General features: G+C 36.6%; 100 protein-coding genes, 1 tRNA gene, 1 pseudogene and 2 other annotated features (1 of these 104 cut by a window edge). Of the genes and pseudogenes, 17 read left to right on the top strand and 85 right to left on the bottom strand.

Annotated features, from left to right (window positions below):
• From PI85_RS01500 to PI85_RS01315, 38 genes are all read right to left on the bottom strand, one after another.
• On the bottom strand, positions 1-183 hold a 183-nt coding region (locus tag PI85_RS01500; protein ID WP_039390850.1), incomplete at its 3' end, for a prephenate dehydratase domain-containing protein.
• Positions 184-365: 182 nt separating this feature from the next.
• A complete protein-coding gene (locus PI85_RS01495) occupies positions 366-821 on the bottom strand; it encodes an ACT domain-containing protein (protein ID WP_004226679.1) in 456 nt (151 codons plus the stop codon).
• 24 nt (positions 822-845) lie between these two features.
• Positions 846-2,135, bottom strand: a complete 1,290-nt coding sequence (obgE, locus tag PI85_RS01490; protein WP_036119237.1) for a GTPase ObgE — start codon at positions 2,133-2,135, stop codon at positions 846-848.
• A gap of 5 nt (positions 2,136-2,140) precedes the next feature.
• On the bottom strand, positions 2,141-2,668 hold the full coding sequence (locus tag PI85_RS01485; RefSeq protein ID WP_036119240.1) for a Spo0B domain-containing protein: 528 nt from the start codon (positions 2,666-2,668) through the stop codon (positions 2,141-2,143).
• A 349-nt stretch (positions 2,669-3,017) separates the two neighbouring features.
• On the bottom strand, positions 3,018-3,317 hold the full coding sequence (gene rpmA, locus PI85_RS01480; protein WP_004226673.1) for a 50S ribosomal protein L27: 300 nt from the start codon (positions 3,315-3,317) through the stop codon (positions 3,018-3,020).
• The gene (locus PI85_RS01475) at positions 3,314-3,670 is read right to left on the bottom strand and encodes a ribosomal-processing cysteine protease Prp (protein ID WP_025114621.1); all 357 of its coding nucleotides are present in this window, start codon (positions 3,668-3,670) and stop codon (positions 3,314-3,316) included. Before PI85_RS01475 ends, rpmA begins: the two co-directional genes overlap by 4 nt.
• A 16-nt stretch (positions 3,671-3,686) precedes the next feature.
• The gene (rplU, locus tag PI85_RS01470) at positions 3,687-3,995 is read right to left on the bottom strand and encodes a 50S ribosomal protein L21 (protein WP_012295462.1); all 309 of its coding nucleotides are present in this window, start codon (positions 3,993-3,995) and stop codon (positions 3,687-3,689) included.
• Positions 3,996-4,009: 14 nt separating this feature from the next.
• Positions 4,010-4,090: a sequence feature (ribosomal protein L21 leader region), on the bottom strand.
• A 45-nt stretch (positions 4,091-4,135) separates the two neighbouring features.
• Positions 4,136-4,747: a stage IV sporulation protein FB gene (locus PI85_RS01465; protein WP_036119246.1), complete on the bottom strand. Its 612-nt coding sequence runs from the start codon at positions 4,745-4,747 to the stop codon at positions 4,136-4,138.
• Entirely contained in the window at positions 4,737-5,291 is a 555-nt protein-coding gene (locus PI85_RS01460; RefSeq protein WP_008180705.1) for a M23 family metallopeptidase, read from the bottom strand. The genes PI85_RS01465 and PI85_RS01460 overlap by 11 nt, the downstream gene beginning before the upstream one ends.
• Before the next feature lie 89 nt (positions 5,292-5,380).
• Positions 5,381-6,178, bottom strand: coding sequence for a septum site-determining protein MinD (gene minD / locus PI85_RS01455; RefSeq protein WP_008180704.1), 798 nt, complete (start codon positions 6,176-6,178; stop codon positions 5,381-5,383).
• A 1-nt stretch (position 6,179) separates the two neighbouring features.
• Positions 6,180-6,848, bottom strand: coding sequence for a septum site-determining protein MinC (gene minC, locus PI85_RS01450; protein ID WP_008180702.1), 669 nt, complete (start codon positions 6,846-6,848; stop codon positions 6,180-6,182).
• 27 nt (positions 6,849-6,875) lie between these two features.
• Positions 6,876-7,400 carry a rod shape-determining protein MreD gene (gene mreD / locus PI85_RS01445; RefSeq protein ID WP_080709101.1) on the bottom strand — a complete coding sequence of 175 codons (525 nt, stop codon included), beginning with the start codon at positions 7,398-7,400 and terminating at the stop codon, positions 6,876-6,878.
• The gene (gene mreC, locus PI85_RS01440) at positions 7,400-8,314 is read right to left on the bottom strand and encodes a rod shape-determining protein MreC (RefSeq protein ID WP_036119251.1); all 915 of its coding nucleotides are present in this window, start codon (positions 8,312-8,314) and stop codon (positions 7,400-7,402) included. Before mreC ends, mreD begins: the two co-directional genes overlap by 1 nt.
• Before the next feature lie 13 nt (positions 8,315-8,327).
• Positions 8,328-9,347 carry a rod shape-determining protein gene (locus PI85_RS01435; protein WP_008180696.1) on the bottom strand — a complete coding sequence of 340 codons (1,020 nt, stop codon included), beginning with the start codon at positions 9,345-9,347 and terminating at the stop codon, positions 8,328-8,330.
• A gap of 593 nt (positions 9,348-9,940) precedes the next feature.
• A complete protein-coding gene (gene radC / locus PI85_RS01425) occupies positions 9,941-10,612 on the bottom strand; it encodes a DNA repair protein RadC (protein WP_200886543.1) in 672 nt (223 codons plus the stop codon).
• A 33-nt stretch (positions 10,613-10,645) separates the two neighbouring features.
• Positions 10,646-11,239 carry a nucleoside triphosphate pyrophosphatase gene (locus PI85_RS01420; protein ID WP_036119258.1) on the bottom strand — a complete coding sequence of 198 codons (594 nt, stop codon included), beginning with the start codon at positions 11,237-11,239 and terminating at the stop codon, positions 10,646-10,648.
• 98 nt (positions 11,240-11,337) lie between these two features.
• Positions 11,338-11,982 (bottom strand): hypothetical protein, encoded by a 645-nt coding sequence (locus tag PI85_RS01415; protein ID WP_008180689.1) that lies wholly within the window; start codon positions 11,980-11,982, stop codon positions 11,338-11,340.
• A 180-nt stretch (positions 11,983-12,162) separates the two neighbouring features.
• Complete coding sequence (locus PI85_RS01410) at positions 12,163-13,413, bottom strand: folylpolyglutamate synthase/dihydrofolate synthase family protein (RefSeq protein ID WP_036119261.1); 1,251 nt, start codon at positions 13,411-13,413, stop codon at positions 12,163-12,165.
• Positions 13,397-14,689 (bottom strand): folylpolyglutamate synthase/dihydrofolate synthase family protein, encoded by a 1,293-nt coding sequence (locus PI85_RS01405; protein ID WP_082011531.1) that lies wholly within the window; start codon positions 14,687-14,689, stop codon positions 13,397-13,399. Before PI85_RS01405 ends, PI85_RS01410 begins: the two co-directional genes overlap by 17 nt.
• A 137-nt stretch (positions 14,690-14,826) precedes the next feature.
• Entirely contained in the window at positions 14,827-15,225 is a 399-nt protein-coding gene (locus PI85_RS01400) for a hypothetical protein (RefSeq protein WP_036119267.1), read from the bottom strand.
• Positions 15,226-15,476: 251 nt separating this feature from the next.
• Positions 15,477-18,122 carry a valine--tRNA ligase gene (locus PI85_RS01395; protein ID WP_036119270.1) on the bottom strand — a complete coding sequence of 882 codons (2,646 nt, stop codon included), beginning with the start codon at positions 18,120-18,122 and terminating at the stop codon, positions 15,477-15,479.
• Positions 18,123-18,194: 72 nt separating this feature from the next.
• Positions 18,195-18,452: a binding site (T-box leader), on the bottom strand.
• 273 nt (positions 18,453-18,725) lie between these two features.
• Complete coding sequence (locus PI85_RS01390) at positions 18,726-19,406, bottom strand: hypothetical protein (RefSeq protein WP_036119274.1); 681 nt, start codon at positions 19,404-19,406, stop codon at positions 18,726-18,728.
• Between the two features lie 175 nt (positions 19,407-19,581).
• Positions 19,582-20,028, bottom strand: coding sequence for a CoxG family protein (locus PI85_RS01385; RefSeq protein ID WP_036119276.1), 447 nt, complete (start codon positions 20,026-20,028; stop codon positions 19,582-19,584).
• 244 nt (positions 20,029-20,272) lie between these two features.
• Positions 20,273-21,565, bottom strand: a complete 1,293-nt coding sequence (hemL, locus tag PI85_RS01380) for a glutamate-1-semialdehyde 2,1-aminomutase (protein ID WP_036119279.1) — start codon at positions 21,563-21,565, stop codon at positions 20,273-20,275.
• On the bottom strand, positions 21,566-22,546 hold the full coding sequence (hemB, locus tag PI85_RS01375) for a porphobilinogen synthase (RefSeq protein WP_036119282.1): 981 nt from the start codon (positions 22,544-22,546) through the stop codon (positions 21,566-21,568).
• Positions 22,543-23,304, bottom strand: coding sequence for a uroporphyrinogen-III synthase (locus tag PI85_RS01370; RefSeq protein WP_036119285.1), 762 nt, complete (start codon positions 23,302-23,304; stop codon positions 22,543-22,545). The genes hemB and PI85_RS01370 overlap by 4 nt, the downstream gene beginning before the upstream one ends.
• Complete coding sequence (hemC, locus tag PI85_RS01365) at positions 23,294-24,226, bottom strand: hydroxymethylbilane synthase (RefSeq protein WP_036119288.1); 933 nt, start codon at positions 24,224-24,226, stop codon at positions 23,294-23,296. Before hemC ends, PI85_RS01370 begins: the two co-directional genes overlap by 11 nt.
• Before the next feature lie 18 nt (positions 24,227-24,244).
• The gene (locus tag PI85_RS01360) at positions 24,245-25,072 is read right to left on the bottom strand and encodes an inner membrane protein YpjD (RefSeq protein WP_036119291.1); all 828 of its coding nucleotides are present in this window, start codon (positions 25,070-25,072) and stop codon (positions 24,245-24,247) included.
• A 174-nt stretch (positions 25,073-25,246) separates the two neighbouring features.
• Positions 25,247-26,611, bottom strand: a complete 1,365-nt coding sequence (hemA, locus tag PI85_RS01355; RefSeq protein ID WP_008180664.1) for a glutamyl-tRNA reductase — start codon at positions 26,609-26,611, stop codon at positions 25,247-25,249.
• A 198-nt stretch (positions 26,612-26,809) separates the two neighbouring features.
• Positions 26,810-29,731, bottom strand: coding sequence for a VWA domain-containing protein (locus PI85_RS01350; protein WP_036119298.1), 2,922 nt, complete (start codon positions 29,729-29,731; stop codon positions 26,810-26,812).
• An 18-nt stretch (positions 29,732-29,749) separates the two neighbouring features.
• Positions 29,750-31,198 (bottom strand): S-layer homology domain-containing protein, encoded by a 1,449-nt coding sequence (locus PI85_RS01345; protein WP_036119301.1) that lies wholly within the window; start codon positions 31,196-31,198, stop codon positions 29,750-29,752.
• Between the two features lie 191 nt (positions 31,199-31,389).
• On the bottom strand, positions 31,390-33,048 hold the full coding sequence (locus PI85_RS01340) for a DUF5666 domain-containing protein (RefSeq protein ID WP_036119303.1): 1,659 nt from the start codon (positions 33,046-33,048) through the stop codon (positions 31,390-31,392).
• Between the two features lie 142 nt (positions 33,049-33,190).
• The gene (locus PI85_RS23730; protein ID WP_080709112.1) at positions 33,191-33,364 is read right to left on the bottom strand and encodes a YjfB family protein; all 174 of its coding nucleotides are present in this window, start codon (positions 33,362-33,364) and stop codon (positions 33,191-33,193) included.
• Positions 33,365-33,500: 136 nt separating this feature from the next.
• A complete protein-coding gene (yihA, locus tag PI85_RS01335; RefSeq protein WP_008180654.1) occupies positions 33,501-34,082 on the bottom strand; it encodes a ribosome biogenesis GTP-binding protein YihA/YsxC in 582 nt (193 codons plus the stop codon).
• 4 nt (positions 34,083-34,086) lie between these two features.
• Positions 34,087-36,411, bottom strand: a complete 2,325-nt coding sequence (gene lon, locus PI85_RS01330; protein WP_036119308.1) for an endopeptidase La — start codon at positions 36,409-36,411, stop codon at positions 34,087-34,089.
• Positions 36,412-36,640: 229 nt separating this feature from the next.
• Positions 36,641-37,912, bottom strand: coding sequence for an ATP-dependent protease ATP-binding subunit ClpX (gene clpX, locus PI85_RS01325; protein WP_008180649.1), 1,272 nt, complete (start codon positions 37,910-37,912; stop codon positions 36,641-36,643).
• 516 nt (positions 37,913-38,428) lie between these two features.
• The gene (tig, locus tag PI85_RS01320) at positions 38,429-39,718 is read right to left on the bottom strand and encodes a trigger factor (RefSeq protein WP_036119311.1); all 1,290 of its coding nucleotides are present in this window, start codon (positions 39,716-39,718) and stop codon (positions 38,429-38,431) included.
• 120 nt (positions 39,719-39,838) lie between these two features.
• Positions 39,839-40,831 carry a DUF3196 family protein gene (locus PI85_RS01315; protein WP_225316175.1) on the bottom strand — a complete coding sequence of 331 codons (993 nt, stop codon included), beginning with the start codon at positions 40,829-40,831 and terminating at the stop codon, positions 39,839-39,841.
• 205 nt (positions 40,832-41,036) lie between these two features.
• Here PI85_RS01315 and PI85_RS01310 point away from each other — a divergent pair, with 205 nt between their 5' ends.
• The 7 genes from PI85_RS01310 to PI85_RS01280 all read left to right on the top strand — a co-directional run bounded on the left by PI85_RS01310 (position 41,037) and on the right by PI85_RS01280 (position 48,319).
• Positions 41,037-41,501 (top strand): hypothetical protein, encoded by a 465-nt coding sequence (locus PI85_RS01310; protein ID WP_008180854.1) that lies wholly within the window; start codon positions 41,037-41,039, stop codon positions 41,499-41,501.
• Between the two features lie 259 nt (positions 41,502-41,760).
• Complete coding sequence (locus tag PI85_RS01305; RefSeq protein WP_036119317.1) at positions 41,761-42,603, top strand: DUF2785 domain-containing protein; 843 nt, start codon at positions 41,761-41,763, stop codon at positions 42,601-42,603.
• Between the two features lie 818 nt (positions 42,604-43,421).
• Entirely contained in the window at positions 43,422-44,327 is a 906-nt protein-coding gene (qoxA, locus tag PI85_RS01300; RefSeq protein WP_036119319.1) for a cytochrome aa3 quinol oxidase subunit II, read from the top strand.
• A gap of 60 nt (positions 44,328-44,387) precedes the next feature.
• Positions 44,388-46,331 (top strand): cytochrome aa3 quinol oxidase subunit I, encoded by a 1,944-nt coding sequence (gene qoxB / locus PI85_RS01295; RefSeq protein WP_008180847.1) that lies wholly within the window; start codon positions 44,388-44,390, stop codon positions 46,329-46,331.
• A gap of 1 nt (position 46,332) precedes the next feature.
• Positions 46,333-46,932 carry a cytochrome aa3 quinol oxidase subunit III gene (qoxC, locus tag PI85_RS01290; RefSeq protein WP_025114588.1) on the top strand — a complete coding sequence of 200 codons (600 nt, stop codon included), beginning with the start codon at positions 46,333-46,335 and terminating at the stop codon, positions 46,930-46,932.
• Positions 46,932-47,213 carry a cytochrome aa3 quinol oxidase subunit IV gene (qoxD, locus tag PI85_RS01285; RefSeq protein WP_008180843.1) on the top strand — a complete coding sequence of 94 codons (282 nt, stop codon included), beginning with the start codon at positions 46,932-46,934 and terminating at the stop codon, positions 47,211-47,213. The genes qoxC and qoxD overlap by 1 nt, the downstream gene beginning before the upstream one ends.
• Positions 47,214-47,461: 248 nt before the next feature.
• Positions 47,462-48,319, top strand: coding sequence for a DUF6612 family protein (locus PI85_RS01280; RefSeq protein ID WP_036119322.1), 858 nt, complete (start codon positions 47,462-47,464; stop codon positions 48,317-48,319).
• An 82-nt stretch (positions 48,320-48,401) separates the two neighbouring features.
• On the opposite strand, the gene PI85_RS01275 is transcribed toward PI85_RS01280, so the two are convergent.
• The 7 genes and pseudogenes from PI85_RS01275 to PI85_RS01250 form a co-directional block, all read right to left on the bottom strand.
• Positions 48,402-48,821, bottom strand: a complete 420-nt coding sequence (locus PI85_RS01275; RefSeq protein ID WP_036119324.1) for a universal stress protein — start codon at positions 48,819-48,821, stop codon at positions 48,402-48,404.
• 51 nt (positions 48,822-48,872) lie between these two features.
• Positions 48,873-49,940, bottom strand: a complete 1,068-nt coding sequence (locus tag PI85_RS01270) for a sorbosone dehydrogenase family protein (protein WP_036119327.1) — start codon at positions 49,938-49,940, stop codon at positions 48,873-48,875.
• 42 nt (positions 49,941-49,982) lie between these two features.
• On the bottom strand, positions 49,983-50,147 hold the full coding sequence (locus PI85_RS24570) for a hypothetical protein (RefSeq protein ID WP_191967666.1): 165 nt from the start codon (positions 50,145-50,147) through the stop codon (positions 49,983-49,985).
• A gap of 151 nt (positions 50,148-50,298) precedes the next feature.
• Positions 50,299-50,715, bottom strand: coding sequence for a YugN family protein (locus PI85_RS01265; protein ID WP_025114584.1), 417 nt, complete (start codon positions 50,713-50,715; stop codon positions 50,299-50,301).
• Positions 50,716-50,842: 127 nt separating this feature from the next.
• Positions 50,843-51,796: an alpha/beta hydrolase gene (locus tag PI85_RS01260; RefSeq protein WP_036119332.1), complete on the bottom strand. Its 954-nt coding sequence runs from the start codon at positions 51,794-51,796 to the stop codon at positions 50,843-50,845.
• 29 nt (positions 51,797-51,825) lie between these two features.
• Positions 51,826-52,550, bottom strand: a pseudogene (locus PI85_RS01255) (SDR family NAD(P)-dependent oxidoreductase).
• A gap of 25 nt (positions 52,551-52,575) precedes the next feature.
• Positions 52,576-54,201, bottom strand: a complete 1,626-nt coding sequence (locus tag PI85_RS01250; RefSeq protein WP_200886541.1) for an NAD(P)/FAD-dependent oxidoreductase — start codon at positions 54,199-54,201, stop codon at positions 52,576-52,578.
• A 141-nt stretch (positions 54,202-54,342) separates the two neighbouring features.
• Between PI85_RS01250 and PI85_RS01245 the strand changes: the two genes are divergently transcribed.
• Entirely contained in the window at positions 54,343-55,032 is a 690-nt protein-coding gene (locus PI85_RS01245; RefSeq protein ID WP_036119335.1) for a response regulator transcription factor, read from the top strand.
• 72 nt (positions 55,033-55,104) lie between these two features.
• On the opposite strand, the gene PI85_RS01240 is transcribed toward PI85_RS01245, so the two are convergent.
• The 4 genes from PI85_RS01240 to PI85_RS01225 form a co-directional block, all read right to left on the bottom strand.
• Positions 55,105-55,566, bottom strand: coding sequence for an SAM-dependent methyltransferase (locus tag PI85_RS01240; RefSeq protein WP_036127294.1), 462 nt, complete (start codon positions 55,564-55,566; stop codon positions 55,105-55,107).
• 61 nt (positions 55,567-55,627) lie between these two features.
• Positions 55,628-56,818 carry a Ger(x)C family spore germination protein gene (locus PI85_RS01235; RefSeq protein ID WP_082011530.1) on the bottom strand — a complete coding sequence of 397 codons (1,191 nt, stop codon included), beginning with the start codon at positions 56,816-56,818 and terminating at the stop codon, positions 55,628-55,630.
• Positions 56,815-57,912 carry a spore germination protein gene (locus PI85_RS01230; RefSeq protein WP_036119337.1) on the bottom strand — a complete coding sequence of 366 codons (1,098 nt, stop codon included), beginning with the start codon at positions 57,910-57,912 and terminating at the stop codon, positions 56,815-56,817. Before PI85_RS01230 ends, PI85_RS01235 begins: the two co-directional genes overlap by 4 nt.
• A complete protein-coding gene (locus PI85_RS01225) occupies positions 57,890-59,605 on the bottom strand; it encodes a spore germination protein (protein WP_235318440.1) in 1,716 nt (571 codons plus the stop codon). Before PI85_RS01225 ends, PI85_RS01230 begins: the two co-directional genes overlap by 23 nt.
• A gap of 254 nt (positions 59,606-59,859) precedes the next feature.
• Here PI85_RS01225 and PI85_RS01220 point away from each other — a divergent pair, with 254 nt between their 5' ends.
• The 5 genes from PI85_RS01220 (at position 59,860) to PI85_RS01200 (ending at position 64,817) form a co-directional block, all read left to right on the top strand.
• Entirely contained in the window at positions 59,860-60,867 is a 1,008-nt protein-coding gene (locus PI85_RS01220; RefSeq protein ID WP_008180818.1) for a nucleoid-associated protein, read from the top strand.
• Positions 60,868-61,117: 250 nt separating this feature from the next.
• A complete protein-coding gene (locus tag PI85_RS01215; RefSeq protein ID WP_036119340.1) occupies positions 61,118-62,239 on the top strand; it encodes a hypothetical protein in 1,122 nt (373 codons plus the stop codon).
• Between the two features lie 168 nt (positions 62,240-62,407).
• The gene (locus tag PI85_RS01210) at positions 62,408-63,904 is read left to right on the top strand and encodes a serine hydrolase (protein ID WP_036119343.1); all 1,497 of its coding nucleotides are present in this window, start codon (positions 62,408-62,410) and stop codon (positions 63,902-63,904) included.
• 75 nt (positions 63,905-63,979) lie between these two features.
• A complete protein-coding gene (locus PI85_RS23475) occupies positions 63,980-64,459 on the top strand; it encodes a GyrI-like domain-containing protein (RefSeq protein WP_052059885.1) in 480 nt (159 codons plus the stop codon).
• Positions 64,460-64,634: 175 nt separating this feature from the next.
• Entirely contained in the window at positions 64,635-64,817 is a 183-nt protein-coding gene (locus PI85_RS01200) for a hypothetical protein (protein ID WP_036119345.1), read from the top strand.
• A gap of 48 nt (positions 64,818-64,865) precedes the next feature.
• On the opposite strand, the gene PI85_RS01195 is transcribed toward PI85_RS01200, so the two are convergent.
• On the bottom strand, positions 64,866-65,183 hold the full coding sequence (locus tag PI85_RS01195) for a hypothetical protein (RefSeq protein WP_036119348.1): 318 nt from the start codon (positions 65,181-65,183) through the stop codon (positions 64,866-64,868).
• Between the two features lie 59 nt (positions 65,184-65,242).
• Positions 65,243-65,671, bottom strand: a complete 429-nt coding sequence (locus PI85_RS01190; protein WP_036119351.1) for an NUDIX hydrolase — start codon at positions 65,669-65,671, stop codon at positions 65,243-65,245.
• 192 nt (positions 65,672-65,863) lie between these two features.
• Between PI85_RS01190 and PI85_RS01185 the strand changes: the two genes are divergently transcribed.
• Positions 65,864-66,328, top strand: a complete 465-nt coding sequence (locus PI85_RS01185; protein ID WP_036119353.1) for a DinB family protein — start codon at positions 65,864-65,866, stop codon at positions 66,326-66,328.
• Positions 66,329-66,472: 144 nt separating this feature from the next.
• Here the strand turns inward: PI85_RS01185 and PI85_RS01180 are convergent, their stop codons facing one another.
• The 19 genes from PI85_RS01180 to PI85_RS23710 form a co-directional block, all read right to left on the bottom strand.
• The gene (locus PI85_RS01180) at positions 66,473-66,988 is read right to left on the bottom strand and encodes a DinB family protein (protein ID WP_036119356.1); all 516 of its coding nucleotides are present in this window, start codon (positions 66,986-66,988) and stop codon (positions 66,473-66,475) included.
• 314 nt (positions 66,989-67,302) lie between these two features.
• Entirely contained in the window at positions 67,303-69,255 is a 1,953-nt protein-coding gene (locus PI85_RS01175; protein ID WP_036119359.1) for an LTA synthase family protein, read from the bottom strand.
• A gap of 322 nt (positions 69,256-69,577) precedes the next feature.
• Positions 69,578-70,321 (bottom strand): LytTR family DNA-binding domain-containing protein, encoded by a 744-nt coding sequence (locus PI85_RS01170; RefSeq protein ID WP_036119362.1) that lies wholly within the window; start codon positions 70,319-70,321, stop codon positions 69,578-69,580.
• A gap of 9 nt (positions 70,322-70,330) precedes the next feature.
• A complete protein-coding gene (locus PI85_RS01165; RefSeq protein ID WP_036119365.1) occupies positions 70,331-71,629 on the bottom strand; it encodes a sensor histidine kinase in 1,299 nt (432 codons plus the stop codon).
• Between the two features lie 109 nt (positions 71,630-71,738).
• On the bottom strand, positions 71,739-71,870 hold the full coding sequence (locus tag PI85_RS23725; RefSeq protein WP_008179416.1) for a cyclic lactone autoinducer peptide: 132 nt from the start codon (positions 71,868-71,870) through the stop codon (positions 71,739-71,741).
• 15 nt (positions 71,871-71,885) lie between these two features.
• Positions 71,886-72,476 (bottom strand): accessory gene regulator AgrB, encoded by a 591-nt coding sequence (locus PI85_RS01160; protein WP_036119368.1) that lies wholly within the window; start codon positions 72,474-72,476, stop codon positions 71,886-71,888.
• A gap of 158 nt (positions 72,477-72,634) precedes the next feature.
• Entirely contained in the window at positions 72,635-73,477 is an 843-nt protein-coding gene (locus PI85_RS01155; RefSeq protein ID WP_036119374.1) for a hypothetical protein, read from the bottom strand.
• A 19-nt stretch (positions 73,478-73,496) separates the two neighbouring features.
• A complete protein-coding gene (locus PI85_RS01150; RefSeq protein ID WP_036119377.1) occupies positions 73,497-74,234 on the bottom strand; it encodes a SagB/ThcOx family dehydrogenase in 738 nt (245 codons plus the stop codon).
• 18 nt (positions 74,235-74,252) lie between these two features.
• Positions 74,253-75,086 carry a thiopeptide-type bacteriocin biosynthesis protein gene (locus tag PI85_RS01145; RefSeq protein WP_036119380.1) on the bottom strand — a complete coding sequence of 278 codons (834 nt, stop codon included), beginning with the start codon at positions 75,084-75,086 and terminating at the stop codon, positions 74,253-74,255.
• A gap of 11 nt (positions 75,087-75,097) precedes the next feature.
• A complete protein-coding gene (locus tag PI85_RS01140) occupies positions 75,098-76,264 on the bottom strand; it encodes a hypothetical protein (RefSeq protein WP_036119383.1) in 1,167 nt (388 codons plus the stop codon).
• Between the two features lie 20 nt (positions 76,265-76,284).
• Complete coding sequence (locus PI85_RS01135) at positions 76,285-77,958, bottom strand: YcaO-like family protein (protein ID WP_036119386.1); 1,674 nt, start codon at positions 77,956-77,958, stop codon at positions 76,285-76,287.
• Entirely contained in the window at positions 77,958-79,382 is a 1,425-nt protein-coding gene (locus PI85_RS01130; RefSeq protein ID WP_036119389.1) for a hypothetical protein, read from the bottom strand. Before PI85_RS01130 ends, PI85_RS01135 begins: the two co-directional genes overlap by 1 nt.
• Positions 79,383-79,387: 5 nt before the next feature.
• On the bottom strand, positions 79,388-80,128 hold the full coding sequence (locus tag PI85_RS01125) for an ABC transporter permease (RefSeq protein ID WP_036119391.1): 741 nt from the start codon (positions 80,126-80,128) through the stop codon (positions 79,388-79,390).
• Between the two features lie 12 nt (positions 80,129-80,140).
• Entirely contained in the window at positions 80,141-80,866 is a 726-nt protein-coding gene (locus tag PI85_RS01120; RefSeq protein WP_008179401.1) for an ABC transporter ATP-binding protein, read from the bottom strand.
• 11 nt (positions 80,867-80,877) lie between these two features.
• Positions 80,878-83,355: a lanthionine biosynthesis protein gene (locus tag PI85_RS01115; protein WP_036119394.1), complete on the bottom strand. Its 2,478-nt coding sequence runs from the start codon at positions 83,353-83,355 to the stop codon at positions 80,878-80,880.
• Positions 83,324-84,361, bottom strand: coding sequence for a hypothetical protein (locus tag PI85_RS01110; protein ID WP_036119397.1), 1,038 nt, complete (start codon positions 84,359-84,361; stop codon positions 83,324-83,326). Before PI85_RS01110 ends, PI85_RS01115 begins: the two co-directional genes overlap by 32 nt.
• A gap of 152 nt (positions 84,362-84,513) precedes the next feature.
• Positions 84,514-84,687, bottom strand: a complete 174-nt coding sequence (locus PI85_RS23720) for a thiazolylpeptide-type bacteriocin (RefSeq protein WP_008179397.1) — start codon at positions 84,685-84,687, stop codon at positions 84,514-84,516.
• Positions 84,688-84,764: 77 nt separating this feature from the next.
• Positions 84,765-84,938 carry a thiazolylpeptide-type bacteriocin gene (locus tag PI85_RS23715; RefSeq protein ID WP_008179395.1) on the bottom strand — a complete coding sequence of 58 codons (174 nt, stop codon included), beginning with the start codon at positions 84,936-84,938 and terminating at the stop codon, positions 84,765-84,767.
• Positions 84,939-85,013: 75 nt separating this feature from the next.
• Positions 85,014-85,187, bottom strand: a complete 174-nt coding sequence (locus tag PI85_RS23710) for a thiazolylpeptide-type bacteriocin (RefSeq protein WP_080709115.1) — start codon at positions 85,185-85,187, stop codon at positions 85,014-85,016.
• A 492-nt stretch (positions 85,188-85,679) separates the two neighbouring features.
• On the opposite strand from PI85_RS23710, the gene PI85_RS01105 reads away from it, so the two are divergent.
• Positions 85,680-86,318: a hypothetical protein gene (locus PI85_RS01105; RefSeq protein ID WP_082011529.1), complete on the top strand. Its 639-nt coding sequence runs from the start codon at positions 85,680-85,682 to the stop codon at positions 86,316-86,318.
• 200 nt (positions 86,319-86,518) lie between these two features.
• Here the strand turns inward: PI85_RS01105 and PI85_RS01100 are convergent, their stop codons facing one another.
• From PI85_RS01100 to PI85_RS01085, 4 genes are all read right to left on the bottom strand, one after another.
• On the bottom strand, positions 86,519-86,731 hold the full coding sequence (locus PI85_RS01100) for a hypothetical protein (protein WP_144422569.1): 213 nt from the start codon (positions 86,729-86,731) through the stop codon (positions 86,519-86,521).
• 967 nt (positions 86,732-87,698) lie between these two features.
• Positions 87,699-88,265, bottom strand: coding sequence for a DUF4352 domain-containing protein (locus PI85_RS01095; protein ID WP_052323419.1), 567 nt, complete (start codon positions 88,263-88,265; stop codon positions 87,699-87,701).
• 97 nt (positions 88,266-88,362) lie between these two features.
• Positions 88,363-88,977, bottom strand: coding sequence for a hypothetical protein (locus tag PI85_RS01090; RefSeq protein WP_036127304.1), 615 nt, complete (start codon positions 88,975-88,977; stop codon positions 88,363-88,365).
• Between the two features lie 375 nt (positions 88,978-89,352).
• Positions 89,353-89,426, bottom strand: a tRNA-Arg gene (locus PI85_RS01085).
• A gap of 223 nt (positions 89,427-89,649) precedes the next feature.
• On the opposite strand from PI85_RS01085, the gene PI85_RS01080 reads away from it, so the two are divergent.
• Both PI85_RS01080 and PI85_RS01075 read left to right on the top strand, forming a co-directional pair.
• Complete coding sequence (locus PI85_RS01080; protein ID WP_036119399.1) at positions 89,650-90,396, top strand: SDR family NAD(P)-dependent oxidoreductase; 747 nt, start codon at positions 89,650-89,652, stop codon at positions 90,394-90,396.
• 71 nt (positions 90,397-90,467) lie between these two features.
• Complete coding sequence (locus PI85_RS01075; protein WP_235318439.1) at positions 90,468-91,136, top strand: hypothetical protein; 669 nt, start codon at positions 90,468-90,470, stop codon at positions 91,134-91,136.
• 28 nt (positions 91,137-91,164) lie between these two features.
• Here the strand turns inward: PI85_RS01075 and PI85_RS01070 are convergent, their stop codons facing one another.
• From PI85_RS01070 to sdhB, 11 genes are all read right to left on the bottom strand, one after another.
• Positions 91,165-91,854, bottom strand: a complete 690-nt coding sequence (locus PI85_RS01070; RefSeq protein ID WP_036119404.1) for a YqjF family protein — start codon at positions 91,852-91,854, stop codon at positions 91,165-91,167.
• Positions 91,855-91,912: 58 nt separating this feature from the next.
• Positions 91,913-92,086 carry a DUF2639 domain-containing protein gene (locus tag PI85_RS23705; protein ID WP_191967662.1) on the bottom strand — a complete coding sequence of 58 codons (174 nt, stop codon included), beginning with the start codon at positions 92,084-92,086 and terminating at the stop codon, positions 91,913-91,915.
• A gap of 100 nt (positions 92,087-92,186) precedes the next feature.
• Positions 92,187-93,647 (bottom strand): YdiU family protein, encoded by a 1,461-nt coding sequence (locus PI85_RS01065; RefSeq protein WP_036127306.1) that lies wholly within the window; start codon positions 93,645-93,647, stop codon positions 92,187-92,189.
• A gap of 124 nt (positions 93,648-93,771) precedes the next feature.
• The gene (locus PI85_RS01060; RefSeq protein WP_036119407.1) at positions 93,772-94,275 is read right to left on the bottom strand and encodes a metallophosphoesterase; all 504 of its coding nucleotides are present in this window, start codon (positions 94,273-94,275) and stop codon (positions 93,772-93,774) included.
• A gap of 12 nt (positions 94,276-94,287) precedes the next feature.
• Complete coding sequence (locus tag PI85_RS01055; RefSeq protein WP_036119410.1) at positions 94,288-94,881, bottom strand: XTP/dITP diphosphatase; 594 nt, start codon at positions 94,879-94,881, stop codon at positions 94,288-94,290.
• Between the two features lies 1 nt (position 94,882).
• On the bottom strand, positions 94,883-95,629 hold the full coding sequence (gene rph / locus PI85_RS01050; RefSeq protein ID WP_036119413.1) for a ribonuclease PH: 747 nt from the start codon (positions 95,627-95,629) through the stop codon (positions 94,883-94,885).
• A 131-nt stretch (positions 95,630-95,760) separates the two neighbouring features.
• Positions 95,761-96,558, bottom strand: coding sequence for a glutamate racemase (gene racE, locus PI85_RS01045; RefSeq protein ID WP_008179152.1), 798 nt, complete (start codon positions 96,556-96,558; stop codon positions 95,761-95,763).
• Between the two features lie 10 nt (positions 96,559-96,568).
• Positions 96,569-97,021 (bottom strand): MarR family winged helix-turn-helix transcriptional regulator, encoded by a 453-nt coding sequence (locus PI85_RS01040; RefSeq protein ID WP_008179154.1) that lies wholly within the window; start codon positions 97,019-97,021, stop codon positions 96,569-96,571.
• A gap of 74 nt (positions 97,022-97,095) precedes the next feature.
• Entirely contained in the window at positions 97,096-97,317 is a 222-nt protein-coding gene (locus PI85_RS01035) for a LuxR C-terminal-related transcriptional regulator (protein ID WP_004226437.1), read from the bottom strand.
• A gap of 187 nt (positions 97,318-97,504) precedes the next feature.
• A complete protein-coding gene (locus PI85_RS01030; RefSeq protein WP_036119416.1) occupies positions 97,505-97,969 on the bottom strand; it encodes a thioesterase family protein in 465 nt (154 codons plus the stop codon).
• Positions 97,970-98,219: 250 nt separating this feature from the next.
• A protein-coding gene (gene sdhB, locus PI85_RS01025) for a succinate dehydrogenase iron-sulfur subunit (RefSeq protein WP_008179159.1) crosses the window boundary here: on the bottom strand, positions 98,220-98,671 show its 3' portion. Its footprint extends 328 nt past the window's final position; only the last 452 of its 780 coding nucleotides appear in the window; its start codon lies beyond the right edge, outside the window; it ends in the stop codon at positions 98,220-98,222.

The following is a 98,671-nucleotide window of genomic DNA, read 5'->3' as shown; positions in this document are numbered from 1 at the left end:
GGCATTTTCTAATGGTACAACGGCTAAATCTACCTTTCCCTCTGCTACTGCCTCAATACATTCAGGGATCGTTGCACAGGGTACAAGCCACTCATTTGGAAAAGTAGCCTTTGTTGCTAAGTATGTAAATGATGCTTCCGGTCCTAAATATGCGATTCGATTTTCCCATTGTTGCTTTGTCATTGCAAAAACCTCCTTTATGGAATAAGGAGCAGTCCCTAGTGATTGATGTATCACTGAGGGACAGCTCCTTATTTGAGCTTTGGTATCGTATTATTACTCCAGTGTTGCAAGAGCATATGGATTATTAAACACGATAATTGTCATTTTTGTCAAAAATTAAAGGATCGAACACCTTACTATGATTATAAAGCACCAGAACTAATGACTTCCGCTGACTCAACAAAATCTAACCGTTTTAATTGCTGGATTAAGTCATCAAGATCACATGTCATACTTGTTACATCTAGTGATAATGTAACATTGGCACGTCCCTGGATAGGGATTGTTTGATGAATTGTCAATACGTTACAATGTGTAATTGTCACAGTTTCTAGAAGCTTAGCAAGTGTTCCTTTTCTATCTTGAAGCTGTAAAAAGACTGTTAAAATGCGTTCCTGCACGATTGAATGAAAAGGAAAAACCGCATCACGATATTTGTAAAACGCACTTCGCGATAAATCCACCTGCTTTACCGCATCCCAAATGGAAGATACTGAACCACTTGATAATAAGTGCTTCGCCTCCAAAGTTTTTTGCATTGCATCCGTTAAAACATCCTCACGAACTAAATAATATCGCTGATTCGCAACATTCTTCATACGCTTCCCCCTAAAACTCATGTCTTAATCGACAAATTCAAATTCAAACTCTTGTAGGCGAACTGTATCGCCATCCTGTGCTCCACGTTCACGTAGAGCCTCGTCCACACCCATTGCACGCAATTGACGAGCAAAACGACGTATACCATCTTCACGGCTAAAGTCCGTCATTTTAAATAAGCGCTCAATAGCATAGCCACTAATAATGAATGTACCGTCATCGTCACGAGTGATTTCGAAATCTTCACCTTTAGCCTCATGCTTGTACATAACCGTTGCGTCTGATTGTTCCTCTACTTCATCATACAGTGGGAATTCAGGCGTTACTTCTAATAGATCCGCAATAGCAAACAACAGCTCTTTTAACCCTTGACGTGAAACAGCAGAAATTGGGAAAATTTGAACGTCTTCTCCTACCTTTTGGCGGAATGCTGTTAAGTTTTCCTCTGCATCAGGCATATCCATTTTATTGGCCACAATAATTTGTGGACGCTCTGTTAAACGAAGATTATATTGTTTTAGCTCATCATTAATTGTTAAATAATCTTCATAAGGATCGCGACCTTCCATTCCTGACATATCAATCACATGGACGATAACGCGTGTACGTTCAATATGTCGTAAAAATTGGTGGCCTAATCCTACCCCTTCATGAGCTCCTTCAATTAGCCCTGGTAAATCTGCCATTGCAAAGCTTCGGTGATCATCTGTTTCAATCATGCCTAAATTCGGTACAATTGTCGTGAAATGATAAGCACCAATTTTTGGCTTAGCAGCAGAAACAACCGATAAAAGTGTTGATTTACCAACACTTGGGAAACCAACTAACCCTACATCTGCTAAAACTTTTAACTCTAATATAACATTTAATTCTTGTCCTGGCTCACCTTTTTCAGAAAGTTCTGGCGCTGGGTTGGCAGGTGTAGCAAAGCGAGAATTTCCACGTCCACCACGTCCTGCTTTCGCAATAACGGCTCTTTGCCCATGCTCGACTAAGTCAGCAATAACGGCATTTGTTTCTTCATTCATAACCACTGTACCTGGTGGAACTTTAACAATTAAATCTTCCGCATTTTTACCGTGCATGCCTTTACTCATACCATGCTCGCCACGCGGTGCTTTAAAATGGCGTTTATAACGGAAATCCATTAACGTACGTAAGCCTTCCTCTACTTCAAATACGACATTACCGCCATGTCCACCATCTCCACCAGCTGGACCACCGTTCGGTACATATTTTTCTCGACGAAAGGCCACCATGCCATCTCCGCCGTCGCCACCTTTAACATAAATCTTTACGTGATCGACAAACATTTAGTTCACTCCCTATTTGCACTCAAGACATATTGCCAGCGTGTATTTGTCTGCTCAATTGTTTGAATGTCGAATTGTTTCAAACCTTTTTCGGTGAATGCATCAGCACTCCATAACCCATTTAGCGTGAATGTCACGGCAAATGTCTGATCGTCAACACGTACATCAAGCGTGAGGATCTGCTCTGTAAATGGATCTAATGTATCATAAACATGCATAACTGTTTTGTTTAAGTAATCTACAATTTCCTGATCAATCTTATTGGTCACAGGCTTTTTTATGTCGCTGTTTATTTTCCAAGCTAAGGAAGGGAAACGCCATCCTGCTGTTTGGAACCATTCGATTGTTTGTGATAATTGTAGTCGATTGAGGATAGAAAACACTCTTAATTGTTCTGAAAAATGCTGAATAAGTTCCTTTGATTCATCAACTCTACCTAAATCTAAATTCATGCGAATCAATTGCAATTGATTCACAAAATCATGATTTGCAAAACGTAATACTTCACTAATGGTTAGTGATTGATTGTTCATCCCATTCACTCCAATAAAGTTATCTTTACTAGTATAACAAGTTTTGCTGTATTTTTCCCTTAATTCTTATTTCAATTATGCCCAGGCATAATTACTTCTGAAATCGCTCAGTTTTAGGCCAACGAGAAGTTGGTTAGTCGTTGCTACAAGACATGACGACCATAGTCAGAATTCCTTTATTTCAGTGGCTTTTGACGCTACAAAAAAAAGGAAAACCGCCTATTTTTTATCACCTAACTACTGTTGCTACACTTTCTATTTAACAGCCATCTGTGAAAGTGGTTGAAATTTAGCCAAAAAAAGGACTGCAATAAATGCAGTCCTCCGCTTTATGATATCTTATAAAAGATTAAGCTTCTTGTGGTGCTGGGTATACAGATACTTGTTTGCGATCGCGACCTAAACGTTCGAATTTAACAACGCCGTCAACTTTAGCAAATAGTGTATCGTCACCACCACGACCTACGTTTGTACCTGGGTAAATTTTTGTACCGCGTTGACGGTAAAGAATTGAACCACCAGTTACGAATTGGCCATCAGCACGTTTAGCACCAAGTCGTTTAGACTCAGAGTCACGTCCGTTTTTAGTAGAACCTACCCCTTTTTTCGATGCGAAAAGTTGAAGGTCTAAAGCTAATAATAATTTCATCGAGTTCCACCTCCTACTTGGTTGTAGTTGATTTGGATGTATTGTCCGTAATTTTGCACCATAGAATACACTTGGGCAGTCATTACTTGAACAATTAACTGTAGTTTTGCATCTACTTCAGGCTCTAAATCTGAGGGTAGATCTACCTTAAGATAGCCTCCACCTTCAGCTGCTTGTTCGACTTCTGGCTGGATTTGTAATAATGCATAAATAGCATTTACCGTACCAATGGCAATAGTAGATGCTCCTGCACATACTAAATCTTTCCCAGATTCATCGTACCCAGCATGTCCTGAAAATTCGAATGCTGACACATGTCTATTTTCATCGTGATGAATCGTAACTTGTATCATTCGCTACACCTCACTATTAAGCGTTGATTGCTTCAACAACTAATTTTGTGTAAGGTTGACGGTGACCTTGTTTACGACGGTAGTTCTTTTTAGCTTTCAATTTGAAAACAACGATTTTTTTCGCACGGCCTTCTTTAACAACTTTCGCTGTTACAGTAGCACCATCTACGAACGGAGCACCAACTTTAACGTTTTCGCCACCTACGAATAAAACTTTATCAAAAGTTACAACCTCGTCAGCTTCTACGCCTAATTTTTCAACGTAGATTTCTTGACCAGCTTCTACTTTGATTTGTTTACCACCAGTTTCAATAATTGCGTACATTTTACTGCACCTCCTCTTAGACTCAGACTCGCCTGTTTACAAAGGTGATCTTATAGTAAGATACTTGTACCTTCCCAGAGCGGTTGTAGTAGCACGGGTGCTACAAACAATAACATTAAAATATTACCACATGGCTTTTTTTAAGTCAATCTATTCATAACATATTTTTCAAAAGCTATACGATATTTTCGATAACGCCATTCTTTTAAAACTTGAAGCCAAATAAATAAACAAATGATTGCTAAAAAAATAGATTGTGGTAAGAAATTTAAAGTTATCAGAAATAACGTCGTGGCAACCATGAATGACAGCCAATAATACATTTCCACCACTCGAGCATTTGGATAATATAAAAATAACCATGCTAACAGTATCCTGCCACCATCTAATGGTAGGATAGGCATCATATTCACTAATAATAGCACAAGTTGAACGCTTATTAGCTTACCTGCGATTAGCTCGGGCATAAAAAAAGCGAGGCCAATCCCTAAAATAGTAGCGATTGGTCCTCCTAATGCAATCCATAGGAGTGACGATGCTTGCACAACCGCTGGATTTTCAAATTGAATTTCCCCTCCGTAAGGTGCAATAACACATGATTTTACTCTTACGCCACACAGTAGGGCTGCTAATAAGTGACCTGCTTCATGCCATATTAGCGAGAAAAAAATAATAGCATAATAAGCAAGTTGTCCACTAAAAATCATGACAAATACGAGAGGAATACAGAGAAGATGTAATTTAATCTTCATGGGTCTCCATCGTTTCCAACCATTGTACAATTTGCTCTAAATCGTAATGAGCATCTCCCTTTTCAATGGAAAGATAAAGTTGCCCAGCTTCTTTCATACCAATCAAATCATTCGCCTGTATGGATGTATAAGGTAGCTGCGCTAAGCTATCTAGCATGCCATAAGAGACGGTTGTACCATCATCATAGCTAATGGTCATGGTCTTACCAGTATATTTTGTATGGCCAGTGAACACGACTAAACCGTTCTGTCCAGCATAAACGGGTAAGCCAACATCATACTGCAATAAATATCCCTCTTTAAAAACCTGGGCATTAGCAAAAGTTAAAAGATCTGCTTGCCCCACATCACTAGATACTGTAATGGTCTCATTTTCTTTATCAAACCAACTTTGCCCCAGCTCACTTAAGTACGTTAAATCTGCCGAGGTTGTGACCATCTTTCGAACAGGCGTATCAACTACCCCCTGATCTTCTAAACGAATTACAAGCATAGTAGCTGCCACGAGTAGTATTGTGAAAAACCATTTCCATTTTTTAAACAAGCCCTCATCCTTTTTTCCACACTATATGTGATTGCATGTCCAAACATGCAAAAAAACCTTCTCGCACAAATGCACGAAAAGGTTTTAAATTATCTTGAAAATAATGATTTAAGTTTTGAAAACATACCTCTTTGCTCATCTTGAATAGCCATTAATGGAACCGACTCACCCAATATACGACGAGCAATATTTCGATAACCCAAAGATGCTTTATTAGAAGGGTCCATAACGATTGGTTCTCCTTTATTGGAGGATGAAATAACACCTTCACTATCAACAATAATTCCTAATAGATCAATAGACAAATGAGTTGTAATTTCATTCACATCCAAAGTGTCGCCGCTTTTCATCATATGTTGTCGAATACGATTGATGATGAGCTTCGGAGCAGTGATATCTTCCTGTTCTAATAAACCAATAATTCGATCTGCATCTCGAACAGCGGAAATTTCAGGTGTTGTGACAACAATCGCATGATCTGCACCTGCAACGGCATTTCTATAGCCTTGTTCAATACCTGCTGGACAATCTATTAATACATAATCATAGTCTCTTTTTAATTCCTCTATTAAGCTCTTCATTTGCTCAGGGGTAACAGCATTTTTATCTGTCGTTTGAGCAGCAGGTAATAAAAATAGTTTATCATCCACGCGCTTATCTTTAATCAATGCTTGATGTATTTTACAGCGCCCTTCCACTACATCGACTAGATCATAAATAATACGATTTTCTAGGCCCAAAATAACATCTAAATTACGCAGGCCAATATCTGTATCAACTAAACATACCTTTTTACCTTGTAGAGCCAATGCAGTCCCAAGGTTAGCCGATGTCGTTGTTTTTCCGACACCACCTTTACCCGAAGTTATGACGATCGCTTCTCCCACACTAGCTTCCTCCCTTAGACACATTTAACAATGGTCGAATATTTTTTAAGGCGTGAATTTGATCGTACGTAATGCGTCCATCGTAACCAATAAATGCACAAGTCATTTCTGCTTGATCGATTTCTTTCACATGCTCATCTGACATTGCTTCCACCTGATCAGCAATCATAATATGTGTAGCCTCAAATCGAGACGCGGCAATAATAGCTTCTTTATTGCCCTGCACACCAGCATGTACTATCCCTTTTAGTTTACCTAAGACATACACATTACCGCCAGCCTCAACCCGACCGTTTGGATTGACATTTCCTACAATGATAATGTCCCCTGATGAACGTAGAATCTGCCCTGATCTGACCACACCTAAATATGTATCTTGTTGACTTTCAATCATTTTCTGGTTGCTTTCATGGACAGTCAGTACTTCGCTTTGTACATTCGCTACAATGAGTTGCTCTGTTTCCTGCACAATATGAATAAGTTCATCGATCTGTTCATCAGTACAGTATCGATAGCCTAAGTATAATTGTACATCTACTTTACCATCGATACCGCCTTCTAACACTTTTTTCTTTAATTCTTCTACTAAATCGCTATAAGCACATTGGTCGTCAAGACGCAGTACAAATCCGTCCTTCGTTCCCTTCATATTAACTAATTGTTTTTTCATGAATGCCTCACCTCACGTTGTTCTTTGTTAAGAAACCTCACGTGCTCTCTGTAAGACACGCGCATTAATTAGATACTTGAAGGCCCAACCAAGAATCATTAAAAATAAAGCATTTGCAATGATTGTTGGCAGTAGTCGTGAACGTAAGAAATCCGATAAAGGTATTGCTGTAAAATCGATCAAGAAGAAAAATTGATAGAGTATAAATTCTAAAATGGCTACTAACACAACTGAAATAGTTGTTGTTACGACTAAGTGCTGATGTATAACTTTCACGATAGACCCTGCTAAAAAACATATAAGTGGATATAGAACTGAATATAATCCAATAATATCAATGTAAAACACATCATACAAGACACCAAAAAAAAGTCCATACATTACCGCACGTTGACGGCTGTAATAGATGGAGATAAAAATGAGATATAAGATTAAAAAACGCGGTACTAGAAAATACACTTCTCCCTTAATTTCAATTGGAGAAAGCATCGCAAACTCTGGTTCTAGCAAGAATAGTAAAACCGCCACAGAAGGAATGAGAAAACGAACCATCATTCCGCCTCCTCTTCATTCGTATCTTGCGGGTTTGTTAAATCTTCGTTCGTTGAGCTGCCATCTGAGCCATCAATGACTGTAGATGTACGTTTGGCAATAACAACATGCTCTAAAATCGAAAAATCAGCAGATGGTCTGACATACGCCATTTTTGTTAAGCCATGATCATCTGTACTAACCTCTGTAATTTCTCCGATAGGAACACCTTTAGGGAAAATACCTCCGAGTCCTGAAGAAACTACCTGCTCGCCTTCTTTAACCTTCAAACTAGAATCGATTCGCTTCATAATGAGTTCATTACGTTCTTCATCAAAGCCCTCGATTAAACCGTATGCTTCTTTTTCACCTAACACCATTGCAGAAACACGATAGTTAGGATTATTTGTATTTAAAAGCTCTACCTCAGAAGTGAAAGGCGTAACTAGTGTAATTTTCCCAACTAGCCCCTTCGCCGTCATAACTGCCATGTTTTTTTGAACTCCATGAGAAGATCCTTTGTCTAAAATGATTTTCTCTTCCCATTGGTCAGGATTTCTAGCAATCACTGTTGCTTGAATAGGATTATATGCCTTTAAGCTCTCAGCTTTATCCAAAAGCTCACGAAGCTTTGTATTCTCTGATTTTAAATCCGTAGCCTCAGCTTGTACAACTGCAAAATCTTCTAGGCGTGCTTTTAAACGTTTATTTTCTTCGTACGTGTTTAAGAGGGAGTCAATACTATTAAAAATACCATTAACATAATTCGCCGGCTTCGCAACAAGCGATTGTGCGACGCCGACAGTATCTTTAATAATTTGCTCTGGTAAAGTAGCATTCGTCCGATCACGTAATGAGAAGCTAATCAATGCCACAAGAAAAACCATGCCTACGAGCAGCAAAATTACTTTCTTATTGAAAAAAAAATGTGGCATTGCCTAAACCTCCTTACCCTTTAACCTGTTGTTGACGAATTAAGTCCATATGATCTAAAGCTTTACCCGTACCAATTGCTACACAGTCTAAAGGATCTTCTGCGATAAATACCGGCATATTTGTTTCTTTACTAATCACTTTATCTAAGTTCGTTAATAGTGCGCCACCACCAGTTAAAACGATACCACGCTCCATAACGTCCGCAGATAATTCGGGAGGTGTCTGTTCTAATGTTTTTCGAACGCCATCAATAATGGATGAAACTGCTTCGCGTAATGACTCAGAAATTTCTTGTGAAGAGATTTCAATTGTTTTCGGTAAACCTGTTAGAAGGTCACGACCTCTAATTTCCATCTTTTCTTCTGGCCCTTCAGCTAATGCCGTACCAATTTCCATTTTTACCGCTTCTGCAGTACGTTCACCAATTGTTAAATTATACGTTTTACGGATATATGAAATGATAGATTGATCCATTGCGTCCCCACCAACACGTACGGACTCACTTGTTACAATACCGCCTAGCGAAATAACAGCTACTTCTGTTGTACCACCACCGATGTCAACTACCATTGACCCTGTTGGATCCCACACTGGTAAATTTGATCCGATCGCCGCTGCAAATGGCTCTTCGATTGTGAAAGCCTCTTTTGCGCCCGCTTGTCGAGCTGCATCAATAACCGCACGTTGTTCCACTGAAGTAATACCATAAGGCACACAAATCATAACATTTGGTTTTTTCCAATTGCCGCCAGAATTTTTAGAGGCTTCTCTTAAATAGTACTGAATCATTGCTGTTGTAATATCGAAATCAGCGATAACGCCATCTTTCATTGGGCGAATTGCTACGATTGAGCCAGGTGTACGACCAATCATATTTTTAGCATCATTACCAACGGCAACGATATCTCCTGTTTTCGTATTCTTTGCTACTACTGAAGGTTCACGTAAAACGATTCCCTTTCCTTTAATAAACACTAATGTATTCGCTGTGCCGAGGTCAATCCCGACATCTTTGCTTCCTAGTCCAAACAAATTGTGTACTCCCTTTCTATTTAAGCCATACTTTCGTTGACATCCATTATCTTTGACAGTCATGTATAGGAAATTGAATTGTATAAAAATACAATTGACTCCTCCTCAAAACCCATAGCACTCCGTCAAAGTTTTTATCTTCATCAGTTAGTGTTTCACACCTTGAAAAAACTACACACTTATTTAGCTCACCACCATTTTCGATGGGAGTCTTTCCTGAATCAAGATAAAATTCATACCGTTCATTATAACGGAAAAGCGCAAGAATTTGTAGTGTCACATACTTTATCTCACAGAAAAGATACTATTTTAATTCCCTCTTAAACTAAAAATAGTACGTATAGATTAGCATATAATTTTTATTCTCATAAGACAATGTGTATCAGGCTACCAATTTTTGTGAAGATAATATCAGTTTCTAGAATACATTAACGAATTGAATCGAAAAAGGTTCGCCATTAAACCACAAAAAAATACAAAAATTTTAGGAATATGCCACTAATGTCATAGCGCTAAAATATTTCGAATTTGTTCGTAATGCTTCTATAAGACATCAGCTCAAGATAAAAAAACTCTGCAAATTTCTTGCAGAGTTAAAAATACCCTTTTTCCTTCAAACTGATGAATTGATGATCGCCGATAATTACATGATCAATTAATTCAATCCCCATAATATAACCAGCCTCTTCAATTCTCTTTGTGACATCAATGTCCTCCGCACTAGGAGTCGGTACTCCACTAGGATGATTATGTGCACAAATAATTGAAGCAGCAGATCGCTTCACGGCTTCTCGAAAAATTTCCCTAGGGTGCACGATGGAGGCATTTAAACTACCTATGAAAATCGTTTGTCTGTGAATAATTTGGTTTTTAATATTTAAAAAAAGAACAACAAAATGTTCCTGATTAAGTGAAGTCATATCAGGCATTAAATAAGCAGCAGCATCTTGTGGAGAACGAATAGTAAATTTCTCATCATTCTGCTTTTGAGCCAATCGTCGGCCAAGTTCAATGGCGGCTAATAATTGTATAGCCTTCACCTCACCGATCCCTTTAATAGCGACCATTTCTTCAATGGTTGCGTGTTTTAATTGATGGAGACGTTCAAAAACAGTTAATACTCGATTCGCGAGGACAAGAACCGATTCTTCTTTTGTGCCTGTCCTCAATAAAATAGCAAGTAGTTCTTGATTGGATAGACTTTCTGCCCCTTGTCGTATCAGTCTTTCACGAGGGCGATCTTCCAAATGAACATCACGTAACATCAACGTAGGCAAAGCCTTATCTAGCAAAAATGCTCACTCCTTCGCAAATTGGACAATTTGTAGGTTTACCAATTGCGAAAACAACGCTGCAAGTGGTAAGCCTACAACATTGTTGTAATCTCCTTCAATTCGTTTCACTAAAAGTGTGCCTATCGTCTGGATACCATAACCTCCTGCTTTATCGAAAGGGTCTCCAGAATCGACATAGGCTGCTATCAATTCCTTTGATAGAGGATGAAAAACAACCGTGGTTTCTTCCACAAAGATGTTTTCTTTCCCATTAGGTTCAATAATAGCGACCGCTGTCATCACAACATGTTCGCGATCAGATAAACGTAATAAATGAGCAATAGCTTCCTCACGAGATTTTGGTTTATGTAGCAGCTCATCATTGTCGACAACGATTGTATCAGCACCAATGATTGTTGCATTGGTTACTTTTTTCGCTACATCCCGTGTTTTTAAGAGAGCTACTCCTTTTACATATTCCTGCATTGAACTGGCTTGTACACTTGTTTCTTCAACTTCACTTGTCAGAACCTCAAACGGAAGTCCTAACATATCCAGCAATTCCTTTCTTCTTGGTGAAGCAGAGGCAAGTATAAGTTTATGGTTTGTTTTTAACATGATCCGACCATCCTTCCTTATCCTTATGATACCGAAGAATGTTCGATTTGAAAATTTTCTAAAAATCAAGATAATAATGATTTTACTATCTTTTACTTTTAAAATTTCACTTGGAGACATGTATTTTTAGCCTGATAATGAGCAAATACTTGCAAACGGATGACGCTGACATCGTTGGAAATAGTAGAAGCAGCTGCTCCAATTGTCTGCCAATCCTCAGGTAAAGTTGAATCCTTCCCTTTTTCCTTAAAATTTAATTTTGTAGCATTTTTGTCTGCTAATGCGGTAGTCACCTCCGCAAGGGTTGGCTCCTTACAGCTATCACCACTGACACTAAATGCTTTTTTAAAGGTTGCGGGTTCCTGTAAAAATTTAAGCTGACTTTCTTCAATCTCCATGCTTGTCCAAACATAAAACTTGCCATCAACCTCAACAATTGCGCTCTCTTTTAATGCAGGGTATTCGGCAACAAATGCACTTGCACTCTCATAGTTTGAATACACGCCTGCTTGACTAGCATAAAACATAGGTGCATTTGATGTACTAGTGTTCTCACCGGCAGTAGGAATGGTTTCTGATTGTGATTGATTAGTGGCCACATCACTGCCATTATTCTTTATCGGTAACTGGGTACTGGCTTGTAAAACACCTAAAAAAATGGCAACACCTAACAAACCTACAAATCCACCAATAATCATTGCACGAAATATTTGTTTTTTCATTACATGACTTACAATTTTCATCCATCTATCACCTCATCCTTCCACCTATCCGTACACGTTTCAATAAAAACGAGATTTCAATATATAAAAGTATATGTAGAATTAGAAGTGTAAATGCGAATTTATTGAGATTTGATTCATAACAAAAACGGCATACATTCATAAAAAAACTAGGACTTCCAAATAGGAGTCCTAGTCATTTCATATTTTCAAGCTATTTCTTACTGCTGTTAATAAATATAATGAGCCCGATACGATCGTTCTTTGTTTGTTGTCTGATTGCACCTGTAAAAATTGTGCATAATCCACTAAGATATTTTTAGATGTCGCTTTGGAAAGCTCCAGCAAATTTTGCGCAGCCATCGCTCGTGGATTATCAAAATCAACGAAATAAAATTCATCACTAACTTGCTCTAACAGTCGAAGAATTTGTTGAACGTCTTTGTCTGCTAATATACCCACAACAAATGTGATTCGTTCCCCAGGAAACTCACCCTTAATCGTTTCTACTAATTTCTCAGCACTTGCCGGGTTATGCGCCCCATCGACAATCACAAATGGTATGATTTCTTCAAAACGACCTGAAATGGCGGCTTGTTTCACAGCTTTCTGAATTGCTGTTGGATTCACAGACACATTAAGTAATGCTGCCACTTCTAAGAATGCTGTAATAGCAAGTGCCATGTTATCGCCCTGATGAGCCCCTTTCATTGAACGTGTTAGATGGGAGAATTGGACATGTTGTTCGTCATTTCTGTAACAGTCTCCTTCAGCAAATGAGTGTAGTAAAAAATGATTACCTATTTCAAAAACTGCAGCTTTTTTATGAGCAGCCTCTTCATAAACAACACGCTTCGCTTCTTCTGGCAAATTACCGATAATGACAGGGCGATTTTGTTTAATAATACCTGCTTTATGATGCGCAATACTATTGATTGTATCACCTAGAAATTTTGTATGCTCTAGAGCGATGCTTGGAATAATGGATACGATGGGTGTTACTACATTTGTACTATCCAATGATCCTCCCATACCCGCTTCAATTAAAGAAATATCAACTTCTTTATTCACAAAATGTAAAAATGCTACTACAGTCAAAAGTTCAAAATCAGTTAGTTTCCCGCTTAATCCAGCCGCATGCATTTGACGAAAAACAGCATCCATATCTGCCTCGGTAATAGGTTGACCATCTATTTGAATTTGGTCGTGCACATCGACTATACAGGGTGACATAAATTTGCCTACACATAATTCATGCTCTTTGGCGATAGCCTCAAGGAAGGTTAATGTAGAGCCCTTCCCATTTGTGCCAGCCAAGTGTACGACATGTAAGGCTTGCTGAGGGTTTCCAGCTAATAGTAAAGCTTCCTCCATCGCCACAAGACCTGGTTTTATGACATCGTCACTGTGGACAGCCCACTTCTTTTTATAATGATCAAATCCTGGTATCATCGTCTTCCTCCTGTAGCCACTGGCGAACACCAGCAATGAAGTATAAAGAGCCTGTAATCACCACAACATCCTCTTCAGCTCTTTCACGTAGTACAGTTTGTACCGATTCCAGCCAATCCTCATAGTACGATTTATTGGCATTTGTTGATAACACGACTAAGTTTTCAGCAGGCATTGCATTAGGTAGATTGATTTGTGTAAAAGCAATCGACGTTGCAACATCATCCATTAGTGCAATGCTATTGGCATGATCCTTATCTGCTAATGCTGCATACACAAAACGATAATGGCTTTTTGGAAATACATGTTTGAGTGTTTGGATAAGTGCAGCCGTCCCTTCAGAATTATGGGCGCCATCTAAAACAATTTTTTGAGGCCATTGTTCGAAGCGGCCAGCCCAATGTGCATATCGAAGTCCATACCGAATGGATGAGTCTGATATAGTAATAGCTCCCCCTTCACGTAATGCAAGGATTGCTGTAATGGCCAGACTTGCATTGTTGATTTGATGGGGACCTGCCATTTTTAAAGCTATATCAGTCATCGCAATATTTCCTTTTTCATAGGTGAATTGTTGAACGTCCGTACTTTGTAATATATCTGAAACAGTAAAATCTTGTCCTAAAATGAAGCATGGTGCCTGCTGTGCATCCGCCGTTTCTTTAATAACAGCTAATGCTTCTTCATTGCTAACCCCTACAACAACTGGAACACCACTTTTTATAATGCCTGCCTTTTCAGAGGCAATCTTGGCAAATGTATCACCTAAAAAGGCCGTATGCTCAAGTGAAATGGTTGTAATAATGGCTAGTAGTGGCGTCACTACATTGGTCGCATCTAAACGCCCTCCAAGCCCCGTTTCAATAAGCGCTATATCAATTTCCTGATCGGCAAAAAACTGAAACATTATGAGTGTAACTACTTCAAAAAAGCTTGGAAAATCACCATTATATTGTTCTTCTATAATCTTAGCTAGTTTATTGAAATAGTATAAAAATCGTTCATCCGTAATCGGCTCACCATTAATGGTCATTCGTTCATTGACTCGCTCTAAATGTGGGGAAGTAAATGCCCCTACTTGGTACCCAGCGTGCTGTAGCATTTCTCTAAGGGCATTCACTGTAGAACCTTTCCCATTTGAACCAGCCACATGAATCACGCGTAGTTTATTGTGGGGATTCTCTAAATGTGCTAGTACTTCTTTCATTAGTACAAGCGGTGCACGTTTATGATCAACGGCTTTTAGTGAAAAAATAAATTCCGTACATTCGTTCATTGTGTTAAACAAAAGAAACACTCCCTCTTACTGCAATATCTCTATTTTAGTACAAGTAACGTTTAATAACATAGATTAATTATAAAACAATAGAAAAAACACACAGCTAGCCACTGCGTGTTTGTAAAGTATTTTTGTTAATGTACTTGGTGAGCCCCTAGCAATGCACCCATATTGTCCAAAATGATTTTTGCATCATTGTTTAATAAAGGCATAATATCTGGACGTTGTACTAATTCAAAGGAGTTTTTTAATGTTCTTTTCAACATTGAAATATCAAAATTTGAGCAATACTCATTTATTTTATGAATGGTTAACATATCTGCCCGTGATAGTTTTGTACACTCCTGTTGAGTTTGCCTATTGGCTAACACATGTTTAATAAGCACACGCGCACTTGTGTTTAATAAACGATAATATTTCGCTTCTGATAATTTCAATAGATTTGTTTCAATCAATACCCTTGCACTAACAAAATCTAAGTCATCACATGCTTTATTGACTTTCGTAATATAGGTTGTCATATTACCTGTCATTTTCACATCTCCATTCATACCATAAACCCGAAAAAAGCCATTGCTTTGGTATTGCGATTCCATTACAGACCATTTTTTTTCGTCAACATAATATCGTGTTAGGTTTTGTTTCCTACTATAATAATAACCACCCTCACCTATTAGACTAATTATTCTAAATAGTACTACATATATTTACCCATTTCAATACATAACTTTTGCTCTATATAAAAAAGAAATGGATGACTTTAGCGTCATCCATTGCTCTACTATTACATATTTTTTAATTCCTCTAAACGTTTTAATACAACCGCGTGCTTACTTTCATAATCCGCTAATTTTTCACGTTCTACATTTACTAATGCCTCAGGTGCTTTCGATACGAACTTTTCATTTGAAAGCTTACCTGTCACTAACTTCACTTCTTTTGCCCATTTCTCTAACTCTTTTTCAAGACGAGCGATTTCTTCCTCTAAGTTAATAAGCCCAACAAGCGGTAGGAAGACTTGTGCACCTGTAATAACCGCTGTCATCGATTGCCCTGGTGCCTCTAAGCCTTCACCAATTGTTAACGTATCTGGGTTACAGAATTTCTCTAAATAGGCTTTATTCGCTTCAAGTACTGCCACTGTTGCAGCATCTTTCGCAGAGATAAATAACGGTACTTTTTTGCTCATTGGCGTGTTTACTTCCGCACGAATATTACGTACTGAACGTATAATATCCATTAGGAGCTTCATATTATCTGCTTCATCAGCAAAATGAAGATCCGTGCGTACTGTTGGCCATGCAGCCACTGTAATCGATTCACCATCATGCGGTAAGTGTTGCCAGATTTCCTCTGTAATGAATGGCATAAATGGATGCAATAGACGCATCGTTTGATCGAGTACGTACGCTAAAATAGAACGAGTTGTCTTTTTAGCTGTTTCATCCTCACCGTATAATGGTAATTTTGCCATTTCAATATACCAAGAACAGAAATCATCCCAAATGAAATTATAAAGTTCGCGGCCAACTTCACCAAATTCATAGCGCTCTGCCAAAGATGTTACACGTTCAATCGTCTCATTTAAGCGAGTTAAAATCCATTTGTCAGCAACCGATTTTTCACCTGTTAAGTCGATTTCATCATATGTCATTCCATCCATATTCATAAGGGCAAAACGGGATGCATTCCAAATCTTATTAGAGAAATTCCATACAGCCTCTACCTTCTCAGTAGTATAACGTAAATCTTGACCAGGTGATGAACCTGTTGCTAAGAAGTAGCGTAATGAGTCTGCACCGTATTGCTCAATAACATCCATTGGATCTACACCATTGCCAAGTGACTTACTCATTTTACGCCCTTCACCATCACGAACTAAACCATGAATTAATACATCTTTGAATGGACGTTGTTCTGTAAATTCAAGACCTTGGAAAATCATTCGAGATACCCAGAAGAAAATAATATCATAGCCTGTTACGAGCGTATTAGTTGGGTAGTAACGTTTATATTCTTCATTTGCCTCGTCTGGCCAGCCCATTGTAGAAAATGGCCATAGTGCTGAAGAGAACCATGTATCTAATACATCCTCATCTTGTGTCCAATTGTCTGCATCAGCCGGTGCTTCTTTTCCTACGTAAATTTCACCTGTTTCATTATGGTACCAAGCCGGGATTTGATGGCCCCACCATAATTGGCGAGAAATACACCAATCACGAATATTCTCCATCCAGCGAGAATAAGTATTTTCAAAACGAGCTGGAACAAAGTTCACTTTACCTTCTTGGTCTTTTTGAAGCTCTAATGAAGAATCTGCAAGTGGTTGCATTTTAACGAACCATTGTGCTGAAAGATATGGCTCTACAACAGCACCCGAACGTTCAGAATGCCCTACTGAATGCATATGTTCTTCAATGCGTATTAATACACCTGCTTCTTGTAGATCAGCAACAATTTGCTTACGACATTCAAAACGATCCATACCGTTGTATTTGCCAGCAAGTTCGTTCATTGTACCATCTTCATTCATCACGAGGATACGCTCAAGATTGTGACGATTACCAACTTCAAAGTCATTTGGATCATGGGCAGGTGTCATTTTTACAACCCCTGTTCCAAATTCCATATCAACATAGTCATCTGCTACAATCGGAATTTCGCGACCTACAATCGGTAAAATAACCGTTTTACCAATTAAATGCTGATAACGTTCATCTTCCGGGTGAACAGCTACTCCAGAGTCACCAAGCATCGTTTCAGGACGTGTTGTCGCAACTTCTACATATCCTGAGCCATCAGCTAAAGGATATTTCATATGATAGAAGGCACCCTGCACATCTTGGTAAATAACCTCGATATCAGACAATGCTGTTTTAGCAGCTGGATCCCAGTTAATAATGCGTTCACCACGATAGATTAGGCCTTTTTCATATAATTGAACAAAAACTGTATTAACTGCCTCCGAAAGACCTTTATCAAGTGTGAAACGCTCACGTGTGTAGTCTAATCCAAGGCCAAGCTTTGCCCATTGATCACGGATATGCCCAGCATATTCTTCTTTCCATTCCCATGTTTTCTCGAGGAATTTTTCACGTCCTAAATCATAACGTGTAATATTATCCTCACGTAGCTTTGCTTCTACTTTTGCCTGTGTAGCAATACCTGCATGGTCCATACCTGGTAACCAAAGTGCATCATATCCTTGCATACGTTTCATACGGATAAGGATATCTTGTAAAGTTGTATCCCATGCATGACCAAGGTGTAATTTACCTGTTACGTTCGGTGGTGGAATAACGATTGAATAGGGTTCTTTCCCGCTTTCTGGCTGTGCCTCAAAAAATTTCCCTTGCAACCACCATTCGTAGCGACCGGCTTCAATGGACTGTGGGTCATATTTAGTTGGCATTGAAATGTTTTCTGTCATATTGACTCCTCCTAATGTTTGAAGACTATTGATAAAGCAATCACTTTACCAAATAAAAAAACTCCTCTCGTCTAAAAGGACGAAGGAGTTTTAGTTCGCGGTACCACCTTTAATTCCAGCAGCGGTTAAGGAAATGATCATCGAATACATTTCTTAGCCTTACCTACTGGCTCTTAATTCGGTAACGGTGTTTAACCGGCTTTAACTACTGTTAGTTCACTAAAGCTGCTCAAGGGCTACCTTCAATTAAGTACAAATAGAAACTTCTCAGCTACCGTTTCCTCTCTGAAAATGTAAACATAATTTACTCTTCCCTATCATAGCATCTGTATTTGATTTTCCTTATTGTACCGCAGAAACGTGTAATTTTTCAAGTGATTTAGTCATCTTTTAATAAGAGTAAAGTAAATAGAAAAGGAAGTGAATAATCAAATGCGTCGACGCAAGTATAACCCCTGGCTTTTACCACCTTGGATAAGGCAAGTTCGTTTTTACTGTAGAACGATTATCGTGCCGATTTGTTGTTTTCAATTTATCCGTGTCATTATTGTTCCAACATCCGGTGATTTAGTTTTCTTATTACTCTTGCTACTTCTCAGCTATTTACTTTTGAAAGACATCATTTGATACACGAACTTTAAGCGGTGTATATTCTTCAGTTAGATCCCAAATCATCGAAGGCACTTCATGCCAAGAGCTGGACTCACGTACAACAATATGACTTGAGGATTCTCTCAAAATTGTTTTTTGGTCAACTGTTGGAGTCTTCACTTGGTGTGAAGCTGCTACTACTGCGGTAGTTTGTTTTTTCACTTGCATACTTTCCTCTGGCACAGTAAGTACCTCTTCATGTTCATAGGCACTGGCAGTAAAGGACTGATTTTCTAATACATGGTCATTTTCAACAACTGGCTCGTATTCGTTAAAGATGCTTGTGACTGTCCATTCAAGCTGACATTTCTGATTCGTCAAGCTTGGGCGAATATCTTTGACCATAATATCCTTAAGGTTTGATTCCTTTGGTAGATCGACATGTAATGGCACGGCATACTCAAAATAACCTGTATCTCCTTGGACATCTAGGGCATCAATTGAAATTAAATCTTCCTCGCCTGTAAAAGCTTGCATATTTTGAAAATCGAAGCGTACATGTGCGGTGATATGATAGATGCCTACTAGTCGTAGTGAATCCTCTAACTGCATTGCCTGCCACTGTGGCTTAATTTGCACAGCTGCTATTTCTGTTGGGCAGCCGTACCCAGGAAAACAAAATGTTTCACTCATATTCCAAGTTTTGTGTTCGATAATAATCCCTCCCTTTGCATCATATGACTTATGAGGGGATAGTATGCTAGAAAGCTTCCTATTCAACTGTATGAAAAAAGAGGAAATTCATATAAAAATGGCATGCTAGAACATTACTTCTAGCATGCCATTTTTATGAATGTACTTACATCCATTAAACATGTACTAATTTGATTTTATTTGCTACACGATCTGTTAACATTTGCGTTGCCTTTGGTACAATCGGTTTGAAAATTGGATTTAAAACAGGACCAGCTAATCCACCAGCAATAACCTCTAAGAAGCCTGTCATTTTTGTGTTTTCAGCATCGATGCTTTCTGCCAGGAAATAGCCATTTCCTGTGAAATTATCCGAAAGGCCTTTAAGTTCAAATGTCACTTTGGATGGGGATACCCACTCTAAAATAATAATTTCTACTTCAACTGTTTTTTTCAGAACTCCCACATTTCCTTTAAAAGTCCATGTTGAATGTTTGTCATCAATCATTTCATGTGCGTTATAACCTGGGACAAGCTTTGCCCATTTCTCCATATCACTGACGAAATCCCATACATGTTCAATTCCTACGGGTACTTCGACCGTATGTGTGCCTGTTGCCATATCAATTCACTACTTTCTTTTATGAATAGCTATATTATAAACGATATCGTCCACATTTTGGCTATGCTGAAAGATATAATTTTGACAAAAGCAGGTCCTTCATCCAGTATAGATGATTGTCCTTGGTAGTTAATATATGCTATCTTTTCTCTTTTGTTCTTTTATTGCTCAAGTACTACAATGACTTCTAACTTATGTATACAAAAGGGCATGCTAGATTTTTTTCTAGCATGCCCTATCAATTTTACTTAGCTAATTGTGCAAATACTTTATGGAAGGCATCCACCGTTTTTGCGATATGCTCCTCTGTATGTGCAGTAGAGATAAATAACCCTTCAAACTGAGACGGTGGTAGGAAAATTCCTTCCTCAGCCATCAGACGGAAGTATTCAGCAAATAAGGCTAAATCCGATGATTTAGCAGTTGCAAAATCAATGACCTCTTCATTCGTAAAGAAGAAGCCAATCATAGAACCTGCACGATTAACAGTGTGAGGAATATTGTACTTCGTCGCCGCTTCACGGAAACCAGCCTCTAGCTGATCGCCTAGTTGTTTAAAGTATTCATAAGTACTGTGATCTAAACGTGATAGCGTTTCATAGCCCGCTGTCATAGCTAATGGATTCCCTGAAAGTGTACCAGCTTGATAAATCGGTCCAGCTGGTGCTACTTGCTCCATAATTTTTTTAGTACCAGCAAACGCACCCACTGGAAGGCCTCCGCCAATTACTTTCCCTAGCGTCGTAATATCAGGTGTAACTCCGAAATAACCTTGTGCACAACCAAAATCAACACGGAAGCCCGTCATAACCTCATCAAAGATTAATAACGCACCATGTGTAGTTGTTAATTCGCGTAAGCCTTCTAAGAAACCTGATTGTGGAGGTACAACACCCATGTTCCCTGCAACTGGCTCTACAATAACTGCTGCTAACTCTGCACCAAATTTTTCAAAAACAGCTTTAGCGCCTTCTAAATCATTATAGGCTACAGTTAACGTATTACGAGCGATATCAGCAGGTACGCCAGGGCTATCAGGAAGACCCAATGTAGCAACTCCAGATCCTGCTTTAATTAATAATGAATCACCATGGCCATGATAAGAGCCTTCAAATTTTAAAATCTTATCACGACCTGTAACACCGCGTGCTACACGTAATGCAGACATAGTAGCTTCTGTCCCCGAAGAAACGAAGCGAATCATTTCCATGCCTGGAAGACGATCTAACACTAATTGAGCTAAACGATTTTCTGTATAGCTTGGTGCACCAAAGGAAGAGCCTTTTGCTGCAGTTTCAGCAATCGCTTTGACAACCTCTGGATGTGTATGCCCTAAAATGAGTGGGCCCCAAGATAATACATAATCTATATATTCATTACCATCAATATCTTTAATGATAGCCCCATGGCCTGATTCCATGAAAATTGGGTCCATATTTACTGATTTGAATGCACGAACGGGGCTATTGACACCACCTGGCATTAACTGAACAGCTTCAGCATAGGCTTGCTTTGATTTTTCGTAAGAACGTGTCATTTATTTCTCCTCCAACCAACGTGCAACATCTTTTGCATGATACGTAATAATTAAATCAGAACCTGCACGTTTCATGCCTAATAATGTTTCAAGCACAACTTTTTTCTCTTCAATCCACCCATTAATAGCAGCTGCTTTAATCATCGCATACTCACCTGAGACATTATACGCAACAAGTGGTAATGGATAATTATTTTTCATATCTCGAATAATATCTAAATAACTTAGGGCTGGCTTAACAATTAAGAAATCCGCTCCCTCTTCGATATCAGATTCTGCCTCACGGAATGCCTCTAAACGGTTTGATGGGTCCATTTGATAGGATTTACGATCACCAAATTGTGGAGCACCATCTGCCGCGTCACGGAATGGGCCATAGTAACTTGACGCATATTTCACAGCATATGACATGATTGGAATATGCTCAAAGCCTGCTTCATCAAGACCAGCTCGAATGGCTGCAACAAAACCATCCATCATATTAGATGGAGCAATTATATCTGCGCCTGCCTTTGCTTGTGATACTGCTGTACGAGCTAAAACATCTAATGAAGGGTCATTTAAAATTTGATCGCCTTCAATTAAGCCACAATGACCATGATCCGTAAACTCACATAAGCATGTATCCGCAATGACTAAAAGCTCAGGGTGACGCGTTTTAATTAAGCGAGTCGCCTCTTGGACAATACCATGATCATGGAATGCACCAGTTCCAACAGCATCTTTTTCAGCCGGTAAACCAAATAATATTACAGCTGGGATTCCTAATGCAACAACCTCATCAATTTCTGCTTCTAGCTTATCTAATGAAAATTGAAAAACACCAGGCATAGATGGTACTTCATTTTTAATATTTTCGCCCTCTATTACAAAAATAGGATAAATCAGGTCCTCTTTATGTAAGTATGTTTCTTTTACCATTGATCGCATCGTTGCATTGGCACGCAAACGACGATGTCTTTGAAATTGTAGTTTTGTCATGATTTGTCCCCTACTTTCATTAATTCTTCGATGACTGCTTGCATTGTATATACACTTGGCATAATATCCACAGTTGCACCGTATTGTTCAAGAGCTGCTTCCGTAATATGGCCGATGGCTGCAACCCTAGTTGCTTGCCATCCAACATGTACTGCTACACTTTTTGCATATACATCAACAGCTGAAGGACTAGCAAAAATCACTGTGACGTCCTCATTGCGATGAATGCAATTAATAATAGCTGATGTTTGATCATGTCGTTCTACCGTTTCATAAACTGTCCATTCTTTCAAATTAAAGGGCAGTCCATCCTTCAACGTACTTTTCGCCTTTTCTCCACGAATAAACAGACAACTCGGATGGTCGCCAGCTATACTTGGAAATTCCTTGACGAAAACATCAGCACTAAATATGGAAGGCATAAAGCTCACTTGAAATCCTAGATTTTCTAACGCTGTAGTTGTTTTTGTCCCAATGGAAGCAATTTTCGCTTGAAAATTTTTGGCACTTAATTGATGCCGCTCCATCTTATTAGCAAAGGCATCTACAGCATTTTGACTCGTAAAGATAACCCAGTCAAATTGAAGCGCACTATTCAACAGTTTTGCATCATCGTTGTCCATACGTTCGCATGTTTCAATTAATGGGGCAATTACTGCATGGCCACCTAAAGCTGCAATATCATCTACAATAGCTGTTGTTTTAGATGTACCTGTTAAAAGTACCGTTTTACCTCTTAAAGGTAAATCATTTTGCATCTTGCTCTGCCTTCACACGTTGAATTAAATCGAAAGCTCCTTGTTTCGTTAAAATAGTAGCCAGCTCTTCCCCTATTTTTTTTGCGTCTGAACCAACTACTGTTTCTTTATATACAACTGATGCATCAGGTGCAGCAACAAGGCCTGTTAAAGTAATTTCATCCCCATTTGATGTGGCATAGCCAGCGATTGGTACTTGGCACCCGCCATCCATAGCCGACAAGAATGCTCGTTCTGCATGTGCCTCTTGCCATGTTAATTGGTCTGTTAATTTAGCTAACTCGGCTAATAGCTCGGTATCATCTCCACGGCATTCAATACCAAGAGAACCTTGTGCTACGGCTGGCAAACAATCTTCCACTGATAAAAATTCAGTGACAACATCTTCACTCCAACCAAGTCGTTTTAAACCGGCTGCTGCTAAAATAATCGCGTCATATTCTTCGGTTTCAAGCTTAGCTAAACGTGTATCAACGTTTCCTCTAATCCATTTAATTTCAAGATCCGGACGTACTGTTAGTAGCTGTGCACTACGTCGTAAAGAACTTGTCCCGACGACAGCTCCTGCAGGAAGATCAGCAAATTTAACATGTCCCTTCGAAATAAATGCGTCACGTGCATCTTCACGTGGAGGAATACAGCCAATTACTAAACCTTCCGGCAATACAGCAGGCATATCTTTCATAGAATGGACAGCAAAATCAATCTCTTTATCGTAAAGGGCTTGTTCAATTTCTTTAACGAACAATCCTTTTCCCCCTACCTTTGAAAGCTGTACATCTAAAATTTGATCACCTTTTGTCACGATTTCTTTTACTTCAAATTCAAATGGAGCACCAGCAGCCTTTAATTCATTAATGAACCAATTTGTTTGCGTTAGTGCTAGCTTACTTCTCCTAGAACCTACAATAATTTTTCTCAACAGTCTCCAACCTTTCCTCTAATACCATAAATGGAATCGCGATAAACTACTTCCTAAGAAGAAGTTCACAACAACTAATAAATAGGCATAAATATGTACCCATGCATAAGTTGTACCTATCAGCTTGCTTTTGCGATTCACATATAAGATAAAGCAATACAAAATTAAAATAATGAAGGATCCTATGATCTTCGCATCGAAAATCGAAAGACTCTCTAATGTTAATAATGCCCATTCAAACCCTAATATTAAACTTATAAATAACATCGGGATTCCAATAAAGAATGATACATTCATCCAGTTGCTCGTTTGCTGTAAAGATGGCAGTCTTGTCCAAAGATGCGACCACTTTTTCTTCTTCAGCAATCGATATAAAACAAGATATAAAATGGCAAACACAAATGTTAATGTGAATGCTGCATATGACAATATCGCAAATGATATATGAATAAAAAGCATTTCCGAAATTAATGTATCTCCGACAGTTCCCGTAGGACGTTTAGGCATAAATGTAAATATACTAGCAAACAAAAATCCTAATATATTTATAATAAATACCGGTAAGTCTACTCTTGCAATGCAATGCAGGATAATGGATAACGTCACAAGTAACCAGGAGTAAAAGAGAATTCCCTCTGACAATGATAAGATCGGAAAGCGTTTCGTTTCCACAAACGTTAAAATAATAATGGCACTTTGAATCATCCATACAAATGAAACAAGCCAGAAAGCAATGCGCCTTGCTCGTACTTGCTTATAAAAATAATCAGTAAAGTAAAAAACTAGACTGATCGCATACAAGACGATCATCACCTCATATAGCCTTGTCATGGTCAAATCAGCCAATAGACATCCCTTCTTTGTAGTGAAATTGTAAAGCTATAAATAAGAAAACAAAAAACGTTTTCGTATCCTAAGTTTACCATACAGATACGAAAACGCCTCATGTAATATCAGTAGAGAATCCAATAGCGCAACACCACTTCGTACAACTTCAGTGTACAAAACGCATTAGATTATTTAGAAAGAATACTTTGGTTCAGCAGAAGTTTGAGTTGCCTGTGCGCGTTCTTTACGCTCAAGCTCTTGCTTCGTCATCTCTTGAACTTCAGCTTCCACAGCTTCTTCTATACCAAAAATTTGTTGGAATAAACGTAACTGTTCATTTGCTTTTGGTGAATTAGCCATTTCTTTCGCTTGTAAGATTGGCTCTTTTAACAATTGATTAATAATTGATTTTGTATGTTTACTTAAAATTTTACGTTCACGTTCCGTTAAATCTGGCATTTTATTCTCGATACTAGTCATGGTCTCTTCTTGAATACGATTTGCTTTTTTCCGTAATGCAGAAATCACAGGTACGACACCAAGCGTAGACACCCAATCTTTAAATTGGAGCACTTCATGCCCAATCATATCCGTAATATCAGCAGCAGCACGTTCACGCTCCGCTAAATTGGCTTCGACAATACCTTGTAAATCATCAATATCATATAAGAAAACATTTGGTAAATCACCAACACGTGGATCGATATCACGAGGAACAGCGATATCTACCATAAATAATGGTTTCCCTTTTCGTAAACGTTCCACGAATTGCATGAGCTCATAATCAATGACATAATCAGTTGCACCAGTCGATGTAATTAAAATATCTGCTTCTAATAAGGAGCACTGTAATTCCTTCATTGATTTAGCTTGACCATGGAATTTTGCAGCTAGACTTTCCGCTTTTTCAAACGTACGGTTAATTACTGTTACTTTTCCTACTCCACTGCCGTAGAGGTTTTCAATCGCAAGCTCCCCCATTTTCCCTGCACCTAGAATAGCTACATGCTTGCGTTGTAAAGAGCCAAAAATTTTCTTTGCTAATTCTACTGCTGCATAAGAAACTGATACCGCATTCTCGCCGATAGCTGTTTCATTATGTGCTCGCTTTGCAAATGTTACCGCTTGTTTAAATAGTTGATTGTAAACCGTTCCTGTCGTGCCAATCTCTTGTCCACTTAAAAAGCTTTTTTTTACTTGCCCTAAAATTTGCGTTTCACCTAGAACCATTGAATCGATCCCAGCTGTCACTTTAAATAAATGTTCAACTGCCTCATCTTCTTCACGAATTGTTAAATACGAAGAAAATGTCTCCACAGGCAAGTCAAACCAATCAGCTAAAAATTGTTTCACAAAATGACGTCCAGTATGCAATTGATCCACAACAGCATAAATTTCTGTACGGTTACATGTCGAAACAATAACGTTTTCTAAAATACTTTTCTGCTTTTGCAGCGCTTCCATTGCCTGAGGTAGTTCACTCTCAATGAATGATAACTTCTCTCTTATTTCAACAGGCGCTGTTTTATAATTCAAGCCTACTACGATGGTATGCATGAATAACACCTCACACGTTCTAATTCACAAATTTTATTATAGCACAGTTCGACAATAGTTCATCTATAATTTGTGAACATGTCATGAAGAACTGCATTTCGTCATCTACATTAGAATTATTATAAACTAAGTGTAACAAATTATACGTTTTGTTTCAAATTAAAAAACTGCCCCGCATAAAGGAGGCAGTTTTCATCATTAATTTGTTATAGAAATAGTTTTCATTGAAATAATATTTCCATCTTTATCATATGCGATCAAGTCAATTTCATTATTAACTTTAAAGTCCTGCATAGTTTGTACTGTTTTCGTTAACATAAACACATGGTCACTACGTTTTAGCAACTCGAATTGTACATCACCACTAATCGATTTATAACGTACATTAATCTTCGCAACGTTTGGACAATTACCATCAATACGAGCGCTCATTGTAAGATAGCCTTTTCGCAATGATACATTTGCATCCTCAAATAAATCATCCGGGTTGATACAGCTTGATGCCGGAGTTTTACATAAAATCGCATCAATCAACTTTTGGAACACCTGATGCAATTGTAAATTATCAAGCGCGTGATAATAAGCTCCGCCAGTTTCTGTAGACAATTGCATTAAAGTAGCATCATTTATTTGTGATTTCTTGCCCATACTTACTGTATATATTTTCACACCTTGCTTTTTCGCTTCATTGATCACTTTTGTCATTTTTGATTTACTTGTTTTCCCATCAGATACAACTACAATAGCTTTAGCCGTTTTTGTATCGTTTGAGAATTTCGTCAATGCAATATCAATACCTGCAAAAATATCCGTAGCACCTTTCTCTTTAGATGCTTTATAAAGGTCTTTCTTCAATACAGCATCTGTTGTACCCTCACCAAGAATTGTTGCCTTTGTGTTTGTTTCGATGACGATGTTATTTTTCGCCTTCAATTGATTGATAAATTCAATCATTTTCTTGCCACGATAATTAGTTGGATCAACAGCTTTCATAGAAGAAGAATAATCCACTACATAAGCAATTTCTGTTGCTAATGAGCATGAATTTTTACTGAAGTACGGATTAGTAAAAATATCTTTGGTTACTGTTTTATCTTTTAACCCCTTCAAAATTGTTGCATAACGAGGGTCTATTGGATTGACAAGGGTTGCTTCTACTTTAGATTTGCCATAGATGATAGAGTCAAAGTATGCAACAGCTGTACCTGGACTACCTGTATTGTTTAATGGATCTGAAGTATTCGTAATAAACGAAGCTGTTTTTTCCACTCCATCATACTTGATTTTGACTGTTCCTTGATAATCCGTAACTGGTTCTCCACCAGGACGAACTAACGTCACCATGACTTTTGTATAGCGATCCTTGCCTGATGGTCTAGAGGCAGCATCAGCACTTTCTTTCAATGCCTCTACTCGTTTTTTATAAGCCTCTACTTGTCCAAGTAGCTTCCCGCCTTGATATTTTAATAACACCGTACGATCATAGTTACTTAAGTTGGTAAAAATAGAATAAATTTTCATGACACTATCATAATGTTCAAGTGTTAATTTTTTTTCTTCCGGCATATGGTTCATAAGCTGGATGATAGCTCCAACTGGATTAATGTTTTCTACCTGAGAGGCGATTTCATCATCAATCCCTTGAACACGATAAATCGGACGTCCATCTTCAGAAATCATATACATAATTTCTGTTTTAGCTGGCGATGTGACTGAATTATCTAAACGGCGATTTAACAGTTCCTCAAAAAGGTAAACAGAAATATTGTAGTTTTCAAATTGTAAAATAGCATTTTCATACCCTAGTGCTGGATATCTAGGATCTGAACCTCCGTAACGTAAATAAACATTTTGAACATTACCCAAAGCGTCTGTTACATTAGTTTGCTGCCCAATACTAAATAGCTTTTTATCCCCATCATACTTTAATGGAATTGGTGAATACACATCAATTATATTTTGTGTGAAGAACTCTGGCAATTTCTCATATGGGATATATGGTGGTGTCACATTACCATTATCATCATCTGTATTAGTAGGATCATAGACTTGGTAATCAATACGCAATTCAGGTTGTGGTGAATAACGCACCTCTGCTTTTAATTTTTGCCCCACAAGACACTTCATTGCTGGATCTGTGTTATTAACCAATTCAAAGGAAATCGTATCACGAGCAGATTTTGTTAATTTTGGCGCTACAACAATAGCTGATACAGTCGAACCATCAGATTGGACGGTTCTAACCGCTTCGCCGGAAGTATCGATAATCGTACCGTAAGTTGACGTTACACGGAATGTATAAGATTTATCATCCGCAATTGGGTCTCCATTACAAGCCTTTAAAGATACAGTCACAAGTGTTGAATCCACTTCATTCGCAATTAAATCAGGTTTTTCCACTACAATGCTTTGCAGTGCATTATTTACATAATCAGGTCCAGTAAAATCATTGGAGTTATCCTTTGGCTCTTCAAAATCCGCACTATTGGAGCCCATGAATCCTGGAGGTAATGTAATACTATCATTATCACGACCAGCTGCACTTCGCGTTAATCCTTGTACGGCAAAGTTACCATTTTGGACTGCTCTGTATAAGAATGTCGCGACATCACCACGTGTTAATTTTGTTGATGGATTAAAGCTTGCAAATGTCTTTTTGCCTGAACTACTTGTCGATAAATTGTTTGAATATAAATATTGAACAGCTTGTGGTTCATCTAAATCCAATCCTTTAAAAGCGGCATAAATTTGTGCAAATTGACCACGAGTAATCGCTTTTGATCGATTGGCATTTACATGTGTTCCATTAAACGGTAAATAAAAATCACTATAAAAGTTATAAGCTACACTATCCGTATAAGATAATGGATAGTTACGGTCTAGCTTCGCAAACATGAGGACAAGCTCTCGATCTGTCACTTGCTCATTCGGTAAAAAGTTATTGGCATTGTTCAAAGTCATCAATTCATTGTCAACCGCCCAAGAAATGGCTTTGTAATTATTACTATTCGTCGGAACATCTCTAATTGTTGTAGCTGCTTGCGTAACAACAGGTGTTGCTGTCATCAAAAGAAGCATGAAGCTCAGCATAGTAAGCAATGCTTTTTTTACATATGTCATGGTTGTTCAGTCCTTTCTTTAGTTAAAGAACAATATGTCATCACGATAATTTTGTTTCAAGTCATCTTCTAAATATTTCAAGAAACGTTCTAGGACAACGGAAGCTTCTGCTCGAGAGAGTGGTTTATTTGGATTGAAACGTCCAGCAGAATCGCCAATCATCAATCCAAGCTCATTGGCAATATAGATACCATCTCTTGCATAGTTTGGAATTTGGTTGTCATCCGTAAATTTCGTTAAAAAGCCAGGATTAGGCGCTCTATTTTCCAGGCCTAAAGCACGAACAAAGATAGTTGCCGCCTGTGCTCTTGTGATGGCACCATCAGGCATGAAGTAATCCGCTGAAACCCCTTTAATGATCCCTTTATTTAAAGCTGATTCAATATAGAAATAGTCTTTAGTAGATCGTTTTAAATCCTTAAAGACACTTGTAGTAGGAGCTTTTCTTGATTTCTTTTCTTCAAACACGCGTAGGTCCACCGCTTTACCAATGGCTGTAGTAAAATCAATGCGTTTCATTGGCGTTTTAGGAGAGAAGAAATTACTTGAATCTGAATAAATACCTAGAGAATACAGTTTCTCAATTGCTTCTTTCGCATAATGATTTGTTAAGTCCCGAAATTTAGGAATAATAAGACGTTCAATAGTAGGCATATATTCTGTATCTAAATCCAGTGTACCTTTTTGTCCAGAAGCTAAATTATAAGTGTACTCCGATATAACGTCCTTTTCACTGACAACGGCATAGCCACCTTCGAAGCTGCCTAAAGTACCTAGGTTCTCCTCGTAATTCAGGATACGTGATTTACTAGTAGATACGCGATTTTTTACATGGCTTGTTTTACCATCACTGAATGAATAAACAGACTCTGTGATTTGTGTTTCAGTTGCTCCCCAAAAGTTTTCATAGCCTGCATGTCTGCTATCAGTTTCAATCGTTATGGTGTTTTGAACCGCATTTTTCCCTTTGCCAGTTTCATAGGCATAGGTCTTTCTTGAAATTACATTTCCCGAGTAATAATCAGAAGCTGCCCGATTATCTGTAACAGTTCCTTGGGAAAATTGATAATCGACTAAAGAATAAGTAATCGATCCGATTGTAATTTTTTCAGTATATTTCTTAACCTCTCCATTAGAAGTTTTTTGACCAATACTTGCATAATCCACAACATCTGACTCATAGGCAATGTTTCTTGTTAATGTTGCGCCATTGTTGCCAGTTAACTTCATACTATACGTTTCAGTTAGTTTGCCCTTTGATTCTTTTTGTGTAATTTTAATATCTTTACTAGTTCCTTTGAAAATGACGGGTGCTCCTGAAAGAAATACCGCTTCCTCATATGTATATTCATTTTTCACGGCACCTGTTGTTTCTAATGAAGCAGCTGATGCATGGAATGGTGTAATCGAATTAATTACAAAAATAGCCAGAATGACTAACACTAATTTTGACCAATTTTTTTGCATGCGCTTATCCTCTCTTTCACTGTACATAAAGTGAATCATGATGCTAGCTTTAAAAATTTCTAAAACAAAAATCTGCTTATCTTTCGAAAGTATTGACAATTTAGCCCATAAGCCTAAGCGAAGATTCCTTTCATCGCCTTTTTGCTAATACTATTCGCATTAGACTCGCAGATTTTAGTTTGTTATTGACATTAATCTACTAAAATAAAATGTCCCTTTACAAATCGATCCGATAATACAACTAAACGATCCGATGGCTGTAAATCAGATGCCTGAATCACTTTACCTGCTTTTATCAGTGTCGCTTGATCAATATTCATATTAATCATCTCACCTGCTTCATACCAACGGCCATTTTGCCATTGACTAACACTCTTGACATTTATAACAGCAGGATACGTAGATTTCACAGATTGTAACTTCCCTGTAAGCATTAATGGTGCAACAGGTTTGGCATTATCTAACATATGAAGGGCCTGTACATGACCATCCTTCACATAGAAGTAACCATAATCCCCTTCAGATAAATAAAGTTCAATATCAGGCATGACATTATATGTTCTACTTCCGTCATCTACCTTTGCCTTTGTTGAATTACTAACCGACAGAACTGTACGATCTGTTTTTTTGAAAACATTGGATTCTATTTTCATAGCATCGTCAATTTCAATAAGGTAGCCATCAGCTTGAGATAATCTTCCATAATATAGTTCATGACCAGCTAAGTTTGGAGACATAAAGCTATCACTCGTCACTTGCACTACCTGTGCATAGTGATCACGAGCAGCACCATCCGTAATTACAAATGCTGTACCATAAGCCATAAGCCCCGTCGGTTCAATTAAACGCCCATTACGAATTAAAATAGTTCCATTATGGAAATACATTGAGCCTGCTGTTTTAAGTTTTAACAGTTTGTAATCTGTGTCAACAGATAGCATTGGTTCATAATAAGTTCGTTCATTGTTTTTCAATACTACAATTTTCTCAATAACTTCTTTCCCAAATTGTTTTACAGTCGCGTAATAAGCTTCGCTACCAATATAATTTTTCAATTGACCTTTCTCTACCTTAGTATTTCCCACATATATCGGTACCTTGGAAGTGAAAGGCATTGTTGAAAGGTCTGCAGTTATTTGAGAGCCAAATTGCCAGTTAACAAAAGCATGCTGGTTTTTGACAGTTAATTTATTGGCATTAGGATTAACTGCTTGTATTTCCCCTTTATATAGGTTTTCTACAAGAGTACCCGTTTCACTTATTGCTATTTTTGTAACAATAGAAGTATTTTTATTTTTCAAGCTCAATTTAATTCGATCTCCAACATATAGTGCACTGATATCCGTTGCAGATGAGCTTTTTTGATAAACAGTTTCTTTATTAATATAGTAAGTAGTCTCTGCACCAATATCTGGCTTAACCATAATAAATAATCCATTAGGATCAATACTTGTTACGACACCAGCAATTGTGGTACTGTTGCCACCAGTTGATTGAACATTTGTTTCTGTTGGTAAATTAGATTTACCTCGTAGTTCCACAACACTTCTTAAAGAAATGTCAGCTTCCACTTCCATGCCCATTTTAAAACCTTCTATAGTTGTGGACGTATTATTAATAAATAAGCGAGTGTTCTTATTAATATTGTAGGTTACAGAACGGCCGCGATCATTTTGCAATGTCACTTTACTCAACTGCTTTTCTATCGTGCCATCTGGCTTGGTATATTCTGAATATGTTACATCAACAAAGGTACCAGTTACTAATTGGGCAGCCTTAGCTGTTTGGTTAAAGGAAAAAACTAGAACCATCAGTAACATAATCGATAGTATGTATGATATCTTTTTCAAAAATTCTGCCTCCTTGCTAAATTTTAGTCATGAATAGTATATCGTATTATTGGTAGTTTTTCTCATTCAAAAAGTTACAATTTCTATCTCAAACGATAACTTTAAAAGTAGAGGTAGCTTAAATTAAAGCTACCTTGCCTGCTCAGACCTGAACATCAATTGTATGTCCAGCTGTCGGATGTGGAGCATCTAACATTTCAACTAATTGTTCTGTGTTTTGCTGTTGCATATCCATCGCTTGTTTTGTTACAGCCAAGGATACGTTTTGCATAAGTGTCGCTTGATTCATTGCCATCGATAAAGCCGCTATATCCATACAGTCCACCTCCTATCTACCTTATCGGCAAAATTTTTCATTTCTCAAGCATATTCTCCAAGTTTCTCCATACTTCATAAGTAAAAATAAAAAGCATCTACAGTCCTAATTCATTAGAACCAATAGATGCTTTTTTTTACATTCTATTTTCGATAGTACGCCAAGCCTCTTCAAAACCAAGGCCTGTTTCTGAAGAAAAGACAATAAGTGGATCATTTTTTTCCATCTCCAATGTCTCTTTGACAATTTTTTTATGCTTATCCCATTTACCTTTTGGGATTTTATCTGCCTTCGTTGCAATCACAATGCAAGGAATATTATAATGCTTTAAAAAATCATACATCATGCGATCATCCGCTGTTGGAGGATGACGCAAATCAATAATTTGTACAACTGCTTTTAATTCTTGACGCCCTGTAAAGTAACGCTCAATCATTTTTCCCCACGCTTCACGCTCTGATTTCGAAACCTTTGCATAACCATAGCCAGGAACATCTACAAAAAATAATTGTTCTTCAATTTTATAAAAGTTCAGGGTTTGTGTCTTACCAGGTTTAGACGAAATACGCGCTAAAGCTTTACGTCCGATCATTCGATTAATGAAGGAAGATTTCCCTACATTTGAACGACCAGCTAATGCAAATTCTGGCAGTCCATCTTCTGGATATTGGTCTGGTCTTACCGCACTAATGACCATTTCGACATTATGGACTTTCATTTTTCTAAATACCTCCGTCCAGTGCATAGGCTAATACTTCATCTGCCGATGACACTAGTTTAAATGTAAGTTGCTCACGGACACTGTCTGGGATATCTTCTATATCGCGTTCATTATCCTTTGGACAAATAATCGTTGTTAATCCTGCACGGTGAGCACTTAATGTTTTTTCTTTCAAACCACCAATTGGTAGTACCCGACCACGTAATGTGATCTCACCTGTCATCCCCACTTCTCTGCGAATCGGTCGGTTTAGAATGGCAGAGACAATAGCTGTCGCCATTGTAATACCTGCAGATGGCCCGTCTTTAGGGACAGCACCTTCTGGAACGTGAATATGAATATCATGTGTATCAAAATATTCTGGATCTACTTGAAGTTTCTCCATTTTTGTTCGAACATAGGATAAGGCTGTTTGAGCTGATTCTTTCATGACATCTCCCAGCTTACCTGTTAGTTGCAATTTCCCTTTTCCAGGTGTTAAGGATACTTCAATTTGTAATGTGTCGCCACCAACTGTTGTGTAAGCAAGACCAGTTGCAACACCTACTTGATTTTCCTTTTCAGCCTGTCCATAACGGAAACGATGTTTACCAAGCAATTCTTGGATTGATTTCGAGTTAACCGTTACCCGTTTTTTCTCACCCGAGACAATTATCTTGGCAATTTTACGACAAAGCGTAGCAATTTGACGTTCTAAACCACGTACTCCAGCCTCACGTGTATAATAACGGATAATATCAATTACGGCTTCATCCTTAATAATAACTTGTGACTTTTTCAAACCATGTTCTTTCAATTGCTTCGGAATTAAATGATTATTCGTAATCTGTGCCTTTTCAATTTCTGTATAGCCTGCTATAGAAATTACTTCCATACGATCTAACAATGGTCCTGGGATGCTACTCAAATCATTGGCAGTCGCAATAAATAGGACATTTGATAAATCATATGTTTCCTCAATATAGTGATCACTAAATGTATTGTTTTGCGCAGGATCTAAAACTTCTAGCATCGCTGCAGCAGGGTCTCCTCTAAAATCATTAGACATTTTATCAATTTCATCTAATAAAAATACCGGATTAATGGTACCAGCCTTTTTCATCCCTTGGATAATACGACCTGGCATAGCTCCTACATACGTACGACGGTGCCCACGAATTTCAGATTCATCACGAACCCCGCCTAATGAAATACGAATAAATTTGCGGTCTAAGCTTTCCGCGATAGAGCGAGCTAAAGATGTTTTCCCCACACCTGGAGGTCCCGCTAAGCAAAGTATCGGTCCACGAAGTGAATTTTTCAGCTGACGGACAGCTAAATATTCAAGAACCCGTTCTTTAACTTTTTCTAATCCATCATGATCCCGATTCAAAATGTTCTCAGCATGATCAATATTCATGCGATCCTCAGTTGCTTTTGTCCAAGGTAACGAAATGAGCCAATCGATGTAATTTCGGATAACGCCACTTTCAGCACTAGCACCTGGAATTTTTTCATATCTATCTAATTCCTTCAGTGCCACTTCTTTTGTTGACTCAGGCATCCCTGACGCATCAATTGATTTACGTAACTCTGCTACTTCACCCGTTTTTCCTTCACGGTCCCCAAGCTCGGTTTGGATAGCCTTCATCTGTTCACGTAAATAGTATTCTTTTTGCGTACGCTCCATCGATTGCTTCACTTTTGAATTGATCTTCTTTTCTAGATCGAGTACTTCTTGTTCATCGTGCAAACGAATAATTAAGTGATCTAGTCGTTTTTTCACATTCAGCATTTCCAACACTTCTTGCTTATCTGCAATTTTAAATGGTAAATGTGATGCAATGATGTCTGCTAATCGTCCTGGTTCCTCAATATCTGCTACAGTGTTGATGGTCTCGGCTGTTATTTTATTAGAGGATTTAGCATATTTTTCAAAATACGTTAATAGTGTACGCATTAAAGCTTGCGTTTCTACATCCTTACCTAACAAATCCTCTTTTACGTCAATATCAACAAATGTATAATTTTCTAAGGCACGATAGTTTTTCCAAGATGCACGTGCGACTCCCTCAACTAAAATTCGCAATGTGCCATTTGGTAATTTTAACATTTGTTTGACATAAGCCATTGTACCAATCGCGTATAAATCTTGTTCTTCAGGCTGTTCATCGTGCATTTCCTTTTGTGTTACCAATAAAATCATCTGGTCCTCTAACATTGCCTGTTCTAGCGCTGCTACAGAACGATTTCTACCCACATCAATATGTAACACCATCGATGGGAATACTAAAAGTCCACGTAAAGGTAATAATGGTACATTTGTTGTTTTTTGTATAGTTACCATGCGGGTATTCACCTCCGTCAAAATTTTCATGTTCAATTCCCGCGCTACTAGTATGTGTTTAAAAAACTGATTCACACTAGTTATTGAAACGAGCCAAAAATTTCTACAAGTCAGTTGGCCAATATGTAAGAATGAATAAAAAGCTGACTGTCGATATGTGCGAACATTGCACAATCGAAGTCAGCTAATTACTCTTTATCTCATAACGGTAGACAGCCAAATCTATACGCTATGCTGAAGTTTTTGTGTCGCTACCTTCATCGAGTTCAGTGCCATCTTCAAGAAGCAATTTCGGTTTTTCTTTATCCGTAATTGTTTTTGCAGTAATGATACATTTTTTTACGTCTTCACGTGAAGGCAGTTCGTACATTACATCAAGCATCGTTGACTCAATTATTGAACGAAGACCACGTGCACCTGTTTTACGCTCAATTGCTTCCTTCGCAATTTCCGCAAGTGCACCTTCATCAAACTCAAGCTCAACACCGTCTAGTTCAAGCATTTTCTGATATTGCTTAGCTAACGCATTTTTAGGCTCTGTCAAAATTTGTACTAGTGCAGCTTCATTTAATTGCTCTAGGCTAGCAAGTACTGGTAATCGACCAATGAACTCTGGAATTAGACCAAATTTCAGTAAATCCTCAGGAATCAGCTTAGACATGATAGAACCTTCATCTACGTCCACTATATTCGGATCTGAACCAAATCCAATTATTTTTTCACCTTGGCGACGTTTAATGATGGATTCAATGCCATCAAATGCTCCACCAACGATGAATAAAATATTGGTTGTATCGATTTGTAAAAACTCTTGATGAGGATGTTTTCGGCCACCTTGTGGTGGAACACTCGCAACAGTTCCTTCTAAAATCTTTAGAAGTGCCTGCTGAACACCTTCGCCAGAAACATCGCGTGTAATGGATGGGTTTTCTGACTTACGTGCAACTTTATCGATTTCATCAATATAGATAATACCTTTTTCAGCGCGTTCGATATCATAATCTGCTGATTGGATTAGCTTTAATAAAATATTTTCAACGTCCTCACCCACATATCCTGCTTCAGTTAATGAAGTAGCATCCGCAATCGCGAATGGAACATTTAATATACGTGCTAACGTTTGAGCTAATAATGTTTTACCGCTACCAGTCGGGCCGATTAACACAATGTTCGATTTTGCCAGTTCAACATCATCAATTTTACTGTTTGTATTGATGCGTTTATAGTGATTATAAACCGCAACTGCTAATGCTTTTTTAGCACGCTCTTGTCCAATTACATACTCATCTAAAATCGTTAGAATCTCTTTTGGTTTCGGGATATCTTGGAATTCGATCTCCTCTTCTACACCTAGTTCCTCTACAACGATTTCTGAACAAAGCTCAATACACTCATCACAAATATACACACCAGGACCTGCTACTAATTTACGTACTTGTTCTTGTGGTTTTCCACAGAATGAGCATTTTAAATTGCCTTTTTCATCATTAAATTTGAACAATATGTTTCACCCCTATTCAAGCAACAATCTTACAAGATTATTGAACCTTTATCAAATAAATTGTCTGCATCATTTATGCCTTCGCATTCATGCAAGTAGATTATAACATCATGTTGTTTACTTCATTCGCCGTCTGCAGCATATTTTTCAGGAACCCATTTGCGCGACCTTTCGTTTCTAAGGTCTCGGTTCTTCACTACTGACACATAAGATTCAAGCTGTCATCAACTACTGATATCTTGATCAGCTACATAGCTTTTTATTTATAAATCTACTACATTCATCTACCAAGGCTTTTTTCATTCGAAGAAATGTTGATTGTTAATGTCTTTATTATGATCTTACAGAATGAAGTAAAATGAGCATCGTGTAAAATAAAAACAATACTATGTATAAGTGAAGTGTAAAGTGAGTCGTACTAAACTTTAAGGGGACTGATTTTTAGTTGATGTGATAAAACAAGGCACGGTTTAATGCCGTACCTTGTTTTTTTTAGCTATCTAATTACACAAAATCTTATTCAGTAATTTTAGCGTTTTCTACTAAAAATTCAACTGTTTTTTGGATTTTGATGTCGTTTTCAAGTACTGCTGTACCACCTAAAGCACCTGTAATTTGCTCTTTTGTCATGTTGAATTGAGCAGCCATTTTCTCTAATTCTGCTTCAATATCAGCTTCAGTTGCTTCAATTTTTTCAGCTTCAGCAATCGCTTCTAGTGTTAAAGATACACGTACACGGCTTTCTGCTTCTTCTTTCATTTGACCACGTAAATCTTCTTCAGATTGGCCAGAGAATTGGTAGTATAGATCTAAGTTCATACCTTGTGTTTGTAGACGTTGACCAAACTCTTGCAACATACGATCAGTTTCAGAGTTAATCATACCTGCTGGTACTTCAAACTCAGCATTTTCAGAAGCTTTTTCTACTAGCTCATCACGAAGAGATGCATCAGATTCTGCTACTTTTTGTGCTTCTGTTTGTTCTTTAATTTTAGCGCGTAAAGCTTCTACGCTTTCCACTTCTGAATCTAATTCTTTTGCGAATTCATCATTTAATTCAGGAAGAACTTTTGTTTTAACTTCTTTCACTGTTACTTTGAAAGTAGCTTCTTTGCCTGCTAATTCAGCCGCATGGTATTCTTCTGGGAATGTAACAACTACATCTTTTGATTCGCCAGCTTTCACACCTGTTAATTGCTCTTCAAAACCAGGAATGAAAGAACCAGAACCGATTTCTAGTGGATAGTCTTCACCTTTACCACCTTCAAAAGCTTCTTCACCAACGAAACCTTCGAAATCGATTACTGCTGTATCGCCTTCAACGATTGCTTCGTCTTCTTTAATTTCAAGTTCAGCTTTACGAGCTAATTGGTCTTGAATTTGAGCATCTACTTCTTCATCAGTTACTTCAACTGGAAGTTTAGCTACTTCTAGACCTTTGTAGTCACCAAGTTTTGGTTCTGGTTTAACTGTTACTTGTGCAGTGAATGAGAAATCTTGACCATGTACAAAGTTTTCTGTACCAGAGATTTCTGGGTAATCAACTGGCATAATTCCAGCTTCATCGATTGCCTTTGCATAAGAATCAGGAACGATAATTTCTAATGCATCTTGGTATAAAGATTCGATACCGAAACGTTGTTCGAACATTTTACGAGGCATTTTACCTTTACGGAAACCTGGTACGTTAATTTGTTTTACAACTTTTTTGAACGCTTGGTCCATTGCTGCATCTACTTCTGCAGCTGGTACTTCAATTGTAAGAGTACCGATATTACCTTCTTGTTTTTCCCATTTTGCTGACATGTATAAATACCTCCAAATAAATAATCAAGTTTTAGGATGTTAGACAATTCATTCGTAACTACGATTTTGACAACCATTTTAGTATAACATAGATGTGTATAGTTTCAACTTTTTTCATACCTAATGTAGTTCTGTTAGCTTTTCTAACATTTGTAAAAAGTCTACGATTTCATAGTCCATTTCTTTCACATTCCCTAGCATTGTTGATACAAAATCTATATAACTATAGGCAACATCTTCTGCCTCAAATGGATGCCATTCAAAGGGAAATGTGACAATGGCATGTTTCGCCATTAAGTATTGTACCATTTCCAACGTCGTTGGGTCTTGTGTCAACTGACTTTCAACTATATTTTTTATTTCACCATATTGTGGTAGTTGATTAGGTAAAGATAGTTGTGCGGGGTTTATCGTTTTCGAATGCCCCAATTTTGAAACTGTAATATCAATTGAAACTTCCTGTTCAACTAATAGGATTAAAGCCAAGCTTTGGACAAAAGGATGAACGGTCGTACTTTCAATAATTGCTTGCAATGCCGTTTTTAACTGTCTTACATTGGTATCCATCAGACGATGTAATTTGATAGATTGCTCATTCGCAGTTAGTGCACTAAATTTTTCAAGCTCATACTCCTGCTCCTCTATAAACCGTTGCGCATTTTCTTTTTTTTCAAGATTTTTAGATACTTCTCTATTAAGACTTTTTAATCGTTCAAATTTCTCCACTTGATCACTTGGCAGTACACTTTCCTCTAGGAGGGTCGTGATCAACGTCTCTACTTGATGATATTCCTTCAACTGCATGCAAATTGTAATATACAATTCCATGACTTCCACATACATTGTTGTTCCCATTGTAAAAAGCTGTTCACAAACACCTTTTGCCTTGTCATAATCCTTTAATTCGTATAAAGCAAAGGCATAGGCGCTAAGGGCAAATTCATCACCCGTTTCATATATAAAGGCCTTTTCAAAACTTGCAATAGCTTTCTCGTATTGATAATTTTCAGCAAACATATGGCCTTCACGTATTAATGTTTGGACAGCGCCTGGAAAAACAACAATATTGTCATGTTTGATAACATGACGCTTACGTTTTGTCAATTCCCTCACCTCCTCTGTTCCATTTTTCATTTCGATTATTTACTAAAAAAATCCACAAGTTTCTTATTTTTCACAAAAAATAATTGCTTTTACATTCATATTTTGTAATAAAATGTATTATAATTAGAATAGTCTAAAATTTATTACAACTTGCAGACTTTCTTCCTAGTTATCTGCATACAGAAAATCAAGTTCTTCATAAGGAGTGGAATACATGCAATTACTAGATACAATCACTGAATTTGACCATTGTATCTCACCTGCATTCGAGGCATTATCGATTAAAGTCATTTCATTTTCTACAGCGGACGGACCTATTCAAGATAATCCGATCGAATTTGAATTTTTAACACGTACAAAAATTGATGTGTATACGCAAGAAGCTAGCACTTATCTTTTACGTATTCTTGGAACAATTCCAGGTTCTATCGCACTTGGGCATCAAAATGAAACTCTTTCCATTATTCCTCAAAAAGTAAACATCGAATGTAATGACAAGCTGTTACATGTGGACAAAAAAGATATGCATCAAATTTTACAACATCCTGAGCCGAATCGTCATTACAGCGAATGGCTTATTGATGCTATAAAAAATACCAATATTCTCGTTGAGCTGAAGACAAACCAGCATTCACTGATTGAATGGCCAATCGGTATAAAATCAGCAGCCATAATATAGGTAGAGATAGACATACTTCATCGTATGTCTTTTTTTTTACTCTTATTTAAGCCTTTCCATTTTATTGCGTTTCTATCATAACAACTTTCTATAGTTTCTGGAAATAATATTATAACAGTCACCAACATTAAAGTGTTTGTATTGTCAATTCACACAGCAAATGGCTATCCGTCCTACATCAGGATTGCAAATTGGTCGATTTGCTTGAAAAAGGAGCTATAATAATAGAACAAACCTTATGATGGAGGCACACATAAATATGAATATAAAAGAAACACTACAATCTTTTTCTACTATGACACTGCATGAACGTCAGGCAGTGATGAAGGACAACGGAGAATGGCTCTTACAGGAGATGCTAACGCACATTGGCTCAACTGATGCTGAATTGCGCGATCATTTAATTTATCGTACGTTTGTTGATTTACTAAGTGATAATTTATTAAGCACCCAACAATTACAATTATTATTTGAGACAGCAACAAGTGAGGATTTTCTATATGTACATATCGGAGAAGCACCAACAGACAGTGTCTTTACTAGATCATTCTCTGCACTGCTCATTGCAGGTATACTTGCAAAGGATGCCGAGTTGCTTGTTTTAAAAGATGACGAGTTGCAGCCTTTCTTTAAAAAAATTGGACGTTATCTATTATTAGAACAAGATACAAGAGGTTACGTAAAGGATAAAGGATGGGCTCATAGCATTTCACACGGGGCTGATTTAGCCGCCATGACTATTAAACACCCAAAATTCGATTTGCAATATGCTCCATCCATTTTACATGCACTTAAGCTTGTCACGTGGAAAGGCACTGTCTATGTCAATGATGAAGAAGAGCGATTAATCAACATAGTAGATGCTTTATTACAACAAAACTATTCGGAGGAAGCTTTGATCGAATTTGTTGAACAAGCCTTTGATAAGTTTGAAATGCATTTAATGACGCAAGGTTATAATGATAGCTTTTTTAGTGGGCGTACTTGTACATTAAACTTCATGAAGACATTATATTTTTCTTTAAAAATGAATAATAAAGCCCCCAAACTACAAAATACAATCTATGGGCAAGTAGCCAAATGGCTCAAGCTTGGGGACTGACTAAAAAATGCTGATTCGATACGTATCTTTCTCATAAACATAAAAAATTTCTACCATATTAGCAAACTAAGAATTTACTTAGTTTGCTTTTTGTTTTTCAAATAGAATATAAATATGTAAATTTTTGTATAATCAAGAAAACTATTTGTTATATTAACATAATTAATAACACTCCCCATTTATTCCCTTTTCAATCATTCCTTTCATTGATAGTTCATCCTAATGTTTCCACACAATGATTCTTCTTCTACTCCTTTTATAGATAAAAGGCAAATAAAATCTATTATTATGTCCGACGGGATACTGATTTTATTACAAAACAGCGTCCAAAATGTGAAATACAATTTTTCATAAAAAAAACTATTTACTTAGTTAAACATGAAGAATGCTGTATTTTCAACGTTTCCACAGTGTTTAATAAACAAAACCTTAAAATACCAATACTAAAATAACGTTTTTTGTTCAAAAAATGTTCAAATTCAATGTATCTTTACTATCATTTTCATAACAAAATTATGTTTTTTCTTAAAAACAGGGCGTATAATCCAATGTGCAAACAACGACAAGATGTGACAATCGTTATAGACATGTACGTATGTGAAACGATTGCACAAATCATTGATTTTGCTAACGCTTGCATTAGACCAATCAACTTCAAGATTTATGTTTCATATTGAACCATGCCATTGTAAATTCTTAAGTTGTTGATTGGTACGCCAAGATAAAAGAGGTGACCTCAGTATCCACTATTTATAAATGTGAACTGACAAAAAACACATGAATTTTATGAATAGCCGTTCTATAGAAAGGAGTCAAACATGAAGAAAAAATTAAGTTTAATGTTTGTAGCATTGGGTGCTCTTGCACTTCTTGCTGGATGTGAGCCATTAACAGTATTCAATCCTAAAGGACCAAATGCAGAAACATTATCAAACACAATTATTTTATCCATTATTACAATGGCCTTTATATTACTAGTCGTGTATGTGCTTTTAGCCTTTATGCTAACTAAATATCGTGCGTCAAAAGCATCTGCAGATTATGAGCCACCTCATGAAGAGGGTAGCCATCTTCTAGAAATCACATGGACAGTAATTCCTATTATTATTGTTGCATTCTTGGCTGTTGTAACTGTAAGAACAACATCTACTGTAGAGGCTCAGCCAGCAGGATATGACGATAAAGAACCTTTAGTAATTTATGCATCATCATCAAACTGGAAATGGCATTTTAGTTACCCTGAAGAAGGTGTTGAAACAGTTAACTATGTTAACCTTCCTGTGGATCGTCCAATTGAGTTTAAATTATACTCATTCGGTCCGATTACAAGTTTCTGGATTCCTCAATTAGCAGGTCAAAAATATGCCATGAGTGATATGTTAACAACTATTCACCTTGCAGCAGATGAAGTGGGTTCATTCATGGGACGTAACTCTAACTTCAATGGACGTGGATTTGCAGAAATGGAATTTGAAGCACAATCTATGACAAAAGAAGACTTCGATAAATGGGTTGCTGATGTTAAAGCAAAAGAAAAACCATTAACAGAAGAAAAATTTGATGAGCTATTAAAAGCTGAGCATGTTGGTCGCCAAAGCTTCTCATCTACACACTTAGAATTCAGCCCTGCCCCAATGGAACATGGTAAAAACATGAAAATGGGTGACATGGACCATAGTGACATGTCTGAAGAAGATATGAATAATGAACATTCAGGTCATTAATTTACATTTAACTTTGAACGAGTAGAATATTAATTTTTAATTTTGAAAGGAGCGCATCCAATGAGTATGGAAGAATTATTCCATCCAATGCAAGAACCGATGATTTTAGCGGCAGCTATTAGTATCGTAGTTGGAGCAGTCGTTATCGTAGCTGGCCTTACTTATTTCAAAAAATGGGGCTATTTCTACAAAAACTGGCTATCAACTGTTGACCATAAAAAAATCGGGATTATGTATATCGCTGTAGCATTATTAATGCTATTCCGCGGTGGTATCGATGCACTATTAATGCGTGCACAAACAGCTGTTCCGGATAACGGGCTTCTTGATGCACAACATTATAATGAAATTTTCACAACACACGGTTTATTAATGATTTTATTTATGGCGATGCCATTTGTGATTGGTTTAATGAACATTGTCATCCCACTTCAAATTGGTGCACGTGACGTTGCTTTCCCACGTCTAAATGCTGTCAGCTTTTGGCTATTCGCAGCAGGTGCTGGTTTATTAAACTTATCATTCATTATTGGTGGTTCACCAGACGCTGGTTGGACAGCCTACTTCCCTCTTGCAAGTACGGATTTCAGTCCGACTGTAGGGAATAACTATTATTCTTTAGCACTTCAATTATCAGGTATTGGTACATTAATGACAGGTGTTAACTTCATCACGACTATTATTAAAATGCGCGCACCTGGTATGAAATTAATGAAAATGCCAATGTTTACTTGGTCGATTTTAATTACAAACGTAATTATTGTATTCGCATTCCCAGTATTAACTGTAGCGCTTGCTCTTATGATGTTAGACCGTCAATTCGGTACTAAATTCTTTGCAATGCAAGACGGCGGTATGGATATGCTTTGGGCCAACCTATTCTGGGTTTGGGGACATCCTGAAGTTTATATCGTTATTCTACCTGCTTTCGGTATTTTCTCAGAAATCATTGCAACATTTGCGCGTAAAAACTTGTACGGCTATAAATCAATGGTTATGAGTATGGTTGTTATTTCTTTACTATCATTCGTAGTTTGGGCCCACCACTTCTATACAATGGGTCACGGGGTAATGGTAAACAGCGTATTCTCTATTACAACAATGGCAATCGCCGTTCCAACCGGTGTTAAAATATTTAACTGGTTGCTGACGATGAGGAACGGGAAAATTCAATTTACAACACCGATGCTTTATGCTCTTGGCTTTATTCCAATCTTCACAATTGGTGGGGTTACAGGGGTAATGCTAGCGATGGCAAGTGCTGACTATCAATATCATAATACGATGTTCTTAGTTGCCCACTTCCACTACGTTTTAATTCCAGGTACAGTATTCGGTGTACTTGCAGGTTACCACTACTGGTGGCCAAAAATGTTCGGTTTCCGTTTAAATGAAAAATTAGGGAAAACTGCGTTCTGGTTCATTGCAATCAGCTTCAACGTAACATTCTTCCCACTATTCATTTTAGGTTTAGATGGTTATGCTCGTCGTATGTACACTTACTCAGAGTCAACAGGCTATGGACCATTGAACATGTTATCATTCGTTGGTGCTTTAGGACTTGCAGTCGGCTTTGCGTTGATCGTTTATAATATCTACTACAGCTGGAAGCATATGCCTCGTAATGAAAAGGCAGATGTATGGGAAGGTCGTACACTTGAATGGGCTACTCATTCTCCAGTACCAGAATACAACTTTGCAGTAGTTCCAACTGTTACTCGCTTAGATGAGTTCTGGTTCGCGAAAAAAGAAGGTCGCGATATTACAGCAGGTAAAATTGAAAAAATTCACATGCCAAATAATACAGGCACACCTTTCTGGATGAGTGGATTCTTCTTCCTTGCAGCATTCTTCGCTGTATTCAATATGTGGGTGCCAGCCATCATTAGTATGCTTGGTGTATTTGGCTTCATGATCCATCGTTCTTTCGAAAAAGACCATGGTCGTTATATTTCAGTTGAGGAAGTTATGGCAACTGAGAAAAGCTTGAGAGGTGATAAATAATATGAAAATCGATTCTTCACTTCCATTAGAATATAGTACAGAGGAAAATCGCCTAAAAATCTTTGGTTTCTGGATTTTCCTTGGCGCCGAGATCGTGTTATTTGCCACATTGTTTACTGTGTATTTCACACTTCACACACGGACAGGTAGTGGCCCGAATGGTGCTGAAATCTTTGAATTAACACCAGTTTTATGGGAAACATTCTTATTATTAACAAGTAGTTTCACAATTGGTCTGGGTGTTCATGCAATGCGTATTGGTCGTAAAAAGGCAATGATGACTTTCTTCATCATTACCCTTTTACTCGGCTTAGGTTTCTTAGCTATTGAGATTGATGAGTTCATCACTTATGTACATGAAGGTGCGACAATTCAAACAAGCGCATTCCTGTCATCATTAATGACATTACTTGGAACACACGGTGCCCACGTAACATTTGGTTTCTTCTGGGGCCTAGCTATCATTATCCAAGTAGCTAAACGTGGTTTAAATCCACAAACAGCGAACAAAGCGTTTATCTTCTCATTGTACTGGCATTTCCTAGACGTTGTTTGGATTTTCATCTTCAGCTTCGTCTATTTGAAAGGACTGATTAGCTGATGAAGGAATTATTCCCAAAACAACATGTCATGGGCTTCGGCTTCTCACTATTACTGACACTTGTCGCTTTAGCCGTTGTAACCTTTGATATGAGTTATAAAGTGGCATTTGCTATTTTACTTGTCACTGCCCTTGCACAAGCAACTGTACAGTTAGTGTTATTCATGCACATCGGTGAATCTGAAGATAAGAAAACGTTATATACAACGATTTTATATTCAGTATTCGTAGGTGTTGTAACAATCATTGGTACATTGTTTGCCATGATCTGGGGTTACTAAGCAATTACATGTAGATATTTTCGAGCTTATTGAAAAGCTCCTCAAAAAGCTGTCACCTACTTTCGTATTAAACGATTGGTTGGTGACAGCTTTTTTATTAATTTTCATGCTTATTACTGGTCATTACTGCAAGATTATTGTTTTTTCACTAAGTATTTAGATACATTTTATAGAATAACGAAACTTTTCCTTTTCTTGGGCGTATATTAGTAGATAGTGTTTTTTACCAAGAATAGGAGATGAAAGTAATGAAGAAGATTTTTAAAGTACTAGCAGTTGGAACACTAGCATTGACTCTTGCTGCTTGTAATTCAAGTGCCACGCCTACGAAAGACACAACTAAAACTAGCAACCTCACTTTAGAACAAGTGTATGACAAGGCAGTGGATCGTCAGTCTGACATTAAAAGTGCTAGTGCCAATATGGATATGACACAGGTAACGAAGGTTGGATCTGGTGAAGAGGCGATGGAGTTCTCTATTAACTCTAAAATGGAAATGGACATTATCGTCGACCCATTAGCAATGCATTTATCAGGCTCTATGTCGATGCCAGATATGATGAGTGAAGGCCAAGAAACAACGGACATGCCTATTGAAATGTATATGAAAAAAGACGCTGGCCTTTTCATGAAAGATGTGACTACAGACAGCTGGTTAAAGCTTCCTGATGAGAACTTTGATGCTATTTTAGATCAAACGGCTGCTTCTGCTGACGCTAAAGAACAGTTAGAACAACTTAAAAAGTTTATTAATGATTTTACATTTGAACAAACGGATAAAGAATATGTCCTTACATTAGAAGCAAAAGGTGATAAATTTAAAGAGCTAATTGATTCTGAAATTAATAAATCAATAGAAGACATGGGATTAGAAGAAAACCCTATGGATCAATTAACAATCGAAAAAATCAACTATGTGCTACACATTGATAAAGAGACTTTCGATACGAAAAAAATGGATATGAATTTTGATTTAAAAATGGCAGTAGAAGGCGATGAATTGTTAATGAATACAAAATCAGTCGTTACTTATACTGATTTCAATCATCTTAAAACAATTGATATTCCTCAAAGCATTGTAGATAACGCACAAACAATCGAATAAAAAACAAACCTGCTTGTCATCTACCTACAAGCAGGTTTGTTTTGTCTTTATCCATATAAATAGGACGAAGATTTCCGTAAAATTATCGAACGATTAATACATCACATTGAGCGTAACGTACTACTTTTTCTGCTACAGACCCTAGCATCATTTTTTCCATACGATTTAACCCGGTTGCCCCACATACAATCAAATCAACATTCGTAAGCTGTGTCAAGATCCCCTTTGGCGAACCCGTTTCTACTACAGATTCTACACTTTGAACACCTGTCTGAACCACTTGCTTTTCTAAGCTTTCCATTTTGCTCTTGTTTTCTTTCTTCAATTCTTCCGCATATTTTAAATCATATGCTGACACCGCTCCAAAAGATTTAGTATCAATTACATTCACTAATTGCAAAGTAGCTTTGTGTTGCATTGCTACTTGACTTGCTCTTTCTAAAGCCTTCAATGATTGTTCTGAGAAATCAATTGCTACTGCGATTTTAAGATAATTAGCCATATTTAGTCCTCTCCATTCATCATGCCATTCCATGTTTTCACAAATATTATATCATAACGGTATTCTATATAGTTTATCGTCATCGGGTTGTGGATTGCCGCGTCCATCCGTATTATTACTAATAAAGTATAAGTAGCTACCATCCATAAATACATCTCGTATTCTCCCAAATTCCGATAGTAGCACATCTTGTTTTTTCATGTTCGCATCAAATGTTAGCACCGCTGTCCCCCTTAGTGCTGCAGCATATAATTGATCATCTACTACAGCAATACCAGATGGCGCCCACGTTTTCGCCGAGCCTGAGGTAAATAGAGGGGTTACCATATGTTGCTGTTTGTCTGTTCCCTCTATAAGTGGCCAACCATAATTCTTCCCTTTTTCAATTATGTTGATTTCGTCATTGGCCGCATTGCCATGTTCGCTTGCGTACATCGTACCATCTGTTGCCCATGCTAATCCCTGCGGATTTCTATGCCCATAGCTATACACATAAGAACGAGGAAAAGGATTATCATTCGGTATGGAACCGTCCAAATTGAATCGTAAAATCTTTCCTTCTAATGCATCTAAATCCTGTGCTAAAGATGGCTGAGTGGCATCTCCGACAGTAACATACAATTTCCTATCGGGGCCTATTTTTAAACGACCGCCATGATGATATGTACCGCTCTGTATTCGATCAATTAAGAGGTCCGTTTCCTGCCACTTATTATCGATTAGCGTCAATGTTACGACCCGATTAAATTGCGTTGATCCCTCTTCATACGTATAGTAAGCATAAGCAATATGGGTTGTCGTAAAATCAGGGGCTAACACAAATCCTAGGAGGCCGGCTTCAGGAGCTGTCGATAATTCCTTCTTTAATAGGACCTGTTGTCTTTCAACTTCACCTTCCATGATCTTTACAATATTGCCTGGTCTTTCTGTTACATATAACGCTGTATCGCTTTTTTCGATCGACCAAGGTGTTCGTAATTGCTCTGCTATTACTTCAACGTTTGAAGTGACTTTTGAGGGTTCTTCTTGTTTTGCCATCCTCTCATCCTTCTCCTTGGTAGAAGTACAGGCCGCACACATCAAAATAACTAGCAGCAAACTGGGAATCATTCGCTTCATCTTGTCTCCTCCTTTTTTCGAAAATAGAAAAAGACGTCGGTCCTAGACGTCTCTTTTACTTATTTTTATACTGTCAAACATAATTATTTCACCAAATGTTTTTGTGTGCTCTAGCACTTTAAGATAAGCTTCTTTTCGATGGATGAGTCGTTCTTGTCGTAATTTTTGATAGGAATAATAAAAATCATCTATTGTTATTTTATCCATAAACTCACCTCTTATAGTAGTATATGCTAACACTATTATAAGGTTGGTAAATTCTTACGACAATTCTATTTTCTATTTTTGATTATAAGTTCCCAAAAATCGAAGGATAAAAGACATACGATTTCTCGAAAGAATATACATATTTATCTAATTAGTTGATAAAAAAAGGCAGTACTTTTTCTTCTACAACTTGTTCACCCGCCTGTATCCATCTACTTTTATCATGAATATACCCATCCTTATCAAGCGGCGTCTGGAACTGACTAGCTCCTGTAGCATCTAGTAATGAGCCTTCATCATAATCTAAGCCAACGTTAGCAACATGTTTAATGACAAACGGCTTTTGAAATCGAATTTGGGCATCTTCATTATCCAATTCCCCAACCGTTACGATAAAGGGCACGCGCAAATAGATTGTTTCGCCGCCACCTCTCCATAGTACCGCGTCAAAGCTCCCTTTATGATACTCCCAATTCCCACCAATTGTAAAACCACGATCAATAATATGATCTCGCAAATAACCATAGCCTATCTCTTTTCCAACTATTTTTGAATCAAACTGTAGCAATTTGAAACCTCCTCCTTTCACTTAATAAAAGTCTATCCTAAAAAGAGGAATTACAAACTATTTCTCGCACTCAGCAAAAAAATCCCGAAGCCCTAAAATAACAAGGCTTCGAGATTTTTGTCAATATTTATAAAGGAACTGAGACTGTTCGATTTAAAACATATTTAGCGGCTTCTACATATTCTGTAACAGTTCTTAGGCTAACTGCGGCAGTTGGCGTTAAGCTTTCAAAGCCATGATAGCATCCTGGATATAAATGAAACTCAACATCGACGCCTGCCTGACAGAGCTTCATTACATATTGTAACGTTTCATCACGGAACGGATCTAGCTGACCAACACATGTGTAAGTAAAGGGAAGCCCAGTTAAGTCATCGGCTCTTGCAGCAGCAGCGTATTGTGACACATTGTCACTGCCGTTTGCTCCATTTAAATACATTTCCCATCCCTTTTGATTAAGGGAATGATTCCAGATCATATGACCAGTAATTTCTAATGCGGAAGGTGTATTATTACGATCATCTATCATTGGATATAGAGGCATTTGGAAGCTAAGCTTTGGATAATTACGATCACGTGCTAGCAATGCAAGAGCAGCGGTTAGCCCACCCCCAGCACTTGCCCCGGCTATCCCTATACGTTGATTATCAATCCTTAGTTCATCTGCGTGATCTGCCACCCATTTTAACGCAGTATAACAATCTTCGAGTGGGACTGGGTAAGGATACTCAGGTGCAAGTCTGTAGTCTACTGATACAACGACGCACTTTGCATCTGTAACGAAGCGCTGACAAAGCAAATCATCGCCCTCTGGAGCTCCTAAAACATAGCCACCTCCATGAATCCACACCAATGCTGGGTAAATTTCATTTTGGTCTTTTGGCTGGTAGATTCTAATGCGCAGTGCAACACCCTCTTCTGGTCCTTGAATCATTTTATTAGTAACTAAAATCTGCTCGTCTATTGTTGCTGGTACGGCTACAGCCGCCATCCCATCTCTTGTAGCTTGTACATTGTCTAAGTCTAAAGGTGGAAAAACAGCTAATAATTCTTTTAGTTCCGGGTCAATACGATGTTCCATTAAGCTTCATCCTCTCTTTTATCAGTTCTTTACGATGTAAGTCCGCCATCAATCGTCACAACTGCACCATTCATATAAGAAGACTCCTGCGAAATTAAGAAAGCGATTACATTTGCGATTTCAGTAGGGTTTGCTAATCTTCTTAGAGGCCCATTCTCCTCAGGCTTGTTTCAAGTCCCTTTGTCATGTTTGTCCTGACACCACCAGGGCATATAGCATTTACGCGGACACCGCTAGGTCCATATTCTATAGCAGCCGTTTTAGTTAGCCCGATGACACCATGCTTGCTTGCCGAATAGCCTCCCATATAGGGTTGCCCTTGTATTCCAGCAGCTAAGGCAGTATTCCCGATGACACCTGATTGTTGTTGTTCCATCTCTTTTAGCACATACTTTAAACCTAAAAATGCCCCTTTCAGATTGACAGAGATTACACGATCAAACATCTCCTCATCTAAATCACCTAACAATGAGGGTGGACTTAAAATGCCCGCATTATTAATGAAAGCATCAATTCGACCAAATGCCTGCTTGGCAGCATCCACGTACTTCCTTACATCTTGACGGTTGGAAACATCTGCTTGGACAAAAATGGCCTGCTGCTGATACTCTTTCACTGCTTTTAAAGTGTCCTGACCACTCCTTTCATCAAAGTCTACTAATATTAATGCCTTGTTTTTTGTCGCTAGTAGTTTAGCTGTTTCTCTACCTATTCCGCTTCCCGCACCAGTAATAATCACTACTTGCTGCTCCATATTATTTATGCTCCTCCCTCAGACACTATGATATAGATTTTAATTTTAATAACTGAAAGCCTTCATAATTATTTTGGGCAACTTCCTGACAGCATTTTGTGTAATAATCGAAGCCACCTAGATAGATTAAGAAGCTACGTGGTTTCCCTGCAATATTTGCGCCTGTATACCACGAATCGCCCTTTACATATAATGTTTCATTCGCAATCTCTCGACAATGTTTACTCCATGCCTGCTCTGCCTCCTCATTTGTCTCCATGACATCGATATCATGTTCACGTAAATAATCGATGCATTGTGCTATCCATTCTACATGTTGCTCTATAGCGATTGGCATATTTACAAGGACAGAAGGACTTTCTGGACCTGTAATCATAAATAGATTTGGAAAATTGGCTGTAGCTAGTCCAAGATAGGTTTGAACCGATGCACCATTTTCCCATTTGTCTTTTAATGTCACGCCATTCCTTCCACGAATATCTATTTTAAATAAGGGACCCGTCATGCCGTCATAGCCCGTTGCAAATATGATAATATCTAACTCGAAATGATTGCTAGCTGTTTGGATCCCTGTTTCAGTAATCTCTAAGATGGGCGATTCCTTTACATCCACCAGTAAAACATTATCTCTGTTATAGGTTTCAAAATAATCGCTATCTAAAACTTGTCTTTTTGTGCCATACATATACTTGGGACATAACTTCTCTGCTACGGTCGGATCTTGAACAGTTTCGCGTATTTTAGAACGAATAAATGCCGCCGCCTTTTCATTCGACTGTTCATTTGTTAATAAATCCTTGTAAGTCGATGCAAAGGCAAAACCACCTTGTGCCCATGCTTCCTCAAAAACTTTCTGTCTTTGATGATCACTATCCTCAATGGCAGATGGGTGGTTATAGGCAAAAGGGGTGCCTGAAACAGAATTCCTCATTGCATGCTTTAGATTTTCGAAATTCCCCTTAGTCTGTCGTATGAAGTCTTCATCATACAGATGATTACGAGCAGGTATTGTATACTGTGGTGTTCGTTGAAAGACGGTTAAATGCTTGGCTTCTTTAGCAATTACCGGAATGGCTTGAATACCACTGGAGCCTGTTCCAATAATTCCTACTCTTTTGCCTGTGAAATCTACCTTGTCATGTGGCCAATGCCCGGTATGGTACCATTTTCCACTAAACTGATCTAACCCCTGAAACTTAGGAACATTCGCTGCAGAAAGGCAGCCTATCCCTGTAATAAAATACTTCGCTAAAACTTGATGTCCATCATTTAGATGAACCAGCCATTTATGCTGTTCCTCATCAAAATGTGCAGCCTTGACGCGTGTGTTGAATTGAATATTGGATCGTAATTTTAAACGATCTGCCACATAGTTTAAATACCGTAATATTTCTTCTTGCTCAGGAAACCTAGATGTCCACGTCCATTCTTCATATAATTCTTTAGAGAAAGTATAATTATAATAAATACTTTCAATGTCACATCTAGCACCAGGATATCGATTCCAATACCAAACGCCTCCTACACCATCACCCGTTTCATAGACGATCGTTGAGAATCCTTTACTCTTTAATTGATGTAACATATATAAGCCTGCAAATCCTGCGCCTAGAATAACTGCATCTACCTCTTTAATTGGTTGGTTTTTCACATCATTCCCCCTCAACTAATAAATTCTCAAGTGAACATTAAGAAAAAAATAGCTTTTCTTAACATAAATGCTACAACTTACAGAAAATATTGAAAATTCCTTATTTTAAGCGTAGTATATACTTAAAAAAGGGGATAGGTCATGTCCAATCTCTATACCATTCAAAAACGTTTCGACACTATGCAAAACTATTCCAATCACGAAGAGTTGTTGATTCACATTTTGCAGGTATATCTAGATTCTTTTCCGATTAAGGATGCTTATTTATTAAGGTATTCACCGATAGGCTTTGTCGCTGAAGGTATTATTTTTTTAAATGAAGAGGGTGGCAGTCATATCGGAGAAATTCGTGAGGAAATACGTAGCTTCCCTATTATTTATACAGCTATCGTTGAGAAAAAAGCTAAATTTTGTACGGGCATGGACTATTTAAAAAACATTAGTATTAAATATTCCATCCCCTCTCAAAACAACGCTTTTTTAATTGTTCCTATCTTTATTGGACATTATGTATTTGGTTATATTTGCAGTACACAAATAGATATGGATGAAATAACTGAAAAGCTACTAGATGACTTTACAGCCTTTGGCAATGTGATTGGTCAGCTCATCATTCAAGCTAGAGACCATAAAAAGGAAAGTATACTTAGTAAGAGAGAATTAGAGGTCATGAGACAGATTGCTTTAGGAGATAGCACGAAGGAAATGGCTGATTTTATGAATTTAAGTGAATTAACGATCAATCAATACGTAAAATCCGCCATCAAAAAGTTACAGGCCAAAAATCGCACTCATGCCATCAGTATTTTATATCAAGAGGGAGTTATTTAATAGGGGGAACAGACCACTCCCCCTTTAACCTACATCTGAATCAAAAATAAGCAGTTATCACATTAGTTACATTCATTCCCAATATGCTTTCATTAAATCCGTTGACCATGCTGGCTGTTTAATAACTCCTTTCGGTAGGAATTCTTTCATCACTGGATTCATGTCTATAATAGGCGTCCCATCAATGTCATCAAGTCCTTTTACAATCAAAGTCCTCTGTTTGACCTCTACCAATTCAACCATCGTAATGCCTATTTTATTAGGTCTATTTTTCCCTCTTTGTGCGAAAATGCCGACCTTTGGATAGTTTTGATTATTTCTTGGATGCCTTGCTTCATACTGAATTTGATCGTCTGAAACCTGATCAAAATAAAAGATGATTTCAATATGAGAAAAATCTTCTATTCCTTTCAACGACTCTTCATGCAAATTTTCTGAGAGTTCAATGGTTGAATTAATTTCTCCCCAATGATCATCTTTTATTGTTTTCCGGCTATTGCTAACTGTAGCAACTGGTTGAATCATATATTGCATTCCATCATCCCCATTTCCTAATTCCAGTATATAGGAATCAATAAAAAAGGTGATTAACATATTAATCACCCGACGTTCCATAATCCTTGATGGTTACCTTCACTTCACATTTTATAGGTACCTCACTAAATATCTCATCCCAATCTTTTTTTATCTTTTCCCATTCTTTTGGATACTTAATTCTTAATTTATTGCCGAATCCTGAAACATCTGTTTGATATTCCTGTTGAAGCTTTTCCGACGTTTTCATGACTAATCGTTCAATTTCTTGCTCGATTGTTTTCTCCGCTTTTTTTAAAAATTTATTATTAAATGCTTTATCTGACAGTACCCAATGTTCAGCAATTCTTCCTTCAGATTGAATCTTCACTGTAAAAGAAATATGGTCACCATCTACTTTTGGTACAATCTTACTTTTCATAGACATGATTTCATAAACAATAGGTGAGCTCGATTCTTCATCAAAACTCTTTACTAAACCTCCTTCACCCTTCCCAGTGATCCATGAAATACCCTCTAAGTCACTTTCATTCAGAAAACCTCGAAGCTTTTTAGTTTTCCCATCAATGACAGCAGCTCCTACAAATTTTACTTCTCCATCTTCTGAAATAACGTTTTGTAATAAAAAGCTTGAATCCGAATATAATTTTCCTTCTAATTTCGCAATGGTCATAGGTGGCAAAATTTTAGTTGTTCTTTCATGCCCCCCCATCATCTCTACCAATTGAAAGGCAGGGATTTTCGTTGGTTCATTCGTTTCAAGTGTATCACTTGCCCGTCCCTGAGCAATAAGAAGAAGTCCGCTTGGTCGTATTTCGAGCTCTCTTAGAAAAAAGTCCAACAATTGTTGCAGGTTAATGGTGCTAGCAAGTTCCTCGCCAATAATGGTGACCTTGGAATGCTCCGCAAATGAATGTTTGTCTGACTTTAATAGCATATTTCGTAAAGTAGGTAAAACAACATCCCCTGTTTCAGAAACGTTTTTATATGCCTTTTCTCGTAATGTTCCATCTTTCATTCCAGTAACAGTTGTCTCAGAAGTGACCAATTGATTGGTAACGGTAAGCAATGTTCTATTAGCATATTTAGCCTCTGTCTGTTCCTCAGTCGTAGCCTCTCCTGTTGCTAAATCTAATGAGGTACCAACAATCAATCCTAAATCCTCAATCTCTTTACTACTCCAGCAGCCTGTAAGTAGGAGAGATACCATTACCATAAGAGAAATACGCAAATATTGATAGAGTCTCATCATGTTTTATCGCCTTTCAGTTTTGATATAAGGAGTAAGGTTATGGGTAGTGCACCAAATAAAAATAACGCAGCATGACCAATTTTATCGCCAAACTGAAATAAGTCATTAATATTTTTTGGAATCATCGCGATAATATAAATAATCGGTAATAGCCCATATAGAAATGGGTGCATGCTTTTCTTAAAAAGCTGAGATAATCCTAGAGCAGCAGCATAATAGGTAATGGTGAACGTAGCAAAGATTTGCATAATCCATATAACAAGTAAAAATGATTCAAAGCGCTCAAAAATTAACCCTGGAATTTCAAAACTCCGCATGAGTTCGATTGTTGGCCATGTTCTGGTCATGACCCCTTCGATAGAAAGAGCGCCTATCACCATGACAACTGTAATTACATAAAAAAGTAATGGAATCGCTATGCCTACTAAGACGACTTTGACTGCTTTCTTTTTATCAGATGGGTACATAAATGCCACTAAGAGCAGCATAATCTCAGGGCCTAGAAACGCTAATGTCGCCGTTTTGATTCCTTTCAATACCGGAACGACTCCCATCCCTAAAACAGGTTGAAGATGATCGATCTCAAAGATTCCTAAGCTTAAAAAAGCAACAAGTAAGAAAATCACAAAGGTAATGGGAAATATAATTTCGAATAAGCGACCGATCGAATTTATCCCACCACTCACCAAATAGAGCCCCACCCATAAGAAAGGCAGAATAATAGCCCATGTGGGTGTTCCCTCCAATAAAAAGAGGGAGGTTACTTCAGCCATGATTCGAACCTCAAATGCAGAAATCGTAAAGAAATAAGTAATGACAAGCGCACTAATCAACCAACCTAGCCATTTCCCAACAATATCTTGATTGTATTGATAAAATGTCTTGTCTGGATATTGTTGACTTAGCTTGACGATAATTACACCTGCAATCATGGCAACAAGACCGCCTAAAAAAACACTAATCCATACATCTGGTGTTTTCACCTTCTCTACCGAGGCACGAGGCAAGGTGAGAATGCCAGTTGCAAGAATATAATTAATAATAATGATTATTGTTTGGGACGTCGTAATTTTATCTTTTGGACTGGTCATCATGGCTACTAGTTTCCTTTCCTCGTATTTCCCCTTTACGAACAGAATCTTTTGGCTGTAATAATTTTGGTCGGCGTTTCATCATCATTAATGGCATACGTACCATAAAATCTTTCCAATCCCCTGCTCTATATGGGACAGTCGGACTAACATAAGGAACACCAAAACTTTTCAGCTTCACTAAATGACTGCACAGGAACAGGAAAAATAAAATGACCCCGTAAAGACCAAATATTGCAGCGAAAAACATGGCCACAAATCGGAGCATTCGTAATGTAATCCCAGCGTTATATTGAGGGATGGCAAAGGATGAAATAGCGGTTAAAGCAACAACGATCACCATAATTGGACTTACAATCCCGGCTTGGACGGCGGCTTCTCCAATAACAAGACCACCGACGATCCCCATTGTGGGACCTATCGGCTTGGGCAAACGAAGTCCAGCTTCTCGTAAAATTTCGATTGCTACCTCCATAATAAGTGCCTCGATTAACGCAGGGAATGGAACTCCTTCCCTTGTGGACATCATGGACAGGGCTAGCTTAGTTGGGATTAATCCCTGGTGGAACGACACAAAAGCAATATACATGGATGGACCAAAAAGAGTAATCCCTGCTGCTAAGTATCGTAGAAGACGAATAAGCGAACTAGCAAACCATCGTTCATAATAATCTTCCGGCGATTGTAGTAGCATATTAATGGTAACTGGTACAATTAAAGCAAATGGTGTGCCATCTAATATAATGGCAACTCGCCCCTCCATTAATGCCCCATACACTCGATCAGGACGCTCCGTGTTCTGCACTTGTGTAAAAGGGCTCAGAAAATTATCTTCAATTAATTGCTCTATATAACCCGATTCTAATAGGTTATCAAGGTCGATTGTTTGTATCCGTTTTTTTACCTCCTCCACCAACTCTGGATCTACTATCTCATCCATATAGGCAATGACTAGCTCCTTTTTTACCCTCTCCCCCACCGACATCTGAATGATAGATAATTGCTGATTTTCACCTTGCTGTCTTAGAAGAGCTGTATTGTCACTTAATCTTTCTGTAAAGCCTACTCTTGGCCCTCTAACTACAGCTTCTGAAATAGGCTCCTCAATATTTCGCGTCTTGCCATTTATCGTACAAAGTAATAAAGCATTAGGCATACCATCTACAAATAAAGCTGTATATCCTGTTAATACTTTACTGATTGTTCCTTGTATCGTTGATTCTTCTAGCACATCACCGATAGGTATATTATTTTTCATGAGATTCTGCAGATTGCCGTTTTCTGTTAAAGCAGATGCGGGTGTGTCCGAAAAACGCTCCATAATCGAAGTCAAAATATGCTCTTCAATTTGCATTTTATCTGCCAGTCCTTCCAGAAAAACGATGGCCGCACGAATATCAGTATTTCCTATGTGAAACTCTCTAAAGTGGGCATCCCAATTATGCCCTATTTCTTTTTTTATTCGTTCAACATCTTTGTTAAAATCACCTGTTAGCGGGTCGACTGTTTCTTGACTAGATGGCTGATCTACTTCCTTTTGGTTCGTGTACTCCTTCATGTCGATCTTGCCATTCTTCTTTTTTTCAAGTATTAAGCCATTAAATAATTTGAAAATCAAGAATGGAATAATGAATGCTAAAAAACCCTGCATAAAAACTTGCCAATGTGGTATGTAGGATAGTATCTTTTCCCACATAATGATCACCCTCTTTAATACAATCGTACAAAGAATTACTACATGTTTTTATCATTATCTAAGCAGCCCTATTTTAAACTTCTAAACGTCACATTCTTCCATGACAATGTGCTCATATTGAGGTGTATTGTTAGCTTCATGATTCATGAGATTTCCTCAGCCCTTTATATCCCCTTTTATTTATTCGAATCATTGAAATCTACAAAATAAGATATGGTATACTAGCTACTATGAAAAATTAGAAGGTGACATATATGCTAGAAGTTAATGAAAGTAAATTAGCCCATTATAGTATCCATTTTTTGAGCGAGTCGACACTTCTTTTAGGAGAAGAGGAATTTACACAGCCAGAGCTCATGCTAGAGGCTGCCTTTACACAGCTTGCATTTAGTAAAATAGAGCTCGAACAGCAATATGAATTTTTCCATGAAACAGATATTGCGCTAAATGAAGTTTTTGCCTATTCCAAAAAAATATTCGAGCAGGACAGTAGCTTTCTTGAACAATCTCAAAATATGGCGAAGCACTTACATAGTGTATCCCAGCACCCAAATATTAAAAGCGGGGAGCTATTTATTGGCCTGTTTGAAAATTGTTTTCTATTAAATGAGGTTAAAAAGGTCATTGCCATTGTTAAAATTGATGAAAAAGAAATGTTTTTAGATGTCAAAAATGACAATAATAAAATGATCATTCACGGTGTGGATGGCATTAATGTGAAAAAAATTAATAATATGGCGATCATCGTAGATATGGGACAAGAGCAACCCCCTGCTGTATTTATAAAGACGAAGCGAAAAGAGGATATCGTCTACTGGCAGGAACGATTTTTAAAAATTAAAGCAGCAGATGAGCATTACCATAAAACTGATTTAGCGCTAAATGAATGCAAAAAGTATATTTTAAAAGAAGAGAATTACTCGAACACAGAGAAGCTAGGCTTTTTAAATAAAACGTTAGATTATTTTAGAAATGAAGAGGAATTTCAAGTTGACCATTATATTGACACCGTATTTGAGCAAGCGGATGCTACCCAAAAGGATATCCTCGTCAATTCAGTCAAACCTTATGAAACCGTTATTTCTGACAGCGCACTAGAAAAAGCTGAAAAGAAATATAAACGCAAAATAAAGCTTGATTCCAATATTGAAATTCAAGTCAATATTCAGCATATAGATCAAATAGATGAGCTGATTGAAGTTGGCTATGATGAAGCAACAAATCGAAAATTTTATAAAATTTATTTCCAGGATGAAATATAAATAAGGGACGCCTTTCGAGAAGTCCACGCTCGATGGTTATAGTGCTATCGCTTGATCGCTTAGTGAAAATCAATGGCTTACCCTTATTTCATTATAAAAAAGGCATTCCCTTAAAAAGGGATGCCTTTTTTGCCTTAGCAACCACCACCATATTCTTTTTAAATTTTTCTTAAAGAAGATAAAACTTTTTCTTTTGGTAAAACGTCTAATAATTGGTAACAGAAGTTAACCTAAAGGAGAATGGATAAAGATGAAAAAACCTTTTAAGAAAACTTGGATTTTAGCTTCCGCATTAACACTAGGAATGGCCGTAATGACCCCGCTTCAAGCTGGTGCAACATCAGTTGATACAACTAAACAAGTCACTATGCAAGTAGAACAAAAGATAAAAGGTACCATTAAGTACTTTGATGGCGATGGCCTTTCTATTAAAGGAACTGACGGCAAAAATTATTTTATTGGCTTACACAAATTCTCTGACAAGCAAATCGAACAATTAAAGCTAGTAGAAGGACAGGAAATCGCTGTTGAAGGAAGCATTGTAGAAGATTACTCAGATTTCTATACTTTTGATGTGTATAAAAAAAGCTTACCTAAAGAAGTCACAAAAGAAGAGTTAGTTCAATTAGAAAAGCTCTTCACTGACATGAAAAAAGCAGAAAAAGAAGAGAATTATGAAGAAATGGACCGCGTTTATCAGGCCATGAATAAAATTACAAGACCTTATGAATTGGCAAATTGGCAGCCTGAGCCTTTTGAAGAATTCATTAATGAAGCTACTTTTGCTGAGCAAAACATCGTCATCAAAAAACAAGATAAAGAACAGCTTAAAGCACTTTATGATGATTGGGTTAAATTCACTAAAGAAGATAAATCAGATGAGGCACAAGAAAAAATAGATAAAATCTTTACTATTTTAGAGGCATACTTCCAAGAGCTATATCCTCCAATAACGTTTGAGCAGTATATGGCTGATATGGATTTAGACATAACAAAGGAGGATCTCGTAAAGCTAAAGGCGATTTATGAGGAGGCTCAAAAAGCCGATAAAGATAAAAACGAAGAGCTTTCCATCAAGCTATGGGATCAATTCTACGAAGTCATTAATTCATATTATAAGCCAATTTCCTTTGAAGAATATATGTCAGATATCGAATTTGACATTAGCAAATCGGATTACACAAAATTAAAACAGCTCTATGAAGAAGCAAATGCCTTAGATCAAAAAGGTGAAGATGAAAAGGCTGCTGCCCAATGGGAAGCCTTTTATAAAATTTTAGATCCCTATTATTTGGCAAATAGAGACATTTTGATTTCGGCATCGAAGTTAATCATTCACGGGAACGATTTACTTCCAGAACAAACAAAATAATATTAGTAGGGCTCTCCTATTTATTATAGGAGTAGCCCTTTTCTCTTATATGACAAAATTGTCATGTACTCCATGGAATAGTCATGTTAATCGATAGCTGGACCATAAATTGCTTGATATAGTAATCCTTGTTGTAACAAGCAATTTATATGTTAAGGAGAAATGAGCATGACACTATTTATTAAAAAATCTGTGATGATTGCTGTAATACTAGTATTTTGTACGATGTTACCACAATTCGCACATGCAACATCCGAAGAAAAAATCCGTAAAATTGAACACTTTATTGAGGAACAACGAGCCCTTAGTAAAATCCCTGGCCTTTCAGTAATTATTGTTAATAAGGGGGTAACTGTCTATCAAAAAGGATTTGGGTATGCAGATACGAAGTCAAAGACACCCGTCACTTCAGATACTCTTTTTGAGCTAGGCTCCACATCCAAAGCCTTTACTGGCCTTGCCATTCTCCAATTGGAAAAAAGGGGTGTACTAAAACGTTCAGATGATATTCAAACATATATCCCATGGTTAACGTTAACCTATAATGGAAAAAAAGAAGTTATAACGATTCAGCAATTACTGTCACATACAAGTGGAATTCCTTCTAATTCCATAGTTCAAATTCCAGAAAGCACAGACAAAAACGCCCTTGAACAAACGGTCAAAACATTACTAAATCAAACATTAAATCGAAAACCAGGAAGCTCTTTTGAGTATGCAACGATTAATTACGATGTGTTAGGACTAATCATTGAACAAGTATCCAAACTGCCCTATGATCAATACGTCAAACATAAAATTTTAGAACCTATTGGTATGTATGAATCGTTTGTAGGAATTCATCAAGTAGAATCCCCTCATATGGCTTCGGGTTATAAAATAGGGCTTATGAAAGAACGACCTTTTACAGCTCCTATCTACCGCGGAAATATCCCTGCTGGCTATATCATCAGTAACGCAAATGATATTGCAAAATGGTTGAAATTACAGTTAGGCAATAGTGACATTTATTCAATTGACGCTAACACCATTAAAGAATCCCATACCCCTGACCACTCTGTAGAACCTTTTGATACAAATACTTATTATGCTACTGGTTGGGCAGTGGTTGACCATGAAAACAAGCCATACATTTACCATGCTGGAGAAAATCCGACGTTTACATCGTATTTCATGATGCAGCCTGATGAGCAAATAGGGGTTGCGATTTTAGCCAATATGAATACAAGCTCGACAGCTGCTATCGGCCAAGGAATCATGGATTTATGGGAGGGTAAAACGACGGCTCCCCAACATGCTACTAGCTATCAAAAGTTAGATAAAATCGTCACGATAATAAGTATAATTATAATAGGTATCTGTCTAATCCTTTGCTATCTTTTAATCAAAACGGCCACCAACATGTATAAAAAAAGACGCCAATTGACTCAGTTAACTCAAAAGAGAATAATTTTATTAATATTCCATTCATTACTCGTTGCCATCCTGATAACAGCAATTATTATGGCGCCAGAAGTATTACTTGGCGGTTTAAATTGGACCTTTATTAAGGTGTGGGCACCGACCTCTATGTCGGTATTATTGGTTAGCATTATAATGGCTTGTATTCTATATTTAACATGGTGGATTATACTCATTATGACAAAAAGGAAAGTACTAGATTAATTGTCTATGGAATGTTGGACTATATACCAACAAGCTTTTGCTAGGATATTCTAAAATAGAAAGGTTAGTGAGTAAATGTTATTAAAAGATGTTGAAAAGGTCCATAAACAAAGGATGAATTTCATAGGATTTTCTACTAAGGCCAGTCTAAACGAGGACATTCAATTAAACATTGTAAAAAATCTACGAGAACAAGTTTTAATTCAACTTCCTTTCATCAAAAATAGGATAGATAATAGCATTTTTCTTATCCAATTATATGATGAAGAAGAATGGACACCTGACACCCCTTATACACATATTGTAGCAGTGGAAGTAAGTGATTTTTCATTTGTACCAAACGCTATGATTACACATACCATTCCTAACGGTGAATTTTTAGTATTTAAGCACCAAGGACCTGAGGAAAATATCGATAGTACTTATATGGCTATGAATGATTGGTTAGAAGACCATAACTATGTAACCCCGCGACCATTTGATATCGAACAATGGGATGAACTAGCAGCTATGAACAATCATAATCATATTATTAAACTTTATATACCATTATAATCTCCTTAACCCCATGGATTAAATAAATAGCCAGTTACTCGAATAGTCATGAGTAACTGGCTATTTTAAAATAATGAAAGGATACAAAAAATGAAACTAAATCCAATCTGGAACGTAAATTTATTTAATAAAAGTTATATGATTCGACTGAATTTTTGGAAACGGGGTTTGTTTTATGAATGAATGGTGGCAAAGTAAAAAAAGAAAACCGAGAAAAAGCAAAAAACATAATAAGTACTCCCTATTTGAATTATTTCAAGATGTGCTATGTTGGTTACCAGAGCTGATTTTATTGCCATTCAGATTAATTTTTTGGTTGTTTAGAGGTGTAGGTAGATTAATTGCAGATCTATCTTAATGTCGTGAATCATTATCAATGAAAATTAACGCTGAACATAGCGCTTTGTTATTTTCCCCATGGCTGTTCACCATATCTTTTAAGCTTCACCACTTCACCATCATTATTAATTAAACGATTATATACATAATTAATTTTATATTCATTATACTTTTCTAATTGTATTTTTTCGTAAAAGTTCTTTGATAAAATCAACTCTCGGTCATCAATTAACAAATAATATTGGCCGTTCTTTTCGACAATATTTTGTTCTTCAAGTAGATAGGTGCTTTCAACTTGTACATGATTAATAGAATAAAAACCGGCTACAAATAAGCCTACAAATGCAAATAATAAGAACATCACAAATAGTCTAGTTTTACTCATGTCCTCCCCCCATTAAACTTAGTTTTCATATGATACTTATACAAGCCATTACGTAAAAGCTAGAGCAATTCGAATAATCCATCTGGAACTAAATTATATTTATTATTTAAGAATTCACTAATGGGCTTCCACAGCAATTTGAAGCGTATACCATTATCTTCTTGCCCCCAAAAAGAATCTTTTTCATAAAAGGACATTTCAATAAAATCTGCTTCATGGACAAACACTATTTCATGCCCATCATCACCATTATATGTAAATATATTTTCGATTGTACCTACATGCTTTAAGTTAGTAATACTCGCTTCGATTTCTTCCAATATTTCTCGCCTTATCGCTTTCGAACTCGTCTCACCAAATTCAATTTTTCCGCCTATTGGTCGATAATAAAATGTCCCCTTTACTTCATCAAAGCCTTCACAGACAAGTATTGCATCTTCTTTTCTAAATACACAAATAGCTTTTGCTATAATTTGCTTTTTATTCATTTTTTTCCTCCAAATCCTTTTTTAGCTATGTCCTAGGTGCATTTTTTTATTATAACAATTCGCCTATCGTAAACAAAAGTCTTTTATGCGAATGTTTTGTACAGATATAGCTCGCATTGATGTATTGTTTTCAGACCAGTTATTAACATGATAAACTAGTAAGAAGTATACTAGGAAGGAGATGGAACGTGAATGATGGATGCTAAAACTATTTTATTAGATCAGCTTCTAGCAAATGCAAATGATCGTAGCTGGTATATGTCATTTCATGAAGTAGTTGAAGGACTGTCTGAGGAAGACGCATTTTGGAAACCCGATGAATCCAGTCATAGTATCGCTGAAATTGTCCAACATCTCATTTATTGGAATGAAACTTGGCAAATCAGATATAAGGAAAATCATGTCCAAGCAAGTCCACAAGTTAAAAGCAATGATGATACCTTTCTTCTTAAAGATGAGGTCACTTTCTTGGAGCTAAAGGATAAATTGTTAAAAACGCTACTTCAGTGGCAGGAACTTCTTGAAGAGGAGCAACTACTATCTGATGTAAATGGTTATCCAGTAAAGGCCGAATGGTGGGCTATTATTTCCAATGCCGCCACTCATAATGCCTACCATATTGGACAATTAGCATATATTCGTAAGATGAAAAAATAGTATTTATTTAGATTATATTTTGGCACCCATTCTGTAAAGAATACGGAACGAATTCCATTAAAATAAACCTCACCCTAAAGAGAGAGGTTTATCACTGGTCAATTCAGCCATTCAAAGACAATTGCCTCTCATCTGAGTGGCTTTTTATTTTGAGTCTGCTTGAAGTGCATCTACCGAATCCACGAATGCTGAGGATAGCCCTCGTCTAATTAGGTTTGCAGAAACTGGCTTTTTCCCAATCTCCCTAGCCCAAATTGATAATTGTCCTATATGGTGAATTTCATGTGCAATAGTATGGCGAATGATTTCACCCCATGTATGCGTCTCGATTGTTCCATCCTCTAATGGAAGATGAAGTAAACGCTTTTCCATACTAGCATCCCATTTGTTTACAAAGCTTGCTACTTCTAAATGAAACTCTTCTGTTAATTTCCGAACTTTTTCAAGGCTTTTATAGTCATCAAAATTCTCCTGAAAATCCTCTTTACCCTGTAATACGCGTATCCAACTCCACTCTACATCCACTATGTGGAAGAGTGTATGTAGAATATTACCCATACCACCTGTTCGATTTTCTAAAAGTTCTTCTTCAGTCAACTCTTCACACCAACGGAACCAATCTTCTCTTACCACCCAATTATATTTAAACAATAATTGCAAAATAATCCCCCTCTTGAAAATAATATAATAGCCCTTTACTACTTCTTCATATATGAATAGTTTTCCTCCATTTTCGCGTTATTATTGCTAATACTCGTTTAGTGGCATTAAAATCACAGCATCTTTTCTACAAAAAAATAAAAAGCCTTACAACCGTAGTGGCTGTAAGGTTTACCTTATTTATTTTACTTAGTGCTGAATCATCAGGTATAAAAAAACAGGTCAAGCTAATGGGAAGGTATCAGCTGAGCACTCAAACATACTCTCCTTGATACCTTACTCATTTTCTTAACCTGCCTAGCAAAGGATTACCATTAATTCGATTCTACATCGTCTTCTTTGGAGTAATTATATTGAGAAGGATCAACTGGCGTATACCCTGTTGGATTATAGAATCTCAATAAGTCACCATTCACGACTTTATCAGATAGTTGCAATTTAAGATCTACTTCATTCTTAATTGTTTTCGCAGACTCTAATTGACTATCATCTAGTGGTAAACCTGTTTCATTATCATAAAATTTTTCATTCACTGCATAGATTTTTGGGCTGACAAAATCACCGTTTCTAAATGGCACAATTTCATGGTGCTCTTCTGACAATAGGTCAGATCCAAATTGAACAAATTGTTGCGTATCAATTCCTAGTAAATGTAATAACGTTGGAAGAAGGTCTGTTTGCCCACCATACGTATGGTTAGTACCACCCTCCATACCCGGAACATGAATGAATAATGGAACGCGTTGTAAATTAGCACTTTCATATGGTGTAATATCTTTTCCAATTACTTGACTCATGGCTGCGTTATGATTATCTGAAATACCATAATGGTCGCCATATAGAACAATCATCGAATGATCATATAAACCTGATTCTTTTAATTGTTGGAAAACTTGTTCGATTGCTTCATCTGCATAGCGAGCAGTTTGGAAATAATTATCAACACTTGCATCGCCTGTATTTGCTTTATCGATTGTTACTAAGTCTTGATTCATTTTATATGGGTAGTGATTCCCAACCGTAATTAATTTTGTATAAAACGGTTGTGGTAAAGAGCTTAAAAGATTTTGAGATTGTTCAAAGAATGGTTTATCTAATAATCCATACTCAGCCATATCACCTGAAGTGCCCGTATTATAATAACTAGCATCATAGAACTTATCGAAGCCAAAGGATTTATAAATCACGTTTCTGTTCCAGAAGCTTCCGTTATTACCATGGAATACAGCTGATGTATAACCATAATCTTTTAAAATACTAGGAGCTGCCTGGTACGTATTTTGTGCTTTTGTAATATAAGCAGAACCTTGCGGTAACCCAAATAAAGAATTTTCTAGCATAAATTCTGCATCTGACGTTTTACCTTGTCCAGTTTGATGGAAGAAATTATCAAAATACAATGTATTTTTATCTTTTGCTAATGAGTTTAAAAATGGTGTAACTTCTTCACCGTTTAATTTATAGTCGATAAGAAAGTTTTGGAATGATTCTAAATGTAAATAGATCACGTTCATTCCTTTTGCTTTCCCAAAATAATCAGCATTAGGCTTTGCGTAGTTGGCTTTAGTATAGTTAATCACTTCTGTAATATCACTACTATCCGCTAAAGCTCTTTGTGAAGATGCTTTCATCGTTTCTACTGAATCATAAATCGTATAGTTATACATTCCTAAATATTTCACAATATAGTTTCTATCAAAACCTCTTGTTAATAGCTGCGGACGATTAGCCTCAGCTAACCCTAAATTAAGAATAGAAATAGCTAATGCACATGTAATGATCGCCATTGCCTTTTTATAGCCAAAACGTTTTGTATCTTTTTGAATTCTTTTTGAGAATCGTAGGTAGAACATTACGAATACATCAACAAAGAACAAGATATCATATGGTTTTAATAAAGAAAGAACACTACCACCTAAATCACCAAAGTTCTGCGTTTGAGAAAGTGTTGGCAATGTAATGAAATCACTAAAAAATCGGTAATAAACAATATTAGCATACAAAAGAATGGACATCAGCGTGTACACTACAACAAGTGATGTATATTTTCGTTTTCCTCTAAAGATAAATGAAAATCCTAGAAATAGCATGGCTGAACCAAGTGGATTTAATAGTAAAAGGAATTGTTGAATTACTCCTTCTACACCTAGGTCAAATTGTGTTTGTTGAGAGATGTATGTTTTAATCCATAACATTAAAACAGCTACTACATATATTCCAAAAAAGTTGTTCAATAGGTCGTCTTTTTTACTAAATAAATTTCTCATTTCTTGCACCTACCTTGTACTTATTGAATTTAATCTTGATGTCTATTAACGTATATTATAAGTATTGCATGGCATTTAAAATAATGTTACGCCACGATAGCTTTTTTCGCGACCAATGTATAGTACTCCCCATTTAGACTTCTGTCAAGTTGTTAGGCATCATAATAGACAATTCGTATAATCATTACTAATTAACACAAATGTTGGCATAAAAATATCCGGTAATTGTTAGTTTTTTTAACTAGCATTTACCGGATATTTTAAGTAATGATTCTACCTTTTCTATTTCCGTTAAATTCATCCATTTTTAATCAACATACTTTTATTCGATAACATTCATTTCTAATTTTTTCTGTACAGCCTTAATCATTCGTGCTGACCCATAACAAATTTCTCCGTTTTTCATTAATATTTCTTTCTTTTTAAAATCCACTTCCTGAATATTGTCGATATTTACTACAAAGGAATTATGGCAACGAATGAAACTTTCATACTCTTTTTCTACGTCTTTCAGTTTCCCATAAAACTCCACTTGACGATTATCCAAATGTAAAACAACTTTATGTAATGGAGAGGATTCAAAAAACATAATTTCATCAAAATTAACACTAATAATTTTATCTGCAATTCTTTGAACGAATTTTTTATTGGATGTTTTATTCGTCACTTGCTTTCTTTCATTTGTCACCTTTAAACAGCTAATAACCTTACTTTGTATTGAATCAACATCATCTTTAATAATAAAATCCATCGCTGCTACTTTATAAATGAAATTTAAATAAGTAAGTTCTGAGTGCGTTGTGACAAAAACTATATCGCCTATTGGATCCACTTTTCTGATTTCCGCGCCAAGTGTAATACCATTCATTTCATGATTCAGGTCGATATCAAGAAAATATAAACCAGATCGTTTACTCTCATTTATATAGTGTAATAATTCTTCTGGATCCGCGGTCGTTAGGACCAGTTGCATATCCAGATTTTCAATCATTATATAATTTGAAACATATCTGGCTATCTTCTCTCTTTGTTCCTTTTGATCTTCGCAGATAAAAACATCAATCATCTCAATCCCTCACTTTAAAATTACAATTTCCTGCTTAAAAAAACCATCTTCGATAACTGTATCCAACTGTGTCATATTTTCTTGATCAACCATCTTCTTCAGGCTGTTCAGCCCCAAGCCTCGATTTTCACCTTTTGTCGAGAACCCTTTTTCGAAATATTGAAAAAGTTTATGACCTGTATCACAAAACGTATTCCAAACTACAAAGGACACGGATTGTTCAAGCTCAACAAACCCCACTCGTATGATACCCTTCTCCACCTCTTCAGCTGCTTCAATGGCATTGTCTAAAATAATTCCAATACAGCGGCACAATAGTACACTGTCCATATTCAAATAATGAATTTCGTTAGGGCATTCAAAAACCACATCTATCCCCTTTTCTTGTGCTGTAATCAGTTTGGAGGAAACCAAACCTTTTACTTCTGGAATTTTAATTTCAGACAACCCTCTCATTTTAAAATCATTATCCCGAATCTCTTGACTGACACGCATAATATTATCATTAAAATAGCTCTCTAAAGCATTCATATCACGATTGTTAATATATTCGGACATAGAAGATAGGATATTGATGTAATCATGGCGAAAAGTTCGCATTTCATAATAGTTTTTTTCCAGCTGTTCCGTGTACATTTGTATACTGTTTAGCTCAATTTCCTTCTCCCTCATCTCTAACTGCTTTCTGAAGGTATATACTAGGAACGACAAACTGACAGCAAAAATGACGAAATAAATAAATAAGTACAGCGTATTCATCAATACTAGCGTATTTTGATTTCCTGTTAATCGTACATAAACAATCATTGTAAAATAAATTGTATATGTAAAAAGACCCAAGAAAGCTAAAATTCGTTTTGTAATCCTATCTTCTGCATCCTTCTCAAAAACTCTGAAAGTGATTTTTTTCCAAAGATTTATAAATATAATACCAATGATGAGTGTGATAAATTGATGTAGTAATACGGCTGAAAAAATGAGTTCGTTTGTTGAGGAGATTGTATCAATATCTAAAACTTTTCCCAAAATGAAAGTTGTTATATGATCAATGAGGATCATACCAATCATTATTGTTGATGCGTAGTACAGTGCAGGTATCCACTTTAGATAGGTATACTTAAACATACCCAGAACAAACGCAAATATTAAGAGCGAACCAAAAATATCTAGATACGGATATAGCCCACCCATGATTAGACTAAACAGTATAACTGCAATAATATTTTCCTTTCGAATAAAACGTTTCCCTATGACAAAAGCTACTAAAATACACTGAATGGCGACTTGAACTATAGCTAATAGAATCACACGCTAATCCTCATCTCTCTATAGGAATCTAGTATGAATATTATACTATAGAAAACCAAATTAGCAAAATTTAGAATTTTTAGCGAAAATCTAGTATTTCACGTATAATTTACTTTTTTAGTTCTTCTGGAATTGTTGGTTCAAATGAATACAATACACAGAAATTATGAACACTTAACCCTCCTACAGCAACAAACAGTTTTGTTAGACCTTCTGCAAACATATTTTGAATTTTTTTCATTTCCTTCTTCCTCCTTTATTTTTTCAATAATTTATATGTTAATGGAAGAATACAACATACAGCTAGTAGACTTCCAAAAAATACTTGATTGATGACTAGTTGTGAGCTTGTACTAACCATTACAGCTACACAAATCGAATAGCCAATAATGGCTCTGTTTCTCAGTTTTACTCTCAACGCTTTATCATTAACACGGTTCTTTTCTGTATCTTGAGGGGCATATTTATAAAGACAGATATATACAGCTAGAATACCTATCCAGAACATCGATTCTGATATTGAAATATCTCGTATGATGATCGGTAGTATCCCGAAAAGGAAAATGCTTATCAACGTGCAGGTACTGCTTTTTTGAGCATGAATACCTCTAGCATAGACCCGTACTAATAAATAAGCACTGTGAAAAATAAATGTTAGCCACACTGAATGAAGTAAAAATGCAGTCAAATAGACAGGAACGGCCTTCCCAAGATTAATGAGACAGACTTCAATACCCAATTTACACTTCAATTCTTGAATTCTGGTCAGTTCTTGTCTTTCTTTTAATTTGCTAACCATATATTCTGCCAACACGTCTTCCCTAAATCCCTTTAGCAGCATTTCCATTATTATCCCCTCCTTGTTTTTCTTTACAATAATAGTATATCTTTCTTTTCTAGCATTTTTTTAAATATTTAGTAACTTACTACTCTGATTACATATATGCAAAAAAAAAAGAGGAAAATACACAGTTACGAGTATTTTCCTTACAATTATGAAATTTTTCATACGACAAACTCAACCAAATATTTGGGATACAGCGTAACCGCTTCACTATATCCTTGAAGATCCATTCGATTGATACAGACTTTGTTTCTAGTGGGGAAAAATTCATTTTGTCGCATTTTATTATATAAATTAAATAACTGAATAAATAGAATTCTTTCTAAGAAGAAACACATCAACAACTCTTCATGATGCATGATGGCTGCATTCAGCTCACCTTCTATTGAAAACTTAGGGATTTCAAACTTCGTTGTATTGATTAATGGACCAATCTCTAAACTATTTTCCTGACAGCTCAAAGCCAGTATATACTTTGCAAAAGATTCAACTTGATTGATTTCTGCAATTTTCTTTTGTGTTCCAATTAACAAATCAATATTGTCCTGTGGGTTTTCATCATAGATAGTTTGTACAAACGGTGATTTTTCCAGAAACTCTTGAACATTTGGGAATTTATCTTCTAACATGACTTGAATGTTAAAGATTTTCCCTGTATCAATAATTTTTTCTGCAAAAATCAAGTACTCTACAATAGCTTCTGTAGAAATGAAATAAGGGGTAAAAAATTCTGTATAGCTTCTCACTAGATTCAATAGATCTCTGGATTTTTGTTTTTCATAGGAGATAAACAATGTAGGGTCCTTTTCCAAAAGCTGTTTTCCAAGCTTATTTTCCGAGCAGTCCATTGTTTCATCGATTCCATGATAAATAATCTCTTTTAATCTATTAAACTCGATATCTTTAACTTTAAAGGCCATGACTGTTTCTAATGTTATACAATCCTGGATCATAAAGAAATCGTTCATTTTTTTTACTTGATATTTCAATTTTAAGCAATACATATTCAACCTCCACTCCTTTCTATCCTATAAGAAATGCATACAAGGATGTTTGGTTATCACTCAAAAGTTTTGATAACTCAATATCATAAAAACCGCCCAGTGGTACACTTTCCAATCCTAAGTAATTCGCTACCAACTGAATATTCTGTCCAATATGTCCGGCCTCCTGTTGTACCAATTTATAGGAGATATCTGTATACTTTCCTGAGATCCCCGACATATCACAACTCAAAGCAACTGCGAACTGAGCGGTATTTGCCAAATACTTTTGGATAAACGCTTTACTCATTTCATCCCACGGCACGTATTGTTTAACTAATAATTTTTGAGTATCACTATTCAGCAGCATAATATTCCCCTGCTTTATCAAATCAACGTCTACCAATTGCTCGTTGAATAAAAAATAAATGTTAACATAGTACTGTGCCCCCCCAGAGGGGTATGTACGGTTTTCTTTTTCACCACCAATCATGGCCAATTGAGTAAATTGTGCCATTACCTTTTTATCGACTTTCACATTCGCCTTGAATGGTTCCCTTGCCGAATATCTCGTCCCTAATATTTTTTCAAATATATTATTATCGTCAATCGTATAATCTAAATCAATTAACGGATAATGGCCATTTTCCTGCAACTCTCTCGGTCTATGCGCATATACTTGAGTATTGGTGAATTCAGGTTCATTGATTGACATCATATGATAATCAATGAATTTTTTTTCTATATTCCGCTCCCCTTTAAAGTTCCACACATTCATTTCCTCCTTTTTAAGAAATCACCCAGCTTTAAGAAAAGCATCTGAAAAAATGAATTCATATTCCGGAGATACCCCTAATCGATTATTCAACATATGGAGATGAGAAATGACAATATAAAAGGCGTACTTTGGCTCCATTGTCGTTTGACATAACTTTATTTGAGCAAGCATAGATTTAAAAACCTTAAGATAAGGCTGATAGAATTCAATGGCAAGCTCTCCATTTTTCAATTGATCAATTCTGTTGTTAATCACTTTATATATTTGTTCTGGGGTCTTATTCTGAGAAAATTGAGTCCATATTTCACGATACGCATAAAACATTGTCTCATGCTTCTCAATATATCCTAATTCTTGAGCAATTTTTGTACAGTTGTACATGAGGTCAATCGCTAACACATAACGCTGAGTTCGATTAAGCTTTTGAATAATTTGTCCAGCAAATTTTGAAGAGTGGACAAATAGTTCTTCAGACAGCGTCATTGCTGCCTCGCCCCCATAACGGTTTAGCTCTGGTACATACTCGATCGCCTGAATTGAAAAGTTCGGATACGGAGCAGTTGGTACAATGCCTTCTGTCTGAATGATCGCCTCATCATAGGAAATAGCTTGAAATGAGTGACTACTATGCTTTAGATGAAAGCTTTCCAATAAGTGCTCCAATTCTTTTTCAATTTTTTCTGCTGCGTCTTGTGCTGTTTGGTACCTCAATCGAATATGGGGACCACCATCCCAATAACGAATGAAAAAATATCGAACTTTTTCTCTATCTAAATATGGCAACAAACACTCTTTTAAAAATTCTTCAATTAAGACATAATCATGAATAAATACATGTTTAGATACCCACATAAGGTCCTCCTTTATTTTAGAAATATACTGTGACTTGTGTTCCAGCTCTTAAAAAGATTTAACGAGTAGCCAAGCTGTTCATTGTTCTCTAAATTGAATTTTTCTTTTATTATTTTGTCGTTATAATTTTTAATCCCTCGAGCAGCCAATCCATACTTCGCAGCAATAATAGATAAATGCTGTGCAAAATGACCCATCCTTAAAAAAATATCATCATAATCCTGACCTGATTTCTCAAAGGTAAAAAATAGCCAATAATACATGCCTTCCAAATTAGTGAAATCTTGATATTCTTGCAACATCTTCGTATACATAAGTTTGCCTTTCGGTTGAATAAATTCACACGTTTCTCCAATCCGATAAAAGCCACTTTTGACATCAGTTATATTATCTATAAACGTCCACAAGCCTATTCCAGGATAGTCCTGCACAGCTGCTTGGAACTCCTGTAGTATTCGATGGTGTGTATTAGCTGACATCAACTTTTTAACTACTGCATCACCTTTAATATTCTGCTCCGATACTCTTCTCCTGAAAAATTCTGTCTCCGGTTGCGCTTTTATATCTGTTGTACTCAAATGATATTCTTGGTCTAAAGCTATTTCCAATACAAGCGGAATTGTGACAAATTCAACAGGCTTTCCAAGCGATGCGGTTGTTAGTTTGCGGTGACGAATTTGATGACCATTTAAAACATAGTCAAGATTATAAAGATAATGACCTGTATTCAATAAACTTAGCATTAAAGAAAACTCACCATAATATTTTTGAAGCTGGCGATTGTCATTGACGATGACGAGATAGTCTCTTTCAGCATTCAATCCTTTAAAATATTCTTGGTGATATACATAAACTTTGTCTGTTAATGCTTTGTATACAAACATATGGGTTTTATGAACGAATACCAATTTGAGACTATCTATATTTCTAGCTTTGGGAGAAAAAGAATGGAAATAGTATTTGCTGAAAAAATCTATCCGCTGAATCATCTCTAAATAATAATAGAGATCGTAAATAATAGAACTCCAGCCATCACTTTTACCAAGTTCCTTCAAAAATTTCATGTCAATCACATCTAAATGATTATTAAACAGTGGTTCTTCATCAACTTGTGCAACAGACAATGATTGCTTATAGCGATCCTCTCCGAATCGATCTAAATATTGGTGATCAATCATCCTTATTCCCTCCCGTTCAATTATGGAAATGGATGGGGTGTTTTCTCTATCCAGTCTTTATCTAGCTTCCCTTTCTTCTTAAACTGAATAGCTTTTTCAATTCGTTGACTGACAACTCGTCTATTTTGATGCCCAAAAGTCATCGTCAACATACCTGGCACTATATATTTCACATTTACAAATCCTGCAGAAAATAAATTCGGGTTTTCTGTCATAGCTCGATATGCTTTACCAGAAATATCGACCAATTGGCCTTCAAGCGTTCGAACAACCTCGGAAAATTTCCCTTGATATACTGTATATCCTGCCTCCAATTGCTCGTAGGAAGACACCATTTCCGTATTCAATGCAAACGAAAATGCATATTTCATCTCCTTGTTTGAGTAAAGTAGCAAGTGGTCTTCCAACTTGTGCACCGATTGAGGATTGTCCAACAATTGTCGTTTCCTAGTCTGATATTCCTCATTATTGAAGACATTTGTAAAAACAGTAATCGCAGTTGTAGCTTCAATCAACGCTCGCTCGATTGACTCTTCCAAGTCAAAGGAAGCCGCCGCAGCCGTGTAGAAGGCCATTTCATTTTCCTTAGGCTCCTCTTTTTCTAATAAGACCCAGATTGTCGGAATTTTCACTTCCATCGATATATCAAACAAATGTACACGGATGTTTTTTTGCTTTAAAGAGTCCAAATAAGCCTGAATTTTTTTAGAATAAATGCTAGATTCATCAATTCTGACAGGTGGAATCTGTCCATACCAAGTAGCTAAAAAAGCATCTCGTTCAATCAGTTCTAGCATCGCGTGTAGGCTGGCCTCTGCTTCTGTTGAACCAAGAGCACTGCCATTGGAGCTTTCGTAAATATATCTTTTTTCATTCGAAACAACATGAGAGTTATAATAAATCAGCTGCTCGGGAATTAGAACATCTCTTTCACTATGCAATGCCCAAACTTTTTCATAATTCAGTGGCTGATCTTCCGAATAATTTTCTGGATTGCCATAATTGCATTGAGCCATCACTTCACTCAGTGTGAGATCAATCACTTCAGAATCTTTTTCCCTCATTGCCCTTTGTTGCTTTTTATAAGGAAACGCTGTGGCATAGCGCTCCAACGATTCCAAAATAGAAATATATTTTGACTTTTCATACGTCCCTGTCCGACCATAGGAAAGCATTGATATTCCCTTATACAATACTTCTGTCTGAACCATTGGTGTTCCATAAGAATCGCCGGAGCGAGCTAATGCATTTACAATCGAAGATGGGTGCTCATAGATTAATTTTTTATTTCTTTCAATCTTCTCTCTTACTTGTTCAAAGCTCAATTGCCGATTATCTTTTGCATTGAATAGCGTATCCAATTCCTGAGGTCGATTTGAACCAGTATCTACATTACACTGACAATCTCCTCGCTTGAAGGTTGCTTTCGCTTGAATTTCCAATGTATCTCGGTTTATTTCATAGAGGAACGGTTCGCTATTTGTTTGGAGCTTTTGCACAAGCGTATCAATTATTTCTGATTCTAATCGATTTGGCTGGTCTTCTTGCCAACCAAAATATTGTTGATAGCTTTTCAGTTCTTTTGTTCGCTCCTTAAAGCAATCTAAGCAAAAGAATGAATCATTCTTTGATGAATGAATAAAAATATACTTTTGGTTTGTCAGAATCGTAGCAATGTTTGTTTGTATGGTCATCACTCCACCTCCAAAAGTTCATATTCAAAACCATGATCACTGAGAATTTTCCCTACAGTAGTCTGCTGACCAATTACTAAATTTTCTTGATTAGAGATTTCCCAATTTACCGAACTGACTTCTTTTAGATGGAGCTCATTTAAATCTATGGTTTGGAAGAATGATTCCTTAATAGATACATCATTCATATGCATACTAATCCACGTCAGTAAAACTGTTGTCAACTGAGCTGCTGTTTTTACAGGAAGTTGAAAAATGAATGCCTCTGATTTGTCATTTACAGCATACAAGTAATACCCCCCTCTACTACATGCCTGGAGGTAGAAATTGGTAGATAACTTTTCTTGATTCATTAAACTACTAATAAGTTCTGATTCCTCCAACTCATTCAGATCTAATCTGTACAGTTTCCCTGTTTTATGATGTTGGGTACTATAGATGACTTTTCCCTGCTGCTTCAACAGAAGATCCTTTGAATAACTGTTTTTTAATATTTCGATAAATGCTGCCTCTGAAAGAAACTGTGCGAGCCTTTCATAAGAAATATCTGCAAAGAAGTAATTTTCATCGTCTTCTGTTTGTACAGTAATAATCTGCAATGGTGATTGATTGTAAGTAAAATAGGCTTTATTTTTATTAAAAGATACTATCTTTGAATCATATTTTTTTACAAAAGTTTCGAGTGAATTATAATTCTTGATAGCATCTTGAGGCGTTCTTCTTGAAATTTGATAATCCACCTTTTCAATTCCATCAAATGCCAATTTCCTTTCAACTTCCATAAGAGAATTAATATTGAATACAGGGGCCTCTTTCCCAATGATAGATATAATGGCGCCATAATAAAGGAAACCTGCTAGAAGCTTCTCTGAAATATCCTCAGCTGACACAGCCTCAAAATCCGGATGATTTCTTGTGGAAACCCATATTCTATCTTCTTTTTTCCCAATATAATAATATGCAGCGATTTTCCCGTCTGCCAAAACTTCTATATTTTCTACTTCTACAATTTCATGTTGAATATGATTTTCTGCCAATAATTCACTGAGATAAATTGCACCAAAATAAGATGAGGGAATGTTCACACAAATTTTCTCAATGTCTCTCAGACCTTTTTCTACTGATAGACATTGCTCTTCAACCCACGGCAAATAGAGACTGTTTTTGTGAAGATCATAAACCTTTGGATCAATTAAATAAAAAACATGTTTTTCTATAAGAAATTGAATGAGTTTCGTGTAGCGGTTAAACTCTTCAAAAAGTGCTGTTTCTTCACTTCCCTGATAGGCCTTACTAATCAAGGAAGTGATTTCATCATATTCTGAAATACTTAGTTTTAATTTTATTAATTCATTTGATCCATATATAAATAGGTCTGGTTCATTATAGTGATATCGAATATTTCTTCGAGCCTTTATTAGCATATTACTCACTCCTTCTTATTGTTGAACTTAATGACAACTAATGAAATAATCAGAAGGGCCGATGTGTACCCGATGGAAATCAGCATATCTTGATTGAATTCAAATGTCTGATTCCAAATTGAGATGTAAATATTATTTAAATGATAGAATGGGTTTACATAAGATACATACTTCACAAAATTCGGAAGACTTTCCACTGGAACAGAGAAGCCGCCAGTGAACATAACAATTTGGAACAATACAATAGATAAAATAAGTGCTGTTTTTACTTCCTTAAAGTTTGAATAAATTGCGTGAGAATAAACCAACATCACCGCATTAATTAGTAATAAGCTTACATATGACATCAAAAAATTAACAATTGAAAGCTGCAAATCATAAACTAGTAAGCCAATCAAAGTGATTAAGAAAAATCCTGCTGTAGCTATAATAAATGACTTAGCAATACTGGACATGAGAAGAATTTTATCAGTGATCGGCGTAATGAAAAGTCTTTTTTCAATACCAGCTGCACGATTCATTACCTGATCAAAACCAAAGGCAAAAAATACAACTGAAAAACTAATGAGGACAATAAACGAAGGTGTATACATTTGAACATAGTTCATTCCTCCGCTATAGGTTGCATTACTGAACATTTGTCCCATTAAAATATATGTGACAGGCGGCACAACAACCGTAAAGACTAAATAAAACAACTCTCTAAAGAACATTTTTAAGTCATATTTAATTTGTGTTAATAACATATTTACTCCCCCTTATTTGGCAATTTTATCGAGATAAAAGCTATTAATAGATTTATGACCGGATTTCAGAATATTTTCTGGTGTATCGAATACTTCGGTTACACCCTCATTAATGAAAAGAACTTTATCACAATAGAGTTCGATTTCATCCATATAATGAGTCGATAAAATGACTGTACTGTCATTTTTCTTAATATATCCTGTAATACTTTCCCATAATATGTTTCGCATATGAGGGTCCAGTCCGGTAGTCGGTTCATCCAAAATAATCAAACGTGGTTTAGAAGAAAAAGCGATTGCTAGACTAACCTTTTGCTTCCAGCCTCCAGATAAATTATCGAAGAATGTATTTAAATGCTCCTGCAATTCAAACTCCTCAATAATTTCATTCAGATCTACTTTGCTACCATAATAAGATCTAAAAAGATCTAGTAATTCTTTTACTTTTAATTTTTTATAAAACTGTGTAGGTTGCAATACTGCGGATATATTGCTTTTAATTTTTCCAAGCTGTGCTTGATCAATTTCTTTTAAATTATTACCAAAGACAACAACCTTCCCGTCATTAAAATCCTTAATGGTCATTAAAATTTCTAAGAATGTTGATTTCCCAGCTCCATTTTTACCGATAACACCAATAATCTCACCTTTTTCAGCAATAAAATCTATTCCTTTTAGAACAGCCTTTTTCCCATAATTCTTCGTTAGTTTTTCTACCTTTACATTAAAGTTCTGCATCGTTCACCCTCCTAATTGTCAATCGTATATTCCACAACATATTCCCTAAGCTCATTTTTAAATTCAGGTAACACCTCTTCGATAAAGAACGTAGGATCTTCACTTTCTTCATTAGTAATTTCATTCATAAAATGTTTGAATAGTATGGGTACTGTAATATCAATAAACAATGGCTTCATCGCAGAAATTTCTTCACCCATACGATATTTCTTTAAAAAGAAAGTTTCTGGTAAATCTCTGTCTTGAAAATAGTTATTTATTAATGTATACAGTTCTACTTCATTTGCCGCATCCTTGCTTATACGCTCAATATCCTCGTGTTTGATATTCCACTTCTTCCTGTACATCACAATATTTTCAAAACTAATTCTTGGCATATCACTTCTCTTTTTCAAAAAGTAATTTATATCAAAGTTAATTCTTCCGCTTTGAAACAACAGTAGCAATACAGATAAAACACCTGGCAAGAACACTGGCACTAATGACGATTTATAGGCGACCCTTGCTTCATTTTTCTGATGGTCGAGCACTTTCAATTTTTTCGTTTTCTCATCATATCTAACCGAGAAATCTGATATATGAGGATACCCAACATCATGGAATCTCTGATTTCCAAACTCTAAATTTAATTTTTGTTTATAATTTCTATCATGAATACCGCCATTAAATCCAAACAGCTCTGTCACTTCATAATAATTTTTATCGTAATAATTTTTCCCTATATATTCTTGATACTGTGAATCAGTATTCAAATCCTTGAAGAAGTCTTTAAACCTGGATAAAAATTTCTCCTGACCGTCATAAATATCGTTTAAAATTACTTTCTCCTGAAAAAGCTGATAAAAGAATGTCATACTAAATTCATTGCCGTATTTAATATACTTAGGAATTCTTTTAGAGAAGGGCTTGATTAGTTCCTGAAAATCTATTTCTACATCTTGATTTTCATCTAAGTATTGGGAAAAGAATGCTTTAAATTCGTCTCTAAGATCATCCAAAATCTTTACTTCAGGTGCAATCGCATCATCATAGCGGTAATCCATGTCTTGGAAATAAGGGAAGAAGTATCTCAATTTTTCGAAGAATACATTGTTTAATAAATTGCTGTCAGATAAACTAATCTCCGAGTGCCCATATATTTTTTTATAAAGCGCAGCAACTTCGTATTGCACACGAATATTCACATCAAACAACAGTAAAAATGCCGTAATTTCTTCAAAAAAATGATTAGAAAATTTATTGTCAATATCTTTAATGCTGCTCTTATTACTTTGAGCATCAAACAAGATATCTTCATATAGAATCTCCGTACCAAAATTCGGAATAGTTTCACTCAAATTTTTAATAATATCCTCAATCTTTTTCCAAAGAACTATCCGCTCATTTGTATCTGCCTGCTCGAATTCCTTTTGCAATTCATTAATGATTTGCAGCTGGCATGATAGCTCTTCGCAAATATCGTGGTCTTTTAAATAGGAAATCATTTCTTCTACAAGATTTCTTTTAGCATTTACTGAAATTTTTTGTACTACGATTTTCGTGGAAACAAGCTTTTTAAATACATCCAACTCATGCCCCGAATAAAGATCATATTCACTTAGAAATTGAGCAAATTCTTTATAATACATCGTTTGCCCTTGTTTTTTCTTTAGAAATTGAATTACTTCTTCCGCAATCCCCATCTCAACCAGCTTATCTCTTGTTTCATATATTTTCTTAGATTGCGGTACATTCTCTTGCGTGACAAAAAAGATTTTAGAATTCCTTTGCCCAAATTTAGAAACATGGACTGGAATTTTTTCTAATGTATCGTTGTTCGTACGAATAACTTCCAAAAATATTCTAAAAAGTAGCGCATGGTTTAATTCGATGTTTGCCTTCTTTTTGATTAAAAATCGATTACCAGAAGAACCTGTTTGCGTAAGATAAGAAAACGGACTAGTCTTCATAGAGCTGCGCATTAACAAGTTGATAATAAAATTGTCCAACTTTTTTTCTTTTTTATTATGTGTTTGGACAGGTTTGGATAAATATTTTTCAATGTTCTTATAAATAGTTTGATTAAAAAATAAAACGGTCTTTTGCAGCTGCTCATCTGCTATTTCTCGTTGCAGAATTTCTCTTGACTTCAATACAGCTTCCTCATACCTTTGTTGCAGTGCTTCTTGGTACAACTCCAATTGATCTAAAAGCTCTACTAGTTGATTCAATAAAATTGGCCCTGAGTATTTCCTTAAACGAATGCTACGTAAATTATGAACATCCCGTTTCAGGTTCAATAGCTTTGGATCCTTTTGTAGAGAGAACTCTTCTTCAATTTGACTGACTACCATTTCCTTCTCTCTTTCAATTTTTGCATGAACATTATCAATAGCTTCTTTAGCAGACTGAATTTCCTTCGCTTTTGCTCTCATTTCAAAGTACCACTGATCAGAAGTATTGGTTCCTCGATAAATACTAAATGGATTTTGAGTAACGATTATAGTCAAGTCCTAACTCCTCCCTCCAAGTCATCCCTTTTTTACTTTCCACAATTCTGTAAGCCATATAAATATACTTTTGCTTCTTCAAAGCACTTATATTAAAGTAAGGTAATAGTAAATACAGCAGATTTACGGTAAATCTATAAGCCGTTGCCTCTGGATTTTCCATAAAGTTATTTTTCTTTGAATAGGCTACAAAATTCTTATGAAATTCATTTTTAAAATTCTTCTCTAATTCCTCAATAGTACGAGTCAATTCCGCTTTATAGTGATTGTCTAACAATTCATCCACCTGACTTAAACAACATCCATAAAACTCTGTAAAATAGTTAAACCATCTATTAATTATTGGAGAATGTGCTTTCTCTGCAGCTTCTAAACCTGATTGTTTTTCTAAATAAAATGTCTCAAATAACTTTTCGGTATATGGTTTCTCTTGCTTGGCAGAAAGCTCAAAGAAGCCCTGAACATGCGAGACAAACGAAAAGTAACCTTTATTATTATTTGTTTCATGATAGACATCTGAAATTCTTGAAAAAATAAGGGGAAACAGCTCCTCAACGCTAATGCTCTGTGCTTCTATATATTTTCGAGTATCCAATAGCAATGGGTAATGTCTGAATCGTTCGTTCATATATAAATTCGTTAATCGTTCATTATGAACAGGCAAATAATAAGGATATATGTCCATTTCCCCGTGTTCTCGAATAGCTCGTTCATTTTTCTTATTTTCTAAATTTGATAGCAATCGGGAGCTTTGCTCATATTTTTTCTTCACTTGATCAATATATGATTTATCCAATGGCTGTTCTTCGATTAGCTGGCTCACTCTTTTTTTCAAAGCGTCATATTCAGATTGTGAAATTTTATGTTTTGTAATCAACTGAATATGAGGTCCCCCCTCCCAGCCTTTTGACACAAAGTATTGATGTTTATCCCACAACTCATCAATAAGTAATAGCAATGATTGTTCTAATGAACTGTCATAGTTATAAATACAGGTTTGATACATGGCAACACACCCTTATGTATTTTTTCTTTAACAAGACAATGTTTGATTCTAAAAATTCATTTGTTCAATTCTTCATGGTTTAGCAGCTTCAAATAAAGAGAATTGGGCGGTTGTCACAAAATGTAGTTTCAACCGCTCCATTTTTTAAGTCATTAACAAGAACCACAGCATGATGTTGAGCCGCATGTAGATGATGCTGAACAACTTGTTGAGCCACTGCTTGCTGTTGTTTCTGGAATCGCTGACACCTCGTCTAAATCTAGTAATTCCACCTCTAAATCAAATTCTTTTGTAGTTACTTCCTGCGTATGCATCTCTTTTTTCATCCCTTGTTCCTCCCATAAATAGTAATTAGTTGTTTATACTATTTTTTGAAACCGACTCTACCTCTTCCAAACATTTATTAACAAGAACCACAGCATGATGTTGAACCGCATGTTGATGATGCCGAACAACTTGTTGAGCCACTGCTTGCTGTAGTTTCTGGGATCGCTGACACTTCATCCAAATCTAATAATTCTACTTCTAAATCAAATTCTTTTGCATTTACTGTTTGAGTAGTCATCTCTTTTTTCATCTTTAGTTCCTCCTAGAAATAGTGATTATTTGGTTTCTACAATAAAAACTTACTTCAATTTGCCCAAGTGAATTATTAACAAGAACCACAGCATGATGTTGAACCACATGTTGATGAGGCTGAACAACTTGTTGAGCCACTGCTTGCTGTTGTTTCTGGAATCGCTGACACTTCATCCAAATCTAATAATTCTACTTCTAAATCGAATTCATTTGCATTCAATTCTTTTTTTCTTAAGTCTTTTTCCATTTTTCATTTCTCCTTTCATTTATTTACATACACACTATAACTCGAGAATTCTAAGGTTATTCATTCCTTTCATACAAACTGCTCCTCTATACTTAGGTGTCCCTGTTAGCTAAATTAGGTGTGCAATTTTCTATCTTAACTGTCAATAAAATTTGTTATTTTCCTGATTGATGGCAATATAAACATGATTGATTTGAATGAAAAAAACCGCTTAAGCATTTTTCTTAAGCGAATTCTTCCATTCTATAGGAGATAACAGTCAACCATTCTCGCTAGATTAATTTTTATTAAACTCCAATATTTATAAATATAGAAACATTTAATGGTTAATAGACCTATGCAGGCTCAATAAAAGAATTAGAAAAGAAGGTAGATTTAATGAAACATATATATGCTTTTGAAAGTAAAGAGGATTTCTCCAAATTTCAGGGGATCATCGAGAGACTCACACAAAATTAAATATTCCAATATGAATTAGAACAAAATTATACTTTGAGGGATTTACCAAAAGGTATAGTTTGGACATCCGAAGAATTAGCTACAACTATATTTTCCCAAATTCCTATACCTGCCTTTACAAACAAGGATACGATTTATATTTCTCCTGACTTATCAGGTTGGAGGAAATTATTAGTTAGCCAGTTAGAAGGTCATGAGAATGATCATCCAAGTATTAAAGAGTTTTATGAAAATATGTCAGAAAATGATTTATTAACGATATTAGGACATGAATTAGCCCATCATTCAAATTTATTCATTGATGAGTTCGATGATGAGAGAGAGGACAGTATATGGTTTGAAGAAGGAATGTGTGATTATTTAGCAAGGAAATATTTATTGAATAGCGTTGAATTTAATAAAATTACTGAAATAGAATCAAAAATGATAGAAATATTTAAAACCAAATACGGCAATCATTCCTTGGATGAGTTTGGAAATTTTAGTTATCAGGGAGGTTTAACGAGTATAATGTTTGATTATTGGCGTAGTTTTATAGCTGTCAAATATTTAGTAGAGGTACGTGCAAATAATGATGTGATGGTAGTTTTTGATGAATACCATAAATGGGATAAAGAAGGTAGGAAATTGCCATTAACGCAGTATTTTAACATAGATTCCTTATTCGACTAACGTGTATGATGAAGTTCATACACGCCAGTCCTTTTGGTATAGGGGATTTCTGTCTTACATTGGCTCAAGGTTTTACCTTAGTTACTGATAGATGAAATCTACATAAAAAAGTTCAGCCAGAAAACTCTGGCTGAACAATATCATACGAAGGACCCCATTCTTTTAAATCCGAACAGGTTCCTAAGTGTGTAATTACCATTTCACATTGTTTTTATGATTTTTAAATAAACATATTCTGTATTATTAAGGGCTTTCCAACTACTCACAAAATTCAAAAGCAGCATTAAAATTCCAAATAGTACAAATAAAACCATATAATTACCCGAGAAAAATAAAACAAACGCTGCAACTAATAATACTATCATCAATACGATAGTTAAAACTTGCCATCTCCCGTACTTCTTTTCATCCACACACTCGACCTCATAATAATTGAATATTCTTCATATTCAATTATGTATTATTTTACCATGTTTTAATATTTTACTCAAACTTCATGGAGGGAGCCTCTTTAAAGGATTCGCCTACTATTGAAACTTACTTCTGACACAATATCTTATTTCTCAAATAATATGAATTCTAGAAAACCAGTAATATAGGACTTCTATTTCAAGCTTTTTCTTCTATCTATGGGTTCTCACATATCACTAAATTTCCATTTCTACACCAGATTAACATATATTGTGTTACAATCGCTATACAGAAATATTTAAAACCATGTAGAAGAAGGAATGAGAATTCTATGAAATTGTTAAGAACGATTTGGGGTATATTATTGTGTATATATGGAATCGCTTTATATCTAAAATATTTCCAAATTGTCAGTGAAGGATGGAAAATAGTCCTCACTCTATTATCAGGGAGTTTATGTATTTTAGGAATTATATTAATGTTTAAAGCAATACAAAAGAAAGAATGATCTTTAAGCTTATCAGAGAATCAAAATTGTAGTTGTTAAAGATAAATCCTTTTGCTATGCATATACGCCCTACTTTATACTCACGAACAGATTTACAACACCCATTAAAATACTTACTCATTCTTTTAAAGGCTAGTGCTACACTCCCTAAACCATTTAAAAAAACTATCGTAGGATTCTCAGCACTTCCCCAATTAAAAACATTATCGTTATTCAGCTAAATCAATTCTCCCATACTTGACTACTTATAATATTCCATAAATAGAAATAATATATCTTTATTGTAAAGTAACCTCCTTACATTTGTATAACAAATTTTGCTAAATTTAGCAATATGACCCTGGCCCTATCCACAGCTGATGTATCCGAATTGAATTGCTATTCTAATTGTTGCCATTATCCCACATCTTTTCGAGATAATAAAAAGCATCCTATTTTTAATTAAAGGATGCTTTAATAAATTATCGTATATTTATTTGGACTTTATCTTCTTCTTTCTCCATGAAGATACTTATACTTTCTGAAGCCCCCACTACATTATCCGGCATTTCGATAGCAACAAACCCTTTAGCAGTTGATAAAGGGCGCACATTTTCGTGATGTAAATCACCATCCATTAAAGTTAAAGAAACTTCATAATCATATTTGTCGTTAAAAACAGCTTTTATAGACGCTCCATCCCTTGGTTTCATTAACTCATCAGCTTCTGTTCCATTGTTAATAACGTTAAAATTCAGTATTAAAAACTTGTTTCCTTCATTAGCTTCAGTTGAAACCGATTCTCTTATAATAGTCTTGTTAAATTCAAACGACTCCAAAGTAACTTCCCAATCTTCTAATTTAAAAGTTTCACCAATTTGTTTAAGTTCGAATTCTTCATTTTTTTGTTCTTCCTTTGATTCTTCTTCAAACTTTTCGTCTATTTTATCTTTACTTGTTTCATTTGCTAATGAGTTACTTGTAGGATTACTTCCACACCCAGCTAAAAACAGACAGAACATAAATAGATAAATAAATGTTCTTTTCATTTAAATCGCTCCTATACATAAATATACATATTATAGTGAGATTTCACTATACTCTTAAGTTTAAAATAGAATAAACACCCATTAGGTGCTCTTCAACTTACTTGTTGGCATTTTCATTTAAAGCCTCTGGATAAACCATAGTATCAAATACTTTTCCACTTGATTCATCTTTAAAATTTATTGTGACATTATAATCTTCTACGTCCGCACCGTTAAATAATTGATAGTACATACCTGCTAAAGCTAGCCCAAAAGACGCTAATGCATCGAAACTACCCTCATACTTTTCTTTATTTACTGTGAGTGTAAACTCAGAAAATGATTTGTTATAAGCTACATCATTTATAGAAGCAAAATCTTCGCTTGTTTTAAGTTCTTCTACACTTTTTACAATTCTTTCTTTTAAATCCTTCATCATTTCTTTGTGCTTGGATTTTGACATTTTATAAGTTAAAGAACCATCATCATTCTTAATGACGTCCTTAATTCCACTATTTTTTGCCTCAGAAATAATAGTATCTACGTCTTGCCCCATGTATAATGTAGCTGGTATTGTGACTTCAACATTTAAAAGACCTTTATCAACTTTTAATGGCTCTTCGGATGCTTTATCAGCACCATCTGTTTTCTTACCACTTTCATCACTCTGGTTACAAGCTATTAACAAAATACTTAGTAGCAATGTAAGTGGTATAATAAGAATTTTTTTCATTTTTTTCAATCTCCCTTCTTCACAAATATACATGGATAATGAAGGAATTTCTAATACTATTTTCATATTTATACATTTGTTTAAATCCACAATAACAAATACCTTCAATGATCGACCAACTTCAATAAATCAATGTTGGGAGCGTTAGAAGAAAAAAAACCGATTTACCTAGAATTCCGCTACTTATGAAGGTGAGCACCTGAAAGTTCAAACTCACTTGGGATGTTAAAATTAGGACAACAATGAATACCTATGGCATTTATATGAAACATATCACGGACACCTTGTTCACACTTTGGGCACCATTTATAAATTAAACAATTTGAATTAAAACAAAAAGCCTTACAACCGTTGTGGCTGTAAGGCTTTGTATGACGTCCCAGGAGGGATTCGAACCCCCGACCGACGGCTTAGAAGGCCGTTGCTCTATCCTGCTGAGCTACTGAGACATGATGTCGTTTCTTATGTATTCCATAGGAAGGACAATACTTATTATATGTATTATATGGCGTAATGTCAACATTAATTTTACTATGTAGGCAAGGTTTCCCTCATCTATGTTTTATCATATGTTGTCGCCATATAGATTATACCATTTTTTTGCCTTATCGATAGGTTGAACATGAAAATTTTTGTTAAAATATTGGCTAGAAATCAATGGGAGGTATGTAGATGTTTAAGGATGCTGTTGTAGTTGTGACTGGTGGTGCACAAGGAATAGGCAAGGGCATTGTGCTAGCGTATGCACGACAGGGTGCGAAGGTCGTTATTGCTGATATCAATAAGGGATTAGGTCAGCAATTAGAGACGGATTTGGTCGATCAGGGCTTCTCTGTCATCTTTGTTCATACGGATGTGGCGAAGGAACAGGATATTGTTTCATTGATGCGACGAGTGGTCGAACAATATGGGGCGATTCATATATTCATTAATAATGCTGGAAAGTTTCATCATACATCCCCTTATGATATTACGTGGGAGGAGTGGAATGATCTCTTGCAAACAAATTTAACGAGTGCCTTTTTCTGTGCAAGGGAGGCTGCGAAAGTGATGAGGCACAATGCCAAAGGTGGCTCGATTGTATGTCTAGCCTCTACACGAGCTGAAATGTCTGAACCTTTTACTGAAGCCTATACCGCTACAAAAGGTGGGATTGTGGCATTGACTCATGCTTTAGCACGATCGTTTGGTCCTGATCAGATTACTGTGAATTGTATTTCGCCTGGGTGGATTGAGACTGGCAATTATGAGGAGCTTCGTCCGATTGACCATGAGCAGCATTTGTCAGGGAGAGTGGGTGTGCCAGAGGATATTGCTCAAGCATGTCTTTATTTAACAAATCCGTTGAATGATTTTGTTACGGGTATTAACATAACGGTTGACGGTGGGATGACGAAGAAAATGATGTACGAGGATTGATGCTATATCTCCTTGCCTTCTTTGTTTTCATACATAGAGCTACCTGGGAGTATGCTAGTGTAGGAAAAAGAATGAAAAGGAGTGAGGTTTTGTACCCTTATTCAAATGGCTTTTCATTAAGCCAGTTGTATCAATCCCCCTCTACGCAATACACAGCACCGATTCGTCATTTTTTACGTTCAGCTGATAATCGACGCTGTATTAGTAAAGCTGAGGCGGATTATATGGCGATGAATCGGCTACTGTGGATGGAGCATGTGAATTGGACACGGATGACGATTATTAGCATCGTTTTCAATTTGCCCGATTTACCCTTTGTACAGCAGCGTTTGTTACGAAATGCAACCGATTTAGGGAATTGCCTCCGTCCCTTTTATGGTGACTCTATAGCGGATCGATATGCAGCTTTAATTAAAGAGCATCTTGTGATTGCAGCTCAGTTAGTGACTGCTGCTACTAAAGGAGATACAGCGAGGGCTGAGGCAAAAGAGAGAGATTGGTATCGTAATGCTGACGATATTGCACAATTTTTGCATACGATCAATCCTTATTTAAGTATGGAGGCCGTACAAAAGATGTTTTATATGCATTTGGCTTTAACAAAGAATGAAGCCGTGACCATGATTCAAAAAGATTATCAAGCCGACGTGGACATATTTGATGAAATTGAGGCTGAGGCACTTGCCATGTCAGATATGATTGCCGGCGCTATTGTCATGCAATTTTGTTATCTCTTTTAAAATATCTCTCCCTTACAAAAAACAAGGTCTATTTTTGGATAGATCTTGTTTTTCGTTGTTCAATCACTGGAGTAAAAACTTTTGCCTCTTTCGCCTTTGCATAATGTGCAATGGGTCGTGTCCCCTGAAAGGTTCCCTTCATAAAAGAAGCTAACGTATTGCTTTGAATCTTTATTTCAGCTTGTTGTAATTCCCACGGTGTATGTTGAATATCAATACGAAACAATGTATCGTTCCATTTTGCCCATGAATGGTAACGTTCTACAAGCCATTGGTCAAAATTAGTTTGAGTGTTGTTCCCTATTGTATAGGACACCCTCAATCTTTCATCCAATGTTTTGTAATAGCTCGTATAGGTGTTGTCATTATCCCTTTGCTTTCCTACAATTTTTGAGTATCGATAGGGTAAGCTGACTAATGCTGTTATTTTTGAGAAGACATAATTGGTCACATCTAAATGAAAAAAATAGATTCCTTTCTTGCCCCCATATTCTACATATGTTCGTACATTCAATTGTAAGGAAGTATTCAAGCCAGGAATGGGTGGTAGAAATCGCAAGCGATGCCCATGGACTTTAAAAAGTACCGCACTTACCCAGGCATCCTCTGCGAATAGATCTAGCGTCAGTTCTGGAGGTATATGTTTTTCTAATTCTGGGGGTGATACTGGCCAATGTAAAAATAGGACATCCTGCCATGTCTGTGCTATTATCCACATAGTAAAACTCCTTTCTATGCCCATTTTTTCCTAGAAAGGAGTTATTCAAACAATATAGCTATTTTTGATTCTGCTCAGCCGCTTCTATTTCTACATAGCGATAATATAAATTTCGTAATTCAGATTCTTTAAATAACCCTAGATGACTTTTAAGTTGTGGATGTACTAAAATGCCATGTGTTCGTAGCTCTTTTACAAACCAACCTTTTGAATATTTATGCACCGAATCCATTCTCCTTTACCTTTATTCATACATAGGGTATGCGTTTGGTTTGTGTAGGGTGCCATTGCCCAATAAAAAAACGAGAGGAGCCATTCCTCTCGTTTTCTACTTATGTGCCACAAAAAGTTCGATATGGTTGATTAGACGGTTCTGGTAATGAAGCATATTCCTGTTGTTCATTCGTGTGGGCAAAGGGCTGTGCCAGAGCTGTCACTAATTTATTCATCACGCTATAGTCTCCCCGCTCTACAGCTGCTTCTAATGCCTCCTCCACCCTGTGATTACGTGGAATAACAGCGGGATTATGCTGACGCATCAATTGTTGTGACATGTCTTTTGTTTGTGACTGTCTTGCTAATCGTGCAAGCCATTTTCGATGCCAGCCTTTAAATGCTGATGACTTCCACAATGAGGTTTTATCAATGTGGTCAAAGCTTAGGGCGATGAACGTATTAGTATAATCCGCTCGGTCCTGTTCCATGAGCTGTAAAAGTTCTTCTATAAGCTTCATATCCTCTTGCTCTTCATCGAATAACCCTAATTTTGCTCGCATTCCTTTCAGCCAGTTTTGAGCGTACAGCTTAGGATATTGTTCTAGGGTAGCTTGAGCAAGTTCAATGGCCTGCTCTTCATTTTCATGAATTAAGGGAAGTAATGCCTCTGCCAAGCGTGTTAAGTTCCAACCACCAATGTTTGGCTGGTTACCATACGCATAACGCCCTTGTCGATCAATTGAACTGAACACTGTCGCTGGGTCATAGGAATCCATAAAGGCACACGGTCCATAATCAATGGTTTCCCCACTGATGGTCATATTATCTGTATTCATCACCCCGTGAATGAAGCCCACTAACTGCCACTTTGCTATAAGAGATGCTTGTTTATTAATGACTTCCTGCAATAAATAAAGATAGCGATTCGTGTCACCGTGTTGATTTGGGAAATACCTTTCTATTGCATAATCCGCTAAAATCTGGAGTTCCTCGTCTGTACCCCATTGTGCTGCATATTGAAAGGTCCCTACCCGTAAATGACTGCTGGCAACTCTCGTAAGGATAGCACCAGGTAGATCAGTTTCACGGATAATCGTTTCACCTGTGCTCACTACCGCTAAACTTCGGGAAGTGGGAATCCCCAACGCAAACATCGCTTCACTAATGATGTACTCCCTAAGCATAGGCCCCAATGCGGCTCTTCCGTCTCCACCACGAGAATAAGGTGTTCTGCCAGACCCTTTTAGCGCGATATCCATACGCTCATTAGAGGGTGTTATTTGCTCACCATATAAAAGTGCCCGTCCATCACCTAACATATTAAAATGTCCAAACTGGTGTCCTGCATAAGCCTGCGCAATAGGAATACTACCATCAGGGGCTTTATTACCGGCTAATACGGCTATGCCCTCTTCGCTTTTTAAAGCTTGACTATTTAATCCTAGTGACGCAACTACCGCTTCATTTAACAGGACTAATTCAGGTAAACGCACAGGGTTTAACGTCATATCGGAATAAAAAATACTTGGTAGTTGAACATAGCTATTGTCCATTTTCCAGCCAATTGTCTTTTCCATATTTTCTCCTTTGTTACCTTTTCCATTTATTTTTTCTATTTCAACATCATTCATTCCTAGTCAATTTTACCACCCCATATAAAAATCCGCTTACTTGAAGAGTAAGGCGGATTTTTAAGTCGTATTAATTTCGTTGGAAAGTATGACTTGACATACATTGTTGATCATCCGTCCAAAATTCCACTGTAAAAGTCGAATCTTTTATTTCTAGCACGGCAAAGCTTTTTTCTTTGCGACCCCGTGGCTTTAATAAGCTTCCTGGATTAATAAATAAAATATGATCCATCATTTCAGCCCCGAGAATATGAGAGTGACCAAAACAAACAATTTGGGCATTCAATTCTTTTGCCCGATAGGTTAGAGACAACATAGAACTTTTTACATTAAATAAATGACCATGAGTCACCAAAATTCTTACGCCATCGACTGTAAAAATTTCTTCCTCAGGAAAAGCTTCCTCCCGATCACAGTTCCCTCGTACTTTTTTCATTCCTTTTAATGCATCATGTACATAAGGAAGCTCACTATCACCACAATGTATGCGAACATCTATTTCAGGATAAAAATTTCTAACCTTGTCGATCACCTGACAGTCGCCATGTGTATCGCTCATGATAAGTATTTTCATGAATACCACCTCTTATTTAATAAGATTCGGCAATTGCTCCTTCAACTTACGAATAGCATTACCTCGGTGAGAAATAGCACCTTTTTCTTCTGGCGTAAGCTCAGCCATCATACGATCTAGACTTGGAACAAAGAAGATTGGATCATAGCCAAAGCCATTCGTCCCACGTTTTTCATGTGCAATCACGCCCTCACAAGTACCAAATACAGTCGTCGTTTCAAAATCTGGACCTGCAATAGCAATACAGCAGCAGAATCGAGCGGTACGTTTGCCATCTTCTACCCCTTGTAGGTTTTCTAACAGCTTCACCATATTAGCTTCATCATCATGATCACCAGCATAACGTGCAGAGTAGACCCCTGGCTCACCATTTAATGCATCTACTGCTAAACCACTATCATCAGCAATCACAATGGTACCAAGATTTTTCGCTAGGGCTTCTGCCTTTAAGATTGCATTTTCTTCAAATGTTGTACCTGTTTCTTCTATTTCCATGTCTGGTGCTACTTCAAACATTGTGACAACTTCATAACCAAGTGGGCCAAATAATGCTTCGAAATCTTTGGCTTTTCCTTTATTTTTTGTTGCGATCACTACCTGTTTCATATTATTTCCCTCCGACCATGTTTGCTTGTTCAGCAAGCGCTGTTTTTTGGAGCTCAACTAATTGCTGGATGCCTTTTTCACCTAATGCTAATAAATCATTCAATTCTTCACGAGAGAATGTTGCTTCCTCGCCAGTACCTTGTAATTCTACAAAGCGACCTGCACCTGTCATAACAATATTCATATCAACAGCAGCAGCCACATCTTCTACATAATTTAAATCTAAAACAGCACCCTGTTCTTCTACAATCCCTACACTAGTTGCGGCTAAAAAATCGGTTACAGGAAACTTGACGAACGGTTTTTCTTCCGCAAATTTAGCAATTGCCTGTGTCATCGCAACAAATGCTCCCGTAATGGAAGCTGTACGAGTGCCACCATCTGCTTGAATCACATCACAATCGATCCATACTGTACGCTCTCCAAGCGCCTCTAAATCGACCACAGCACGTAATGCACGCCCAATTAGGCGTTGAATCTCCATCGTACGTCCATTGACCTTCCCACGTGATGATTCACGCGGTGTACGTTGAGCAGTTGCACGAGGTAGCATCGAATATTCAGCTGTGATCCAGCCTTTCCCTTGCCCGCGTAAAAAGCCAGGCACTTTGTCCTCGATTGTTGCTGTACAAATTACTTTTGTATTTCCTACTTGAATTAAGACCGAGCCCTCTGGGTGTAATAAATACTCCCCATCCATTCTTACAGGTCGCAGTTCATCTGCCATTCTTCCATCAAATCTTGTCATTTTTATTGTTCCTCCTAAAAACTTTCGCGCCCTCATCTTATCATAATTTATTTCTTCAAAAAAGTACTCAATGATTATGTAAAATGCTGAAAACGGCAAAAATCAGCCTAGCCCATCGCTAAGCTGATTTTTTATTTTAATGTAATGCGTTTTATGTCGAGAGTACCTTGCTCCAACCAATTTTCAGCGATTGAACGGAAAATTGGAACAGAACCAGTTGCAAAAAATTTATGAGCAGGCACTGTATTTGCATTTGCTAAAGTGCCATTATAAGCTAGCATTTCTTGAACATCCTTTGCTGTTTCTTCCGCAGAAGATAAAACATTCACTTCATCTCCTACGACAGCTTCAATTTGTTTTTGTAAAATAGGGTAATGTGTACACCCTAAAATAACCGTATCAAATTGCTGATTTTTCAACGGCTTTAAGCCTTCTGCTATTAACTTCGTCGCAAATTCACCTTTATATTCGCCACTTTCTACAAGTGGAACAAAAGTTGGACAGGCTAGTGGAATAATATGTGTTGACGTATTAAGTGACAGTAAGGCCTCTTCATATGCACCACTTTTAATTGTTCCTTCTGTTGCAAGCACAACGACTTCATGTCGCTTCGTTTTCTTTACAGCTGCACGTGCGCCAGCATTTATAACGCCTAGTACCGGAAAAGGCATATTTCTTTGTAAACTTTCGAGTGCTACTGCAGTCGCTGTATTACAAGCAATAACGAGCATCTTAACATTCATTTTTTCTAGCGCTTTCGCCATTTGCCAAGTGAAGTTCCGTACTTCCTGACGGCTTCTTGGACCATATGGACATCTTGCTGTATCGCCAATATAATAAATCGTTTCGTTTGGCAATCGCTTCATAATTTCTTTTGCTACGGTTAACCCGCCTACTCCTGAATCAATAACGCCTATCGGGGCATTCATACTTTCCGCCTCAATCCTGTTTCATGTGTACATGTAGTTTTTCTAGGTAGCTTGATAATTGCGCGACTTCTTGCTCATCAAAACCAACAAGCATCTCTTGCAAATATTGCTGTCTTTTTTCTATAACCTCTTGAATAATACGTTCGCCCTTTTCGAGAAGATGAACAACAACGACACGGCGGTCATTTTCATCACGCATACGCTTGACTAATTCATTTTTCTCCATACGGTCCACTAAATCTGTTGTCGTGCTAAAAGCTAAATATAAACGGTTTGATAATTCGCCAATTGTAATATCACCAAGCTCTTCTAACCACTGTAATGCAACAAATTGTGGCGGCGTAATCGCATAGTCGGAAACAATTTCTCTTCCCTTTTGCTTCACGATGGCCGCTATATAGCGTAATTCCTTTTCAACCGTTGCAACGGTTTCAGGTGAGTGTTTTGTTACTTCATCCGACATATAACTATTTCACTCCTAAAAATACGTTGAATAGTTCTATTTTGTCGTTTTTTTCACGAAATAGCAAGTGTCCATTAGTCTAATTTAAATTCTTCTAAGCGTAACAGCTCAATTAACGCCTGAGATCGATTTGTTACACCTAGCTTTTGAATTGTATTGGAAATGTGATTTCGCACTGTTTTTTCACTAATACCAAGCTGCTCTGCAATATCTCTCGTTGTTTTTTCAGCTAATAAAAGCGCAAATATTTCACGTTCTCGGTTCGTTAATAGAGAACGATGATGAGAGCCATTCATTCAGTTACACCCTCCTCCCCCGCACGTATTGTAACTTATGTTAAGGGGCTTGAAGCGGTGACGGCTATTTGCATGATTATTACATGTTTCCTTAAAAATTTCGGAAATTGCTTCGACATTTTTATAAATTTTATGTAAAACATAATTCCTACTATTCTCATAATTATTTATGCAATAGCCATACCCACTAATGAGGGATAATTTCCAAACTAATCAAGTGCGCTCTTTCTTCTTTAGAAATCGGTACACTTTTACCTGTTCCAGGGTCCATTTGCACAATTGTACCTCGACCTGTAAAGCACACTTCATCTCTTTGATTTTTTGCTAAATAATGAATATCCATTGATGAACTTCCAACTTTCGCTATCTTAGTGTAAATTCGTAGCACGTCATCAAAGAAAACCTGTTTTACATAATCACATTGTAAATCAGCTACAATCGGTATACTCTTTACATTCTCGTCAGCTACAGACGGCATTAAAATACCTACATGTCGGAAATAATCAATTCTTGCCTGTTCAAAATATGTAAAGCTTACCGTATTATTCATATGCCCATACATATCTGTTTCTGAAAATCGTACTCGTGCCTCACTATAAAAGGAAAAACCCTTTTCCCACTCTTGGAAGTCTTCAATATAATTTGCTTTCATATTAGCACCATCCCCTATAATTAATTGGCCATCTTTTTTAGTTTGGTTCAGACAGCCCATAAATAATGAATACAAATTCATTATAAAAGAAAATGCTATATGATCATAGGAAAAACCAAAATTCCCTTATTTTATTGCTACATCTCTTTTCTTTCTATAGTATGGTTTTTCCTTGAACTATGCTAACTATGTTTATATCACAATAAAAAACTCCCTCACACTAAGTGTAAGGGAGTCAGCTTGTCCGATATTAGTCTACGAAGTGGTCAGAACCGAAGAAGTTACGGAACATTTGCACTGTAGTAGCACGGTTTAATGAAGCGATTGATGTTGTTAAAGGAATACCTTTTGGACATGCAGCAACACAGTTTTGAGAGTTACCACAGTTTGCAAGGCCTCCATCGCCCATAATAGCATTTAAACGTTCATCTTTAATCATTGCACCAGTTGGGTGAGTGTTGAAAAGACGTACTTGTGATAATGGAGCTGGCCCGATGAATGAAGCTTTTTCAGACACGTTTGGACATGCTTCCATACATACACCACAAGTCATACATTTAGATAATTCATAAGCCCATTGACGTTTACCTTCTGGCATACGTGGACCTTCACCTAAATCATAAGTACCATCGATCGGTACCCATGCTTTCACTTTTTTTAGCGCGTTGAACATACGTTCACGGTCAACTTGTAAGTCACGAA

The sequence above is a fragment of the Lysinibacillus sp. A1 genome (genome assembly GCF_000801965.1).
In the GTDB taxonomy this organism is placed as follows: domain Bacteria; phylum Bacillota; class Bacilli; order Bacillales_A; family Planococcaceae; genus Lysinibacillus; species Lysinibacillus fusiformis.
This window is presented reverse-complemented; position numbering and strand designations above follow the sequence as displayed.

What these genes read in the sequence shown, in the direction of transcription:
- PI85_RS01495 (WP_004226679.1), bottom strand. Translation starts at nt 821, where the DNA reads ATGAAGAATGTTGCGAATCAGCGATATTATTTAGTTCGTGAGGATGTT.
- obgE (WP_036119237.1), bottom strand. Translation starts at nt 2,135, where the DNA reads ATGTTTGTCGATCACGTAAAGATTTATGTTAAAGGTGGCGACGGCGGA.
- PI85_RS01485 (WP_036119240.1), bottom strand. Translation starts at nt 2,668, where the DNA reads ATGAACAATCAATCACTAACCATTAGTGAAGTATTACGTTTTGCAAAT.
- rpmA (WP_004226673.1), bottom strand. Translation starts at nt 3,317, where the DNA reads ATGAAATTATTATTAGCTTTAGACCTTCAACTTTTCGCATCGAAAAAA.
- PI85_RS01475 (WP_025114621.1), bottom strand. Translation starts at nt 3,670, where the DNA reads ATGATACAAGTTACGATTCATCACGATGAAAATAGACATGTGTCAGCA.
- rplU (WP_012295462.1), bottom strand. Translation starts at nt 3,995, where the DNA reads ATGTACGCAATTATTGAAACTGGTGGTAAACAAATCAAAGTAGAAGCT.
- PI85_RS01465 (WP_036119246.1), bottom strand. Translation starts at nt 4,747, where the DNA reads ATGAAGATTAAATTACATCTTCTCTGTATTCCTCTCGTATTTGTCATG.
- minC (WP_008180702.1), bottom strand. Translation starts at nt 6,848, where the DNA reads ATGAAAAAACAATTAGTTAATATGAAGGGAACGAAGGACGGATTTGTA.
- mreD (WP_080709101.1), bottom strand. Translation starts at nt 7,400, where the DNA reads ATGGTTCGTTTTCTCATTCCTTCTGTGGCGGTTTTACTATTCTTGCTA.
- mreC (WP_036119251.1), bottom strand. Translation starts at nt 8,314, where the DNA reads ATGCCACATTTTTTTTTCAATAAGAAAGTAATTTTGCTGCTCGTAGGC.
- radC (WP_200886543.1), bottom strand. Translation starts at nt 10,612, where the DNA reads ATGTTACGTGATGTTCATTTGGAAGATCGCCCTCGTGAAAGACTGATA.
- PI85_RS01420 (WP_036119258.1), bottom strand. Translation starts at nt 11,239, where the DNA reads ATGTTAAAAACAAACCATAAACTTATACTTGCCTCTGCTTCACCAAGA.
- PI85_RS01415 (WP_008180689.1), bottom strand. Translation starts at nt 11,982, where the DNA reads ATGAAAATTGTAAGTCATGTAATGAAAAAACAAATATTTCGTGCAATG.
- PI85_RS01410 (WP_036119261.1), bottom strand. Translation starts at nt 13,413, where the DNA reads ATGATACCAGGATTTGATCATTATAAAAAGAAGTGGGCTGTCCACAGT.
- PI85_RS01405 (WP_082011531.1), bottom strand. Translation starts at nt 14,689, where the DNA reads ATGAACGAATGTACGGAATTTATTTTTTCACTAAAAGCCGTTGATCAT.
- PI85_RS01400 (WP_036119267.1), bottom strand. Translation starts at nt 15,225, where the DNA reads ATGACAGGTAATATGACAACCTATATTACGAAAGTCAATAAAGCATGT.
- PI85_RS01395 (WP_036119270.1), bottom strand. Translation starts at nt 18,122, where the DNA reads ATGACAGAAAACATTTCAATGCCAACTAAATATGACCCACAGTCCATT.
- PI85_RS01390 (WP_036119274.1), bottom strand. Translation starts at nt 19,406, where the DNA reads ATGAGTGAAACATTTTGTTTTCCTGGGTACGGCTGCCCAACAGAAATA.
- PI85_RS01385 (WP_036119276.1), bottom strand. Translation starts at nt 20,028, where the DNA reads ATGGCAACAGGCACACATACGGTCGAAGTACCCGTAGGAATTGAACAT.
- hemL (WP_036119279.1), bottom strand. Translation starts at nt 21,565, where the DNA reads ATGACACGTTCTTACGAAAAATCAAAGCAAGCCTATGCTGAAGCTGTT.
- hemB (WP_036119282.1), bottom strand. Translation starts at nt 22,546, where the DNA reads ATGACAAAACTACAATTTCAAAGACATCGTCGTTTGCGTGCCAATGCA.
- PI85_RS01370 (WP_036119285.1), bottom strand. Translation starts at nt 23,304, where the DNA reads ATGCAAAATGATTTACCTTTAAGAGGTAAAACGGTACTTTTAACAGGT.
- hemA (WP_008180664.1), bottom strand. Translation starts at nt 26,611, where the DNA reads ATGCATACCATCGTAGTAGGCTTGAATTATAAAACAGCGCCTGTTGAA.
- PI85_RS01350 (WP_036119298.1), bottom strand. Translation starts at nt 29,731, where the DNA reads ATGACATATGTAAAAAAAGCATTGCTTACTATGCTGAGCTTCATGCTT.
- PI85_RS01345 (WP_036119301.1), bottom strand. Translation starts at nt 31,198, where the DNA reads ATGCAAAAAAATTGGTCAAAATTAGTGTTAGTCATTCTGGCTATTTTT.
- PI85_RS23730 (WP_080709112.1), bottom strand. Translation starts at nt 33,364, where the DNA reads ATGGATATAGCGGCTTTATCGATGGCAATGAATCAAGCGACACTTATG.
- yihA (WP_008180654.1), bottom strand. Translation starts at nt 34,082, where the DNA reads ATGAAAGTCCATAATGTCGAAATGGTCATTAGTGCGGTAAGACCAGAC.
- lon (WP_036119308.1), bottom strand. Translation starts at nt 36,411, where the DNA reads ATGGTAACTATACAAAAAACAACAAATGTACCATTATTACCTTTACGT.
- tig (WP_036119311.1), bottom strand. Translation starts at nt 39,718, where the DNA reads ATGTCAGCAAAATGGGAAAAACAAGAAGGTAATATCGGTACTCTTACA.
- PI85_RS01310 (WP_008180854.1), top strand. Translation starts at nt 41,037, where the DNA reads ATGCAATTACTAGATACAATCACTGAATTTGACCATTGTATCTCACCT.
- PI85_RS01305 (WP_036119317.1), top strand. Translation starts at nt 41,761, where the DNA reads ATGAATATAAAAGAAACACTACAATCTTTTTCTACTATGACACTGCAT.
- qoxA (WP_036119319.1), top strand. Translation starts at nt 43,422, where the DNA reads ATGAAGAAAAAATTAAGTTTAATGTTTGTAGCATTGGGTGCTCTTGCA.
- qoxB (WP_008180847.1), top strand. Translation starts at nt 44,388, where the DNA reads ATGAGTATGGAAGAATTATTCCATCCAATGCAAGAACCGATGATTTTA.
- qoxC (WP_025114588.1), top strand. Translation starts at nt 46,333, where the DNA reads ATGAAAATCGATTCTTCACTTCCATTAGAATATAGTACAGAGGAAAAT.
- qoxD (WP_008180843.1), top strand. Translation starts at nt 46,932, where the DNA reads ATGAAGGAATTATTCCCAAAACAACATGTCATGGGCTTCGGCTTCTCA.
- PI85_RS01280 (WP_036119322.1), top strand. Translation starts at nt 47,462, where the DNA reads ATGAAGAAGATTTTTAAAGTACTAGCAGTTGGAACACTAGCATTGACT.
- PI85_RS01275 (WP_036119324.1), bottom strand. Translation starts at nt 48,821, where the DNA reads ATGGCTAATTATCTTAAAATCGCAGTAGCAATTGATTTCTCAGAACAA.
- PI85_RS01270 (WP_036119327.1), bottom strand. Translation starts at nt 49,940, where the DNA reads ATGAAGCGAATGATTCCCAGTTTGCTGCTAGTTATTTTGATGTGTGCG.
- PI85_RS24570 (WP_191967666.1), bottom strand. Translation starts at nt 50,147, where the DNA reads ATGGATAAAATAACAATAGATGATTTTTATTATTCCTATCAAAAATTA.
- PI85_RS01260 (WP_036119332.1), bottom strand. Translation starts at nt 51,796, where the DNA reads ATGGAACATCGTATTGACCCGGAACTAAAAGAATTATTAGCTGTTTTT.
- PI85_RS01245 (WP_036119335.1), top strand. Translation starts at nt 54,343, where the DNA reads ATGTCCAATCTCTATACCATTCAAAAACGTTTCGACACTATGCAAAAC.
- PI85_RS01240 (WP_036127294.1), bottom strand. Translation starts at nt 55,566, where the DNA reads ATGCAATATATGATTCAACCAGTTGCTACAGTTAGCAATAGCCGGAAA.
- PI85_RS01235 (WP_082011530.1), bottom strand. Translation starts at nt 56,818, where the DNA reads ATGATGAGACTCTATCAATATTTGCGTATTTCTCTTATGGTAATGGTA.
- PI85_RS01230 (WP_036119337.1), bottom strand. Translation starts at nt 57,912, where the DNA reads ATGATGACCAGTCCAAAAGATAAAATTACGACGTCCCAAACAATAATC.
- PI85_RS01225 (WP_235318440.1), bottom strand. Translation starts at nt 59,605, where the DNA reads ATGTGGGAAAAGATACTATCCTACATACCACATTGGCAAGTTTTTATG.
- PI85_RS01220 (WP_008180818.1), top strand. Translation starts at nt 59,860, where the DNA reads ATGCTAGAAGTTAATGAAAGTAAATTAGCCCATTATAGTATCCATTTT.
- PI85_RS01215 (WP_036119340.1), top strand. Translation starts at nt 61,118, where the DNA reads ATGAAAAAACCTTTTAAGAAAACTTGGATTTTAGCTTCCGCATTAACA.
- PI85_RS01210 (WP_036119343.1), top strand. Translation starts at nt 62,408, where the DNA reads ATGACACTATTTATTAAAAAATCTGTGATGATTGCTGTAATACTAGTA.
- PI85_RS23475 (WP_052059885.1), top strand. Translation starts at nt 63,980, where the DNA reads ATGTTATTAAAAGATGTTGAAAAGGTCCATAAACAAAGGATGAATTTC.
- PI85_RS01200 (WP_036119345.1), top strand. Translation starts at nt 64,635, where the DNA reads ATGAATGAATGGTGGCAAAGTAAAAAAAGAAAACCGAGAAAAAGCAAA.
- PI85_RS01195 (WP_036119348.1), bottom strand. Translation starts at nt 65,183, where the DNA reads ATGAGTAAAACTAGACTATTTGTGATGTTCTTATTATTTGCATTTGTA.
- PI85_RS01190 (WP_036119351.1), bottom strand. Translation starts at nt 65,671, where the DNA reads ATGAATAAAAAGCAAATTATAGCAAAAGCTATTTGTGTATTTAGAAAA.
- PI85_RS01185 (WP_036119353.1), top strand. Translation starts at nt 65,864, where the DNA reads ATGATGGATGCTAAAACTATTTTATTAGATCAGCTTCTAGCAAATGCA.
- PI85_RS01175 (WP_036119359.1), bottom strand. Translation starts at nt 69,255, where the DNA reads ATGAGAAATTTATTTAGTAAAAAAGACGACCTATTGAACAACTTTTTT.
- PI85_RS01170 (WP_036119362.1), bottom strand. Translation starts at nt 70,321, where the DNA reads ATGATTGATGTTTTTATCTGCGAAGATCAAAAGGAACAAAGAGAGAAG.
- PI85_RS23725 (WP_008179416.1), bottom strand. Translation starts at nt 71,870, where the DNA reads ATGAAAAAAATTCAAAATATGTTTGCAGAAGGTCTAACAAAACTGTTT.
- PI85_RS01160 (WP_036119368.1), bottom strand. Translation starts at nt 72,476, where the DNA reads ATGGAAATGCTGCTAAAGGGATTTAGGGAAGACGTGTTGGCAGAATAT.
- PI85_RS01155 (WP_036119374.1), bottom strand. Translation starts at nt 73,477, where the DNA reads ATGTATTGCTTAAAATTGAAATATCAAGTAAAAAAAATGAACGATTTC.
- PI85_RS01150 (WP_036119377.1), bottom strand. Translation starts at nt 74,234, where the DNA reads ATGAATGTGTGGAACTTTAAAGGGGAGCGGAATATAGAAAAAAAATTC.
- PI85_RS01145 (WP_036119380.1), bottom strand. Translation starts at nt 75,086, where the DNA reads ATGTGGGTATCTAAACATGTATTTATTCATGATTATGTCTTAATTGAA.
- PI85_RS01140 (WP_036119383.1), bottom strand. Translation starts at nt 76,264, where the DNA reads ATGATTGATCACCAATATTTAGATCGATTCGGAGAGGATCGCTATAAG.
- PI85_RS01135 (WP_036119386.1), bottom strand. Translation starts at nt 77,958, where the DNA reads ATGACCATACAAACAAACATTGCTACGATTCTGACAAACCAAAAGTAT.
- PI85_RS01130 (WP_036119389.1), bottom strand. Translation starts at nt 79,382, where the DNA reads ATGCTAATAAAGGCTCGAAGAAATATTCGATATCACTATAATGAACCA.
- PI85_RS01125 (WP_036119391.1), bottom strand. Translation starts at nt 80,128, where the DNA reads ATGTTATTAACACAAATTAAATATGACTTAAAAATGTTCTTTAGAGAG.
- PI85_RS01120 (WP_008179401.1), bottom strand. Translation starts at nt 80,866, where the DNA reads ATGCAGAACTTTAATGTAAAGGTAGAAAAACTAACGAAGAATTATGGG.
- PI85_RS01110 (WP_036119397.1), bottom strand. Translation starts at nt 84,361, where the DNA reads ATGTATCAAACCTGTATTTATAACTATGACAGTTCATTAGAACAATCA.
- PI85_RS23720 (WP_008179397.1), bottom strand. Translation starts at nt 84,687, where the DNA reads ATGAAAAAAGAGATGCATACGCAGGAAGTAACTACAAAAGAATTTGAT.
- PI85_RS23715 (WP_008179395.1), bottom strand. Translation starts at nt 84,938, where the DNA reads ATGAAAAAAGAGATGACTACTCAAACAGTAAATGCAAAAGAATTTGAT.
- PI85_RS23710 (WP_080709115.1), bottom strand. Translation starts at nt 85,187, where the DNA reads ATGGAAAAAGACTTAAGAAAAAAAGAATTGAATGCAAATGAATTCGAT.
- PI85_RS01095 (WP_052323419.1), bottom strand. Translation starts at nt 88,265, where the DNA reads ATGAAAAGAACATTTATTTATCTATTTATGTTCTGTCTGTTTTTAGCT.
- PI85_RS01090 (WP_036127304.1), bottom strand. Translation starts at nt 88,977, where the DNA reads ATGAAAAAAATTCTTATTATACCACTTACATTGCTACTAAGTATTTTG.
- PI85_RS01080 (WP_036119399.1), top strand. Translation starts at nt 89,650, where the DNA reads ATGTTTAAGGATGCTGTTGTAGTTGTGACTGGTGGTGCACAAGGAATA.
- PI85_RS01075 (WP_235318439.1), top strand. Translation starts at nt 90,468, where the DNA reads ATGAAAAGGAGTGAGGTTTTGTACCCTTATTCAAATGGCTTTTCATTA.
- PI85_RS01070 (WP_036119404.1), bottom strand. Translation starts at nt 91,854, where the DNA reads ATGTGGATAATAGCACAGACATGGCAGGATGTCCTATTTTTACATTGG.
- PI85_RS23705 (WP_191967662.1), bottom strand. Translation starts at nt 92,086, where the DNA reads ATGGATTCGGTGCATAAATATTCAAAAGGTTGGTTTGTAAAAGAGCTA.
- PI85_RS01065 (WP_036127306.1), bottom strand. Translation starts at nt 93,647, where the DNA reads ATGGAAAAGACAATTGGCTGGAAAATGGACAATAGCTATGTTCAACTA.
- PI85_RS01060 (WP_036119407.1), bottom strand. Translation starts at nt 94,275, where the DNA reads ATGAAAATACTTATCATGAGCGATACACATGGCGACTGTCAGGTGATC.
- PI85_RS01055 (WP_036119410.1), bottom strand. Translation starts at nt 94,881, where the DNA reads ATGAAACAGGTAGTGATCGCAACAAAAAATAAAGGAAAAGCCAAAGAT.
- rph (WP_036119413.1), bottom strand. Translation starts at nt 95,629, where the DNA reads ATGACAAGATTTGATGGAAGAATGGCAGATGAACTGCGACCTGTAAGA.
- racE (WP_008179152.1), bottom strand. Translation starts at nt 96,558, where the DNA reads ATGAATGCCCCGATAGGCGTTATTGATTCAGGAGTAGGCGGGTTAACC.
- PI85_RS01040 (WP_008179154.1), bottom strand. Translation starts at nt 97,021, where the DNA reads ATGTCGGATGAAGTAACAAAACACTCACCTGAAACCGTTGCAACGGTT.
- PI85_RS01035 (WP_004226437.1), bottom strand. Translation starts at nt 97,317, where the DNA reads ATGAATGGCTCTCATCATCGTTCTCTATTAACGAACCGAGAACGTGAA.
- PI85_RS01030 (WP_036119416.1), bottom strand. Translation starts at nt 97,969, where the DNA reads ATGAAAGCAAATTATATTGAAGACTTCCAAGAGTGGGAAAAGGGTTTT.